General features: G+C 43.1%; 95 protein-coding genes and 1 riboswitch. Of the genes, 33 read left to right on the forward strand and 62 right to left on the reverse strand.

Going from position 1 to position 101,251, the window contains the following annotated elements; all coding sequences use genetic code 11:
• The first annotated feature begins 365 nt into the window (after nucleotides 1-365).
• The 6 genes from MWG72_RS08515 to MWG72_RS08540 all read left to right on the forward strand — a co-directional run bounded on the left by MWG72_RS08515 (nucleotide 366) and on the right by MWG72_RS08540 (nucleotide 4,920).
• On the forward strand, nucleotides 366-1,265 hold the full coding sequence (locus MWG72_RS08515; RefSeq protein WP_247143768.1) for an MlaA family lipoprotein: 900 nt from the start codon (nucleotides 366-368) through the stop codon (nucleotides 1,263-1,265).
• 103 nt (nucleotides 1,266-1,368) lie between these two features.
• The gene (gigA, locus tag MWG72_RS08520; protein WP_005107789.1) at nucleotides 1,369-2,337 is read left to right on the forward strand and encodes an RsbU family protein phosphatase GigA; all 969 of its coding nucleotides are present in this window, start codon (nucleotides 1,369-1,371) and stop codon (nucleotides 2,335-2,337) included.
• Nucleotides 2,338-2,449: 112 nt separating this feature from the next.
• Complete coding sequence (gene gigB / locus MWG72_RS08525; RefSeq protein ID WP_247143769.1) at nucleotides 2,450-2,968, forward strand: STAS domain-containing protein; 519 nt, start codon at nucleotides 2,450-2,452, stop codon at nucleotides 2,966-2,968.
• A 20-nt stretch (nucleotides 2,969-2,988) separates the two neighbouring features.
• Nucleotides 2,989-3,816 carry a carbon-nitrogen hydrolase family protein gene (locus MWG72_RS08530; RefSeq protein WP_005107790.1) on the forward strand — a complete coding sequence of 276 codons (828 nt, stop codon included), beginning with the start codon at nucleotides 2,989-2,991 and terminating at the stop codon, nucleotides 3,814-3,816.
• A gap of 102 nt (nucleotides 3,817-3,918) precedes the next feature.
• On the forward strand, nucleotides 3,919-4,344 hold the full coding sequence (locus MWG72_RS08535; RefSeq protein ID WP_004732917.1) for an organic hydroperoxide resistance protein: 426 nt from the start codon (nucleotides 3,919-3,921) through the stop codon (nucleotides 4,342-4,344).
• Nucleotides 4,345-4,527: 183 nt separating this feature from the next.
• Nucleotides 4,528-4,920, forward strand: coding sequence for a DUF4951 domain-containing protein (locus tag MWG72_RS08540; RefSeq protein ID WP_247143771.1), 393 nt, complete (start codon nucleotides 4,528-4,530; stop codon nucleotides 4,918-4,920).
• Between the two features lie 50 nt (nucleotides 4,921-4,970).
• On the opposite strand, the gene gspE is transcribed toward MWG72_RS08540, so the two are convergent.
• Nucleotides 4,971-6,458 carry a type II secretion system ATPase GspE gene (gene gspE, locus MWG72_RS08545; protein ID WP_180039067.1) on the reverse strand — a complete coding sequence of 496 codons (1,488 nt, stop codon included), beginning with the start codon at nucleotides 6,456-6,458 and terminating at the stop codon, nucleotides 4,971-4,973.
• Nucleotides 6,459-6,602: 144 nt separating this feature from the next.
• Between gspE and MWG72_RS08550 the strand changes: the two genes are divergently transcribed.
• Together MWG72_RS08550 and MWG72_RS08555 are read left to right on the forward strand one after the other, a co-directional pair.
• Nucleotides 6,603-7,382, forward strand: a complete 780-nt coding sequence (locus tag MWG72_RS08550; RefSeq protein ID WP_086044916.1) for a hypothetical protein — start codon at nucleotides 6,603-6,605, stop codon at nucleotides 7,380-7,382.
• A 9-nt stretch (nucleotides 7,383-7,391) separates the two neighbouring features.
• On the forward strand, nucleotides 7,392-8,315 hold the full coding sequence (locus tag MWG72_RS08555; RefSeq protein WP_005261908.1) for a mechanosensitive ion channel family protein: 924 nt from the start codon (nucleotides 7,392-7,394) through the stop codon (nucleotides 8,313-8,315).
• Between the two features lie 47 nt (nucleotides 8,316-8,362).
• On the opposite strand, the gene MWG72_RS08560 is transcribed toward MWG72_RS08555, so the two are convergent.
• On the reverse strand, nucleotides 8,363-11,065 hold the full coding sequence (locus MWG72_RS08560) for a DUF2339 domain-containing protein (protein ID WP_247143773.1): 2,703 nt from the start codon (nucleotides 11,063-11,065) through the stop codon (nucleotides 8,363-8,365).
• 161 nt (nucleotides 11,066-11,226) lie between these two features.
• Here MWG72_RS08560 and polA point away from each other — a divergent pair, with 161 nt between their 5' ends.
• Entirely contained in the window at nucleotides 11,227-13,989 is a 2,763-nt protein-coding gene (gene polA, locus MWG72_RS08565) for a DNA polymerase I (protein WP_247143775.1), read from the forward strand.
• A 246-nt stretch (nucleotides 13,990-14,235) separates the two neighbouring features.
• On the opposite strand, the gene MWG72_RS08570 is transcribed toward polA, so the two are convergent.
• The 5 genes from MWG72_RS08570 to ppx are packed head-to-tail and all read right to left on the reverse strand — an operon-like array spanning nucleotide 14,236 to nucleotide 19,355.
• Nucleotides 14,236-14,805: a YggT family protein gene (locus MWG72_RS08570; RefSeq protein ID WP_004278259.1), complete on the reverse strand. Its 570-nt coding sequence runs from the start codon at nucleotides 14,803-14,805 to the stop codon at nucleotides 14,236-14,238.
• A gap of 19 nt (nucleotides 14,806-14,824) precedes the next feature.
• Nucleotides 14,825-15,664, reverse strand: a complete 840-nt coding sequence (gene proC / locus MWG72_RS08575; protein ID WP_420908505.1) for a pyrroline-5-carboxylate reductase — start codon at nucleotides 15,662-15,664, stop codon at nucleotides 14,825-14,827.
• 2 nt (nucleotides 15,665-15,666) lie between these two features.
• Nucleotides 15,667-17,043 (reverse strand): tRNA lysidine(34) synthetase TilS, encoded by a 1,377-nt coding sequence (gene tilS, locus MWG72_RS08580; protein WP_247143777.1) that lies wholly within the window; start codon nucleotides 17,041-17,043, stop codon nucleotides 15,667-15,669.
• Nucleotides 16,980-17,804 carry an acetyl-CoA carboxylase carboxyltransferase subunit alpha gene (locus tag MWG72_RS08585; protein ID WP_219308510.1) on the reverse strand — a complete coding sequence of 275 codons (825 nt, stop codon included), beginning with the start codon at nucleotides 17,802-17,804 and terminating at the stop codon, nucleotides 16,980-16,982. The genes tilS and MWG72_RS08585 overlap by 64 nt, the downstream gene beginning before the upstream one ends.
• Nucleotides 17,805-17,834: 30 nt before the next feature.
• Nucleotides 17,835-19,355 carry an exopolyphosphatase gene (gene ppx, locus MWG72_RS08590; protein ID WP_004278264.1) on the reverse strand — a complete coding sequence of 507 codons (1,521 nt, stop codon included), beginning with the start codon at nucleotides 19,353-19,355 and terminating at the stop codon, nucleotides 17,835-17,837.
• Nucleotides 19,356-19,614: 259 nt separating this feature from the next.
• Between ppx and trxA the strand changes: the two genes are divergently transcribed.
• The 3 genes from trxA to MWG72_RS08605 all read left to right on the forward strand — a co-directional run bounded on the left by trxA (nucleotide 19,615) and on the right by MWG72_RS08605 (nucleotide 22,221).
• Entirely contained in the window at nucleotides 19,615-19,941 is a 327-nt protein-coding gene (gene trxA, locus MWG72_RS08595; RefSeq protein WP_004278266.1) for a thioredoxin, read from the forward strand.
• Nucleotides 19,942-20,263: 322 nt separating this feature from the next.
• Nucleotides 20,264-21,532, forward strand: coding sequence for a transcription termination factor Rho (gene rho, locus MWG72_RS08600; protein WP_004278267.1), 1,269 nt, complete (start codon nucleotides 20,264-20,266; stop codon nucleotides 21,530-21,532).
• 401 nt (nucleotides 21,533-21,933) lie between these two features.
• Entirely contained in the window at nucleotides 21,934-22,221 is a 288-nt protein-coding gene (locus MWG72_RS08605; protein WP_004647530.1) for a hypothetical protein, read from the forward strand.
• A 103-nt stretch (nucleotides 22,222-22,324) separates the two neighbouring features.
• Here the strand turns inward: MWG72_RS08605 and MWG72_RS08610 are convergent, their stop codons facing one another.
• From MWG72_RS08610 to pheS, 3 genes are all read right to left on the reverse strand, one after another.
• Nucleotides 22,325-22,621 carry an integration host factor subunit alpha gene (locus tag MWG72_RS08610; RefSeq protein ID WP_004278269.1) on the reverse strand — a complete coding sequence of 99 codons (297 nt, stop codon included), beginning with the start codon at nucleotides 22,619-22,621 and terminating at the stop codon, nucleotides 22,325-22,327.
• On the reverse strand, nucleotides 22,618-24,999 hold the full coding sequence (gene pheT, locus MWG72_RS08615; RefSeq protein ID WP_247143778.1) for a phenylalanine--tRNA ligase subunit beta: 2,382 nt from the start codon (nucleotides 24,997-24,999) through the stop codon (nucleotides 22,618-22,620). The genes MWG72_RS08610 and pheT overlap by 4 nt, the downstream gene beginning before the upstream one ends.
• Before the next feature lie 176 nt (nucleotides 25,000-25,175).
• Nucleotides 25,176-26,156 carry a phenylalanine--tRNA ligase subunit alpha gene (pheS, locus tag MWG72_RS08620; RefSeq protein ID WP_247143779.1) on the reverse strand — a complete coding sequence of 327 codons (981 nt, stop codon included), beginning with the start codon at nucleotides 26,154-26,156 and terminating at the stop codon, nucleotides 25,176-25,178.
• A gap of 159 nt (nucleotides 26,157-26,315) precedes the next feature.
• On the opposite strand from pheS, the gene MWG72_RS08625 reads away from it, so the two are divergent.
• Entirely contained in the window at nucleotides 26,316-27,341 is a 1,026-nt protein-coding gene (locus MWG72_RS08625) for a hypothetical protein (protein ID WP_247143780.1), read from the forward strand.
• A gap of 350 nt (nucleotides 27,342-27,691) precedes the next feature.
• Here the strand turns inward: MWG72_RS08625 and MWG72_RS08630 are convergent, their stop codons facing one another.
• The 7 genes from MWG72_RS08630 to MWG72_RS08660 form a co-directional block, all read right to left on the reverse strand.
• Entirely contained in the window at nucleotides 27,692-28,030 is a 339-nt protein-coding gene (locus MWG72_RS08630) for a GNAT family N-acetyltransferase (protein ID WP_005250784.1), read from the reverse strand.
• 6 nt (nucleotides 28,031-28,036) lie between these two features.
• Nucleotides 28,037-28,174, reverse strand: a complete 138-nt coding sequence (locus MWG72_RS08635; RefSeq protein ID WP_005250783.1) for a hypothetical protein — start codon at nucleotides 28,172-28,174, stop codon at nucleotides 28,037-28,039.
• A 151-nt stretch (nucleotides 28,175-28,325) separates the two neighbouring features.
• Nucleotides 28,326-28,685, reverse strand: coding sequence for a 50S ribosomal protein L20 (rplT, locus tag MWG72_RS08640; RefSeq protein WP_004647525.1), 360 nt, complete (start codon nucleotides 28,683-28,685; stop codon nucleotides 28,326-28,328).
• Nucleotides 28,686-28,696: 11 nt separating this feature from the next.
• The gene (rpmI, locus tag MWG72_RS08645) at nucleotides 28,697-28,891 is read right to left on the reverse strand and encodes a 50S ribosomal protein L35 (protein WP_004278281.1); all 195 of its coding nucleotides are present in this window, start codon (nucleotides 28,889-28,891) and stop codon (nucleotides 28,697-28,699) included.
• Nucleotides 28,892-29,076: 185 nt separating this feature from the next.
• Nucleotides 29,077-29,499 carry a YqaA family protein gene (locus MWG72_RS08650; protein WP_247143781.1) on the reverse strand — a complete coding sequence of 141 codons (423 nt, stop codon included), beginning with the start codon at nucleotides 29,497-29,499 and terminating at the stop codon, nucleotides 29,077-29,079.
• Nucleotides 29,500-29,506: 7 nt separating this feature from the next.
• Nucleotides 29,507-29,797, reverse strand: a complete 291-nt coding sequence (locus MWG72_RS08655; protein WP_004732951.1) for a hypothetical protein — start codon at nucleotides 29,795-29,797, stop codon at nucleotides 29,507-29,509.
• Nucleotides 29,798-29,871: 74 nt separating this feature from the next.
• On the reverse strand, nucleotides 29,872-30,492 hold the full coding sequence (locus MWG72_RS08660) for a glutathione S-transferase family protein (RefSeq protein WP_247143783.1): 621 nt from the start codon (nucleotides 30,490-30,492) through the stop codon (nucleotides 29,872-29,874).
• 283 nt (nucleotides 30,493-30,775) lie between these two features.
• Here MWG72_RS08660 and MWG72_RS08665 point away from each other — a divergent pair, with 283 nt between their 5' ends.
• Both MWG72_RS08665 and MWG72_RS08670 read left to right on the forward strand, forming a co-directional pair.
• Nucleotides 30,776-31,231 carry an Hsp20 family protein gene (locus MWG72_RS08665; RefSeq protein WP_004278288.1) on the forward strand — a complete coding sequence of 152 codons (456 nt, stop codon included), beginning with the start codon at nucleotides 30,776-30,778 and terminating at the stop codon, nucleotides 31,229-31,231.
• Between the two features lie 104 nt (nucleotides 31,232-31,335).
• The gene (locus MWG72_RS08670) at nucleotides 31,336-31,887 is read left to right on the forward strand and encodes a hypothetical protein (RefSeq protein ID WP_247143784.1); all 552 of its coding nucleotides are present in this window, start codon (nucleotides 31,336-31,338) and stop codon (nucleotides 31,885-31,887) included.
• A gap of 43 nt (nucleotides 31,888-31,930) precedes the next feature.
• Here MWG72_RS08670 and infC read toward each other — a convergent pair whose 3' ends face one another.
• From infC to MWG72_RS08690, 4 genes are all read right to left on the reverse strand, one after another.
• On the reverse strand, nucleotides 31,931-32,482 hold the full coding sequence (gene infC / locus MWG72_RS08675) for a translation initiation factor IF-3 (protein ID WP_071850398.1): 552 nt from the start codon (nucleotides 32,480-32,482) through the stop codon (nucleotides 31,931-31,933).
• A 5-nt stretch (nucleotides 32,483-32,487) separates the two neighbouring features.
• Nucleotides 32,488-34,410, reverse strand: a complete 1,923-nt coding sequence (thrS, locus tag MWG72_RS08680; protein WP_044112835.1) for a threonine--tRNA ligase — start codon at nucleotides 34,408-34,410, stop codon at nucleotides 32,488-32,490.
• A gap of 224 nt (nucleotides 34,411-34,634) precedes the next feature.
• Nucleotides 34,635-35,804 carry an alanine racemase gene (locus MWG72_RS08685; protein ID WP_247143785.1) on the reverse strand — a complete coding sequence of 390 codons (1,170 nt, stop codon included), beginning with the start codon at nucleotides 35,802-35,804 and terminating at the stop codon, nucleotides 34,635-34,637.
• Between the two features lie 10 nt (nucleotides 35,805-35,814).
• Entirely contained in the window at nucleotides 35,815-37,101 is a 1,287-nt protein-coding gene (locus MWG72_RS08690; RefSeq protein ID WP_247143787.1) for a D-arabinono-1,4-lactone oxidase, read from the reverse strand.
• Nucleotides 37,102-37,334: 233 nt separating this feature from the next.
• On the opposite strand from MWG72_RS08690, the gene MWG72_RS08695 reads away from it, so the two are divergent.
• A complete protein-coding gene (locus tag MWG72_RS08695) occupies nucleotides 37,335-38,975 on the forward strand; it encodes an acyl-CoA synthetase (protein WP_004732963.1) in 1,641 nt (546 codons plus the stop codon).
• Between the two features lie 125 nt (nucleotides 38,976-39,100).
• On the opposite strand, the gene trpB is transcribed toward MWG72_RS08695, so the two are convergent.
• On the reverse strand, nucleotides 39,101-40,345 hold the full coding sequence (trpB, locus tag MWG72_RS08700; protein WP_004732965.1) for a tryptophan synthase subunit beta: 1,245 nt from the start codon (nucleotides 40,343-40,345) through the stop codon (nucleotides 39,101-39,103).
• A complete protein-coding gene (locus MWG72_RS08705) occupies nucleotides 40,326-40,970 on the reverse strand; it encodes a phosphoribosylanthranilate isomerase (protein ID WP_247143788.1) in 645 nt (214 codons plus the stop codon). Before MWG72_RS08705 ends, trpB begins: the two co-directional genes overlap by 20 nt.
• Nucleotides 40,971-41,114: 144 nt before the next feature.
• Nucleotides 41,115-41,325, forward strand: a riboswitch (cobalamin riboswitch).
• A 38-nt stretch (nucleotides 41,326-41,363) separates the two neighbouring features.
• Here MWG72_RS08705 and MWG72_RS08710 point away from each other — a divergent pair.
• The 6 genes from MWG72_RS08710 to MWG72_RS08735 all read left to right on the forward strand — a co-directional run bounded on the left by MWG72_RS08710 (nucleotide 41,364) and on the right by MWG72_RS08735 (nucleotide 48,587).
• Nucleotides 41,364-43,187, forward strand: a complete 1,824-nt coding sequence (locus tag MWG72_RS08710) for a TonB-dependent receptor plug domain-containing protein (protein WP_247143790.1) — start codon at nucleotides 41,364-41,366, stop codon at nucleotides 43,185-43,187.
• 102 nt (nucleotides 43,188-43,289) lie between these two features.
• Nucleotides 43,290-43,874, forward strand: a complete 585-nt coding sequence (locus MWG72_RS08715; protein WP_005107832.1) for a cob(I)yrinic acid a,c-diamide adenosyltransferase — start codon at nucleotides 43,290-43,292, stop codon at nucleotides 43,872-43,874.
• A gap of 142 nt (nucleotides 43,875-44,016) precedes the next feature.
• Nucleotides 44,017-44,730, forward strand: coding sequence for a glycerophosphodiester phosphodiesterase (locus MWG72_RS08720; RefSeq protein ID WP_247143792.1), 714 nt, complete (start codon nucleotides 44,017-44,019; stop codon nucleotides 44,728-44,730).
• A gap of 455 nt (nucleotides 44,731-45,185) precedes the next feature.
• Nucleotides 45,186-46,352, forward strand: a complete 1,167-nt coding sequence (locus MWG72_RS08725) for an acyl-CoA desaturase (protein WP_004732973.1) — start codon at nucleotides 45,186-45,188, stop codon at nucleotides 46,350-46,352.
• 132 nt (nucleotides 46,353-46,484) lie between these two features.
• Nucleotides 46,485-47,930 (forward strand): protein adenylyltransferase SelO, encoded by a 1,446-nt coding sequence (locus MWG72_RS08730; RefSeq protein WP_004732975.1) that lies wholly within the window; start codon nucleotides 46,485-46,487, stop codon nucleotides 47,928-47,930.
• An 18-nt stretch (nucleotides 47,931-47,948) separates the two neighbouring features.
• Nucleotides 47,949-48,587 carry a hypothetical protein gene (locus tag MWG72_RS08735; RefSeq protein ID WP_247143793.1) on the forward strand — a complete coding sequence of 213 codons (639 nt, stop codon included), beginning with the start codon at nucleotides 47,949-47,951 and terminating at the stop codon, nucleotides 48,585-48,587.
• Nucleotides 48,588-48,631: 44 nt separating this feature from the next.
• On the opposite strand, the gene MWG72_RS08740 is transcribed toward MWG72_RS08735, so the two are convergent.
• Nucleotides 48,632-49,318, reverse strand: coding sequence for a response regulator (locus MWG72_RS08740; RefSeq protein ID WP_004278304.1), 687 nt, complete (start codon nucleotides 49,316-49,318; stop codon nucleotides 48,632-48,634).
• Nucleotides 49,319-49,331: 13 nt separating this feature from the next.
• A complete protein-coding gene (baeS, locus tag MWG72_RS08745; protein WP_247143794.1) occupies nucleotides 49,332-50,984 on the reverse strand; it encodes a sensor histidine kinase efflux regulator BaeS in 1,653 nt (550 codons plus the stop codon).
• 135 nt (nucleotides 50,985-51,119) lie between these two features.
• On the opposite strand from baeS, the gene MWG72_RS08750 reads away from it, so the two are divergent.
• The 3 genes from MWG72_RS08750 (at nucleotide 51,120) to MWG72_RS08760 (ending at nucleotide 55,767) form a co-directional block, all read left to right on the forward strand.
• Nucleotides 51,120-51,713 carry a hypothetical protein gene (locus MWG72_RS08750; protein WP_138743080.1) on the forward strand — a complete coding sequence of 198 codons (594 nt, stop codon included), beginning with the start codon at nucleotides 51,120-51,122 and terminating at the stop codon, nucleotides 51,711-51,713.
• A gap of 301 nt (nucleotides 51,714-52,014) precedes the next feature.
• The gene (locus tag MWG72_RS08755; protein WP_004278309.1) at nucleotides 52,015-53,817 is read left to right on the forward strand and encodes an acyl-CoA dehydrogenase C-terminal domain-containing protein; all 1,803 of its coding nucleotides are present in this window, start codon (nucleotides 52,015-52,017) and stop codon (nucleotides 53,815-53,817) included.
• Nucleotides 53,818-53,985: 168 nt separating this feature from the next.
• A complete protein-coding gene (locus MWG72_RS08760) occupies nucleotides 53,986-55,767 on the forward strand; it encodes an acyl-CoA dehydrogenase C-terminal domain-containing protein (protein WP_247143795.1) in 1,782 nt (593 codons plus the stop codon).
• A 60-nt stretch (nucleotides 55,768-55,827) separates the two neighbouring features.
• On the opposite strand, the gene MWG72_RS08765 is transcribed toward MWG72_RS08760, so the two are convergent.
• Nucleotides 55,828-56,034: a hypothetical protein gene (locus MWG72_RS08765; RefSeq protein WP_005261855.1), complete on the reverse strand. Its 207-nt coding sequence runs from the start codon at nucleotides 56,032-56,034 to the stop codon at nucleotides 55,828-55,830.
• Nucleotides 56,035-56,208: 174 nt separating this feature from the next.
• Between MWG72_RS08765 and MWG72_RS08770 the strand changes: the two genes are divergently transcribed.
• Nucleotides 56,209-56,706, forward strand: a complete 498-nt coding sequence (locus MWG72_RS08770; RefSeq protein ID WP_004647497.1) for a phosphate-starvation-inducible protein PsiE — start codon at nucleotides 56,209-56,211, stop codon at nucleotides 56,704-56,706.
• A 200-nt stretch (nucleotides 56,707-56,906) separates the two neighbouring features.
• Here the strand turns inward: MWG72_RS08770 and MWG72_RS08775 are convergent, their stop codons facing one another.
• Nucleotides 56,907-57,359: an RcnB family protein gene (locus MWG72_RS08775; protein ID WP_180038787.1), complete on the reverse strand. Its 453-nt coding sequence runs from the start codon at nucleotides 57,357-57,359 to the stop codon at nucleotides 56,907-56,909.
• Between the two features lie 180 nt (nucleotides 57,360-57,539).
• Between MWG72_RS08775 and MWG72_RS08780 the strand changes: the two genes are divergently transcribed.
• On the forward strand, nucleotides 57,540-57,998 hold the full coding sequence (locus tag MWG72_RS08780; protein WP_004647495.1) for a hypothetical protein: 459 nt from the start codon (nucleotides 57,540-57,542) through the stop codon (nucleotides 57,996-57,998).
• Nucleotides 57,999-58,082: 84 nt separating this feature from the next.
• Here MWG72_RS08780 and MWG72_RS08785 read toward each other — a convergent pair whose 3' ends face one another.
• Nucleotides 58,083-59,546 (reverse strand): phospholipase D-like domain-containing protein, encoded by a 1,464-nt coding sequence (locus tag MWG72_RS08785; RefSeq protein WP_247143797.1) that lies wholly within the window; start codon nucleotides 59,544-59,546, stop codon nucleotides 58,083-58,085.
• Nucleotides 59,547-59,652: 106 nt separating this feature from the next.
• Complete coding sequence (gene znuD / locus MWG72_RS08790; protein WP_247143798.1) at nucleotides 59,653-61,737, reverse strand: zinc piracy TonB-dependent receptor ZnuD; 2,085 nt, start codon at nucleotides 61,735-61,737, stop codon at nucleotides 59,653-59,655.
• Between the two features lie 140 nt (nucleotides 61,738-61,877).
• Between znuD and MWG72_RS08795 the strand changes: the two genes are divergently transcribed.
• The 5 genes from MWG72_RS08795 to MWG72_RS08815 all read left to right on the forward strand — a co-directional run bounded on the left by MWG72_RS08795 (nucleotide 61,878) and on the right by MWG72_RS08815 (nucleotide 66,957).
• Complete coding sequence (locus tag MWG72_RS08795; protein WP_247143799.1) at nucleotides 61,878-62,642, forward strand: DUF4184 family protein; 765 nt, start codon at nucleotides 61,878-61,880, stop codon at nucleotides 62,640-62,642.
• Nucleotides 62,643-62,804: 162 nt separating this feature from the next.
• Nucleotides 62,805-64,589: an aspartate--tRNA ligase gene (aspS, locus tag MWG72_RS08800; RefSeq protein WP_005107847.1), complete on the forward strand. Its 1,785-nt coding sequence runs from the start codon at nucleotides 62,805-62,807 to the stop codon at nucleotides 64,587-64,589.
• A gap of 116 nt (nucleotides 64,590-64,705) precedes the next feature.
• Entirely contained in the window at nucleotides 64,706-64,927 is a 222-nt protein-coding gene (locus tag MWG72_RS08805; RefSeq protein WP_004278319.1) for a hypothetical protein, read from the forward strand.
• Nucleotides 64,928-64,945: 18 nt separating this feature from the next.
• Nucleotides 64,946-65,812 carry a lysophospholipid acyltransferase family protein gene (locus MWG72_RS08810; RefSeq protein ID WP_247143800.1) on the forward strand — a complete coding sequence of 289 codons (867 nt, stop codon included), beginning with the start codon at nucleotides 64,946-64,948 and terminating at the stop codon, nucleotides 65,810-65,812.
• Nucleotides 65,813-65,856: 44 nt separating this feature from the next.
• Entirely contained in the window at nucleotides 65,857-66,957 is a 1,101-nt protein-coding gene (locus MWG72_RS08815) for a glycosyltransferase (protein ID WP_247143802.1), read from the forward strand.
• Here the strand turns inward: MWG72_RS08815 and MWG72_RS08820 are convergent.
• From MWG72_RS08820 to mazG, 16 genes are all read right to left on the reverse strand, one after another.
• Nucleotides 66,946-67,998, reverse strand: coding sequence for a glycosyltransferase (locus tag MWG72_RS08820; protein ID WP_247143803.1), 1,053 nt, complete (start codon nucleotides 67,996-67,998; stop codon nucleotides 66,946-66,948). The two genes, MWG72_RS08815 and MWG72_RS08820, sit on opposite strands and share 12 nt — an antisense overlap.
• Before the next feature lie 6 nt (nucleotides 67,999-68,004).
• Complete coding sequence (locus MWG72_RS08825; protein WP_247143804.1) at nucleotides 68,005-68,817, reverse strand: glycosyltransferase family 25 protein; 813 nt, start codon at nucleotides 68,815-68,817, stop codon at nucleotides 68,005-68,007.
• A gap of 2 nt (nucleotides 68,818-68,819) precedes the next feature.
• Nucleotides 68,820-69,563: a hypothetical protein gene (locus MWG72_RS08830; RefSeq protein WP_247143805.1), complete on the reverse strand. Its 744-nt coding sequence runs from the start codon at nucleotides 69,561-69,563 to the stop codon at nucleotides 68,820-68,822.
• Nucleotides 69,564-69,601: 38 nt separating this feature from the next.
• The gene (locus MWG72_RS08835; protein ID WP_004647484.1) at nucleotides 69,602-70,324 is read right to left on the reverse strand and encodes a hypothetical protein; all 723 of its coding nucleotides are present in this window, start codon (nucleotides 70,322-70,324) and stop codon (nucleotides 69,602-69,604) included.
• Nucleotides 70,325-70,452: 128 nt separating this feature from the next.
• The gene (locus MWG72_RS08840) at nucleotides 70,453-71,379 is read right to left on the reverse strand and encodes a branched-chain amino acid transaminase (RefSeq protein ID WP_004278329.1); all 927 of its coding nucleotides are present in this window, start codon (nucleotides 71,377-71,379) and stop codon (nucleotides 70,453-70,455) included.
• Nucleotides 71,380-71,403: 24 nt separating this feature from the next.
• Nucleotides 71,404-74,154 (reverse strand): bifunctional [glutamate--ammonia ligase]-adenylyl-L-tyrosine phosphorylase/[glutamate--ammonia-ligase] adenylyltransferase, encoded by a 2,751-nt coding sequence (gene glnE / locus MWG72_RS08845; RefSeq protein ID WP_247143806.1) that lies wholly within the window; start codon nucleotides 74,152-74,154, stop codon nucleotides 71,404-71,406.
• Between the two features lie 86 nt (nucleotides 74,155-74,240).
• A complete protein-coding gene (locus tag MWG72_RS08850; RefSeq protein WP_247143807.1) occupies nucleotides 74,241-75,509 on the reverse strand; it encodes a sensor histidine kinase in 1,269 nt (422 codons plus the stop codon).
• A 714-nt stretch (nucleotides 75,510-76,223) separates the two neighbouring features.
• The gene (gene yjgA / locus MWG72_RS08855) at nucleotides 76,224-76,757 is read right to left on the reverse strand and encodes a ribosome biogenesis factor YjgA (protein WP_004278333.1); all 534 of its coding nucleotides are present in this window, start codon (nucleotides 76,755-76,757) and stop codon (nucleotides 76,224-76,226) included.
• Nucleotides 76,758-76,759: 2 nt separating this feature from the next.
• A complete protein-coding gene (locus MWG72_RS08860) occupies nucleotides 76,760-77,029 on the reverse strand; it encodes an HPr family phosphocarrier protein (protein ID WP_034438008.1) in 270 nt (89 codons plus the stop codon).
• Complete coding sequence (rapZ, locus tag MWG72_RS08865) at nucleotides 77,026-77,877, reverse strand: RNase adapter RapZ (protein WP_004278335.1); 852 nt, start codon at nucleotides 77,875-77,877, stop codon at nucleotides 77,026-77,028. The genes MWG72_RS08860 and rapZ overlap by 4 nt, the downstream gene beginning before the upstream one ends.
• Before the next feature lie 18 nt (nucleotides 77,878-77,895).
• Complete coding sequence (panC, locus tag MWG72_RS08870; RefSeq protein ID WP_005107864.1) at nucleotides 77,896-78,744, reverse strand: pantoate--beta-alanine ligase; 849 nt, start codon at nucleotides 78,742-78,744, stop codon at nucleotides 77,896-77,898.
• A gap of 1 nt (nucleotide 78,745) precedes the next feature.
• Nucleotides 78,746-79,555: a 3-methyl-2-oxobutanoate hydroxymethyltransferase gene (gene panB / locus MWG72_RS08875; RefSeq protein WP_247143808.1), complete on the reverse strand. Its 810-nt coding sequence runs from the start codon at nucleotides 79,553-79,555 to the stop codon at nucleotides 78,746-78,748.
• A 53-nt stretch (nucleotides 79,556-79,608) separates the two neighbouring features.
• A complete protein-coding gene (gene folK / locus MWG72_RS08880) occupies nucleotides 79,609-80,094 on the reverse strand; it encodes a 2-amino-4-hydroxy-6-hydroxymethyldihydropteridine diphosphokinase (protein WP_005245998.1) in 486 nt (161 codons plus the stop codon).
• On the reverse strand, nucleotides 80,091-81,563 hold the full coding sequence (gene pcnB / locus MWG72_RS08885; RefSeq protein WP_005245997.1) for a polynucleotide adenylyltransferase PcnB: 1,473 nt from the start codon (nucleotides 81,561-81,563) through the stop codon (nucleotides 80,091-80,093). Before pcnB ends, folK begins: the two co-directional genes overlap by 4 nt.
• Nucleotides 81,564-81,699: 136 nt before the next feature.
• Nucleotides 81,700-82,122 (reverse strand): ComEA family DNA-binding protein, encoded by a 423-nt coding sequence (locus MWG72_RS08890; protein ID WP_148334714.1) that lies wholly within the window; start codon nucleotides 82,120-82,122, stop codon nucleotides 81,700-81,702.
• Nucleotides 82,082-82,894, reverse strand: a complete 813-nt coding sequence (gene mazG / locus MWG72_RS08895; protein ID WP_247143810.1) for a nucleoside triphosphate pyrophosphohydrolase — start codon at nucleotides 82,892-82,894, stop codon at nucleotides 82,082-82,084. Before mazG ends, MWG72_RS08890 begins: the two co-directional genes overlap by 41 nt.
• A 90-nt stretch (nucleotides 82,895-82,984) precedes the next feature.
• Here mazG and MWG72_RS08900 point away from each other — a divergent pair, with 90 nt between their 5' ends.
• Nucleotides 82,985-83,755, forward strand: a complete 771-nt coding sequence (locus tag MWG72_RS08900) for an SDR family oxidoreductase (protein WP_247143813.1) — start codon at nucleotides 82,985-82,987, stop codon at nucleotides 83,753-83,755.
• A gap of 22 nt (nucleotides 83,756-83,777) precedes the next feature.
• Here MWG72_RS08900 and MWG72_RS08905 read toward each other — a convergent pair whose 3' ends face one another.
• The 17 genes from MWG72_RS08905 to MWG72_RS08985 form a co-directional block, all read right to left on the reverse strand.
• A complete protein-coding gene (locus MWG72_RS08905) occupies nucleotides 83,778-84,422 on the reverse strand; it encodes a 4'-phosphopantetheinyl transferase family protein (RefSeq protein ID WP_085064515.1) in 645 nt (214 codons plus the stop codon).
• A gap of 139 nt (nucleotides 84,423-84,561) precedes the next feature.
• The gene (gene der, locus MWG72_RS08910) at nucleotides 84,562-85,971 is read right to left on the reverse strand and encodes a ribosome biogenesis GTPase Der (protein WP_004278348.1); all 1,410 of its coding nucleotides are present in this window, start codon (nucleotides 85,969-85,971) and stop codon (nucleotides 84,562-84,564) included.
• Nucleotides 85,972-86,138: 167 nt separating this feature from the next.
• A complete protein-coding gene (bamB, locus tag MWG72_RS08915; protein ID WP_247143814.1) occupies nucleotides 86,139-87,287 on the reverse strand; it encodes an outer membrane protein assembly factor BamB in 1,149 nt (382 codons plus the stop codon).
• Nucleotides 87,284-87,982, reverse strand: coding sequence for a YfgM family protein (locus MWG72_RS08920; RefSeq protein WP_247143816.1), 699 nt, complete (start codon nucleotides 87,980-87,982; stop codon nucleotides 87,284-87,286). Before MWG72_RS08920 ends, bamB begins: the two co-directional genes overlap by 4 nt.
• A 30-nt stretch (nucleotides 87,983-88,012) precedes the next feature.
• Entirely contained in the window at nucleotides 88,013-89,308 is a 1,296-nt protein-coding gene (gene hisS, locus MWG72_RS08925; RefSeq protein WP_247143818.1) for a histidine--tRNA ligase, read from the reverse strand.
• 3 nt (nucleotides 89,309-89,311) lie between these two features.
• Nucleotides 89,312-90,433, reverse strand: a complete 1,122-nt coding sequence (gene ispG, locus MWG72_RS08930; RefSeq protein WP_004278355.1) for a flavodoxin-dependent (E)-4-hydroxy-3-methylbut-2-enyl-diphosphate synthase — start codon at nucleotides 90,431-90,433, stop codon at nucleotides 89,312-89,314.
• A 23-nt stretch (nucleotides 90,434-90,456) separates the two neighbouring features.
• Nucleotides 90,457-91,248, reverse strand: a complete 792-nt coding sequence (locus MWG72_RS08935) for a helix-turn-helix domain-containing protein (protein WP_004278356.1) — start codon at nucleotides 91,246-91,248, stop codon at nucleotides 90,457-90,459.
• Nucleotides 91,239-92,039, reverse strand: coding sequence for a type IV pilus biogenesis/stability protein PilW (gene pilW / locus MWG72_RS08940; RefSeq protein ID WP_224216973.1), 801 nt, complete (start codon nucleotides 92,037-92,039; stop codon nucleotides 91,239-91,241). Before pilW ends, MWG72_RS08935 begins: the two co-directional genes overlap by 10 nt.
• Nucleotides 92,040-92,053: 14 nt before the next feature.
• Entirely contained in the window at nucleotides 92,054-93,289 is a 1,236-nt protein-coding gene (gene rlmN / locus MWG72_RS08945; protein WP_247143819.1) for a dual-specificity RNA methyltransferase RlmN, read from the reverse strand.
• 122 nt (nucleotides 93,290-93,411) lie between these two features.
• Nucleotides 93,412-93,843 carry a nucleoside-diphosphate kinase gene (gene ndk, locus MWG72_RS08950; protein WP_247143822.1) on the reverse strand — a complete coding sequence of 144 codons (432 nt, stop codon included), beginning with the start codon at nucleotides 93,841-93,843 and terminating at the stop codon, nucleotides 93,412-93,414.
• Between the two features lie 110 nt (nucleotides 93,844-93,953).
• Nucleotides 93,954-94,154: a Fe-S cluster assembly protein IscX gene (iscX, locus tag MWG72_RS08955; RefSeq protein WP_004278360.1), complete on the reverse strand. Its 201-nt coding sequence runs from the start codon at nucleotides 94,152-94,154 to the stop codon at nucleotides 93,954-93,956.
• 87 nt (nucleotides 94,155-94,241) lie between these two features.
• Nucleotides 94,242-94,793: a phosphatase PAP2 family protein gene (locus MWG72_RS08960; RefSeq protein ID WP_168730661.1), complete on the reverse strand. Its 552-nt coding sequence runs from the start codon at nucleotides 94,791-94,793 to the stop codon at nucleotides 94,242-94,244.
• A gap of 20 nt (nucleotides 94,794-94,813) precedes the next feature.
• Nucleotides 94,814-96,094: a glycosyltransferase family 4 protein gene (locus tag MWG72_RS08965; protein ID WP_247143824.1), complete on the reverse strand. Its 1,281-nt coding sequence runs from the start codon at nucleotides 96,092-96,094 to the stop codon at nucleotides 94,814-94,816.
• Between the two features lie 272 nt (nucleotides 96,095-96,366).
• Entirely contained in the window at nucleotides 96,367-96,777 is a 411-nt protein-coding gene (locus MWG72_RS08970) for a hypothetical protein (RefSeq protein ID WP_247143825.1), read from the reverse strand.
• 10 nt (nucleotides 96,778-96,787) lie between these two features.
• Nucleotides 96,788-99,118 carry a fimbria/pilus outer membrane usher protein gene (locus MWG72_RS08975; RefSeq protein WP_247143827.1) on the reverse strand — a complete coding sequence of 777 codons (2,331 nt, stop codon included), beginning with the start codon at nucleotides 99,116-99,118 and terminating at the stop codon, nucleotides 96,788-96,790.
• Between the two features lie 41 nt (nucleotides 99,119-99,159).
• Nucleotides 99,160-99,861, reverse strand: a complete 702-nt coding sequence (locus MWG72_RS08980; RefSeq protein WP_247143829.1) for a fimbrial biogenesis chaperone — start codon at nucleotides 99,859-99,861, stop codon at nucleotides 99,160-99,162.
• 110 nt (nucleotides 99,862-99,971) lie between these two features.
• On the reverse strand, nucleotides 99,972-100,493 hold the full coding sequence (locus tag MWG72_RS08985; protein ID WP_247143830.1) for a hypothetical protein: 522 nt from the start codon (nucleotides 100,491-100,493) through the stop codon (nucleotides 99,972-99,974).
• Between the last annotated feature and the right edge of the window lie 758 nt (nucleotides 100,494-101,251).

The raw sequence follows: 101,251 nt of genomic DNA on the forward strand, positions 1-101,251 counted from the left end.
ATTCGTCACCAGCAAGCTAGGTCGGCTATATTACTCTCTATCTCTAGAAAGTCAACCAGTAATTTAGATTATTTCTAAACTTTCTTTCTAAAACCCAACTCAATCAAATTCAACTAAGTTACTGTTTTATCAGAAGTTTTAATCTTCATCACCGCCGATGGATGTGCATTCTACAGCATTTCAGAGCCCGTGCAACACCTTTTTCAAGAAAATCATTTTGTATGTATATTTTTTAAGCTTTTCGTGTGTTTTCATTCATTTTTTATACAAATTTGCTTAAATGATGTCTATTCGTGAATATAACGTTTATTATTTTTATACTAATAAGTAGTGCTACTTACACAGAAAAGGCCTCAGGTTACCTTATGCATCGTTCTATTTACTTATCTATATGCTTATTTTCTTTAGCTTCAAGCGCACATGTTTTCGCCGAGGCGGCCATCAGTGTGGAAAATCTGGAAAAAGAGCCTGCAAAAACGCCGCTTAGAACAAAAATCTCGACCAAAGCACAACAATTACAAACGCAACTGAAAGTTGATGCCAGTGCAGCACAGGCTGAAGAAGTTAAAGATCCTTTTCAACCGTTAAATAGAAAGATCTATCAGTTTAATGATGCGATTGACCGCACCGTGGTACGTCCCATAGCCGTACAATATGTGGAAAAAGTTCCTCAAGATGTTCGTGGCAGCTATACCCAGTTCCGCAGTAACCTAGGTGAACCTTGGAATGTGGTGAATCAGCTGATTCAAGGTCGTCCTGCCCGCGCTGCTAAATCCCTAGGTCGTTTTACCATTAACACCTTAACAACTTTAGGACTGGCTGATCCAGCGCGTCGCCTGGGCTTGAGTCATGAAGAGGAAAAATTTGGAATTACCTTAGGTTATTATGGCGTGCCTTCTGGCCCTTATATCATGTTGCCATTTTTAGGTCCAAGTTCTGTCCGTGGCGTAATCGGTACTGCTGTAGATAGTCAAGCTCGTCCACAAAAATACATTCTCGAAGATGAAGATGGACTTTACTGGACTGATCAGTTTTGGCGTGCCATCGATACCCGTTCAGAAATACTGGACGTTGAAGGAGTGCTGACTGGCGATCGCTATGCGCAGATTCGCGATATTTATTTACAACGTACCAATTATGCAATTGCAGAAAAGAAAGGTACAGAACAAGATACGCTTTTCCTAGAAGATGATTTTGAAGATGACAATTCTGATGATGCACCTTCTAGTGATAGCAACATTGAATCTTCAAACGAAGATCTTTAAGTTTAAGCTTCATGTATGATTGCTAGTGAAAATCTGTTCGCTAGCAATACTTTGCTTGTTATAGTACATCTTATAGCCAATCCTGGGATTGAATCACTTTTTTATGTATTTCATTCAACCGACTCGTGATATTCCTTACTTAGATCAAGTACTTGATACGCTTCCTCATGTTCAGATGATCTATCTGGATGATCATGAACTGTATGACTCTACGATTATTGCGATTGCAGATGTACATGATTATCTGAAATATAAGTGGAATCTGCCTACGATTGTACTGGCCTTAGAAAATGAAGGTACTGCTTTGGCTCAGGCCTGGGAACAAGGGGCTTTAGCCGGCTGGATCTGGAACAAGCTTCCCGAGAATCCAGATCTGGCATTACAAAAAATTGATGCACAATATAAGCGTAACCAGGATAGCCGTGACCTGCCTTCTGCTGCAGAACTACAAAAAAAATTGTTACCGAATCCGATTGAACTGACCAATTACGAGGTCGAAACCTATTTTCAGCCTTCAGCCTATCTTTCAGGGGATTGGTATGATTATTGGAAAATCAGCGACAAAGAAGTGATTTTCTATTTGGCCGATGTATCCGGACATGGCGTCACCAGTAGTTTGCTCACGTCCTGGATGGCAGCTTTCCATGGTCGCTCCAAGACGCCGCGCGAGCTGATCAAGAAGCTGAACGGTATGCTGATGCAGGAAAATATTGAAAAGCACATCACCATGATTGCCGGGATTCTTAATCTGGAAACCCATGTATTAAAATGGTCCAGCGCTGGACATTATCCTCCACCGATTATATTTGAACCCAATCAAGAACCTAAAATCCTCTCTTCCAGCAGTTTCCCTTTGGGCTTAACCGAAGATCTTGAAGTTGAGGAAAATGAATGGATATTAAGTCGCAATGCGCGCTTTATTATCTGTTCGGATGGCGCACTGGAACCTTTTGATGGTGGTTTAAATGAACAATTCTCGCAATTATTACACCATTTGCAGAATCAATCTTTTCAGGCTCCGGAACATGTGGCTGACGATATCGCCTTTTTAAGCTTTATCCGCGTAAATTAGCAGTATATTTACAGGCTTTATAAGCACTTAATTTGATTACTACTTTCAGCCACTTGAGTATCAATACACCCTATGGGATAATTTAATATCCTTCTCTGCAAATGGCATTTATATGTCAACAGGTCATGTTGAATATGCAAGTCTGAACGGAACGCATATTTTTAAGCTTATCGGCGAAGTGCGTGCCCAATCTTGTATTAGTCTAGACAAATTACTGAACAAAATTGAACAGCAAGACAACGTAGTTGGCGCTATCGTTGATCTCACCGAAACCAGTTTCATTGACAGTACCGTACTGGGTGTTTTAGCGAAACTAGGACTCAAACTCAAGCAAGTACACAATATTCAGGCTGTCATGCTTTCTACCAATTCTGACATTACCACTTTGGCCAACAGTATGGGATTGAGCCAGGTGTTTGTGATTCTGAATTATTGTGGTGATCCAAATATCTGCACACGTGCGCTGATGGAAGAACATGTCACGCATCAAAATATGCTGAATACGGTTCTGGATGCGCATAAAACCTTGATGAAACTGAATCAAAGCAATCAGAACATGTTTGAACCTTTAGTCAAACAGCTACAGAAAGAGCAAGACAATTTAGATAAAATTTCCGAGCAAAAGGTATAACCATCTTATAAGAGGACCCTATGACTTTACTTTCTGTTGTACAAATGAATTCTCAAAATGAAATTGATGTCAATTTCGTGGAGATTGAATCTTTAATTCAACAAAGTAAGGCCAATGGTGCTGAACTGATTGTTTTCCCGGAAAACTTTGTCTGTTTTGCAGCAGGTAAACAGCGTGAAACTGCTGCACAATTTGAAGTGATTCAGCAGCGTCTGGAACAACTTGCCCATGAATATGACACCTGGATCGTTGCCGGTACATTACCCTGCCCTTATCGTCCAGATGGTTCAATCATTGAGGATGGCCGGGTGCGTACCGTTAGCCTGTGTATCAGTCCGGAACGGACCGAAGCACGTTATGACAAAATTCACCTGTTTGATGTGCAAGTCGGCGATGCTGTCGGTGGTTATCAGGAATCCAAGTTCTTTGAACCCGGCACAGATGTTGTCGTAGCCAAAACACCTTTTGGCAATATTGGGTTAATGGTCTGTTATGACCTGCGCTTTCCGGAACTGGCGTTAAATTTACGAGCCAAAGGTGCAAACCTCTTGACCGCTCCTTCTGCCTTTACCTATACCACAGGTGAAATGCACTGGCAGCTTCTTCTGCAAACACGTGCTCTAGATAGCCAATGCTCGGTGCTTGGTGCAGCTCAACAAGGCTGGCATGGAGAAAAACGCCAGACTTGGGGACATGCAGCCGCCACCAATAGTCGTGGACAACTTCTTAATATGATCCATGCAGAAGGTGCTCAACTCATCACCGTCGACTTTGATTTAAATGAACAGCAAAAAGTGCGTGAATCCATGCCTTTAATGCAACACCGTAGACTTCTTCAACTTTCCTGAATCGTTTCATTTGCTTGCATAAAATAACAAAATCCCTGCTTATTCTTCAGGTGAAATCACCGAGCATAGAAGCTCTACGAAAAATAAACAGGGATTTAACTCATGTCATTAGAAAAAGCCGTCTATACCGCACATGCCAAAGCCACAGGGGGCCGTGATGGCCGCGCCATTTCTGACGATCAGATTCTGGACGTCCAATTGGCCGTACCTAAAGAAATGGGGGGACCAGGCGGTGGAACCAATCCTGAACAGCTCTTTGCCGCAGGTTATTCCGCCTGTTTCTTGGGTGCAATGAAATTTGTTGCCAATCGTGACAAGCTCAATATCAGTAAAGATGCCTATATTGAAGGTGATGTTGGGATTGGTCCGATTCCTACCGGGTTCGGGATCGAAGTGACATTAAACATCCATCTTGAAGGCATGGATCAGGAAGAAGCAAAAAAACTGGTGGATGCTGCGCATATTGTCTGTCCATACTCAAATGCGACCCGTAATAATATTGATGTGAACTTAAACGTAATTACTTAATTTTTTTATTTAACAGCTATCCTGAAAAAAGTTTCAGGATAGCTAGACTTCAATTATAAATTTCAAAATTTACCCGCTTCATCTTTTGTCAAAAGCTACTTCTCTTCCCCACTTGAAAACTGCAGCAAAAACCTAATAACCTATATATAATGATTCTTATTTACATTTATTCGATTTATATTGATGTTAAAACTAGTTCTTCTGAATTCTCTCCTGTTCCTCACTGCTACAACCTCTTTTGCAGATCTTTATCTCTCAGAAAAAATCCGTCCGAAAATAAAATCTCTGCTCAATACTGAAATTGAACGCCTACCCATTCCTGCAACACCCAACAATATGATTCTGCCTGAATTTGGTAAAGGGATTATTGGCTGGGGCGCTGGCCCCAAAGATGCTGAAGCCCGTTTTCTCAATATTACTCAGGCAGATGTTGAAACAATGAAACAGGAAGGACTGAGTTTAGCAATGGCACAAGCCTGGCAGAACTTTTATGAAAATGAAACTCTGCGTAATCCGGGAAATCCGACTGCACCTTTTCGTGCACAACTCATGAAAAAAATCGTCAGTCTCTGGTAAATATCCAAAAGTCCTGACGACCATTATGATAAAGCGAGCAGATTAAAAAATTATTCTACTGCTTCGTTGGTTACTCGCAATACTTCTTCAATCGTGGTTTTTCCGGCCAGTACTTTACGCAGACCATCATCGCGAATAGAACCTGACTGCTGACGTGCATAACTTTCGATTTCATATTCAGCCGCATTACCATGAATCAAACGGCGCATATGATCATCGACTGGCACAATTTCATAAATCGCGGTACGACCACTAAAGCCAGTATTGCCACAACGTTCACAGCCTTGAGGTTGCGGTAATCTTAAATCTTGGGGATGCTCAATATTACCAAATAGATTCTTTTCGAAAGCATCTGCTTCATGCCAGGTCGCGCAATGTGGACACAAGGTACGCACCAGACGTTGGGCTATTACCCCGATTAAAGAACTGGAAAGCAAAAATGGCTCAATCCCCATATCTTTCAGGCGCGTAACCGCACCAATGGCAGTATTGGTATGCAAGGTGGATAACACCAGATGTCCTGTCAGGGATGCCTGTACTGCAATTTCTGCGGTTTCCAGATCACGAATCTCACCAACCATGACCACATCCGGGTCCTGACGCAACATGGCTTTTAACGCACGGGCAAAAGTCATATCGACTTTGGTATTGACCTGCGTTTGTCCAATGCCTTCCAGTTGATATTCAATCGGATCTTCAGCCGTGAGGATGTTTTTAGAACCGTCATTCAGGTCAGAAAGTGCCGCATATAAGGTGGTGGTTTTACCCGAACCGGTCGGGCCGGTTACCAAAATAATTCCATGTGGGCGATGCACTAGAGTCTTGAGTCGATCATAGTCATTATTCATCAGGCCCAAATGGGTCATGTTCAAACGGCCTGCCTGCTTGTCCAGAAGACGCATCACCACACGTTCACCATAAGAAGATGGCAAGGTTGATACACGCACATCGACTTCACGCCCTGCCAGACGCAAGGAAATACGGCCATCTTGCGGAATACGTTTTTCGGCAATATCCAGTTTGGCCATGACTTTAATCCGTGAAACCAGAAGCGGGGCCAGTTCACGGCGTGGCTGGACAATTTCGCGTAACTGGCCATCGACCCGTAAACGCACCGACAGTTTTTTCTCAAAAGATTCAATATGAATATCGGAAGCCCCAACACGAATTGCTTCGGATAATAGCGCATTGATCAGACGTACAATTGGCGCATCATCTTCCTGATCCATCAGGTCTTCAGCTTCCGGTACCGAATCAGCCAGACTGAGTAAATCCGGATGATCTTCCAGACCGGCAGCCACCTGCTGTGATTCGCCGCTATCTCCGGCAAAACTGGAACTGAGTAACTGGTTAAATTCCTGTTCGCTACAGAGTTGAAAATGAGCCGGATAACCGAGCAGACGGCGGGCTTCCTGCAATGCAAGCATCGAGGTATTGTCACGGCGCAGAATAAAGGCCTGATCTCCCTCATAACGCAACAGCACACCATGGCGCTTGGCGAAGCTATATGGGATTTGTAATTGTTTAAGTACTTGCATCGCGGATTATAATAATGATGAAAAAATTTAAATTGAGTGTACTCTAAGCATATGACAGCGTGAAGTATGTTTTCAAAGATTTAGCAAGAAAGGATGCCAAGATTGCCGCGAGATAAAGATGAATTAATCCCGAATACAGCGAAAATGCGCTGGTGGGGAGAACAGAATTTTGAAATAAATCAGTCTAAAGCCTGGCAGTTTGGCTCCTTGCTGTTTCGGCTGACCCGAGGGATTCAGGAATGGCGACTGGAATATTTCCGCCCTTCTGTGCAATACGATTATGAACAGCAATGGCATCAGATTGATGATCCGAATTTTGCCTTTCCCCCACCTGTGAAAATTGAACGCTATATGTTCAAATCCACGCAAAACAAATTGCAACTGATGCCACGCCTTGCAGACCGTTCTGTGGTGATTAAACCAGTCGATCCGATTTATATTCCTGCCGGACAGCGCGGTACGCTTTATATCAGCACGCCCTTATGGATTGCCGGTTTTGTCGAGGGGCAGCGCGAACCGATTTTCGATTTGCCGGTAATCTTGCCAAAAGACACCTGGTTTGGACCCAATCACCGTTCGGGGGAAATCTGTTATGCCACCGCAGTCGATGGCAGAACCGAACTGAAACAGTTACATCCGCGAGCCTTTCGTGCAGTCACGCCGATTGAGTTTCACAATACCAGTAACCAGCAATTGCGCTTTGACCGAATGAATGTGCCAGTGCCTGCCCTGCCGCTTTTTTACAGTGAAAGTACCGGCCGCTTATGGACCTCACAAATCCGCGTTTTGCATGAAAGTTCGGATCGTCCACCACGGATTCGGGTCGAAAACCGCACACCACCAAATGCTGGTGAAGTGGCCTATCTGCATCCACCGCGCGATCCGGCAGGTGCGTTATTTAATATGTTTGATTCATTTTTCTAAGGGCGTCTGATGCCAAGTTCAAATATTCCGACCGAAGTCACCAACAGCCTGAAGGGAGTATTTACCAATATCAATACCGACCGTTTGACCGAAGTTCTGGTGGCGGTGGTGTTGTGCTTTATTGGTTTCCTGATCGCACGCTTTATTTCCAATACCTTTATTCGCACCATTGGTGTCCGTTTTAATGCCCATCAGAAACTGGTCTGGCGCCGCGGAATTTTCTATTTTATCTTCCTGCTGTTTGTGATGGCTAGTCTGAAAGAAGCCGGTTTTAAACTCAGTGTCTTCCTTGGCGCTGCAGGGATTTTAACGGTCGCACTGGGTTTTGCTTCGCAAACCTCAGCATCCAACCTGATCAGTGGTCTGTTCCTGATTGGTGAAGGTTCTTTTGAAGTCGGTGATACCATCCAGATTACCTTGATTCGTGGGCATACCATTGAAGGCGAAGTGATTTCGATTGATCTGCTCTCGGTTAAACTTTTGACCCAAGATAATATCTATGTGCGTTTACCGAATGAACAGCTAATTCGGGCACCGGTGCAAAACCTGTCAAAATTTCCGATACGGCGGATTCCGATTACCTTGGCAATCAATTTCCATGAAGATATTATCAAGGTGCGCGAAGTTCTGCTGGATGTTGCCAACAAGTATCCACTGGTTCTGGCCGACCCGAAACCTGCAGTCACCGTTACCGCTTTCCGTGAATCTTCGATTGAACTGCTGTTTGCAGTGTGGTGCCAACAGGAAAACTACCTGAAAGTTCGTGATGAAATGCAGGAACGGATTCGCAACGGCTTTGTCGATAACCAGATTGAAATTCCGGTGCCGAAAATGGGCTTTGTCGATCACCCACTTTCCCGCCCTTTGGAAAATGAAGAAATCGATCAATATGCCAATGAAAAGACCCTCAAAAGAGAGCCTGATCTGAAATAACCCTTAGATTCCCTCTCCTTTTTAAAGGAGAGGGTTAGCGAGAGGATTCAAAGCTCCTTCTCCGGCATCGGCGCAATATAAGCAATCAGCAGCATCACCCCACCCGCCAGCAGGAATGAAATCACCCGGGTCAGGGTGCCAATATGTGACAGGTCAAATAGTACGAGCTTCAAGGTCACAATCACCAGAATACTGCCGCCTAAAATCCACATCGGTTTCAGTTTTTTGAGTGTTGCTGTCCACATGGTAATCCAGGCCAGCAATACCCAGAGTATGGTCAGACTAAGCTGAACCGTCGCATTGCTCCATAATGCCAGCTCATTAAACGGTGTCTGGAGGTACACATGTAAAGCTCTTAAAACAATATAACTGGAAAGCCATAACAGGCTTAGTACCATTAAAACCGCAATCATGCCTTTATCACGTCCCACCTTGATTTGCTGTAACAGCATCCAGATAAAACTGGCAAACATAGCAATACTGATCAGGTCAAAAGGATTCAGGATCGGCAGCCAGTAATATTGAAAGGCTTGCTGGCTAAACAGCTGTGAACATACCAGCCAGCTTCCCATCAGCAATAAACAGCTCTTGGTTTGCCAAAGCTGCTGCCAGCCTGACTGCGCATCCTGCCGATAGCACCACAGGCAGAAGAATAAAGGTAAAATCACCATGCTCAGATAAGGCATGTTCGGGATCAGGCATACACTTGCCAGAGCCAGACTACTAAAAACACCAAAGCTCATCCACTCCTTGGAGAGCTGCAAGCCAGCCAACGGTCTAAGCCACAGAATGGCCAACAATATCGCTGAAAGGGCAAAAACTCCCCTTTCCAGAGCACTATTCCAGACAATCACCGCATTTTGACTGCGATCCAGAGTCAGAATCACCGCAATGACCAGCAAGGGCGAGATGCCACTCCACTTCGGCAGTAACCAGGACCATTCCTGGGTTTTGCGCAGGATCATTTCATTGAACAGTACATAACCCAGTGTGATGATAAATAAACTCAGCACATAGGCATGCTGACTCGGAAATTCATCTTCTAGCAAGGCAAATAACATCAGACTGGCCGCGACACTCACGCTGCTTAAAAAGCTGACACTCAGACTATCCATCTGCTGCTGGTACTGTTTTTTAAGCTGACTGATGACCACGACTGCCACATAGCACAGACTCAAAATCCAGAAAATGATTCGCGGTGTTGGATTAATCTCGACCAGATAATACAGGCTGCTGAATCCGGCCATCAGCAATAAGCCCATGCTCAGATAGTGTGCTACCCGGATATTTTTTTCCAAGGCCCATAAATAAATCAGCACACCTTCAACTGCCCAGCCAATCACACTCCATTGTTCTGTCAATAAGATCGGTGGCACTAAAGCGAGAAAAATCAGCATCAGGCTCAGATAGCTCTGCGAAATGAGCTGGATAGTTTGTTTACGGCGCAACAGTGTCCAGCAAGCGGCAAAGACCAGTGCAAAGAACAGGCTTAATCCAGCTTGCCAGAGTTTTTGATTAGGCTGATTAAAATGAATCAGATACAAAAAAATATAAGCGGTAATAGGAGCAGCAAAAATCAGCGCTAAGTCCAATACCGGTTTTAACTGAAAACGTGAGAGATCCTGTCGTGCCAGCAACTGGCTAAAGCGGAAACCTAGCCAGATAAACAGCGCACTATGTGCCAGAATCAACGCAGTCATGGCATAACGCTCATATGTATAACCATGAATCAGGCTATATATCCCGCCAACGACCGCAGTCACTAAAAAGGCAATTTGATTGAGAATCTTCCATGGCCGGAAACTGCTCAGCACTGCCACCCCGATATTGATCAGCAAATAATAACTAATCAGCTCAACGGCAGAAGCATCGCGGGTCGGTAAGGTAAACGGTGCCAGATAAGCAATCAGCAAAGCCATCAAAGCCAGTTCGATGCTTTCCTGTTTCAGGCTTAAATATAGAGTGATGGCCAGAATAATGAGAAATAGCAATGTTGCCAACGGTAACGTGGGAATCACCAGATTGTAATAGGCAAAAAATAAGGTCAGGAACAGACTCCCTAAACCCAGTCCTTCCAGTGCCAGAGCAAAACTCCGATTTTTCTGCACCAGGCGATAACCCAGACCTGCTATACACCCACTTGCCAGTGCAACCAGGCTCAATTTTGCAGCCAGACTGAGTTGCCAGTGCTCAGTGGCAAAACGCAGCAGTAAAATAATCCCAATCACCAAAATACTAATCGCGACTTTTAAGACTGGATTCCCCTGGAAAAGCCAGCGCTGCAGTTGATCTACCAGATGAGGAGAGTCGTTTACCTCTTGGGCAGATTCAGTTTTCACGAATGGAACAGAATCGGATCGATCCGGTGATCGCTGTAAGGGATTGGCAGAATGGGATTGCAGCTGTATCAAGCGCCCTTCCAGACGTTGCAGCCACCTGAGCAAAAAGAATACCCATGCCGTAATCCCGATGCCCATCAGCCAATCCAGTTCAGCCAGTCCACCAACAATGGCAGTAATTGAAGAAATATATAAAGGAACTTTAGAATTGCGTTCTAGGGACATTTGCTGCTGTGCGGCCAGTTGTTGTAGCGGTGTTTCTACCGCAGTGACATATTGCATCACGCTAAAGATAAAACCTAAACCACACAGATAAGTTACAATCTGATAACCCAGATACCAGGCGCTGATCCCGGCTATCAGCAGGGTAATCAGCCAGATCATGCGCAACTCATTCCGTCCTACAGCCATTCTTATATTTCTCTTTCCTGAATCCTTCCATCATACAACAGCTTGTGCTGCTTATTTCATCTTCAGCCGATATTCGCTAAGCTGTAAACTCAGACTCGCCTCAGCGAGCGCGGTAAAAATCACGTACAATAGCGCTGTATTTTGAATAAGGAATTGATTACATGCCACCATTTGTCTTGGTCGATGGCTCTTACTTTTTATTTCGTGCCTTTCACGCACTGCCACCATTAACCACGTCAACCGGTTTACATACCAATGCAATTCGTGGTGCGATTTCTGCTATTCAAAAACTGATGCGCCGGACCCAACCGACCCATATGGCGGTAATTTTTGATACCCCAGAACCGACCTTCCGGCATGAGCTGTCACCGATTTATAAAGGTGATCGTCCCAGCATGCCAACGGAATTATCCGAACAGATTCCTTATCTGCATGCCTTGATCCGCGCTTTGGGCATTCCCCTACATACCTTACCGGGTGCCGAAGCCGATGACATTATCGGAACACTGGCCAAACGTGCCGAGGCGATGGGACATCAGGTACTGATCTCTACGGGCGATAAAGATATGGCACAACTGGTGACCGAAAAAGTTACCCTGGAAGACAGCTTTAAAGAAAAACCGCTGGATGTCGACGGCGTGTTTGAAAAGTTTGGCGTCTGGCCGAATCAGATTATTGACTATCTGACCCTGATGGGCGATGCATCAGATGGCATCATGGGCGTGCCAGGTGTAGGTGCCAAAACTGCAGCAAAACTGCTCACTGAATATGGCTCGATTGGCGGCATTTTAGAAAATGTCGACAAGATCAAAGGCAAAGTCGGTCAAAATATTAAAGAACATGTCGATGGCATTGCACTGGACCATCAACTGGCCAGTATTGTCATCGATCTGGATCTTAACTTTGGTTATGACGATTTAAAACTGCGTGAGCCGAATGTCGAGACCTTGCGTCATTTGTACACCGAGCTGGAATTCCGTAACCAGCTGCAGTCCTTAGATCACCCGAACAACCCGAATAATTCAAACTACCAGCAGGCGGCAAAATCTATTAACGCCAAAGCGGTTACAGCACCAGAACCTCTGGAAGACCATGCGTCTGTGACCAGCAGTGATGACCAGTTAGGACAAGCCACCTATCACACGGTATTAAGCCAACAAGATTGGGACACACTGTTTGAGCGCTTAAGTACCGAAAAACGATTTGCCTTTGATACCGAAACCACCAGTCTGGATTATCGTATTGCACAGATTGTCGGTTTCTCGGTCGCCTTCGATGCGCAGAATGCTTATTATGTTCCCTTGGCACATGATTATGAAGGCGCACCGGAGCAGCTGAATCGTGAAGTAATTCTGGCGCAGATCAAACCAATTCTGGAAGATGAGTCTGTAAAGAAAATTGGGCATCATCTGAAATATGATGCACATGTCCTGGAAAATCATGGCATTCATCTGGCAGGCTGGTATTTCGACACCATGCTGGCTTCCTATGTCCTGAATTCTGTCGCAACCCGTCATGGCATGGATGATGTGGCTCGTCTGTATTTGAGTCATCTGACCACGACTTATGAACAGGTGGCCGGTAAAGGTGCTAAACAGAAGACCTTCAACCAGATTCAACTTGAAACTGCAGCGCATTATGCCGCAGAAGATGCTCATGTCACTTATCGTCTGTATGAAGTGCTGCATGAAAAACTCAAAGTCCATCCAGAACTGCTCAACATCCTGCTGAATATTGAAATGCCAGTCGCACGCATACTGACACAAATGGAAGAAAACGGCATCGAACTGGATCTGGCTTTTCTGGATCAGCTTGGGGGCGAATTTTCCAATACCATGCAAAATCTGGAAAACCAGATTATGGAAATCGCCGGTGAAAGCTTTAATGTCAGCTCACCTAAACAGGTCGGTGAAGTTCTGTTTGAAAAGCTGGGGCTAAAAGGCGGTAAAAAAACCACCACCGGACAATACAGTACCAGTGAAAGTGTACTGGAAAAAATTGAACATCCGATTGCCCAGCTGATTCTGGAATATCGTGGTTTGTCCAAGCTGAAAAGTACCTATACTGATGGCTTATGCAAACAGGCCAATCCTGATACCCACCGTGTGCATACCAGTTACCATCAGGCACTGACTGCAACTGGCCGTTTATCATCGACTGATCCAAACCTGCAGAACATTCCGATTCGTGCCGAAATTGGCCGTCAAATCCGCAAGGCATTTGTAGCACCGAAAGGTCGTGTCTTGCTGGCAGCCGATTACTCACAGATTGAACTGCGTCTCATGGCTCATCTATCTCAGGATGAAGCTCTGCTGGATGCATTTATTCATGGTCAGGATGTACACCGCCGTACTGCAGCGGAGGTTCTAGGCATTGCCTTGGAAGATGTCACCAATGACCAGCGCCGTCAGGCCAAGGCTGTTAACTTCGGCCTACTTTACGGCATGTCCGAGTTCGGTCTGATCCGTCAATTGGGCTTTACTCGTCAGGAATCACAGGATTATATCAAACAATATTTCCATCGTTATCCGGGCATTTATGACTATATGCAACGTACCCGTCAAGTGGCATTAGAGCAAGGTTTTGTTGAGACCTTACTCGGTCGTCGTTTATATACCCCAGATATTGATGCCCGTAATATGATGGTGCGTAAAGCGGCAGAACGTGCTGCGATTAATGCCCCGCTACAAGGTTCGGCTGCGGATATCATTAAAATGGCGATGATTGAAGTCGACAAGATGTTGCCAAAAGATCAGGCCAAAATGCTGCTACAAGTTCACGATGAACTGGTATTTGAAGTCGATGAAGATATTGCAGACGAACTGGCACCTAAACTGGCTGAAGTGATGCAATCGGTATTGCAGATTTCTGTACCATTGGTGGTAGAAGTGGGTAAAGGTAAAAACTGGGATGAGGCGCATTAAAGGACTTCTTCACCAGAGCCCTTCTCTCTCTGAGAGAGAGTGAAAACCAATCTTATTTTAAAGGTATTCCCTCTCCTCCTAAGAGAGGGCTAGGGAGAGGTTAAAATCCCCTCTTCTTCTTACACTTCGATTAAAACTTGTTCATAGTTTGGGAAGTTTAACAAATCCCTCCCCACCTCCCTTTTCTAAAGGGAGGAGCAAATAAAAAAAGGACGCCTCAGCGTCCTTTTCTTTTAGTAGATCCGATTAAAGACCGGTAAGCAATACAATCGCCACTTGGTTCATAATCATTTCGATAATAATCAAAGTCAAAATAGCGAAGATTGGAGAAAGGTCAATCATCCCCATATTTGGCATAATCCGGCGGAATGGTGCCAGTAAAGGCTCAGCCAGTTCCTGTACCACCTCAATATAAGGTGAACGAGACTGAGTAAACATCACCACCCAACTTAAGATAATCGTAGCGAAAATCAAATAACGACAGAAACGGATCAGATCCTGCATCATGGTAACAAAAGTCAGAATAATCAGATGGACAGGCCCATTCGGCATCCCACCTGATAGATACATCATGCCAAAAATTTTAAGCAGATAGAGCACGACCAATAATGCCAAAGCAGCAGTACTGACTCGGCCTTTGGCCAAGGTTGGGAAAATTCGACCAAATACATCTACAATTTTAGTGGCTTTCACGGTAGACAGAACGACGGGATTGTAAGGACTTACCGCAGCCAATTGCATTAAAAAGCGGAAGAATACGAGCAAAATCGCGACGTTAATGATAATGCCAAAAATTAGCGCAGAATTTGCACCCATACTTGAACTTTCCTAAAAATTAAACTGAAGATTTGCTGCTTTCACTGAGCTCTTGAGCTAGTTCCTGACTGCGTTTTTGCGCAGCAGCAAGTGCTGCCTGAATATTCTGAGAAATTTGCGCGCGGTCGAACACCTCTAGTGCTGCCTGAGTCGTTCCATTTGGAGAGGTAACGTTTTTACGTAGCTCAGCCGGTGTATTTGAACTGGTGATGGCCATTTGTGCCGCCCCCAAAGCCGTTTGCAAAGTGAGTGCTGTCGCTACTTTTTCATCCAGACCTAAATTTTTACCCGCACGAATCATACTTTCCATCATATAGAAAAAGTAAGCTGGACCCGAACCCGAGACGGCAGTGACTGCATCAATTTGTGCTTCTGAGTCGACCCAAATGGTCAGTCCGGTCGATGCCAGAACCTGACTGGATAGTTCACGATCACTCGTTTCCACAGATACATTGGCATATAAACCATGTGCCCCAGTCTGTACCAGTGCTGGCGTGTTCGGCATGACCCGTACAATACGCTCAGTCCCTAATAATGCTGACAATGTGGCAATTTCTGCACCAGCAACAATGGAAATAATCAGCTTATTATTAACCAGACCTTTTAAGGGTTGCAGCACTTGAGCCAAAACCTGAGGTTTTACCGCCAATACGACGATATCTGCATCCTGAATTGCAGCACTATTCTCCCCGGTCACATTAATTTCTTTTTCCGCCAATAAAGCACGGACTTTTTCGATCGGATCAGAAACTGTAATACGTGTTGCTGGCAAACCACGTGAAATCAGACCGCCAATTAAGGCTTGGGCCATATTACCGCCACCAATAAAACAGATATTACAATTTAAAGCTGCACTCATGTTCAATGCTCATCGTTGAGTTCTAAAGTTGAAAAAACCGAAATCGGCAGCCATCCGCCTGCTTCACAATATGCAGATTGGGCCAACCAAAATCCTTTAGGGGTAAACACGCCTAGCATAACATTATCTGTGCTTAATATTTGAATAGTATGCCGAGCCCAGGGAAATATTTGCGCTTCCTGAATGGCTTTTTTCAGCGGCCAGGTACCGACACGGCCATATAAATGAATTTTTTCGCCACCCTGCCGCTGCTGCAAATGCAAAGTTTGCTGCAACAATGCAGGAGATAAACCGAGCTGTGCAGGCGCGATGATAAATTTCCCTGACAAAACCTGTACGCTGTCTTTTAAAGCAAATTTTATAGTTTTCGGGCTAGTTTGAACTTGTTGCTGATCAGCTAAATAAGTCTCTGCGGTCAGACGATATAATTGCTGCTGATAGCGTACATAGTAAAAGCCTTGCCAATGCAATGCCGCCTGAGCATCTTGTTTGGCATAAATCACTTCGCGTTGCAAACGCTCCACCATATCTAAGGATGGACGATACTGTTCTTTACCTTTCATCCAGGCAGAGAGTAATTGACGTTGTCGTGATTTTGAAAGCTGTAGAAATTTACCAAGGTCGAGCTGCGTTTCAGTTCCACAAGATGCTAAATCCTGTTGCAGCACTTCTTGTAAAATGTCTTGAGCATCCTGCATTAACTCACTGGTTCGCACCAAGGCAGCTTGCATTTTAGGATAACGTTGGCTTAATAGCGGCCACAGGGTCTGGCGTGCCCAGGCCCGGTCATAATGGGTATCAGCATTGGTCGGATCTTCAATATTCTGAACATTCAGGTCTGATGCCCATTGGCAAATCTGCTCACGGGAAATATCCAGCAACGGCCGCCAAATCGTGAAATTTTCACGTATATCCAGCTGTTTCATTGCAGCCAAACCATCCACGCCTGTGCCAGACAATAAACGCAACATCAGGGTTTCCGCCTGATCCTGCTGATGATGCGCTAACACCAAAATTTCATCCGCTTGCAAATGTTGCAGATAGGCCTGATAACGTGAATTGCGCGCTTGCTGTTCCAGATTGCCACTGGCGACATTGACTGGCTGAATGATGCAGGGAATATTCAATTGCTGACATTGATGTGCAACGAACTTACCCCAATCTGCGCTGAGTGCTTGTAACTGATGATCGACATAAATCGCCCGAACTTTTTCCGGGCATAAAAAAAACATCAGATGCAGCAACAGCATAGAATCTACGCCGCCACTGCATCCGATGAGAAATTTTGTCTCTGCAGGAAAATCCTGCAGCTGTTTTAAGAAACCAGACCTAAATTGTCGCTGCCAAACTTCATCAAACGTTGGTAACGTGCTTCGCATCGTGCTTGCGCTTCCATTGGTTGCAGTTCATTCAAAGCTTCTTTCAGCACTGCTTTCAAGCTGTTCATGACCTGATCCGAGTTTAAATGAGCACCCTCACCTTCATCCACCACATATTCTACAATACCCATTTTCTGCAATTTTTCTGCAGTCAGAGCCAAGGCTTCACTGGCCTGTTCAGCTTTTTCAGCAGTTTTCCAAAGAATTGAGGCACAGCCTTCCGGTGAAATCACCGAATAAATACTGTGAGAGAGCATCACCACACGATCTGCTACCCCAATACCCAGCGCACCACCTGAACCGCCTTCACCCAGTACAGTTGCAATCACAGGTACTTTCAAATTAGAAAGCTGAGCCAGACTGGTGGCAATCGCTTCAGCCTGACCACGTTCTTCTGCACCGACACCCGGATAAGCGCCCATAGTGTCAATAAAAGTAAAGACTGGCAGGTTAAAACGCTCTGCCATGTCTAGCAGACGCTGTGCCTTACGATAACCTTCCGGGTTACTCATGCCAAAATTATGCTGTAATTTTTCACGGGTGCTACGACCACGATGCTGACCAACGATCATCACCGGTTGACCATCGAAACGAGCCAGACCACCGATCATCGCGCCATCATCACCATATAGGCGGTCACCATGTAAAGCATCAAATTCAGTGAATATTTCACCCACATAGTCCAGGAATTGTGGACGTTCTGGATGACGTGCAATCTGCACTGTCGCCCATGCTTTTGATGGAGTTGCTTTATTTTTCATAGGTTAACCGTTTTCATCCCTATAAAGGTATTAATTAACAAACTGTTCGGATTGAATCGAGAGTTCAATCTCCCAATTTTTAAATTGCTGCTGTTCATCGTGCAGTTCAGCGACCAGCAATGGCCATTGCTTGGCATCACCAGACACGCTAAGTTGCCATTGTTGCGCATTTTCAACCTTGAGTTCAATGGCAGGAAGCATCTCATCGCTACGACTGTGATTGACCAAAACCGACAGACGAAGCAGCAAACATAACCATAAAAGTTTAGATCCACCGACTTTCATCACATCAATCTTGGCATCAGCGCGCAATTTACGCCGATGGTGCGCGACCAAATGTGACAAATGATTTTGATCAACTTGCGAGAAACCGGCAATATCCGAATGTTGTAATAAATACGCGCCATGACGATGATAGCCACTGTGACTGATGGCCAAACCAATCTCATGCAGATAGGCGGCACGACGTAACAGGTCACTATCTTCAACACTCAACCCGAGTTCACTGGCCACGTCATTAAACAGTTTCTGTGCGGTCTGAACCACACGTTCAGCCTGCTTGGCATCGGCATTATATCGACCGATCAAGGCATGCACGGAACGATCACGGATATCTTCATGCTTGAAACGGCCAAGCAAGTCATACATCACGCCTTCACGTAGTGCACCATCGGAATAGACCAAATGATCAATTCCCAATACATCAAAGACAGCATAGAGAATAGCAATACCAGCAGGCAAGACGGCACGACGGTCATCTTTCAGACCTTCGAATTCCATGTCCGAGACATATTTATATTTAAGTAGTTTGTCTTTAAGCTTTTCCAAGCCTTCACGCGTCAACTGTTCGCGATCATTGCTCCAGCCCATATTGACGCAAATCTGGCGGCAGGCTTTAATGGTACCACTCGAGCCAACGACAGCATCCCAACCGGCTTCTTTATAAGTATTGGCAATTCCGGAAATTTCTTTACGCGCCGCAGTGACTGCTTTATCAAAAGCTTTGGCGCTGATTTCCCCATCCTGAAAATAGGCCTTGGTAAAGGCTACACAGCCCATTTGTACCGATTCGGTATGAATCGGCTCGAATTCTTCACCGATAATCAGCTCAGTTGAACCGCCACCGATGTCAACCACCAAACGACGACCGCTGTTGGCCATGGTATGCGATACACCCAGATAAATCAGACGGGCTTCTTCACGGCCGGCAATAATTTCGATCGGTTTCGGTAAAATTTCTGCGGCTTTCTGGATAAATTCATGGCCGTTTTTGGCTTGACGTAAGGCATTCGTCGCTACGATCCGCAAGCGGTTCGGCTGAACGGCACCTAAACGCCCTACAAAACGGGCCAGACAGGCCAAACCACGTTGCTGTGCAGCTTCAGTTAAATTTTTATTTTCGTCTAGTCCTGCGGCAAGCTGAACTTTTTCTGACATTGATGCCACTTTCTTCACTTCACCATGATCTACACGGGCGATGGCCAAATGAAAGCTGTTTGATCCCATATCGATGGCGGCAAGTAATTCTTCATCAATCAAAAAGTCAGACATTCCAGAAATAAACCTTTAACGAATTGTGCTTAGAGTAATTCACATGCATGCAATTTAAAAGCCATTTGTAGCGACAATTTAATGCCTTATTCTTTTTTTATCGGGAATAATAGTGAGACACGATCATCACTATCGTGATCATCCATTAGACAAAATAACATTAAGCATTGAAAATTTACAGATTCCCCTACATTGTTAAAGATGGCTATGTAATACTAATAATTAGTTATCTTTAAAATATTAATCTGGAGCACATTCCATGTCTGGCAACATCGTAAACACTACTGACGCAAACTTCGAAGCAGACGTTCTTCAATCAGACGTTCCTGTACTGGTGGACTTTTGGGCAGGCTGGTGTGCACCATGTAAAGCAATCGCACCTGTACTTGAAGTGCTTGCTGATGAATACCAAGGCAAAGTTAAAATCGTGAAAGTTGACGTAACTTCTTGCGAACAAACTGCTGTGAATTTCAACATCCGTAACATCCCGGCTTTGTTGATGTTCAAAAATGGTGAAGTTGTTGCGACTCAAGTCGGTGCTGCACCAAAATCTAAACTGACTGCATTTATTGATGACAATATCTAAGCACAGCATTTTTAGTAAAAAATACGCGACTCATGCTCGCGTATTTTTTTCGGCTATAAATTGACAAACCTGGCATTTTCTCTTATATTCGCTACTCAAGAGATAAAGGATCCTAAATCCTGTCAATTTCTTACAAGACACATTACATAAGATGCCGCTCGGCAATAGAAATTGTTTTCCACATTTTTCTTTGAAACACTCAAACAGATCTCTGAATTGTTCTTTTGCAAATTCAATTGCTTTCGTTTGAATGCTGGTATGCGGCCGAATGTTACTCCCTTTCTAACCTGTACCTCAGAACTTTGATTCTATCTGACCACCTATGAATTTAACCGAACTCAAGAAAAAACCGATTGGCGAACTCATCAAGATTGCCGAGTTTATGGGCCTCGAAGGTATGGCTCGTAACCGTAAGCAAGACATTATTTTTGCCATCTTAAAACGTCATGCAATGAATGGCGAAGAGATTTTTGGTGATGGCGTTCTAGAAATTTTGTCAGATGGTTTTGGCTTTTTACGCTCAGCCGCAGGTTCTTATTTAGCAGGTCCTGACGATATTTATGTCAGCCCTTCTCAAATTCGTCGTTTTAACCTCCGTACTGGCGACACCATTACTGGCACCATTCGCCCGCCGAAAGAAGGCGAACGTTATTTTGCTTTACTTAAAGTCAATCAAATTAACTACGACACACCTGAAAATTCACGTAACAAGATTCTGTTTGAAAACTTGACGCCATTATTCCCGACTGAACAGTTGGTGATGGAGTTGGGCAATGGCACCACTGAAGATTTAACCACCCGTGTGATCGACTTAGTTGCACCGATTGGTAAAGGCCAGCGTTCAATTATTGTGGCTCCGCCGAAAGCGGGTAAAACCATGCTGCTGCAAAGCATTGCACAGTCCATCGTTCGCAATAATCCTGAAGTTATTCTGATCGTTCTCCTAATTGATGAGCGTCCAGAAGAAGTGACTGAGATGGAGCGTACGGTTCGTGGTGAAGTCGTGGCTTCTACCTTTGATGAATCTCCTGCACGTCACGTTCAAGTCGCTGAAATGGTGATTGAAAAAGCAAAACGTCTGGTTGAACATAAGAAAGATGTGGTGATTTTGCTTGACTCGATTACCCGTCTGGCACGTGCTTATAACACTGTGATTCCTTCATCAGGCAAAGTACTGACTGGTGGTGTGGATGCACATGCCTTAGAACGCCCTAAACGTTTCTTCGGTGCTGCACGTAATATCGAAGAAGGCGGTTCACTGACCATCATTTCTACTGCCCTGATTGAAACCGGTAGTAAAATGGATGAAGTGATTTACGAAGAATTCAAAGGTACAGGTAACCAGGAAATTACCCTTGATCGTCGTATTGCTGAAAAACGCGTGTTCCCTGCAATGAACATCAAGAAATCTGGTACTCGTCGTGAAGAACGCCTGATGTCAGAAGACAATCTGCGTAAAGTCTGGATTCTGCGTAAGCTGCTGCATACTCAAGACGAATTGGCGGCAATGGAATTCTTACTGGATCGTATGAAAGAAACCAAGACCAATGATGATTTCTTTGATCAGATGAAACGCAAAGCTTCAAATTAAAATTTTAAATGAAAGGTCATCTAAACGGTGGCCTTTTTTAGGTTGACATAAATTACAGAATGAAACAATGAAGCCTGATTTATGTAAACTTATTTTTAAGTTTTTGATTAATAAAATATTCAGATTAAAAATTGTATAACTTTTAAGTATTTAATAAGCCTTTCTCCAATCTAAATCTTTCATTCCATTGTTATTTTCTGTTAAAAACTTCTTATTTTTTATCGTTTTTCCGTACTTTTTTGATCATTGCCAGTAGCAATTAAAAATGCGCAGTGATAGCATATTTGCAGACCAGTTAGACTGCTCCTGCGTTGTTAGTCCCTAACACAATTAGGAACAATAAAAGCACTTAACAGACTAACTTTGGTTTTTTTTAATCTCAATTTTTAGAGAGTGATGCCATGTTATTCAAAAAAATCGCTATTGCTGCTGCAGTTGCTACTACTCTAGCTTTCGTTGGTTGTGCTAAAAAAGCTGACGACGCTGCTGCTGACGCTAACCAAGCTGCATCTGAAGCTGTAGAAGCTGCATCTGAAGCTGAAGCTGCTGCTGATGCTGCTGCTGTAGAAGCTACTTCTGAAGTTGCTGCTTCTGAAACTGCTGCTGTTGCTGAAGCTGACGCTGCTGCTGCTGTTGCTGTTGACGCTGCTGCTGACGCTACTGCTGCTTCTGAAGCTGCTGCTCAATAATCTTTTAGATTATTCAGTACAAAAAAAGAGAGCCTTTGGCTCTCTTTTTTTATTTTAAAAACTGGAACTTAACAATATTGATCCCAGTTTTTAAAAAAGCAGATCAGTTGACCTGCTCATTTCCCACACGTTGACGGAACTTCTGTCCGGCACGGAAGGTGACCACACGGCGTGCAGAAATCGGAATCTCTTCACCCGTTTTCGGGTTACGGCCCGGACGTTGACGCTTATCACGCAACTCGAAATTACCAAAACCCGAAAGTTTTACTTGCTCGCCTGAGATGAGCGCCTGGCTAATCTCATCGAAGAACAACTCAACCATTTGTTTTGCTTCACGACGGTTTAAACTCGTGAGCTCACTTAAATGATCAGCCATTTCTGCTTTAGTTAGTGCTGTCATGAAGCCCTCAATGTCGCTTGGTAAGTGTTTTCTAACACTTGAAGGATATTATCCATACCTGATTTAATTTCAGCATCTTCCAGTGTACGGCTTGGATGCTGCCAGAGAAGTGCAAATGCCAGTGAGCGTTTCCCTTCTTCTACTCCTTGTCCAGTGTACACATCGAACAACCAAGTTGAGTCTAAAAGCTCTCCGCCTGTTTTTTCGATAAGTCCCTGAATTTCGCTAACATTAATCTTATCATTAATTAAAAGCGCAATATCACGTCGAATCGATGGAAAACGTGATAATTCTGTAAAATTAGATACATAAGTTTGCAAAACAGCCGCTTGATCCAATTCTGCTACCCATGTGGTTGCCAGATCAAGTTCGTCTTCAAGTGAGGGATGTAAACGCCCCAAGTAACCAATTGATTGACCATTCACGAGAATTTCTGCGGATTGCCCTGGGTGCAACCAGCTACGCTCTGAACGCACATATTCTACTTTGACACGACCAGCAGCCAGAATTTCTTCTACATCACCCTTAAAGTCAAAGAAGTCCATTGGCTGTGCCTTACCATGCCAAGACTCAGCATGACGTGAACCAGTCGCAATCAATGCAAAAGTTGGAATCTGTTTTAAATCATGGATGCTGCTGGCTTCTTGATAGTCGAAACGCAGACCGAGCTCAAAGAAACGTACACGGCTTTGCTGGCGGTTGACATTGTACTGAACACAAGGAATCAGGCTAGACAGCAAGGTTGAACGCATCACAGCCAAATCACTTGAAATTGGATTAGCTAATGCTAATGGATTCACACTGGAATTAAGTTGCTTTTCAAGTTTTAGGTCTGAGAAGCTAAAGCTGATCGCTTCTTGGTAACCTAAAGTTACGGCAGTTTGACGGAGTTGGCCCAACTCAAATTGATCTTGGTATTTCGCCAATTTCACATCAATCACAGGCAGACTGATTTGAATATTGTCATAACCGTGAATACGTGCCACTTCTTCAATCAAATCTTGATAGATCACCATGTCATAACGATGTGATGGCGGCACTACAGACCACTCACCTTCTGCTTTTACTGTAACTTCACAACCTAAACGGGTTAAAGCATCAGTAATGAACGCTGAGTCAACACTATAACCTAGCAGTTGATCGACTTGGGCTTGATTCAATTCAATTGCGTCACGTGTTGGCAATAGAGCCGCATTTTCGGCAACTGTAATTGGTCCGAACTCACCGCCCGCAAGTTCAGCAATCAATTGTGATGCGCGGTGCATAGCGATCAATGGCAATTCAAAATCGACACCACGTTCATAACGCTGAGAAGCATCGGTATGCAAGCCAAAGCTACGTGCACGACCCGCAATATGCAGTGGCGCGAAGAATGCAGATTCCAGGAAAATTTCAGTGGTTGCATCGCTAACTGCTGAAGACAAGCCGCCCATAATACCGGCAATGGCTAATGCTTTTTCATCATCTGCAATCACCATCACTTTTTCGTTGAGTTCAACTTCTTGTTCATTGAGCAAAACTAACTTTTCAGCTTCCGTCGCTTGACGTACATGTACCGCACCTTGAACTTTACCACCATCAAATGCGTGTAGCGGTTGACCCAGCTCCATCAGCACATAGTTGGTAATATCGACCAGAATGCTGTGCTGACGAATACCTGAACGTGCCAATGCACGCTCCATCCATACAGGCGTTGGTGCTTTAATGTTAACATTTTTGATCACACGACCTAAGTAACGTGGACAACCTTCAGTTGTCACCACAACTTGTTTTTCATCAGCAATCGTTGCAGTTACTTCTTTAATTTCAGGCGCAGTCACTGGCAATTGGTTAATCACACCAATCTCACGTGCGATCCCGCGAATACTGAAGCAGTCCCCACGGTTCGGTGTAATGCTGATGTCGATCACATTGTCATCTAGGTCTAGATATTCACGGATATTTACACCTACAGGTGCATCCGCAGGAAGCTCTAGCAAACCGTCAATCTTGTCTTCAAGATCAATTTCTGAAGCGCCGCACAGCATGCCTTGTGACTCGATACCACGTAGCTTGCCTTTTTTGATTTCGAAATCACCTGGCAGTACTGCACCAATGATCGCAACTGGCGCTTTCATGCCGGCACGTACGTTTGGCGCACCACATACAATTTGTAGAGGCTCACCAGAACCGATATTGACAGTGGTCACACGTAAACGGTCAGCATCCGGATGCTGTTCTACTGTCAGGACTTCCCCCACCACTACACCAGTAAAGGGTTTAGCTGCAGGAGATAAGTCATCGACTTCCAGACCCAACATGGTCAATTGATCAGAAAGTTTTTCGCTATCGATGGCTGGGTTGACCCATGTGCGTAGCCAATTTTCGCTAATTTTCATACATTCAATTCCTGAATCTCCCCTAACCCCTCTTTAATAAAGAGGGGAATACCCACACTTTTATTGGTTTCGTGTAAGTCCCCCTTTCTCAAAGGGGGATTTAGGGGGATTATTTAAAATCTAAAAACTAATCTATTTCCCAAACCCTAATTCATAGAGGGAGAGGATTAAAAATTTTAAGCAAACTGGCGTAAGAAACGCATATCGTTTTGGAAGAACATACGTAAGTCATTCACGCCATAACGCAGCATTGCAAAACGTTCAACACCCAGACCAAAAGCAAAGCCTTTGTATTTTTCAGGATCAATGCCTGCAGCTTGCAGCACATTCGGATGCACCATACCGCAGCCCAATACTTCTAACCAGCGACCGCGTTCATCCATAATATCCACTTCCGCACTCGGCTCTGTGAACGGGAAATAAGATGGACGGAAACGTACTTTCAAATCTTTTTCGAAGAATTCGTTCAGCAGGTTAATCAGCAAACCTTTCAGTTCCGCGAAGCTGGTATTTTCAGCCACGTATAAACCTTCGATCTGATGGAACATCGGTGAGTGGGTTTGATCCGAATCACAACGGTAAACACGGCCCGGACACACGATCTGGATTGGTGGTTGCTGGGTTTCCATGGTACGAATCTGTACACCAGACGTATGCGTACGCAGCAAATGGTTCACATCAAAATAGAAAGTATCGTGCATGGCACGCGCCGGGTGATGACCTGGAATGTTCAGTGCTTCAAAGTTGTGATAGTCATCTTCAACTTCAGGACCTGTTGCAATCGTAAAACCTGCCTTGGTAAAGAACTGGCAAATACGCTCTTGCACCTGGGTCACTGGATGGATACTGCCCACCTGCTGGCCACGACCTGGTAAAGTAATATCAATGGTTTCGCTTGCCAGTTTTTGTTCTAAGGCAGCTTTATGCAGTTCTGCCTGACGTGATGTCAATGCAGCGGTAATGGTTTCACGTACAGCATGGATTTGTGCGCCGAAGACTTTACGTTCTTCGGGATCCATTTTACCAAGCGACTTAGATTGTTCCGCGAGCTGGCTTTTTTTCCCCGTAAATTGCACTCGTACTTGATCAAGTGCAGCAAGGTCTTGAGCTGCTGCAATCGCAGCGAGCGCTTCAGTGGTCAGGGCTTCCAGTGACATAGTAACTCTCAAAGCAACAGGTTAAAAAATATTTTAAAAACCCCATATTCTAACAGTTTTTAGACACTTTGATGAAGATGCGTTTTAAGGAAAATTAGATTGGCATGATTAAATATAAAAAGTATAAGATAAACACAATATCAATCAGATCAAATCACTATGGCACTCGATCAAATTTGGAAACAGCAACTGACCCTCGTCACTTACGGCAATGAGTATTTGACTCAGGACCTGAGTTTCAATCGTTGGATTCAACATTCCATTTTTAATCAGCATCAGTTTGCCTTTCGGGATCTGATGTCACAACATCTGCTGGCCCAGCATTTCCAGATCTGGCTGGAAGTCCTGAAAAAACAAGGTGTGCGTCGCCTTAGCTTGCATCGCTCTGATTTACTGGTTGATGAAAAAAATCCGAATGCCAATGTTGAGCTATTACCACTGGCACATTTTATTGTCAGTCATGGTGCCAAAACCAAAACTGCCTGGATTATCGGCAAAGAACTACCTGAATGGTACAGCGCAGACAATGATTACGAAGCACCTAAATCACAGCAATCCCCTTTACGCCATGAAACTTTCTGGTGTTATGAGCTAAATCCTAAACTGGCCAAGCGCATTGATGTGGATCTGGAAGCGCCAAACTGGGATGATATTCAGGCCTATACCGATCATGAACTGTTTGAAAGTAGCCTTGCCCAAGATTTTACCGAACCTGCATATACCAATTTGCCTTATTACGGCACCATGCCTGCCATTCAAGCCGATAGCGAAAGTCATTTGGCCTTAATTCCCACTGACTATTCAGCGGATTATGCTCACCAGACTTTGTACCGCCTAGATGCATTGAATGACTTTATTCAAACGAAAATCCAGCATCCTTATCGTGCAGATGGCGAAGTACTCAGCCCGGAGCAGCAACTTAACCTGCGACATTTTTCGCAAAAAATTGATGATTTAAGTGCTAAATTCATCAGCAAAGTCGCCAATCACTATAAAACTGCACAGCTAACACCAAAAGTTGCACCTGACCCATTTGTCGGTATGAGTACCGAAGACCGCTCACCAAAAATTTCTAAAGCAGAAAAACCTCAGGACCCAGGCAAATCCAGTTCATCTGCAAATGTGCTGACCTTAATTGTGATCACTGTGATTATCTGTCTGATTGGCTACTATTTCGGCCTTTAACATTTTGCCAGAAAAGCTTGAACATCACGGGCAGAATTCAATGGATATTTTGATATTCATGAGCAGGCATCAACTTGAAATAATGCTGACGATTTTGTGATAGGTTTTCATCATCCATCAGATGATGGAATCACGACTGAGTATCTGTCTTAAAATTTCAGCATTATTTGAATGAGCCGAAGCTGTCATTTGCTGATCGCCCGGAAATGCTCTCTTAATTGACCGGTGGAGATATTGAGATAAAAAGATAAATCAGCCATACACTTCTAAGGGCTGATTTATTTTCTATCGTCTTTTCCCAGGTTTTAGATTTTTCTACGTTGAGCCAGCTGGGCCAGAGTATTCAAAAATTAAATGTCCCACTGATAACATAAGTCTTTAAGATTCTCGCCCAGATCGCTGGCATCTCCTTCACTGACAAAATAGGCGCCGGTCTTTTCATAAAAATAACGACTGGAATTCAGGTTCAATACGCTGCACTGCATATACTGGTAGGATTTTTCTCGACTTAAACCCAGACCCAATTGAACCAAATCACGTCCAATGCCGCGACCTTGAATATTTTGAAGCAAATAAAGTGCTCTCAATTCACTAATTGGTGCATCCACTGGAAAATTAAAGGCAGCAAATCCGAGCACCTGAGCATTTTCTTCATAGACAAATACCTGTCGATTTTCCTGTTCAAGCACAGAACGCTACAAGGCGGCTCTTTGTTCTACACACAATGCATCTAAAATTTCTTGTTTGATGATGTTTTTATAGCTTTCACGCCAGCTTTGTACGTGCACTTGGGCAATCGGCAGGACATCCTGTTGAGTGGCAAGTCGAATCATTATTTTTAAGCCTTATTTTTGATTATGCAGTTTAACAATGACTAAAAAATATAGGATTTACAATATTGATTTTTAAATAATATTTAAAATGACTACTTTTATTTAAGCATAAAAAAGACCGCTAAAAGCGGTCTTTTCAAGTCATAAAGACTTATGCAGCCAATGCATCTTTAGCTTTAGAAGCTAAAGCAGCAAACGCAACTGCGTCATGCATAGCGATGTCAGCAAGTACGCGACGGTCGATAATCACTTGAGCTTTTTTCAAGCCAGCGATCATACGGCTGTACGACAAACCATTTTGACGAGCACCAGCGTTGATACGTGCAATCCACAAAGCGCGGAATTGACGTTTCTTCTGACGACGGTCACGGTAAGCATATTGACCAGCTTTGATTACCGCCTGGAACGCTACGCGGTAAACGCGTGAACGAGCACCATAGTAACCTTTAGCGCGAGCAAGAATTTTTTTGTGACGGCGATGAGCCTGTACACCACGTTTTACACGAGCCATTTATAATCTCCTTAGATGTACGGGCACATACGACGAACTGAAGCAACGTCACTTACGTGAACCATTACACAGCCGCGCAATTGACGAATACGCTTAGCAGATTTTTTGGTCAAAATGTGGCGTTTGAACGCTTGTTTACGCTTAAAACCGTTAGCAGTCGCTTTAAAGCGTTTAGCTGCACCACGGCGAGTTTTCATCTTAGGCATAACAACCTCTTTTGAACACCTGTTCGGCTCGTTTGCACCATTACAAAACGACCTGCAGGTAAGGGAGCGAGTATTCTAAAGCATCTTTGTTTAAAACAAAAGCATCTTCAGCCAATAAGCGAATTTAAAGAATGATTTCGCTCTGAAATAATATCCAAGACTGGATCAAGAAAATAGCTTCAGACTTAGAACATGGCAAAGGCCGCATAGACAAACAGATAACGTCCAATTTTAGCGATGCTGACCATGAGCAGAAAACGGGCGAAGTTTTCTTTTAATAGTCCCGCAATTAAAGTGAATGGATCACCAATAATAGGCACCCAGCTCAGCAGTAAAGACCAGTAACCATATTTCTGATAGGTCTTTTGCGCCTTGAGCATCTTATCTGCTGAAACCGGGAACCACTTTTTATTTTTATAATGTTCAATCTTGAGACCCAGATACCAGTTCACACAAGACCCCAGAATATTGCCCAGACTGGCCACGGCAATTAACAGCACTGCATGCTGCTTGTTCTGCACTAAAAGCCCCAGCAAAACCGCTTCAGACTGTAAAGGTAGTAAGGTCGCTGCACCAAAGGCCGACAGAAACAGTAAAAATAGGCTCATTACAGCATTAATGGCTCAAGCCCATTTTTTTCTTGGCTTTACTGTATTCCCAACTGGACCAAACGACTGCCGTCACCATCGCCATGATCCGCGCCCACTTATACTGCTCATTGAGCGGTGCAATTGCAGCACGGAGAATCTGCTGATCTTTGGTATTTAGGGCAGCAATCACCTGATCGATATGCACAATTTCAGCAACATACAGCACTAAACATGCAGCAATGCCGAAAAGAATGCTCCAGTAAATTCGGGTATTACTTTCAACAATCTTGGTAAAGTTCAGAAGAAAATCGTTCATATATCCATCCAATAAAAAACCACCGTAAGGGTGGCTTTATTTGCTTAAGGCTATTTTAACATAAAGGCAGACGCTTAACTGACCTGTATTGCCAACGCTTTCTGAACCGCAGGACGAGCATTCAAACGATCGATATATTTGGAAACTTCAGGATAGTCTTCCAGAGTGATCTGCTGCCAGTCATGCCGTAATAACCAAGGGAAAATGGCCATATCTGCAATCGAGTATTCGCCAGCCACATACTCCTGCCCGACCAGCTGTTTATTCAACACCCCATATAAACGCTTGCTTTCATTGACATAGCGCTCTGTGGCATAAGCAATCCGCTCAGGTGCAAAACGGCTAAAGTGATGATTTTGCCCGAGCATCGGCCCCAAACCGCCCATTTGCCACATCAGCCACTGTTCAACCTGAATACGCTTCACTTCATCAGTTGGATAAAACAGACCTGTTTTGCGACCTAGATATTGCAAAATCGCACCTGACTCAAAAATTGAAATGGCGCGGCCATGTGGCCCATCCTGATCAACAATTGCCGGGATTTTATTATTGGGAGAAATAGCCAGAAAATCGGACTGGAACTGGTCATTTTCCAGAATATTGATGGGAATAATTTGATATTCCAGCCCCATTTCTTCTAGAGCAATACTAATTTTATGGCCGTTGGGGGTGCTCCAATAATATAAATCGATCATTTTCTTTTAATACTCCCTGCACTTTTGCTGTGCGATGATGTACTCAACATAGAGGATTTAGAAAGAAACAACAAGTCTGCATTTAAAAATTATTTTTCAATAAATATCAAAATGTTATTAAAAAATTATATAATTTTTTATTTTTAATCTTGAAAATTTCAACCCCAAACACATATTTATTTCTGCATAAGGATTGCGTCAATCTTATGCCCTGTCGATGTCTGACATGACAGATCTTATTTTCTTGTTTTTATAACTTTGCTTAAGTGAGAAGGTTCTAATCATGAGTAACTTAAATCTTCATCCATTATTTCGTCGTAGTATTGGTTTTGATCGCTTGAATGACTTTATTGATTACGCCATGCAAAGCGATGCGCCAAATTATCCACCGTATAATATCGAAAAGCATGGTGAGAATAATTACCGTATCGTGGTGGCAACTGCGGGTTTTCGTCAGGAAGAACTCGACATTCGTCTGGAAAATAAGTTGCTGACCATCTTGGGTAAGCCTGAAAACCAGAGCAATGACAGTATTGAATTCCTGCACAAAGGCATTGCGCGACGTGCATTTAAATTATCTTTACGTCTGGATGAATATATTGAAGTACAACAGGCAGACTATGAAAATGGTTTATTGATCATCGACTTGCAGCGCATTATTCCAGAAGAAAAATTGCCGCGTCAAATCCCGATTGGCAATAAACTGCTTATTGCAAATGATGAAAAATCAGTGGAATAAGCTCGATTAAGTACGCAAAGGAAGGTCCGCAAGGACCTTTCTTTTTGGCTACAGATTCCTTAAGCTCATTGAGGCAATACGCTTTCTGATCATAAAAATAAACCATGAATGTGCCAGAAAACGTCCTGTTTCATCAAGCTAGCCCGATCATGCGCGCTATGGGATATTTACTGTTTTGTTATCCGGTCGGAATATTCAGCATTTTTTATTTCAGCAGTGTGCGTAGCAATTCCAGTTTTTTCCAAGGACTATTATTTTTATGGCAGGAGTCTCCTGACTTTTATATTTATATTGGCGGCTTTCTTGGTCTTTCGCTGCTTATGCTGGGAACTAAACTGAAAATCACCTCACAAGCTATTTATTATACTTTGGCCGGTTTCCGCATCAGCCTGTGCTTAAAACGACATTCGGTACAGTATAGCTTTCTGAATCCACGCTATGCTTCTCTCAAAGCACATCTCAAAAGCTGGCTCTATAACATGCCAGCGCATGTGATTAGTCAACGTGATGGCACTTTGGATTTTAAATTGCATCAATCCGGTCTAATAAATCAAATTTGTCTTGGATTTTTCCGGATTCAGCTGTCGATGTTTTCCCGCCCGCAAGCTCAACAGATTATGCAGGCCATACAAAGTGCCTGGAACTTTAGAGCATAAAAAAAGCCCTGCATATGCAGGGCTTTTTTCGCTTAATGAGTGCTTACTTTTTCTTTTTAGGACCAAGTAGCATACCCATTTGACGGCCTTCCATTTTCGGCATCTGCTCAACAGTACCGAATTCAGCCACGTCAGCTTCAATTTTTTGCAATTGAGCTAGACCCAACTGTTGGTGCGCCATTTCACGACCACGGAAACGAAGCGTGATTTTCACCTTGTTACCTTCTTCAAGGAACTTGATGATTGCACGTAGTTTTACGTTGTAATCACCAACATCAGTACCCGGGCGTAGCTTGATTTCTTTCACCTGGACTTGATGTTGTTTTTTCTTCGCTTCTTTCTGCTTTTGCTTAAGATCAAACAAATGCTTGTTGAAGTCCATGATCTTACATACTGGTGGCTCAGCGTTTGCTACGATCTCAACAAGATCCAGTTCAACACTTTCTGCTGCGCGTAGGGCGTCAGCTAAGCTTACAATCCCTTTCTGCTCACCATTTTCGTCTACAAGACGGACTTCTTTCGCACGAATTTCATCATTCAAGGCAGGACGGTTTGATTTGTTACCGCCCTGTTGATTACGGTCAGGCTGTTTAATCGCTGTTACTCCACAATGTACCGGCCGCGTTCGGCTACGGCTGCTTTTACTAGGTCAACGAAAGCATCGATTGACATAGTACCCAAATTTGTTCCTGAGCGGGTACGCACGTTTACGGTACCTTCCTCTACTTCACGGTCCCCAAGTACCAGTAAGTAAGGAATACGCTCTAATGTACGTTCACGAATCTTAAAGCCGATTTTCTCATTTCTCAAGTCAGAAATTGCACGGATACCGTTTTCTTTAAGTTTTGCGACGACTGACTCACATGCCTCAGCTTGAGAATCGGTAATGTTCATTACACATGCTTGCATTGGTGCCAACCAAGGTGGCATGAAGCCTGCGTAGTGTTCGATCAGTATACCAATAAAACGCTCGAAACTGCCAAGAATTGCACGATGTAACATTACTGGCTGATCGCGGTCATTATCTTCAGTGACATAAGACGCATCTAAACGTTCTGGCAAGTTAAAGTCACACTGAATGGTACCACACTGCCAGACACGACCTAAGCAGTCTTTCAGAGAGAATTCAATCTTCGGACCGTAGAATGCGCCCTCACCTGGTTGAAGCTCCCACTCAAGACCCGCAGCATCTAAAGCATCTGCCAAAGATTTTTCTGCCATATCCCAAAGCTTGTCATCACCCACACGTTTTTCAGGACGCGTCGACAACTTCATTTGTACTTCTTCAAAGCCAAAATCTTTGTATACATCCAGTGTCAATTTGATAAAGTCTGCAACTTCAGGACCAATCTGCTCTTTGGTACAGAAAATATGCGCGTCATCTTGGGTAAAGCCACGTACACGCATAATGCCGTGTAAAGAACCTGATGGTTCGTTACGGTGACATGAACCGAATTCTGCTAAACGTACAGGAAGATCACGGTATGACTTCAAGCCTTGATTGAACACTTGTACGTGACAAGGACAGTTCATTGGCTTCACCGCATAGTTACGGTTTTCAGAATGCGTGGTGAACATATTGTCTGCATAGTTAGCAGCATGTCCTGATTTTTCCCACAGCGTGAAATCAACCACTTGCGGTGTACGGATTTCTTCGTAGCCATTGTCTTGCTGAACTTTACGCATGTATTGTTCAAGCACTTGATAAATGGTCCAGCCATTTGGATGCCAGAACACCATACCCGGTGCTTCTTCTTGCATATGGAACAAATCAAGTGCTTTACCGATTTTACGGTGATCTCGTTTTTCTGCTTCTTCAATCCGTTTTACATAAGCCGCAAGCTGCTTCTTGTCTGCCCACGCTGTACCGTAAATACGTTGTAGCTGTTCGTTTTTCGCATCACCGCGCCAGTAAGCACCTGAAATTTTAGTCAGCTTGAACGATTTTAAGAATTTGGTGTTTGGAACGTGCGGACCACGGCACATATCCAAGTAATCCTGATGGTAGTACAAGCCCATTTGCGTTTCTTCAGGCATGTCTGCAATCAAGCGCAATTTGTATTCTTCGCCACGCGCAGTGAATTCTGCAATGACTTCATCACGCGGTGTCATTTTTTTGATGACATCGTAGTCTTGATCGATGAGCTTTTTCATACGCTCTTCGATGGCTGCCATGTCGTCTAAGGTAAACGGACGTGGCATCCAGATGTCATAGTAGAAACCTTCTTCAATGACCGGACCAATGACCATCTTTGCTTCTGGGAACAGTTGCTTAACTGCATGACCGACCAAATGCGCGCAAGAGTGACGAATGATCTCGACACCGGCTTCGTCTTTAGGCGTGATAATTTGTAGTGTTGCATCTTCAGTGATGAGATCAGACGCATCAACCAGACGATCGTTGACACGGCCAGCAACTGTATTTTTTGCAAGACCAGGACCAATGCTAAGTGCAACGTCCATCACAGATACGGCGTGATCAAACTGTTTTTGATCGCCATTTGGCAAAGTGATAATTGGCATAAGAAATCCTTAAGGAGTGATGCCCCGTACCATGGAGCATATCACCGCGAGATTATGATCGAGGCACAGCCTCAAAAGATAAAAACGGTGGATAAATAAAATCGATTCGAATTTTACACGGCTTGGCCGCATGATTAAACCTTTTCCCAATAAAAATAAGATTTACCGTCAAATCTGTGCCTGATCGTTAAAGGCTTAGGCTCATTTTTCATTTCAGAATATGGTTATTCCCGGAACGTCTGCCACTGGAGAAACTTCCCTTCTGCATAGACATACAGCTGTGCGAATTGCGGGATGATAGCTTCACTTTGTGTCGGTCTTAAAAACACATAATCATCGACATGAATATCGCACTGCATGGGCATCTGAAGTATTTCCTGATTGCTGCTGCGGCCATACAATACATGCGGCCGGCTTTTTTCAGGGTAGATATAATCCGCTCGCCAATAGCCTCCGTAAATAAATACGGCTTTATATTGATGAGGAAGATAATTCAGCAGCTCCAGACCGGGAATCTGACTACAAGGCAACACTTTTAAAATGGGTGCGGCAATCCATAAAGCACAGCTTAAAGCGGACAAATTTTCCAGATCAAAATCACTCGGCTTAAGCAGCATCGAGCCAAAGGCCAGATCATTACAGACACTTTGCTGGCAATGCTGCATAAAGGTTGGACTTCCCCCACCGTTAAAACACAAACCTTCATGCCATAAATCCGGGAATTTTCGCTGAAGAATACTTTTGTATTGTTGATACATCTGCTGCGATTGCTGATAACTTTTGTCGGGACTTTTCAAAATTTTTGGCAGTTTGGCGACATGTGCATCATAGCCCATTAGACCCGAAAGTTTGAGATAAGCCGCGTTGTGCTGAATCAGCTTCATTAAGGCTATAAATTGCTGCTGCGTTTGTACGCCGCCACGATGCAGGCCCACATCAATTTCAATGTTTACATGCAAACGAATATTGAGTCGTTGTGCGAGCTGAAGATATTGTTGCAGATGTTCTACATCATCAATCAGCCATTGAATACTTCCTTGATCATTGATTTTATTTTGATCAGATAAAGTTTGATAAAAAGATTTTAGCGCCTGAATTGGCATCGGTTTTCCCAACAGAATATCCGCTTGTGAAAATGCCTCCATAATTTCCGCAAGATGCGGCAGATGAAAAACCATAAAGCGCTGGGTATTCAGCTTTTCACTGGCCAGTTTGAGTAGCGGAATACTCGCCAAGGATTTCACCACTAGGCGTGGTTTTAACTTCGCAGGCAATTTTGACTGTACATAGTCCAAATTACCTTGATAGGTTTTTAAATCTAAAATCAGTTGCGGTGTGCCAGTGCCCTGCCGTTTTAATTCCTGCGTCAGTTGCTGAAAATAATTTGATTGCATCGCCCTCTCCTCATTTCCCAGATAAAAACAATTCTTTTAAATATGGATTCAGCCATTTTTGCTGTGGATCCAATTGCTGACGTAGCACCATGAAATTATCCCATTTCGGGTAGAGTTCGCGCAGTGATGCTGCGCTCATACTATGTAACTTGCCCCAATGCGGTCGTCCCTGATATTTCTGTAAAATCGGCTCGACCAGATCAAAAATCGCATGATAATCCTGTTTATAGAACTGATGAATGGAAATGGAAACTGAATCGCGCTGATAAAAAGGACTCAGCCAGATTTCATCGCCTTTGACATAACGGAACTCGATCGGGAAAAACATCGGCACCTTATGCTTCCTTAAAGTCGCTAAAACCTCTTGCAGACATTGCAAACCTTGCTCAACCGGAATCTGATATTCCATTTCATTAAATCTGGTATTGCGCGGGGTCGGAAAAATCCGGGATGACCAATCTACATAGCAAGTCGATTTAACAAACACACTCAGCAGTTTTTGCAGATAGGGATTTGTCTTTGGGAAAAGTCGCGTCAATTCCGAACATACGGTTAATAAAGTATCTTCCGAAGGCCAGCTTTCCTGTCTCGGCTGAATGTCATCCTCCGTGTCATCCAGGGTTTTCAGTATCACCTGATCGGCATGCAGAAAAGCCCAAAACTCAATATGTCGGTGCTGATGTTTCCATTGACCAATATGGGTAAATATGTCTTTTAATGAACAGAGCTGGATCTGTTCTTTTAGTTTATATCGTGGTCGATTTTGCAGGGTTATTTGGGTCAATATGCCTAAGCTGCCCAATGCCACCCGTCCAGCCTGAAATATCTCAGCATTCTGCCCACGATGACATTGCAACAGCTCTCCATCCGCGGTCAGTAATTCAAAGCCTTCCACGAAAGCAGAGATGCAAGGTAAATCGATGCCCGTGCCATGCGTTCCGGTAGAAATCGCTCCGGCCAGACTTTGCTGGTCTATATCGCCCTGATTGATTAAGGCCTGATTGATCGGTACCAGATCTTTCCCCAAATCATATAAACGCGTCCCGGCCCGCACGGTGCATTGGGTTTTCTCTTGATCAAAGGCAACGATACCTTTTAACAAATCGAGATTAAGCAACACCTCATCTGTTTTGGCCAATGGGCTAAATGAATGTCCTGCACCCACTGCACGAATGTGTGCATGGGTCTTCACTAAACTTTGTAATTCACTGATCTGGCTGGGCTGAACAATCCGAGCGGCACTGAACTGGCTCCCCGACCAGTTTCGCCAGACGTCATTCGCCTGTTGTATTTTCATTATTCTTCCTGGGCTCATATTATTTTAATGGCTGAACTAGAGTAAAATACCTAAAAAATCAAACTTGGGAACCCATGCGTTCAAAACATTTAAGTAGGGTTAAATATTTTTATTAATATTCAAATACTTAAAATTTGTAAAATCGTACTCGACTAAAGCATAAATGCAAGATTTCTGAGAAATACATATCTTTTCAACAGGATATGAAAATAAATATAGAATGGAGTTTTACAATGGTTAGCGCATATGATGAATTACCGCGTACCCCCGCGAATTTTGTAGCCTTATCACCTTTACGCTATCTTGATCGTGCAGCTTATATCTATCCAAACCAGAACGCGATTATTCACGGTAAGCGTCGTATTACCTGGCGTGAGAAATACAACCGTTGTCGTCAGTTTGCCAACCAACTCCAAAAATTAGGCATCGGTAAAAATGATACCGTGTCTGTCTTACTGCCTAACGTCCCTGCCATGATCGAAGCGCATTTTGCTGTGCCGATGGCAGGCGCAGTTCTGAATACCTTAAATACCCGTCTGGATGCCAAGACCCTTGCTTTCATGCTAGAACATGCTGAAAGTAAAGTGTTATTGGTCGATCCTGAATTTACCGCACTTGCGACTGAAGCACTTGCTCTAGTTTCACAAGACATTTATGTCATTGATGTGGCCGATGTAGAGTTTGAAGGTGAAGATCAACGTATTGGTCAAATTGAATATGAAGAATGGATTGCGCAAGGCGATGCAAACTTTGAATGGCATCTACCACAAGATGAATGGGATGCCATCAGCTTAAGCTATACCTCTGGAACCACAGGCAACCCGAAAGGCGTGGTCTATCATCATCGCGGTGCCTACATTAACGCAGCCAGTAATATTATTGCCTGTGGCATGACACCACGTGCCACCTATTTATGGACACTGCCGCTATTCCACTGTAATGGTTGGTGCTTTGCCTGGACCATGGCAGCCAACGGCGGAACCAACGTTTGCTTGCGTAAAGTCGATGCTGAACTGATCTTTAAACTGATTGCCGAACATAAAGTCGATTACTTCTGTGGGGCACCGATTGTCCTGTCGATGCTGATTAACACACCTGAAGAGAAAAAGACCAAAATTGATCACCGTGTCGAAGTGATGGTGGCGGGTGCCGCACCTCCAGCAGCAATCATTGAAGGCATGCGCAATATTGGCATTAACGTAACCCATGTCTACGGCCTGACAGAAACCTACGGTCCTTCTGCACTGTGCGCATCCCAAGCCGGCTGGAGTGATTTATCTATTCAGGAACAAGCACAGTTGCACTCCCGCCAAGGCGTACCTTATCCATTGCAAGATGGCATGAAAGTGCTTGATCCGGATACCATGCAGGAAGTGCCACATGATGGTCAGACTATGGGTGAAATCATGTTCCGTGGCAATATCGTGATGAAAGGTTATCTGAAAAATCCTGAGGCGACCGCTGAAGCCTTTGCCGGTGGCTGGTTCCATACAGGAGATCTGGCAGTTTGCCAACCGGATGGCTATGCCAAAATTACCGACCGCTCTAAAGACGTGATTATTTCCGGCGGAGAAAATATTTCTTCACTTGAAGTGGAGGAAGTGCTGTATCAGCATCCGGCGGTGCTGACTGCGGCGGTAGTCGCCAAGCCTGATCCACGCTGGCAGGAAGTTCCTTGTGCCTTTATCGAACTCAAAGAAGGAAAAAAAGCCACAGAAGAAGAAATTATGGAATTCTGCCGTGAGCATCTGGCCCGTTTTAAAGTGCCTAAGGATGTGGTGATTACCGAAATTCCAAAAACTTCGACCGGAAAATTGCAGAAATTTGTTTTACGTGAATGGGCCAAAGAGCGCGCGCAAGGTGAATTCTCTTAATTCCATACAAACGTGTTCTTTCAAAATCTACTCAATAAAAAATCGTGCTAAGAAAACTTAGCACGATTTTTTATTGAAATAACCTCTCCCAAACCCTCTCCTGCAAGGAGAGGACTTTAAGGAACTTACATCTCAACCATTTCTACCCCATCAATGCGTGCCACAGTCATCAAGTCTTTATCACCACGACCTGAAACCGTCGCAATAATAATCTGATCCTTGTCCATGGTCGGTGCAAGTTTAGTGACATAAGCCATAGCATGTGCGCTTTCTAACGCCGGAATAATGCCTTCAATCTTGGTCAAGTCGCGGAAACCCTGTAAAGCTTCCTGGTCATTGATTGGTACGTATTTCACGCGATCCATATCTTTCAGGAAACTATGTTCCGGACCCACACCCGGATAATCCAGACCTGCAGAAATTGAATGTGTTTCGATGATCTGGCCTTGCGCATCCGACATCAGATAAGTACGGTTACCATGCAGAACACCGACATGACCGGCATTCAATGGCGCAGAATGTTTACCTGATTCAATCCCATGACCTGCTGCTTCAACGCCGTACATTTTCACATCTTGGTCATTCAGGAATGGATAGAACAAGCCCATTGCATTAGATCCACCACCGACACATGCTACCAGGGCATCTGGTAAACGGCCAGCCTGTTCCAGAATCTGACGGCGTGCTTCACGACCAATGATCGACTGGAAATCACGAACCAGTTGCGGATATGGGTGTGGACCTGCCACAGTACCAATCACGTAATAAGTTGAATCAACATTGGTCACCCAGTCACGCATGGCTTCATTCATGGCATCTTTTAAGGTTTTAGAGCCACTTTCTACCGGCACAACCGTCGCGCCTAATAAACGCATACGGTAGACGTTCATCGCCTGACGTTTTACATCGTCTGCGCCCATGAATACTACACATTCAAGACCTAAACGTGCTGCAATTGTTGCCGTTGCTACACCATGCTGGCCTGCACCTGTTTCGGCAATAATACGTTTCTTGCCGGAAAGCTTCGCCAGTAAGGCCTGACCGATTGTGTTATTTACTTTGTGCGAACCGGTATGGTTCAGGTCTTCACGTTTCAGGTAAATCTGTGCGCCACCCAACTCTTTCGACCATCGTTCAGCATGATATAAAGGACTCGGACGACCGACGTAAAACGCCATGTCACGGTCAAATTCTGCCAAAAACTGCGCATCATCTTTCATACGGAAATAGAGCTTTTCCAAGTCTTCTAAAGCCGCCATGAGTGTTTCTGACACAAAACGTCCGCCATGAATACCGAAATGCCCGCGTTCATCCGGGAATTGGGTATAGTCAACTGCCTGACTGTTCTGGCTAGTACTTTGCTGATCCACGATGGACTCCTTGCATAAAGCGTTCTATGAGTTGTTGGTCTTTAATACCTTTTGCGGACTCGACACCGCCACTCACATCCACGGCATAAGCCTGTGTGGTGAGAATTGCCTGTTCGATATTGTCAGGATTTAAACCGCCTGCCAAGATCAAGGGAATATTGAGTTTGGGAAATGTGTCCCAATCGAAGCTGTGCCCTGTGCCACCTTTCAGATCAGGATGCCATGCATCTAATAGCACTGCGCTTGCGCCTGCATCTTGATAACCTTGAATTTCTGCGACTGCATCCAGATCAGGTTTTACCTGAATGGCTTTATACCAGCGGCGTCCGACCTGCTGGGCGATGGCCTGACATTGTTCAGGTGTTTCATCGCCATGAAATTGCAAAATATCGAGCGGAACGGTTTTAAGAATATGCTGAATTTCATCTGCGCGACTATTTACAAATAAACCTACGGCCTGCACATAAGCCGGAACCGCCCGGATCAGGATTTCAGCCTGCTCTAAAGTAACATGTCGTGGACTCGGTGGATAAAACACAAACCCTATCGCATCACAGCCAGCATTGACTACGGCATGTACATCTTCAACTCGGGTGATTCCACAAATTTTGGCACGGGTTCGCATATTATGTTGGCTCTAGATCTACCAATGTATTGAACAATCTATAAGATTGGGGCAAATCATTGTAATGCAAATTATCCGACTTGCGTGAAGTTCATCCGGATTATTCTCGATGCAGATTGTTTATAAGGCATACAAACTTTATACTGCGCTCACCTTGCAGCAAGTCCAAGCCTTCAGGCTTTAGGGAAGCTGGTGTAAATCCAGCACTGCCCCCGCAACGGTAAAAAATGAAACGTCTATCAATTTAAACTCTTCGGTTTACACCACTGCATCTTGATGTGGGAAGGTGGATATACAGCAAAGTCGCTGCTTTGCACATTTAAGTCCGGAAACCTGCTTGTTGTGTTCTATAACTCAATCATTCACGGGGAAGTGAATGTAGGGAGCTTTAACATGTCACTTCATTGTCAACCTACTGCCTTGGTAGGTGCGATCGCACTTGCGTTGGGTACCACTTCATCTGTTTTTGCTAACGAGCAAGAAGTTGCGAAAGCATCTTTAGATACCATTGTGGTCACGGCATCACGCAGCGAACAAAATATTGAAAATGTGCCGATGCGTCTAAATGTGCTTGATGAAAAAACGATTCAACAATCCCCTATTGCTGACTTACCTTCTTTATTAACGAAAGAAGCAGCGCTATCAGTCAAACAAGTGGGTGGCTATGGTCAACCAGCTTCAATTTTCTTACGTGGCAGCAATGCCGCACATACCTTAATTTTACAAGATGGTATGCGCTCCAATACCGCAACTGTTGCAGGTACAAATTTACATTTAATTGATACGACAGACATTAAGCAAATTGAAATTCTAAAAGGCCCTGCATCGGTACAATACGGTACTGATGCAATTGGAGGTGTAATTCAACTCATTTCCAAAACACCGACAGAAAATAGTGCGTTTACAACGGTCGAAGTCGGTGAAAAAAATACCTACAAATCACTTGTCGGTATTGATGCTGCTGAAAATGGCTATTACGCCCAAATTCGTGGGCAACGCCTAGAAACAGATGGTGACCAAATTATTAGCAATCAATCTAAAAAAGCAGGTTTCGATCAAAAAGGCTATTCAGCGAAATTAGGCGTTGATCAAGACAACTTTGGATTGTCAGCGGAATTTAAAGAAAATGAAGGTCACGGCGACTACTTCTCTTATGGTGCACCAGAAGCTTATGATTTCACCAATCGCCTTTATAATATTAAAGGTTATTTTAAGCTTAATCCAAATTTAGTGTGGGAAACTCGCCTATCACAATTTGAAGATGAATACGTAATTGTACAAAGCGCTTATCCATCGACTGTAATCACTGAACAACAAGAAATAGATTCCAATATTCAATGGCAAATCAACGCCGAGCATAAACTTCTTGCGGGTGTACATTACAATAAGACAGAAGCTGAAAGTTTAAACACCTTTAAAGATGAAAATGATAGCACTGGCTATTATTTACAGCACCAATATCAAAATGATGTCATCAGCACCCAAGCGGGTATTCGAGTTGAAGACAATCAGCAATTTGGTACACATAGTGTAGGACAACTCGCTGTTCGACATACCCTAAGCCATACATCAAGTATTTATGCCAATGTCGGAACAGCATTTCGTGCCCCAGTTGTCGGGCAAATTATTAGTGAACCCGCTTGGTGGGGCGGTAATCCTGACCTACAACCAGAAGAAAGTGTATCTTATGAAATTGGTTTTGATCATCTAATCACCCCATCAATGACATTATACGGTTCTGCTTTTCAAACCCAAGTCGACAATATTATGGTCTCTAACGGAGATACCAACTGGGTATTTGAAAATATGGACAGCGCCACCTTTAATGGTGCTGAATTGGGTTTAAAATTGACACAAGATGACTTCTATGCCAATGCTGAATATGCGTATATTCAAGCTAAGAACGATGATAAAGATAAAGATTTGCCAAATCGCCCACGCCAAAACTTCAACCTAACCTTGGGTTGGGATAATGGTCAGTATGGTGCGTCCACGTCTTTAGTAGCTAAAGGTAAATCTAAGGAGGATAAAGGCCTTATTCCAGGCTATGCAGTCATTGATATGAATGCCTATTGGCAAGTGAATCCTCACTTAAAAACCTTTGTGAATATTCGTAACCTAGGTGATACCAATTACAAAACAGCATTTAATGATGCCACATCTTATTACATTGCCAGTGACCGCCTCGCTTCTATTGGAATCACTTTTAAATACTAAGCTCTAAACAGCAAAAAACTTTAAAACAGCGCAGTTTATGGATAATGTTATGACCGACATTATCCTTTTTTATTATCTTCATTAAAAATTCAAGGAACACATATGGGCCACCGTTTAAGTAAAATCTACACGCGCACAGGCGATTCGGGTACTACAGGGCTTGGTGATGGCTCACGCGTTGCCAAAGATGACTTGCGTATTACCGCGCTGGGTGATGTCGATGAACTGAATGCCGTGATTGGCGTATTACGTGCACAAATTTCAGCAAGTAACATTGAAGATCAAGCCGCTTGGGATAAATCTTTAAGCCTGATCCAACACTGGTTATTCGATCTTGGTGGTGAAGTCTGTATTCCAGGTTTTAATCTGGTGCAACCGGTATCAATTGAGTTTTTAGAAAATGATATCGACCGCATGAATGAAGCGTTGCCGATGTTAAAAGACTTTATTCTGCCTGCCGGAACGCTGGTGTGCAGCTTTGCCCATCAGGCGCGTGCAGTCTGCCGTCGTGCAGAACGCAGCGTAATGTCGGTACATCACCGTGACCAAAATATTCAGGCAGCGTCACTGCAACTACTTAACCGTTTATCGGACTGGTTATTTGTAGCATCACGCACCCTGCAACGCGCTGAAAGCGGTTCCGAAGTGCTGTGGCAAAAAAATATCAATGACAGCATCGAAAAGTAAAATTATGTTTCAAGTTAGCATCTAAAAATACACGTCAGATGTCTCTTGATTTTACAGAGCATCTGACGAAAATAGAAAGTGTCATCCTTCTGTCACGTAGCCCTCGCAAAATGAACTTAACTTTCCCACTCATGAGCATCTTATGCGCATAATTGGTCATCGTGGTGCACGTGGTGAAGCCCCTGAAAATACCTTGGGCGGTTTTCAATATATTCAGGAGATCGGCATTCGCGCCGTTGAGTTTGATGTTCGTCAGCTCAAAGACAATGCCTTAATCATCATGCATGATGATGACTTTGTGCGTACCACCGGTTTGCAGAAGCATCTATACGAGTGTAACCGTCAAGATCTTACCCAATATAATCACGCAGTGGCCTGGTCAGAATGGAATAAAATCGAAGCGACCCCACTGCTCGATCAAACCTTAAATGTCATTCGAAATTTCGAGCATATTGAAGTCGAAATTAAAAGCGTAACATCTGAAGCAGCAGCTGAGAAAATCGCGTTTGAAGTCGAACAGCAATTACAAGGCTATGAGCAGGCAGCCATTATTACCAGCTTTGATGCCAAAATTCTGGATGCATTTAAACAGCAAAACTCACGTTTAAAACGTGGTTTATTGATTGAGACCGATGTCAAACATCAAGCTATTGATCAGGCGCTGGAACTGGGATGCTGTCATATTGGCTGGATGGATGAACTGGCCAGTAAAGACCTGATTCAAGCCACGCAGGCTGCCGAGTTGAATATCAGTGTCTGGACAGTGAATGATGTGACCCGAGCTAAACAGCTGCGAGACTGGGGCATTCAGGGGCTGATTACCGATTATCCAAAATTGATGCTGCAACAACTCTGAACAATTTCTCTTAAAATAATCTCTCTTAGCCTTAATTGATCTAGGTATTTCTTGATCCAGTTCATTTCGACAATACAATAATGAAAGTGTGAATGTTCCTTAATCAGATTTTATTTGAAAGTGAGCTTAAGTTGCCCAACACGTATATTCTGCAAATTCTCTAATAATATTGTAGAAATTATGAACAATGATTTTCCTCCGATTCATTCGGTTTCAATTTTCTGAAAGAGTGATAATCCTCAGTCACTTAGTCGGAAATCAGAGCCTGTCTACGCTCGCAAAATGGTCACTTCTGCCCTACTTATTCTGTTACCGACAAGTACAATACAACCGTACAATAATGCTAGTGATGCCTGAGGGCACATGCTAATATGGACAAGATAGGCTGCTGTTAAAACCAACAGTAGTTTCTGCTTTTTGTTATACCTTCCGAGGTTCTAGGAGTGCTGTTGGAGATGAATGCTCCCTTACCCAAAGCCCCCATCAACTGGATTGCTGTGTTTGCATTGGTATTTTTACCGATTGTAGCCCTGATCGCGATTCCGTTGTATGCGTATCACCATGATTTTAGCGCTGCCGCTTGGATCAGTATGTTTGTTTTACTGGGCGTAAGCAGCCTCGGCATTACAGCAGGATACCATCGCCTGTGGGCACATCGTGCTTATGAAGCCACTTTACCATTAAAAATCATCTTGATGATTATGGGTACATTTGCTGTACAGAACAGTATTTTATTCTGGGCATCTGGTCACCGTACTCATCATCGTCATGTCGATGATGTTGATCAAGACCCGTACTCGATCAATAAAGGCTTCTGGTATGCACATATTGGTTGGATGTTACGTGATTATCCATCAGGTGCAGCCAATTATAAAAATGCGCCAGACCTGTTAAAAGACAAAGTGGTGATGTTCCAGGACAAATACTACGTTCCTTTAGTGATTGCTGTTCATGCTGCGATTTTACTTCCGATTGGCTGGGCAGTCGGCGATGTCTGGGGCGTGTTGCTGTTGGGTGGATTAATGCGTTTAATCCTGAGCCATCATGTGACTTTCTTCATCAATTCACTGTGCCACATGTGGGGAAATCGTCCTTATACCGACGAAAATACTGCACGTGACAACTTCGTACTCGCGATTGCAACTTGGGGTGAGGGTTATCATAACTATCACCACATTTTCCAGTACGATTATCGTAATGGGGTGAAATGGTGGCAGTACGATCCAACTAAATGGTTAATCTGGACTTGTTCTAAACTTGGTTTAGCTAAAGACTTGCGCCGTATTCCTAGCTTTAATATCAAAAAAGCGGAATTGGCAATGAAGTTTAAATATGCTGAACAGGATCTTGCGGTATATGGCCATGATGTTTCTGAAGATATCTCGGCGGTAAAAACCAAGATCGCACAGGAATATGATGCATTTACCCAAACTTTAAATGACTGGGCGAAGCTGAAAGAACAGGAAATTCAGGTCAAGAAAGCATCGATGGCTGAAAAAATCCATCAGATGGATGACAAGCTGAAAGTTGAATTCCAGCTGGTTGAACAGCGTCTTTCTCATCATCGTCAAACCTTGAATCTACTGGTTCGTAATTTGAAAAAATCTGCAGTTTCTCAATAAAAGCTGTTGAACACTAAAGCCCCGATTGGGGCTTTTTTTATGTCCGAAAGATAACGTGAACTCTCGCTTATACAACAGTTTTATACAGCTATCTTTGTTATAGTAAATTTATTCCAATCCTGTACTGATGCCATGTATTTTAACTCTCGCTATCAAACACTGCCCGCCCGCCTCTATCACCATCAAGTTCCGCTGCCGTTAAAAGGTGCGAAAGCCGGACATTTTAATGCAGCTTTAGCAGAGCAATTGCAATGGTCGGATGAAGACAAGGCGCAATGGGTCGAGATTTGTAGTGGTCAGAAAGTTTTTACTGAATTTGAACCCTTGGCTATGGTCTATGCAGGTCATCAGTTTGGACAATGGGCAGGACAGTTGGGAGATGGTCGCGGGTTGTTGATTGCGCAAATTCTGGATAAAAATAATCAGACCATTGACCTGCATTTAAAAGGTGCTGGTGCAACCCCTTATTCACGCATGGGCGATGGTCGTGCAGTACTGCGTTCAGTCATTCGTGAGTATCTGGCAGGTCATGCCTTAAATGCTTTAGGTGTAGCATCCAGTAATGCAGTTGGTTTTACTTCATCAATCCAAGGTATTCAGCGTGAGAAGCTAGAGCCGGGCGCGATGATGTTGCGTACTTCAGACTGTCATATCCGTTTCGGCCATTTTGAATGGATCAATCAGTATCAGCCAGATCTACTAGCTGAATTTACCCAGAAATGTATCGAATGGCATTATCCAGAATGCCTGCAAGCCGAACAGCCGATTCTGAGCTTTGCCACAAAAGTTATTCAGCGCACTGCGGTGATGATTGCCAAATGGCAACTGGTTGGTTTTGCACATGGCGTGATGAATACTGACAACCTGAATATTACCGGTTCAACTTTGGACTTTGGTCCTTATGGCTTTATGGAGCGCTTCCGTCCGAACTGGATCAATAACCACTCGGATTATCAAGGGCGTTATACCTATCAGCAGCAGCCAAGTATCGGACATTGGAATTTGTGGCAATGGTTAAACAATCTGGTCCCGCTCTGCCCTACAGATTATGACAAAGAACAATGGAAACAGGATTTAGCTGCATGTCTGGAGCATTATGAACCAACATTCTTGGAACATTATAAACATGGTTTAAACCAGAAAATGGGCTTGCCAAGTTTCCATAAAGACAGTTTTGACTGCGCTATGGCCTTTCTGCGAATTTTGCAAAGTGAGCAACTAGACTATACCCAGAGTTTTATCGGGTTGCAAAATAAAGACTATGAAGCCCTTAAAGATGATTGTCTGGACCGACGCCAGTTTGAAGCATTCCTGGCGCAATATGGATCTATCCGTGAACACCAGGATATAGAAGAATTGGATGCCGCCATGCAACTGGCCAATCCGCATTATATTCTGCGGAATCATATGGCACAGAAAGCCATTGAACTGGCAGAGCGGGATGATTTTTCTGAAGTAGACCGTCTGTTTAAATTACTCAGTCAGCCTTACCTGAAACAGCCCGATTTGGAACAGCCTGAAGATTTAGCGCCATTGCCAAGTGATGTGCCTGAAGTGATGGTGAGTTGTTCGTCTTAATAAATAGACTCAAAAAACATGCAAAAAATTGATCAAACTAAATTGACACATGAAATTATTGAAACAGCATATAAGCTGCTTACTCACAAACTCGCATTTGGAGGATTAATTACACATAACGAAAGTGCTTTCCAATTAGAATTAGGACATATTTTAAAAACACTTGGGCAGTTGTATGAGTTTAGGTTAAGCGACAAATTCCATTTAGAGTTTGAAAAATTTTTACCTTTAAAAACAACGAGTATTAAGAGTCAATCTGAGCGAGCAAGAATTGATATTTTAATTCGTTATCAAGATGGTGATCATCAAACTTGTGCTGCTATAGAACTAAAATTCTTTAAGAAAAGTAACCATCGGGAACCTAACAACCGTTACGATGTCTTTAAAGATCTTTCAAATTTAGAACTTTACAAGAGAAATGGAATCGACATTTGTTATTTCATTCTCGCAACTGATCATGCCCACTATTGCAACCAAATAAAATATTCGGATGATACCCGTGATTTTGATTTCAGGCATAAAAGTACGTACAAAGAAGGAACGATATTAAGTTATAGAACTCCTAAGCCTTACGGAAACGATATTACACTCATGCAAGACTATGAGTTTTTATGGGACCAGATTAACGATTTATATTTTCTGAAAGTACAAGTTTAAATAAATGTGGATGGTTAATAATAACATCCACATTTATTTTTTAATCAATCTTCAGGATATTCAAAACGGTAGCCCACACCATACACCGCCTGAATCCACTCATGACGGTTACCGGTTTCAGCCGCATCTGAAATCTTACGGCGCAAGTTCTTGATATGACTGTCAATCACACGGTCTGCCACATCAAAACTGTCTGGATTAATATGATCCAGCAATTGTGCACGTGAATAGACCTGCCCAACATGTTCCAGGAATAACTCCAGTAAACGGAATTCGGTCGGCGTTAAATTCAAGGCTTTTTGCTGATACCAGATGCGCTGTTGTGATTTGTCCATACGGAATAAATCATTGCTTTCCGGTTCTGATTTACGATCCAGACGACGTAACACAGCCTGTACGCGTGCAACCAGTTCTTTCGGACTAAATGGTTTACAGAGATAATCATCTGCACCCATATTCAGACCCAACACACGGTCAATTTCTTCAGTACGCGCGGTTACCATAATAATCGGCAAGTCTGACTGTTCACGTACCTTACGGCAAATGGTCAGACCATCCATACGCGGCACCATCAAGTCCAGAATCATCAGACTCGGTTTACGCTGGGTAAAACTGTTATATGCTTCCTGCCCATCATGAAACATACTGACCTCAAAACCAGCAGCTTCCAGATAGTCTCGCACCAACTGTGCAAGTTCGATTTCATCTTCAACCAGCATGACATGTTTCATCAATATATTTCCTTTATGGTTTCATTTGTTTAGGAAAGCTTAGCTTGCATCGTAAACCACCCAACGGTGAATGTGCAAAGCTTAAGCTGCCGCCCAGCGCCTGCGTAATTTTACATGATAATGCCAAACCCAGTCCGGTTCCGCCAGTCGCCCGGGTACGCGAATCATCGACACGGTAGAAACGCTCACCAATACGCGCCAGTTGTTCATCAGTCAGACCAAACGGACTATCATCGACATATAAGGTCCATTCTTTATCATCTTGCGTGGTGTGAATATGCACTTGCCCGCCTGCTTCAGTATAGCGAATACTGTTACTCAGCAAGTTCGCCACAATCTGTTTAAAACGATCCAGATCCAGATTTAAATCAGTCCCTTCGCCATCTGCAGTAACCACTAATTCAGCCTGTTCAAAGTTCGGCTGGAAGTTAATGAGTTCCTGCTGCACAACCTCCCACGGATTCACCGTCGAGAAATAGAATTGCAATTGCTGGGCATCGACCTGTGCCAATGCGGCCAGATCTTGGGTCAGTTTTTTCAGACTGTTCACCTGAGCCAGCATGGAAGCAAAATGTTCAGGCGTTGGTTTACGGATTCCGTCCTGCATCGCTTCAATCTGTGCCTGTAAGACTGCTAGTGGCGTTTTTAACTCATGTGAGGTATCTGCCACCCACTGACGGCGTGAGGTTTCATGCTGATCCAGAATCACCGCCAATGCATTTAATTCATTGGATAAATCACCTAATTCATCATTCCGGTTCACTTTAACCTGATATTGATAATTTCCCTGAGTCAAGGCACGCGTACCATTGAGCAAACGTTGAATCGGTTTTTTGAAATAAGTCGCCAATAACAGGGAAGCTATCAGACTCGCCAAAATACTGAGTGCATAAACCAGAAATAAATAACGCTTTTGGTTACTGAAGAAATTAATACTGAGCGCATCATCCTGATCCAGAACCGGTTTTAAGCCCAAATAGCCGACAATCTGATTATTCACCATAATCGGACGATAAGAAATCTGCTCATCCGAAGCTTCACCGACTACAAAACGACGTTTTGCATCATACAGGGATAGACGTGAACTGAGGCCGAGACGGTCCGGCATCTGGATAAACTGTTTTTTGCCAGTCGGTTGCTGTGCTGGCTGCTCACCATTTTTGCGATCAGTTCTAAACAGATTTTGATTGGAACTGAGCGGGAATTTCAGGCCTTCAAAAGGCTGAAACTGGGAGGGCAAATTAGATGCTAATAAACGTAATTCTTCTTCATTGACCTGACGTTGGGGCAGCTCTGGATCCACCATACTCGGTGCCACTTGAGCCAGGGTCTGTTCCTGAAAATAACGCTGCTGTAAGGCAATATCATACTGTCGGCGTAACCACCAGCGTGATAATCGGTCATAATCATCTGGTGCGGCTTCACCTTCCATCTGGAGAATCTGTGCCTGAATCGCGTTGCCCCAGTCCTGATAGACCGCATAGACATCTGCCAGATTTTCAATCACATAATCCAGCTTCTGCATTTCGACATCGGCGACATAACGGGCGAAATTACGCTGCATATTCAGATGCAATACACCCAGGCTCACTGTGGTAATGACCAACGTGGTCAACAGCACGGTCAAAAATAGACGTAATGCAATGGGAATACGGCGAATGTTCAAAACTAAAATCTCAATTTTTCTTCTATATTCATTATTGTAGCGAACACCGCAGCAAAAAACTCTTCATTGTTTCTTCATCTTTATTGTTTAATCTTTATCTGACATAGAATCAGCTTCTTGACGGGAATAAATACAATGCAAACCATGACAAAAATAGCTTTAATCAGTGCAAGTGTTTTATCAATGGGTGCGTTGACTGCCTGTCAATCCACCAGCAATGTGCCAAGCAATGATCATCCCCACATGATGAAACATCATGAAGGCAAAAAACAGCATCTAACTCCCGAACAGCGTGAGCAGTTTAAGGCAAAGCGTGCAGAACGCATGCAGTTTGCCAAACAGCTTCAACAGGCCTGCGACAATAAAGCTGTGGGCTCGGCCGTTCAAATCAAGACTGGCGATAAAACCATAGACGGCACCTGCAAGATGGTCTTTAAAGCAGATCGTAAAGAGATGAAAAGCCATCGCGACATGAAAGCTGAGCATCGTCCAATGCGTGCTGATATGCGTAGAGGCATGATGCACGGTGAAGTCTTGACGGATGCCAAACGTGCAGAATTGACTAAACAGTTTGATCAGCGCCTCGCTCAACATCAGGCACATCAACGAGCCATGCTGCAAGCCTGTCAAGGCAAAAAAGACGGGACTGCTGCACAGATCAAGATGAGCGAACAAACTATCAATGGCAAATGTCATGTCCGTTTCCAGCCCACAGCCTCTACCTATTAATACATAGGAATCAAGGCTTCACGACTAGCACCTTCGGGTGCTTTTTTATTGCGTGCTCTTTCATGCATACAGTTGACTATTCGTTTCCTGCAGAATATGGCTAAAGTCTTTATACTCAAGACCTTTAATGCGTCATGCAGATTAATCTTTGACTTTACAGTCACCAAGAAAACACCCCGAAAAGCTTGTACCGCAGGGGAAGTTGTTGCACGATTAGATCATTCCAAACCGTGTCAGTGAAGACAGGTTTTAGTTCATCTAAGATTATAACGCTGGTTCAACCAGTATTGAGGAAACCGATATGCCACAATACAAAGCGCCTTTACGTGATATGCAATTTGTGTTGCATGAATTATTAAATGCTGAACAACACTATGCAAATCTCCCTGCATTCCAAGAAAACGTAAGCCGTGAGCTGGTAGATCAGTACTTAGAAGCTGCGGCCGACTTCTGTGAAAACGAATTGTCTCCGATCAACCAGACCGGTGACCGTGAAGGCTGTACCTGGAATGACGGCGTTGTTACGACTCCGACTGGCTTTAAAGAAGCGTACCAAAAATACATCGAGCTTGGCTTCCCTTCTCTTTCTGCTGAAGAACAATACGGCGGTCAAGGCTTACCGAACTCTTTAGGTATCGCGATTTCTGAAATGGTGGGTACTGCGAACTGGGCATGGGGCATGTACCCTGGCCTGTCTCACGGTGCGGTTCGTACTTTAGAACATCATGGTTCAGCTGAACAAAAAGACGCTTACCTGCCTAAACTGGTTTCAGGTGAATGGACGGGTACCATGTGCTTAACTGAATCTCATGCGGGTTCTGACTTGGGTATTATCCGTACTAAAGCTGAACCACAAGCGGACGGTAGCTACGCAATCTCTGGCGAGAAGATCTTTATCTCTGCTGGTGAACACGACATGGCAGAGAACATTATCCATATCGTACTTGCTCGTCTGCCAGGTGCACCGAAAGGTACCAAAGGTATCTCATTATTCATCGTGCCAAAATTCAACCTGAATGCTGACGGTTCTATTGGCGAGCGTAACGGCGTACGTTGTGGTTCGATCGAACACAAGATGGGTATCCATGGTAACGCGACTTGTGTCATCAACTTTGACAATGCTAAAGGCTTCCTGATTGGACCTGAAAACCGCGGCTTGAACTGCATGTTCACGTTCATGAACACAGCACGTATCGGTACAGCAGTTCAAGGTCTTGCAGCATCTGAAGGTTCATTCCAAGGCGCGCTTGCATACGCAAAAGATCGTCTGGCAATGCGCTCTCTTTCTGGTCCTAAAGCACCTGAAAAAGAAGCAGATCCAATCATTGTGCATCCTGCGGTACGTAACATGCTTTTAACTCAAAAAGCATATGCAGAAGGTGGTCGTGCACTGGTTTACCTGTTAGCACAATATGCTGACGTGGTTGAACATGCTGCAGAAGAAGCAGACCGTAAATTTGCAGACAACATCCTGTCATTGCTAACACCAATCGCAAAAGCATTCCTGACTGAAACCGGTTCTGAAGCTGCGAAACACGGTGTACAGGTATTTGGTGGTCACGGCTTTATTTCTGAGCACGGTATGGAGCAGATCGTACGTGATACACGTATCGCCTGCTTGTACGAAGGTACCACTGAAATTCAGGCACTAGACTTGTTAGGCCGTAAAGTATTGGGTACGCAAGGTGCAATGTTGAAAGACTTCACCAAGATCATCCATAAATTTGCTGAAGCGCACAAAGACAATGCTGCAATGAAAGAATTCGTTGAACCATTGGCTGCCTTGAACAAAGAATGGGGCGATCTGACCATGCAGATTGGTATGCGCGCGATGCAAAACCCTGAAGAAGTGGGTGCGGCTGCAGTCGATTACCTCTACTTCTCTGGTTATGTCACTCTAGCTTACCTATGGGCACGTATGGCATTGGTTGCTCAGGAGCAACTGGCTGCGGGCACCACTGAGGTTGATTTCTACAATGCCAAAGTGACGACAGCACGCTTCTACTTCAAGAAAATCCTGCCACGCGTTCGTTCACACGTTGAAGTGATTGCGACAGGTGTAGAGCCATTGATGAACCTGGATGCGGAACACTTTGCATTCTAAGTTAGTCTCAGACTAGCTACATTTCAGAAAAAGGACGGTCAATCAACAGGCAGTCCTTTTTCTTTATAAAGAGTTACAGAATTAACCTTTAGTCGTCTAACATTCAGATTTTGAGTGTTTTAGACTGATTAAAACTCATTTAATCAAACAATAAACAGGTGACACACCATGCCAATTTATAACGCGCCACTTGCCGATATGAAATTCATCCTGAACGATGTCTTCAATGCAGAACAATTCTGGCAGGCCAATGAAAATCTAGCGCATCTGGATGCTGCGACAGCAGAAGCGATTCTTGAAGAAATGGCAAAATTTTCTCAAAACGTCATACTTCCTCTGAACCGTACCGGCGATGAAGAAGGCGCAAAAATTGAAAATGGTAATGTGACCACACCTGCTGGCTTTAAAGAAGCGTTCAAACAATATGCAGAAGGTGGCTGGATTGGTCTGGGCGCAGATATGGAATGGGGCGGCCAGGAAATGCCGAAAATGCTGACAGTACTTTCTGATGAAATGCTGTTTGCCACCAACCCGTCTTTCATGCTGTATCCATTGCTTTCTGTTGGTGCGGGCATGGCGCTGAACAGCTATGCTTCACAAGCACAAAAAGAAACCTATTTACCTAAAATTTATTCGGGTGAGTGGTCAGGCACCATGTGCTTAACCGAACCACATGCCGGTACTGATCTGGGTATTATCAAAACCAAAGCTGAACGTAACGAAGACGGCACTTATAGCATCAGCGGCACCAAGATTTTCATCACGGGTGGTGATCATGACCTGGCGGAAAATATTATTCACCTCGTTCTAGCGAAAACCCCAGATGCCCCTGCTGGCTCTCGTGGTATTTCCCTGTTCATCGTACCGAAATTCTTGGTCAATGAAGATGGTTCTATCGGCGAGCGTAATCCGGTCGGCCCAGGTTCAATCGAACACAAGATGGGGATCAAGGCATCTGCGACTTGTGTCATGAACTTTGACGGTGCCAAAGGTTACCTCGTTGGTAAAGAAAACGAAGGTCTCGCTGCGATGTTCGTGATGATGAACTACGAACGTCTGTCGATGGGTATTCAAGGCCTAGGTGCTTCTGAATTCGCTTATCAAAACGCTGCGCAATATGCCACAGACCGTTTACAGGGTCGTAGTGCGGCTGGCGTTCAGTCACCAAGCAAACCTGCGGATAGCATTCTGGTGCATGGTGATGTACGCCGTATGCTGCTGAATGTACGTGCCAATAACGAAGCTTCGCGTGCCTTTGCAGTTTATGTAGGTCAGCAACTGGATATCACCAAATTCTCTACTGATCCTGAAGCGGTGAAAAAAGCCAATGACCGCGTTGCGCTATTAACACCAATCGCGAAAGCGTATTTAACGGATACCGCATTCCAGGCGACCCTAGATGCACAAATGGTCTTCGGTGGTCATGGCTATATCCGTGAATGGGGCTTGGAGCAATGTATCCGTGACCTACGTATTTCCCAGATCTATGAAGGCACCAACGGTGTACAGTCACAAGACTTGATCGGCCGCAAAACCATTAAATGTGGCGGCGAATATATCTCTGAATATATCTCTGAAATCCGTGACTTTGCCAATAGTCTGGATGCGGATCTAAACTTTATTAAAGATGCCACACTGGATGCAGCAACTGAAGTTGAATCGGTGACTCAGTACATTCTGGAAGCAGCACGAGAAAGCCATGACTTCCCGAATGCAACCGCAGTTGACTATCTGCACGCTGTAGGTCTGTTGAGCTTCTCTTATATGTTCGCGCGCATTACCAATGCAGCGAAAAATAAAGACGGTGAGTTCTATCAAAATAAAATCGCTCTGGCACGTTACTTTGTACAACGCATTCTGCCTGAACTGGCATTACGCATTACTAAAGTGAAATCAGGTTCTGACGTCATCATGAACTTCTCTGAAGATTATTTCACGACTCAAGCTTAAGCTAAAAATCTGCAATAAAAACGCCTGCATCAGCAGGCGTTTTTTATGAAAATGCAACAATTAAACTTTTTGAATTAGCAAGGTATCCGTCTGATTATTGCTTTTCGGATTCGAATGTTTATTCACAATTTTGATATTCCCCTCTGACTCTAAAGACTCGCAGAGCTCCACCACCTTTTGCATATCTTCAGCCTTAATGCCTACGCCGAGGATTAATTTTTTTCCGGCTTCTAATTGGCTAATTTTTGTTTGAATTTTATCTAACACTTTTTTCTCCTATTTATTCAATGTTACCACCCATACAATATAGCAATTTAGTCTAAAAAAAGCGCAAAAGTTCAAATAATTTAATCTTTATTTTTCATTCAATCATTCTGTGCATGATCTTTGCACGTTATTCTGCAACTATCTTTATTTCACATGAAAAATCAGGAGGATAATATGTCTAAATCACGTCCGAAAATTGAAAAATTTGAAGCTCTCCTCGACCGTCTTGGCAATCTTGCTGTAGAAAGCTTTCATTATATTGCGCTGTTTATTATTGGCTGTATGGTGATCTGGTCCGCTGGCCATACCGTCATTGACATTCTGACCGTGAAACAGTTCGCCACCATTGACGACATTCTTCTGTTGTTTATTTATCTGGAACTTGGTGCCATGGTCGGCATCTATTTCAAAACCAACCATATGCCAGTACGTTTCCTGATTTATATTGCCATTACTGCACTGACCCGTTTGCTGATTGCAGATATTCAACACACGCATAAAGCCAGCATGGATCTGGTGATTATTACCGGTTCGATTCTGATTCTGGCCTTTGCGATATTAGTGGTGCGCTATGCCTCATGGACTTATCCATCCGTGATTCGTGACAAACATAGTGAAAAGCCATTACCCCTTGGCAAAACACCGCGTCCAGAAGATGATGAATTGGCATAGTCTTTTAAGCCCTCTTTTTTTGCACTTCAGCTTAAAATAATACTTAAGCCTCGTTTAGGGTTTTGGGAGATTTATCTCAAGCAATCTCTCCCTTGCGTAGCAGTGCTGCTACTCATCTCCTCACAGGAGAGGGAACTATTTTGGTCTTTTTGAGTTATTGACGTTTATAACTGAATTATCCGTTCAGAGTTTAGAGCAGTTTAACGATTCGGCACCAGCACATAGCGTCCGTTTTCATAAATCCAGTAGCTGCCACGCGGTGGTGCTGGTAACCCTAAACGCTGCCAATCGGTAATTACCGTATATCTCGAACTTTCAATCCGGGCAACATTCGGATCACCATTGACCCAGCTATAACTATTCGAATTTTGATAAATAGTGGTCGGTGCCTGATACTGAATGTTTAATCCACTTTGACTCTGTGCAGGTGGATAGCCCCAATATGGTGGTCGTTGCGGGTAATGTGGTCTTGGTGGCAGCGGACGTTGCGGATAATACTGCCGTGGTGGATCATAAGATCGTGGAGCGCTGCGATAATTCGGTGTGGATCGATCTACACCACCATAACCCACCCAAGCATTGCCAGCCATACTTTGTGCAGAAGCTCCTAATAGCAATGCAGCCAATATTGCACTCGATAGTACGATTCTCATTTGAGCTTCCTCCGAATAATCTGCTTATATTTTAAACAAAATAGATGCAGAAAATATGGATAAGCTCGCTGGAGCTGCAATTTTTTGTAATGCGCTCGCCTATTTTCAATCTGACAGGCACGTCGGCAAGCTACTGCTTTATGCTAAAATTACTTTTTTTAATGTTTCGAGTTGAATACTGTGTCTGATTTAAATTTCGATCGTTTACATGAATATTTTTCTAAAGTGCCGAGTGTTCAGAAAGAACGGATTGATAGCTATGGTTCAGATGGCAAACAGGCATGGTGGTTTAAGTTTCAGATCAATGTCGATCATCCGCTGGCTTGGCAAACTGTGCAAGAGCTGGGACATGTCCTGAATTATATTTCTAAAAATGAACGTCTTCCGACGCAGTTCCTGCCAGTATCTCCACCACCGTATATGAATGGTGTAGCCAAAGATTTCCTGTCTTGGGTGATCCAGTGTAATCACGCAGATTTCCCACCCGATGTAGTTTGTGACTGGTTAGAAGCGCGTTTACCAAATCCGGTTGATGATGAAGCGCAATGGAAAATTAAAACCGATATTTCTGAGCTGGATGAATTAACGGATAAAGAGCTGGATCAGCTGGTTCCGCCGAATCCAGAATCAAAAAGCTGATAATAAAAAATCTCCCTAACTCCCTCTTTTTCAAAGAGGGACTTTCCTCCCTTTTTAAAAAGGGAGGTCAGGAGGGATTTAAAATTAAAACGTCGACCAGCCGCTCCATTCCATAAAACGATACAGCCAATATTTAAAGAACGAGTTTTCTGCATATTGAGTGTAATCTACGCTCATCGAACGGCCATTTAGATTTGACCATGCACCCTCAAAATATTGCTGGGCATCCCGGAAGACTTCGGCCTGAGGCTGACCCACCACGCGCATATTAGTTTCCAGATTATAGTTTTTCAAATTGCGTACCGTAAAATTGGCCGAACCTAAAATCATTTCAGCTTGCTGAGCATTGCGCTTCATTAGGATCTTGCTATGACATTGCTCACCCTGAGTATGACACCAACGTACATTTATACCCGCTTCGTGCAATTCTGAAGCCACCTGCCGATTTGGAATTCCATTCTTTTCACGGCCAAAGGCATCTTTATTTGGGTCGAGTAAAATCCGGACTTTGACACCACGTTCATGGGCCGCTATCAGACTTTTGATAATTTTTCGCTCAGACAGATAAAACATTGCCAGATCAATCTGTTCACTGGCTTTCGCGGTCTGAATCAGATTCAGAATCGCATCATAAATGGCTTTTTCAGTCAGCACCTGAGCTTGTGGCTGGCTACTGTCTGCCTGAAAATCCCCAGCGACAATGGCTGGCATATTCGCTTGTGACATCATGCCCACAGACAGTTCTGTTTTCAAAATATCCACAGCTGTGCTCCCCCAGACCAATAAACCAATATTGGAATGCCGCGAACTGCCATCATGTGGATTCATGGATGTGACCAGTGCTTTCCAGCCTTGATCGGTATCCACCACCATGGTTTTACGATGATTGGCTTTAAAATTAAATAAATCAAAATAACTGCGCAGGGTAATTTTTTCTGTTCCAAACGGGTTTGGTAACCAGCCTGTTTCCGGATTATTGCCAATGCCCTGGCAACAAATATACCAGAAGCCGGACCAGCTTGGATTGGAAGCCCGCAATGGCGTCAGATTGGTTTCAATCACATCAATACCGTGCTGACGCAACTCCCGATACTGCTCGGATCTAATCCCGCCATAAACTGAATTGATCGGATCGGTAATAAACTTGATTTCCACCTCAGGCTGCAGCAGGCGCTTATTGATTAAAGCATCACTCAGCTGTTGACTCAGTGCCTGATGCTGCTGCGTAGATGCACCGGTTTGCTGATTAAATAAAAACATGTCCAGCACAATCAGCGATTTGGCCTCTTCAATCATTTTCAGCATTTCATTAAAAATGCGATGATCTAAATGCTGTTTTCCTTCGGCATCCAGATAAGTCTGATCGGCCAGAAACTTGACTTCGGCATGACGCAGTTTGCCCGTGTAATTCAGACCTTCCGGCAAAGGCTTATACGTGTGGTAGATTGCCGAAGCCAGATAACCTACGGCCAGCACACTAATGATCAAAGTCGCATAACGGCGATTCGACCAGTTCAATTTATTGTGAATTCGTTGAAAGATACGCATAAGAAAAAACCTAACCCAATATACTCAGGCTAGGTTTTATCTTATGATTTTTCAAGTAGATTTCGGTGAGATCTAGATGATTTGGTCGATTATTTCAGTAGACCTGTTAGAAATCATACTGCACGCCAACAGTAAAGTTGCGACCCACCTGCGGAATATTAGACAGGAAGGAAGTATGTGAATATACCTGATCATCAAGCAGGTTATTGGCCTTGAAATAAACCCGATAAGCATTGTTATCTGCAAGGCTATTGGCATAGCTTAAGCCAACATTCACCATATTGTAGCCCTGGGTTTCATCTTCATAGCTGGCGATCTTGTCCTGATTAAAGACATGATAATATTCAGCCAGACCTGACCAACCATCGGCAAAGTCTGCTTCAACTTTTGTTCCTAAACGACCTGCAGGTACACGTGGTGCATTCTCAGCTTCAATCTTGCCACGCACATAGTCCCCAAAGACGCTGAGCTTATACATATCATTGATCTGATAACCGGCTTGTGCTTCTGTACCATAGAATCTGGCTTTGTCTTGGGTATAGTCGACCAAGCGGAAGTCACCTTCACTATCTGTAGTTGAACCATAAATATAGTTATCAAACCAGTTGTGATAGACATGCACGTGATAATCGAGTTTATCGCCTTCATAATGCAGACCTAATTCAAGATTATTTGATTTCTCGACATCCAGATCTTCATTCCCTCGCTCATAAGTATTAGTTGCGAAGTGAATCCCGTCTGCATAGAGTTCCTGAGCAAGTGGCAAACGTTGTTGATGTGAACCCACTACAGAAAGCTTATAGTTTGGTGCAAATTCCCAATTGGCAGCCGCGGATGCAGATACACCTGTATCGGAATAATCTTTTTTACGCCGAGAGTCGACATCCACTTTTTGATGCTCAACGCGTGCGCCCAACTCAACATGCACGTCGCCAAGTTGCTTATGCTCTAACCCAAATAAACTGTATTTTTCAGTTTTGGTATCAGGCATCACGACAGCCTCATGGAAATGATCATCATGTGGCTCCAATTGACCTGAAAGATCAATCTTTTGTTGGCTATATTGAGTACCAATTACCCCTTCCCAGCCTGCAACTGGCACATGCACCAACTCTAAACGTGCATCATAACCCTTGCTTTTAAAGTTACTGATGACTGCATTTTCTTCCAGTTCATCATGTTCATAATCGGTAAAGCTGGCATGCGCACGTAACTTTTCAAAACCGGCAAAAGGCTGTTCAAGTTCGGTACGGACATCATAACGCTCAGACTTTAAATCTACCCAAGGACCCGCGGTTTCTTCATGATCGTGCTCATCTTCACCCGGTTTTGGACAGTGAAAATGATCGCCATGAATTTCACAGCCATGATATTCATGACTATGACCTGGCAAACCATACTGATCCTGACGGTTACTATAAGACAAACCAACAAAACCACGATCATGAATCCATGATCCGCCAATATTGACCGTTTGCCCTTCAGCAAAAGTATTGCCCACACGACGTTCTTTTTCTAATTCGTCATCATGCTCATGAAAATAATCAGGTGCAATATAATCATTGGCGTTACGCTTTGAGCCTTCTACACGCAAAGCAAAGTTTTCACCAATACCCGCTGTTACACCAGCACTTGCCAGTTTTTCATCACTGCCGCTGTTATAACGCAGGCCGACTGTACCTTCCAAACCATCTTCAGGCATTTGAGTTGGGATTTTTTGATCAGTGACATTCACCAACCCACCAACTGTACCGGCACCATAAAGCAAGGTCGATGGACCGCGAATCACTTCGACCTGTTTCGCCAGAATCGGATCAACGGTGACAGCATGGTCAGGAGACAAAGTGGATACATCCGCTGTTTCAGACGCATGCTGCAACACTTTCACACGTGGACCATCTTGACCCCGAATCACCGGACGGCTTGAGCCTGAACCATATTGATTAGAATAAACACCAAGCTCATCTGCCAAGGCATCACCAATGGTGGTGGCACGTTCAGATAGCGCTTTCTGATCCACGACCTGATCTGCAACCGCGAAATCCGCCGCAGTCTGCACCAATGGATGAGCTTGCACCTGAATCGTGTCCATGGTCTGAACCGGGATAGAAGATGAGGATTGCTCTGCAAATACTGTAGGCGCAACTACAGCAAAAATTGACAATGTTATTAGATTCTTAGGGAAGGACATGACCGAAGCTCAAATTCAGTAATCTGGATTAATGTTATAATATAACATTTCATTATTTTTGCAATCCTTTACGATACTCAGTGTTATATTTTATTAGAATGTCCTTTGAATATTTTTGATTACATTAAAACATTATCTTTATGCCCTTTACCTTGTCGCATGCTGTGCTTGCTCCACCTATTTCATATTTGACTGGGAATAGACTTCCTGTTGCTGCGCTGGCGATTGGCTGTATGGTGCCCGATTTATATCGTCTCTTTACTTCGAGTAATTCAAATATCACGCATTTATGGTCTTCGCTGATACATCCTGACCTGTGGATCGGACTTATTTTCTGCATGATCTGGTATGGTCTATATCGCCCAGCTATTTACCGTTTCATCGGTATTCAGCATGATTTAAAGATTCACAATATCCTTTCAGCACTAAAATTCATCCTGGTGATGTGTCTGGCAGTCATCATTGGTACAGCCACCCATTTAATCTGGGATGGACTAACGCATGTCGACTTTCGAACTTTTGCCTTTCATAACGTCTTAGCCCAACATTTTCAGTTGCTTGGACAAAGTTATCCGCTGCACCGAATTTTACAGATTGGCACCTCAGTGATTGTCTTGCCTCTTATCCTGTGGATGAGCCTGCATTACTATAAAACTCATCAGCAATATCTTGCAGTCAGTGTGAAAATCAAATCCTTTGCCTGGGGCTTATTGCTCTTTTCTATATTTACCGGCCTATTTTCTGTCTGGGATTATGCGCGCTATATTTCTACGGAAGTCTGGCAATCAGACCTCTATTATTTTACTGGTCGCTCGATCAATGAATTTAGCCAAGGCTTTCTGATCACCTTCAGCCTAGGCTGTTTACTGTTTTTATTTTTAGACAGAGAGCGCAGGATGGGTTAAACAAAGCACTGGCTTTGCCCCTATTCACTTTAAAATGATATTGTTTTTGACCCAAGTTCTTGTGACAACATGCCCAAAGAGGCATAATCCTACCTTTACTCAAAGCGGTACGCTGTTTACGTATTCGCTGACCTTAACCCATATAGTTGGATTTCTAACGCTATGATGCGAACTCATTACTGCGGTTCTTTAACCGAAGCTCAAATTGACCAAACCGTAACATTATGCGGTTGGGTACACCGTCGCCGTGACCACGGTGGTGTAATCTTCCTTGACATGCGTGACCGTGATGGTCTTGTTCAAGTGGTTATTGACCCAGATACTCCTGAAGCATTCGCAACTGCTGATAAAGTACGTTCAGAATTTGTATTAAAAATTACAGGCCGTGTGCGTCGCCGTTATGAGGGCACAGAAAATGCCAATATGGTGAGCGGTCAAATCGAAGTTTTGGGTAAAGAAATTGAAGTTCTTGCTCAGTCTGAAACTCCGCCATTCCCTTTGAATGACGAAAACACCAATATTTCTGAAGAAATTCGTTTGAAATACCGTTTCCTGGATATCCGTCGTCCAGAAATGCTAGACCGTTTACGTTTCCGTTCTAAATTAACCAACTTGATTCGTAACTACTTCGAAGACAATGGTTTCCTAGACGTTGAAACTCCGATCTTAACTCGTGCAACTCCTGAAGGCGCACGTGACTATCTAGTTCCAAGCCGTGTATCTAATGGTAGCTTCTATGCACTGCCACAATCTCCACAGCTATTCAAACAGTTGTTGATGGTGGGCGGTATTGATCGTTACTACCAAATCGCTAAATGTTTCCGTGATGAAGACTTACGTGCGGATCGTCAGCCTGAATTCACCCAAATCGACGTTGAAACATCGTTCATGAGTGACGATGACATCATGGATTTAATGGAAACTTTAACTGTGAAGATGTTCAAAGAACTTCTAAACGTAGAGTTTGATAAATTCCCACGCATGACCTATAACGATGCAATGCGTGACTATGCATCTGACAAACCAGATATGCGTATTCCGTTGAAACTGGTTGACGTTGCAGACTTGATGCAAGACGTTGAGTTCAAAGTATTCGCAGGTCCTGCAAAAGATCCTAAAGGCCGTATCGTTGCGCTTCGCGTACCGGGTGCTGGTTCACTTCCACGTAGCGCGATTGATGAATATACGAAGTTTGTAGGCATCTACGGTGCACGCGGTTTGGCTTACATCAAAGTCAACGAACTTGAAAAAGGTATCGAAGGTCTTCAATCTCCAATCGTGAAATTCATCGAGCCAATCGTGCTTGATCTATTGAAACGTGTTGGCGCTGAAAATGGCGACATCGTATTCTTCGGTGCAGACAAAGCGAAAGTTGTAAACGATGCCATGGGCGCGCTTCGTGTAAAGATCGGTCATGACATGAAACTTGCAACTTGCGAGTGGGCGCCACTTTGGGTGGTTGATTTCCCAATGTTCGAAGAAACTGATGATGGTAAATGGACATCTGTGCATCACCCATTCACGCTTCCAAAATCTAGCGTAGAAGAAGTGAAGAACAACCCAGGCGCTGCGCTTTCTGTGGCTTACGATATGGTATTGAACGGTACTGAAATCGGTGGTGGTTCACTGCGTATCCATAACCTTGAAATGCAAAAAGCGATCTTTGAAGCGCTTGGCATTGGTGAAGAAGAAGCAGAAGAGAAATTCAGCTTCTTGTTAAATGCATTACGTTACGGTGCTCCTCCGCATGGTGGTTTGGCATTTGGTCTTGACCGTCTTGTGATGCTCATGACTGGCGGTTCTTCAATTCGTGACGTGATCGCGTTCCCGAAAACCAAGACTGCTGAATGTCCATTGACTCAAGCGCCAGCACCAGTTGAATCAAACCAACTGCGTGACCTTGGTATTCGCTTACGTGAAAAACCAAAAGCTGAATCTCAAGAATAATTTCTTGACGTTTTAAGTGAAAAAGCCCTGCCTCGTGCAGGGCTTTTTTTGTAAGATTGAGTCGTATCTGGAACAGTGGCATAATAGCCACAGTTTTTAATCTAAGGTAATTAGCAATGGCTATGCGTCCTGCAGTTCGTAATCGCAGCATTATGCTTATTGTATTTTCAGTGGTTCAATGGCTGTTCATGCGCTATATCCTTGCCAACAACCTGTTCAACCTCGATACCAATGACCGTATTGTGTATTTCTGCCTGAGCAGTATTTTAGGTGCCCTGCTGATTTTTGTAGGTTTGATTTATATGGTGCTGAAAGGCAATCCGGACAAAGACCTATAATCTGACCATCTGGACACCATGTACACCCTACTCAAAAATTTCTCCAAGCTTCCACTAAGATTCATTCAAAATCTTGCGCAACTGACTGGATCTCTTTTGTATTTCAGCCATTCTTCTGCACGCCGAGTGACTGAGATTAATCTGGCCTCTGCTTATCCTGAACTTTCTGAATCTGAACGGGCTGATTTGACCAAACGCAGCCTGAAAAGTCAGTGCATGACGTATGCGGAATCAGTCAAAATTTGGGGTTCATCTTCTAAATATGCGCTGTCTTTAATTCGAGACGTGCATGGTGTAGATCTATTTATCCAAGCTTTGCAAAATCCGCATGGTTGTTTGGCCGTGGTGCCACATTTTGGTACGTGGGAGCTGTTGAATGTCTGGGTGAATCAACATACTTCTCCTGTGATTATGTACAAGCCCAGCAAGAATCAGGATGTTGACCGCTTTATGCTTGAAGCTCGGCAACGCCTGAATGCCACACTGGTCCCTACAGATGATTCTGGTGTACGTGCTTTGTTTAAGCATTTAAAACAGGGTGGCTTTTCTGCAATTTTACCGGATCATGTACCTAAAGAAAGTGGTGGTATCTACTCACTTTTCTACAATCAGAATGCGCTATCTTCTACCTTACTTTCCAAACTGGCAGCCAAAACACAATGTTCTGTGGTTGGACTCAGTTGCCTAAGACGCAACGATTTGTCAGGTTATGATATTGTTGTGACCCAACTTTCTGACGATATTTCGTCGAAAGACCTACAGTGTTCTGTGGATACCTTAAATAAAGAAATGGAGCGCATGATTAATGTCGCTCCAGAGCAGTATTTGTGGGGATATAAACGGTTTAGGAAGTTGGAAAATGACAAAAGTTTATATTACTCATAGTAAAAATTAGCTACTTAAATTAAAACTTAAAAATTAGGTTTAAAATGAAAGATCAGAAAAAAATTCTTTTTATTATTGATCATCTTAAAGGTGGTGGTGCAGAAATTATGACTCTTAATCTTGCAAAAAAACTGCAAGAGAGAGGCTATGAAATAAACATCATAACCTTAATTGATATAAATAATTATAAAGAAAAGACTAAGAGTTTCAATATTCAATCTATTGATTTTCCTATTAAATTTGTTGGTGGGAAGTTATTAATAGACAAAAAATTAGAATCTAGTAAGAAAGAACAACTCCAGTCTCTTATTGATGAAATAAAACCTGAAGCTGTTATATTAACTATTTGGTATGCATATTTAAGCATATCATTTATTAATCATCCAAATATATGGATATGGTCACAAGCAGATATTCTTCCTGAATTTAATAAAACTTCAAATCCGATTAAAATATTAAGAAATATATATAAGAAGAGAAAATTTATTAATAAATTTAAGGAAGTGTTTTCAAACAAAAATTTTATCGTACTTAATAAAGATTTAAAATTGAAATATTCTCAAATTTTAGAGAATTCTAATATAAATGTTATTTATAATGGATTAAATTTAAAAGATACAATACAATCTGAAAAGAAAGAAAAAGTATGGGATATTTGCTATGTTGGTCGTTTATCACCTTCCAAACAAATTGAACATGCTTTATTTGCTCTAAAAAATTCTCATATTATTAAAAATATGATTATTATTGGTGATGGAGCAAGAAAAGACAAACTTTTAAAATTAGTCAATCAACTAAATATTAGCGATCGTGTTCATTTTACTGGCTGGGTGGATGAACCTATCGAATATATTAAAAAAAGTAAAATATTAGTTCTCCCTTCTCAGACAGAAGGCTTCGGTCTTGTTATTGGAGAAGCTCTATTAAATGGCACTCATGTCGTTGCATATAATTGCAGCGAAGGAGTATCACATCAATTTTTTACCCCTGATATGCAACGCGGTCTAGTACAACCAAATAATCGTGCAGAATTAAAAAATTCTATCGAAGATATATTAGAAAATCCATATCAAATTCCCCCAAACTTATCAAAACGTTACGATATTAAAGAGATGGCTGATAAATTTATTAAGTTAATCGATTAACCGTATATATTCCGCAACAGCATAAGTTTGGGTAAAAGATGGATTCAAATTTGTTGAATAATTATCTACCTCTTTTAATGCTTGATTGATTTTAAGCGAAAGTTCAAAAATATTGCCTACAGCAACGAGATTATTAGCTTGTAAAATTTCATTGGGACCCGAAGGGCAATCAGTACTTATAACGGGAATACCCAAAGCTAAAGCTTCTAAAATTACTAAACCCAACCCTTCAAAATCAGACGACAAAACCATAAATTTTGCATGCTTAATATATGGGTAGGGATTTTTTTTGAAGCCTGTAAAAATAACCTTGCCTTCTATCCCTAAATCTTTAACCAATTTTTTAGAAGTTTCTAATAGTTCACCAGTCCCGACCAAAACCAGCTTTTCTTGAACATTGGCTTTTGCATAAGCTTTAATTAAAATATCATGTCGTTTCTGTTGCTTAAACTTCCCAACATTTACAATATATGGTTTTTCAATATCAGGAATATATTCATTTGCTGTTGAAACCACTTGTTCCACATCAATCGGATTATAAATTGTAGTAATCCGACTTTTTGAGCCAAATACTTTAATAAAGTCTTTTTCGACACCCTTACTTACTGCTACACAAGGCTTGGCTAAATAAACTTTATCCAACTGTTTTTTCATTCCCTCTAATCTTTCACCATATTCCAAACTCGTCGTGTTATGAATGACTAAATGAACATTCGGTAACTGACTTTTTGATAATATAAAATCAACAGGAAATAAGTTTGATAGGACAAGATCAGGGATCCCAATATTTTTAATAACAAACCGATCAAATGCTTTTGCTGCAAAACTGGCACGCATAAATTTAGGAATTGCACGATACTTTTGATAATCAAAAAAGTGAAGTTTTACGCCCTCAGGAATCGGTAAATCAATAATATTTTTAAAATAAACAATATGTGCTTCATGACCTGCATCAATTAGGCCCTTTGCCAAGGTTAAAGCAAAACGTTCAGCGCCATTTCCCTGTAAAGTAAAAATGGCTAATACGATTGTTTTTTTCATGAAGCACTAATCCTGAATAAATTTTTCTTGATCTAGATTGATCAATCTTTTTTCTGCCTTTCCCATGACCTGCAAATATCGTATCGCCATTGCAATTTGTCCTACTAAACGTCTTTTTTTAAACTTATATTTTTCTTTGATAGAGCTGAATTCAGGTTTAAAGTGTTCAGAGCGCCCAATGGTCGAATCAAAACGCCCTTGTTGTAAGAGACCATAAGCACCAAGCTGATCTTCTTGAATAATCACTGCCGGTTCAGCTTGCAAACAATGTAATTCATAAGCAGAGAATATAAATCCATCTGCAATTGCCGGTGTGGTTTTTGCCAAACGTTTTAATAATTTTTGCGCGCCACTCGGGTAGAGGATATAACCTGCTGCTCCAGTACGATCTTGATATAATTCATATAATTCGACCTGAGTAGAACCTAAGATACACACGGGTGTTCGACTAATAATTTTTTTACGACTTCTTACTTCTAGATTAATTAAGTCCACATCTGAAAATTGATGCTGTTCAATTTCATTTAAAATTTCTTTTGTATTGGAAGCCAATACGGCATCATCTTCAAGAATTAAACAGGGCTGATTCCTTTTTATTACTTCTTCCCAGGCTTTTTGGTGACTGAGAAAGCACGCTACCTCAACTTTACGCAAAGGCCTTTGCCAGCCAAAACCGAATTTTTGGTATTGTTCTTCACTCAGATCAGCAACTGAAAATGCTTCTAATATTTCAAAATCCAGTCCTAATTTCCCAAATTGTCTTTTTTGAAAATCACGACGATCCTGTGAACTTTTTAAATTGATAATTAAAGTATTCACAATTACCACCATCTCGTCTTTTCACGAGTATGACGCTGTTTAAAACGTGAATAAACATTCTCATTCTGCTCAAGTTGAAGACGGTCAAAAATTTCTATCACGATTTGACCAAGCTCATGAGCTTTACACACTTGTTCTAGTCGCCAGCGCATATTACGTAAAGTATCATCTGTTCCAACTGCAAATGCAGAAGTACCATCAAATAAGGCATAGCGCTGTTGTTGTAATAACTGCTGATGCTCCTGATTTACAGTTAAAGACTGATCACACAAAAAACGTTCTGTTTCCTGTAACTTAAGCGTATTAATCAATACCACTGCATTCATCAGAATGGCTTTTAGAGTTACGTCTTCATCAAAATCAATAAAAGTATCACAGGCTGAAATCAGCCAGCGTATATTCAATGACTGTACAAGAAAATTTCGTTCAGCCATCCATAATGCTTTAAATTTCGCATAATTATTCTGGACATCAACTTCGCGACGAATCAGAACAATTAAACTGGCATGATAGTGATTCAGTGCAGACTGACCGACAAACTCCTGTTCAAGCTGCTCAATATGTTCATTTAAATCTTTAGCTGAACCATGGGTATAGCAAGCTTCTTTACCATCAATAATCTGATTTTTAAGTGCATCTAGATCTACATCATTAAACTGAGCATAGACCTTATCTGCCCCAAATCGACGTTGATGGCGACTAAATGAAAACCATTGTTCGAACTTACTTTTCTTTCTTACCGGCATTTGAAATTAAATCTCTTTCAATTTCTCATTGATTCAGCTTACTGCCAAGCATCCTTGATCCACTGCGATGGCAACACATAACGGTACCATTTCCCACCACCACCATTGACTGCATCAGGTGGATTAATCTCCCCATGAAACACAATAATTTTAGCGCCTTCAGGTTTCACAGGGGGCTTAAAGTAAGCCATCGGGATTTTTTGCAGGCAATGATACTTATAGCTCTTGCACCAACTTTCTGGCCAATAGGTCTGTTTACCTTCACGGTCTACATACCAAGACAAATAGGCTTGCTCATTACGGAATTTTTTACGGATTTCATCAAAGTTTTCACGGAAATAAGGTAACAGACCTGGGAAAGCACCCAGTTTAAACCGGTAAACCGAACTGTTACCGGTAATACGCCACGGCCGTTTCCAGTCATGGATAATCAGAAAGTCGCCCGGATAGGTAAAGAACTCATCGATATTATCGACAATCACTACATCAAGATCGAGAAATAATGCATTGCCTTCCAAACCATACAGATCAGGCTCAAAAGTAGATAGCTTGTTCCAGCCACGCTCAGGCGCACCTTCAGGCAATGCCAAAGGTGGAATAGGGAAACATTGTACTGCAGGATCAATGCCTTCAGTACGATCCGTCAGACAGACCATTTTAAAGTCGACTGTCGTATGTCGTTTAACCATATTGTATAAACGATTGACGTATTCCGAACCGTATTTGGTTCCCCATTTCATACAAATAACGATGTTACTCATTGCGTATGCCTAAGCTCATCTTAAAATCTTCTTGATGGTGAATATGATGACATAAGTTCAGCAGAATAAGTACATCCGTTAAAAAAAACCTCTCAAATGAGAGGTTTTTTCAATCAGTAAACTCTTAATTACTTCACATACGTTAACCAGTGTGCATATTTCGGGTCTTTGCCCTGAACTGCATCAAAATATGCTTTCTGGATTTGTGTGGTGATTGGACCACGCACACCTTCACCAATTTGACGATCATCGTATTCACGGATTGGTGTTACTTCTGCAGCAGTACCGGTAAAGAATGCTTCATCTGCGATGTAGAACTCATCACGGGTAATACGGCGTTCAATTACGTCATAACCCAGGTCTTTAGCAATGGTAATAATGGTTTGGCGAGTGATACCATCCAGCGCACCACCTGCGATGTCAGGCGTATGAATCACGCCATCACGCACCAAAAATACGTTTTCGCCTGAACCTTGGCATACATAGCCTTGTGGATCAAGCAGCATCGCTTCGTCATAACCTGAATGCGCTACTTCCTGATGCGCAAGAATCGACAAAGTGTAGTTACCTGAGGCTTTGGCCTTACACATAGTCACGTTCGGATGATGGTGAGTAAATGAAGAAGTTTTTACGCGAATACCCTTCGCCATTGCTTCTTCACCGAGATAAGCACCCCAGCTCCATGCCGCAACTACGGCATGAATGGTATTGTCAGTTGCAGCGATACCGAGTTTTTCAGAACCAATAAAAATAATTGGACGTAAATAGCAAGACGCTAATTTGTTTTCACGAACAACATCAATTTGAGCCTGTTCTAATGCCGCTTGATCAAATGGAACTTTCATTTGATAAATTTTTGCAGAATTCAACAAACGCTTCGTATGTTCTTTTAGACGGAAAATAGCCGTTCCATTCGGGGTTTCATAAGCACGGACGCCTTCAAATACACCCATGCTGTAATGCAAAGTATGTGTTAATACGTGAGTTTTTGCCTCACGCCAGTCAACTAGTTGTCCATCTTGCCAAATGAAACCATCACGATCAGCCAAATTCATGCCACAAACTCCAATTTCTCACAATTATTCACTATCCAGTGCAAAGTCTGCACTTGGATCAATCAGTCTTTGCCATAACTTGCAAACGGTCATTCGGGTATCGTGCCAGTCGCTTGCAGACACTTGCATGGATTGATTTGCAAGGGCTAAGCGATGGCTCTCGGCGCGTTCACGGAGATAAGCTTGAATCAGAGCAGTCGCATCGTTGCTGGATAAGCAACCTGATTTTGCGGCATCCTCAAGAATTCGTACATTGTCGGAGAAATGGGCGAGATCTTTATTCGTCCCACTCCAAGCCAACACCGCATACTGTGCCATAAATTCGATGTCTACGATACCACCTGCATCTTGTTTTAAATGAAAAATACCATCTTTTTTTTGATCGGCGGAAGAACCCAGATGCTCCTTCATTTTCTGACGCATTTTCAGTACTTCTGCCCGCACATAATTTTCATCACGGGGTTGAATCAAAATATCCCGGCGCAAGACTTCAAACTTTTTCCGCAAGCTCATTTCACCCGCAATTGGACGGGCTCGCACCAAGGCCTGATGCTCCCATAACCAGGCGCTCTTGAACTGATATTGTTCAAAGGCTTTTAAACTGGTCACTAAAAGCCCAGCTTCGCCCGATGGACGCAAGCGGGTATCGACCTCATATACACGTCCATCCAGAGTTTGCGTGGTCATCAGTGACATGAATTTTTGTGCCACGCGCATGGCAAACTCAAAGCCACTGATCGGCTTGAGTCCATCTGTATCGGCCTGTTCACCCATGTAGTGAATAAACACCAGATCCAGATCCGAACCATAACCCAGTTCAATTCCACCGACTTTACCATAACCAATGACTGCAAAAGCCGTATGCTCAACTGAACAGCGCTGCCCTTCAGCATCCAGTGGAAAACCATGCTTTTTCGCAACAATCTGATAAGCCAGATGCAGCGCTGCATTCACCGATACTTCAGCAATATCGGTCAAAGCATCGGAAACTTTCATCAGCGGGCTTTCTGCCAGCACATCACTGGCGGCAACAGCCAGGACATTGGACTTTTTAAACAGGCGCAAGACCCGCATCTGGTCTTCGACCTGATCAATTTCAATCCGTAAAAGTTGCTGGCGCAAGGAATCTTCCAGATCCTGACGTTTTGGCAATTCAAAATCCATCGACAGGAATTCATCCAGTAGCACCGGATAATGGGTCAGTTCTTCACAAATCCAGGGGCTGACCGTGGCCATCTTCACCAGTCGCTGCAACGCCCCTTTACTCTCGATTAACATCACCAGATATACCGTACGGCGCATCACTGATTCGACTAAGGGCATTAAGCGCACCAACGCCACCTGAGGATCATCTGACTGTAAAACTGCTTCGATTAAATGCGGCCAGAAGGTTTTTAAACGCTGCACTGCTTTGGCTGGTAATTTTTTTAAGGCATGCCCATTCCAGAACTCATAAACGAGATTTTTCGCATTCTCATCCAACACTTCTTTGAGTTTTTTTTCCAGCTGTGAAAAACTTTCAACCAGGGTATCTGGACCATTTTCCTTGATTAAATGGTCAAACTGATACATCACTTTGTCACGCTTTTCATTGAGATATGCCATAAAGCTTTCCCAATCAGCAAAACCAAGTGTGTCCGTCATCCGTGCCCTTAACTCTGGCTCTGTCGGTAGTAATTGCGTTTGCTGATCATTCAGTGCCTGAATCGCGTGTTCGACCCGGCGCAGGAACAGATAGGCATCTTCCAGATCCTGCACCGCCTGTTCATCCAGTAACTCGGTATCATCCAGATGATTCAGATTTACCAGACACTGCCGATCCTGCAATTCAAGCTTGGCTCCACCATAAATCAGCTGAAACACCTGCACGATAAATTCGACTTCGCGAATGCCACCGGCTCCGAGCTTGATATCATCTTCTATATTCCGGCGTTGTACTTCACGCTCGATCATGGCTTTCATTTCGCGCATGGCTTCAAAAGCGCTGTAATCGACGTACTTGCGGAATACAAATGGACGAGTCATCTCCAGCAGCTCATCGCCTTCCAGGCTTGGATTGACAATCCGTGCTTTAATCCAGGCATAACGCTCCCATTCACGCCCATGCTGGCTCAGATATTTTTCCAAGGCCGCGTGGCTAATGGCCAGCGCTGAACCATCGCCCCAGGGACGCAGGCGCATATCCACCCGGAATACAAAACCATCCGCCGTGATCTGATCCAGCAAATGAATCAATTTTTGTCCCCAAAGGATGCAAAACTGCTGCACATCAATACATTTGCGTCCATCGGTTTCACCCTGCTCATCGAAGGCAAAAATCAGGTCGATATCACTAGAAAGATTGAGTTCTTGGGCGCCGAGTTTCCCCATGGCAATGACAATCAGATCCTGGACTTTTCCGTTATAGCCAATTGGCTGGCCATACTTGGCAGCCACTGGAATACGGGCAAAATCTTTCGCCGCACAGATGCAGGCATCGGCAAAATCGGAGAGCTCTTGGGTGAGAGTAATGACATCGGTGAGTTGATTGGCATCCTGCCAGATCCAGCGAAACATCAAACGAGCCCGCAGAATACGCATTGCGCGCATCCACGTTGCTTCATCGCTTATATTCAGGATGCAATGCTGCACCAGCTGATCAATATATTCCCGACTGAGTGAGCCTTGAAACTGGTCAATTGCATAATCCTGTTCCAGTAAACTCTGGTGATTGGCCAATACCTGTTCGGCATATTGGCTGGCTCTTAAGGTTTTCTGCAATTGTGCCGCATTCATCACTCAACTCTTCCCCTGAAACATTCTGCTTAGTTATAGCAGGAGTTTTGTCTCAGTGGGAATGTTTTAGTTTGAAATTTACTTCTTTAAGATTGCTCGATATGTACATCTTCAAGCACCAGTGCCTGATGATCATTGGTGACCATCGGTAAATGTACCGTAAAGGTCGTACCTCGACCCTCTTTGGAATCCACAGCAATTTGACCATGGTTCAGGTCAATAAAGCGCTTGCAGAGTACCAGCCCCAAACCTGCCCCTTTCTCTTCAGCTGTGCCTCTGACACTCACACCCAAAGTCGGTTTAAACAGATTCTGCATCTGCTCTTCAGTCATGCCCAAGCCAGTATCCTGAATCGTAATCTTGACCTGCTCGCCTTCCATTTCTGCAGCTAAAATCACTTTACCGCCTTGATTCACCGGGGTGAATTTAAGCGCATTCGACACCAGGTTCTGCAAGACAGAGGTAATCATGTTGATATCCGCATGTACCTTGATGTCTTCAGGAATATTATCAACCAGTTCAATTTTTTTATTTAAGGCCAGACTTTTCAGCACACTGCACACAATATTACTGGATTGTTTCAATTCATAATTGATCGGATGATAAACAAAGCGTCCACCCTCTGCCATCGCCCAAGTCAACAGGCTTTCCAGCAGGTTATAGGTCGATTGTGCATTATCATATAAATAATCCGCAATACTCTGAATACTAGATTCATCCAGTGTGTCACGTTCCTGCGCTAGCACTTCGGAAAAGCCGAGCAAGCCGTGAAACGGTGCACGCAGATCATGCGCAATAATCTGGAAAAATTTGGTTTTACTGAAATTTTGTGCGCATTGCTGCTCGTATAATTCTTTCAGTTCAGTATGTTCTTGATTGAGCTGAATTCGAATCACTAAACTTTCAGCAAATTGTTTAATAGTGGCAATATCGTCCTGATCAAACAGTTCGGTCTGATCATCAAAGAAAACGGTCTGTCCAAAAGACACACCGCTACTTGATTTTAAATTAAAGGCGACTAATCTCTGATGCGCTACACCGAGATCTTTCACATAATTTGACAGTTCTGTATAAGCAGGATGCGTCTGATCTATGACCTCTGCCTGTTGCAGATATGTAGGCAGATTCACGTTCTGCGGGGCGTGCAAGGCCCGGAAACCGCGCGGACAGCTGTACCAGATATACGGTTCCGTGTGGAAGCCGATAATGCTGGTTTTAACGTTTAAAACTTTACGGGCGATCTTACAAAAGGTGTCTAATAGGTTATTGGAGGTATAGACACCTAAAATGAGAGATATACGGCACGAGCTTAATAGCTCCGTATTCTGACCGACCTCTAGCAGTTTTAGTTCCATGTCTGCCTCTCTGAATGTTTATGGAATAAAGAAAACACAGCCGACCAAATTCATACAATCAATAACAAAGATTCTATATTTACTCAACGATGAAAACCCACCTCTAGGTTAAAGGATTTGTTAACCTGTTTCTATCCAGATACATTCTTAACTGCAAGGTACTGATATTTAATTGATTAAGAATAACTTGAAAATTTACTATTCTAAAAAAACCTACATAAGTATTTGAAATTAATATATCTCACCTAAAATAAGTATCTTTATTTGTATTTACTGTAACACAGTACTGAATAAAAAATACCCACCATCGCTTTTTACACTATTTAAAGTAAAAGCTAATGATTTTTCAACTATATAGTTTGACCTTATGATTAAAAACAGATTTTATATCAGGCTTCATCTACCTAATAATGCTCAGAATTAATTTTTAATTTTTTAAAATATCTTAACAATTCTAATGTAAGAAATATTTTAAATATCAGCATTTCAACTAAAAACAGACCCAAAAAACCACTGAGGATTGTAAAGAACTTACATTCATTAACAAATTAATTATGAAAATTTTGTGTTTTTTATCCTCAGTGCAGTTTTAGAAGCTGGAATAGAAATATTAAAATAGATCACTTATAGGCTATGCATGTCTACGTCAAACCAATCGGCTCAGAATAGCTATAAAAAAAGCGGCCTAAAAAGACCGCCTTTTTATATGGCTGCTTAATTGTCAGAAATCAATGCCACTTGCTGTACATAGTTAAACAGCTTTAATTTAGAAGCATTCACTTCTTCTTCAGGTGCTTGATTCTTTAAATCACGGTGTACCCGAAGATAATGTTGACGTAAGGTATGACGCTCTGTCGCATTATAGGTTTTGGTAAATTCATTGATGGCTGGATCACCATCTTTAACAATTCGATCCACCCAACGCTGTAATTGAGCTGTCTTTTTAAGACCTTGTTTGGGTGTTAAATAAGACAAAATCACCGTTTCATTTTCATTACGTAATAATTTACCAATCCGTGAAAATTGACGACGACGTGCTTCATGTGAACTAATTGCCTGCACATCAAGCAAGGCGTCAATCAAACGCTCATCTACGGGTAGGTTTTTAATTTGTTTAGCGCTCAGCTCTGCAAGCTGCGCACCCAAAGCAGCCATACGCTGGACTGCTTTTTTCTGTTCGGTCTTACTTGCGCGTCCCTCTAAAGAATCAAAATCTTCTTCAGTTAAACTGTTCGGTCGACGTGCCACGATTAATCTGCCTCATAAAATTTTGCTGCAAATAGTGCCTGAATTTCAGATAAGGCTTTGTCCTCGTCTGCTCCTTCAATCACCAAGCGTAAAGTTGTTCCTTTGCCCGCACCGAGCATCAGCAAGGACATGATATTTTTTGCATCTACCAGTTTATCCGCTTTGCCAATCTGGATACTGGAACGAAATTTGGTGGTAACTTCTATCAGTTTACCAGATGCGCGTGCATGTAAACCCAGTTTATTAATTACGTCAACTGTCGTATCAATCATGACCAGTGCTTCATTTCTCGATGGAGGACTTGAATAGACCATTTTGCCTCAAGGGCTTTTTTTAGTCTATCCACAATATAAACAGAACGATGTTGACCACCGGTACAGCCAATCGACACGGTCATATAATGACGATGCCCTTCGGCAAAGGTCGGCAACCACTTGTCCAGAAAATGATACAGATCATTGAACATATCCTCGACCTGATCGCTCTTTTGTAAAAACGCCTGCACCGGCTGATCTAGCCCTGAAAATTTGCGCAGTTCCAGTTCCCAATGCGGATTCGGCAAATGCCGGACATCAAAGACATAATCGGCATCCAGTGGAATGCCATGCTTATAACCAAAGGATTGCAGAATCAGGATCAGGTTATCGGCCTGTCCAAGCTTGGACAACAAGGTATGTTTCAGATCATGCACACTTTTATCGGTGGTATCGATATGTACCGTAGAACGCAACTGAATCGGCATCAACAGGATTTTTTCTTCCTGTATACACTGATTCAGACTTTTAAAGCGTGACGCCAGAGGATGCGGCCGACGCGAAGCACTAAAGCGGGCAATCAGCTCCTGATCCTGCGTGGTCAGATAGATAATATCGACCGAACCATGCTGTTGCAGTTGCTCAAATACATGATCAAATTCTTGTAAATCTGCCCGGGTACTGCGCACATCGACGCCCAGTGCCAACTGTTCCAGATTGTTTTCGCTGTCCAGTTTTGCCACAATTTCGGGAAGCAATGCCAAAGGCAAATTATCAATACAGTAATAACCCAGATCTTCAAGCACCTGTAATGCAGATGATTTACCCGAACCAGATTGTCCTGTGACAATTAAAATGCGCTTCATGCATGCTACCCTTTCATCTTAGCCGGCAGTGTATTTAACCTGCAGGTTATCGATCAGACGTGTATTCCCCAGCTTTGCAGCTATAAATAACACAAGATCTTGATTAAACGTATGAATTTTTTGTAATTCTGGCGTGCGGGCTTCAACATAATCAACAACGAAACCGGCATCGGTTAGGCTCTGACGAATTTCGGCCAATACCGTATCCAGTTCCACGCCTGCATGTAATTGCTGTTCAGCCCGTTGCAAGCTTTGATAAATGACCGGTGCGATTGCACGATGCTCTTCGCTTAAATAACCATTGCGCGAACTTAAAGCCAGGCCATCTTCTGCACGGGCAATCGGTACACCAATCACTTCCAGTGGAATATTCAGGTCTTGTACAAACTGACGAATCACCGCCAATTGCTGATAATCTTTCTGGCCAAAGAAGGCGTAATTCGGCTGTACGATATTAAACAATTTAGTGACCACCACCGCCACACCATCAAAATGGCCGGGACGCTGCAAACCGCATAAATCATTGGTAATGTCAGAGACACTGATATTGGTCAGACGCGGTTTTTTGCCATACATTTGCTCAACCGTCGGCGCAAACACGATGTCACAACCAACTTCAGCCAATAGTTGTTGATCCTGTTCAAGCGTGCGCGGATAGCTGTCAAAATCTTCATTGGGCCCAAACTGAATCGGATTGACAAAGATACTGACCACCACCACATCACACAACTTACGTGCTTCACGCACCAGATTTAAATGTCCCTGATGCAGATTGCCCATGGTCGGTACAAAACCGATAATCTTGCGACTGGTACGCGCCGGATTTAATGATGCCGCTAAGCCCTGAATGGTGGTTTCTGTTTTCATCTTACAATTCAACCTGAAAAGTTTGTTCTGGTGCCGGGAAAGATCCATCTAAAACTGCAGCATGGTAGGCTTTAAAAGCATCCAGAATGGCTGTCGCACCCGATTGTTCTTGCATAAAATTACGTACAAATTTTGCGGTATGTCCAAAAGTCAAACCGAGCATGTCCTGAACCACCAATACCTGACCATCTGTAGCTGCACCTGCACCAATGCCAATGACCGGAATCTGCGGAAACAGTTCGGTGATTTCCTGGCCAAGCTGTGCTGGTACGCATTCAAGTAGCAATAGTGCAGCACCCGCCTCGACCACTGCCTTACAGTCCGCAATGAGCTGATCGGCCGCTTCACGGGTACGGGCTTGCAGTTTATAACCGCCAAAGACATGTACCGACTGCGGCGTCAAACCCAAATGCACACACACCGGAATACCGTTACGGGTCAGCACTTGCACGGTTTCTGCCAACCATGCACCGCCTTCCATCTTGACCATTTGCGCGCCAGCCTGCATCACGATTTTCGAACTTTGCAAGGCATCATTCAAGGTAGCATAGCTCATAAATGGCAAGTCAGTCATGATAAAGGCATGCTGGTTACCACGGCGTACCGCAGCCGTATGATAGGCCATATCTGCAACCGTGACCGGCAAAGTCGAATCACGCCCCTGAATTGACATTCCCAGAGAATCGCCAATTAAAATGCTGTCCACTTCGGCAATTTCCATGGCTTTGGCCATACTGGCATCATAGCAAGTCAGACATGAAAATTTGCGTCCATCTGCTTTAAAGCGTCTTAAATCACTCAGACTGACCATGAAAATGTTCCTCTATGCTTGAAAATTCTGACGAAGCTACCATCACTTAAAAATTAAATATTTGCCCAGTTGCTGTCGTCGAGTACCGTGAGGGTCGACTGTTTGACGATGTCCAGGTCTTTTAATCTGTGTCCATGAACCTGTATTTCAGGATCAATATCCAGAAGTGGAATCAGGACAAAATCACGCTCTAATACCCCGACATGCGGCACAGTTAAGCGTTCATTGTGAATCTGTTCATTGCCGTAGATCAGCAAGTCCAGATCCAGTGTACGTTCGCCCCAATGACGTAAACGTACCCGACCTGCGTCCTGCTCAAAGGCTTGCAAACGATCCAGCAGGCTTAAAGCGGCCAGATCGGTATTTAACTGCACCACTGCATTCAGATAGTTCGGCTGATCCTGTGGTCCCATCGGTGGACTTTGATACAGATGCGAAGTTTTCACCTGCCCCAAGGTCGCCAGTTTCTGTACAGCTTCTGCCAGAATCTGGCGTGAATCGCCTAGGTTACTGCCTAGGCCAATATACGTCACGATCATTGTGTTGGTCCAAACACCACCTGGCTCAGATCACGTTTTACCCGCTTACGTTTCATAATCGGATGATCTGCGCCAATTTCACCGCTGGCACTGGCTGCCACATGCGACAGAGGTTTCGCCTTGTCTTCAAACTTGGCTTTACGCACACGACGATTGCGTGGTTCAGGTTCATTCACTAACGGCTCAATCTCAGCGAGATCTTGCTGTTGGGTCAGTTTCTGTTCCAGATGTTCTTCTTGACTCGCCTTGCGGCGGCTCTTGGCACGCTGACGGTTATACTGGCTAATGGCCCTTTCTTTCTCGTCACCGCTCATTTGCTGGTAAGCATCCCACCAGCTGCCCATGCCTTGGGCAGTCGCATCACCTGATTTTTCACGCAGCAGCAAAAAGTCAAAGCCGGCACGGAAACGCGCGTGGCTGGACAAAGCCTCGATTTGCTGTGGTTTTGGATTCAACAAACGGGTTTGCATTTCCCAGACTTCACGAATAAAGGTTTCCGCAAAGCGTGGAATAATAGTGCGAGTCGCCTGACGTTTTAACACATCCAGACCGGCTTGGGCACGGACTTCGGCCGCTACCACGCCTTTATTCAAATAAAATTCACAACGCTCGAGGAATGGCTGCCATAACAATACCGCATAGAAAAATGCCGGGTTGATGGTCTTGCCAATCGAAATACGCTGATCGGTATTTTTCGCAGCACGTTCCATAAACGGCGTAATTTCAGGCTTGATATCTGCAAATAACTGCTGCCAGATCCCGAAATCGATCAGCATGGGCAAGACACGATTCAGGTGTCCCATAGTGAACAGCTTCTGTGATTCATCATAAAGTCGATGTGGAGAAACATCACGCAGCAACTGGGTCATTTCCGGCGTAAAGACATCCAGAATCGCTTCATCAATATTAAAGTTCAGCTTGGCGGCAAAACGTAAGGTTCGCAGCATCCGCACCGGATCTTCTTCAAATCTTAAAGCCGGATCACCAAGTAAGCGTAAGGTTTTGCTGTGGATATCATCCACTGCATTACAGAAATCCAGCACAATACCTTTACGCGGCTGGTAGTACATTGCATTGATGGAGAAATCACGACGGGCAAAATCCTGCTCGATGCTGCCCCAGTTATTATCACGCAGAATCATCCCCGCGGCCGAGGTCACTGCTTTTTTTGGTGGGGCACGGAAGGTTGCCACTTCAACCAGTTCCCGCCCTGAATAGACATGCGCCAGTTCGAAACGTCGTCCGATAATCCGACAACGTCGTCCGAAAACTTCCTTGACCTGAGCCGGGGTGGCATTGGTGACTGCATCGAAATCTTTAGGATTCAAACCTAACATCAGATCTCGAACACCACCACCCACGATATAAGCTTCATAGCCTGCCTTGTTTAAGGCATCAATCACATCGAGAATATAAGAAGGTAATTGAGCGGTTGATAAACCACATTTTGACGCGCGCAAAGTTTGCAAAAGACGCTGTCTCCTACGTCTGAACGTAAAATTCTAAGATGACGCTAATCATATCGCTTACACGCCTAAAGGGCAATTTGATTATGTCAATCCTGCGAGTCAAATCAATCAGCTAGTCATGATCCATGCTGTCGCCTTACAAGGCCAGTTTGGCCTTGTTTTTGGCAAATAATGCCGGCCCAATGCCTTTGACCAGCTGGATCTCTTCAATGCTTTTGAATTTTCCGTTTTTTTGCCGATGTTCAATAATCGCTTCAGCCTTTTTTTGACCAATACCATTTAGCTGCTGTAATTGCTCCACAGTTGCATTATTCAAACTGATTTTATCAGCAGCAGAAGATGCCGATAATGCAGGCTTCGCCAGATAGTGATTGCTTTCTGATGAAGCCGTGGAGGCAGCTTTTTTCTTCAGGCGAGCGTCATGTTGCTGTTGCTGGGTCTTCCATTCCATATAATCGGTCGCAGTTGCATGCGCAGTCCCGATAGAAATAAAGCCCAGCCAGCAGCTCAGAAGGAGATTAATCCACGTCGGATCGATTCGATAAGGTATTTTTTTCATGTGCTGCTCTTTGTTTTAATTCTAATTTAGCCTGTTCCCAGAGCTGATCAAGTTCAGTTAGTGACAGCTTTTCCAGGTCTAATTGTTGTCGTTCTGCCTGATCTTCCATTAAGGCAAAGCGGGTCCGGAATTTATGGATCGTCCCCAATAATGCCATCTCGCTGGAGATGCCAAGTTTACGACCAACATTCACCAGAGAAAATAAGCAGTCGCCAAATTCTTCCTGTATTTCATCGGAATTTTGTCTGGCTACCGCTTCTTTTAATTCAGCCAGTTCTTCTTCCAGCTTGACATAAGCACCCGCCATGTCCGGAAAATCAAAACCAATTTTGGCGACATTTTTTTGAATTTCATCGGCCTGTACCAAAGCCGGTGCATGTTTAATCTGATCCAGGCGTGAACGCGGCTTACCCTGCTTTTCTTGCTGTTTGATTTCTTTCCATAACTCAGACACATCTTCTGGGCTGAGCTGCGCAAACTGTTCCGCCTGAAATACATGCGGATGACGGCGAACCAGTTTATCGGTAATGGCCTGCACCACATCCTGAAAATCGAAAGCCCCCTGCTCGCTGTACATTTGCGACTGGAACACCACCTGTAGCAGCAAATCACCTAGCTCATCGCGGACATCGTCGACTTTTCCAGAGCGGACTGCTGCTTCGACTTCATAAGCTTCCTCAATGGCATATTTGGTCAGAGATTCGGGGGTCTGCTGCTGATCCCATGGACATTTTTCACGTAATTCACGCATGACCTTGAGTAGTTGTTCCATATTCAAAAACCTCTTTTTTACCAAATAGTCGCGTCAATCTGCCAGTTTCTTGTTATGCTCAAAAAAAAAGACAATAAAGAGATCAGGCACATGCACAGTATATTGATTAGCGGTGCAGCACAAGGAATTGGTGCCGCGACGGCCACCCTATTTTACCAGCACGGCTACAAGGTGGGCATTTATGATGTTCAGGTGGAACAGGCAGAACAACTGGCCCAGCAACTGGGCGAACATGCCAAAGCCGGTTTTCTCGATGTAGCTGACTATGCTTCTTGGGAAACAGCTTTAGCCGAATTTTCAGCTTGGGCAGGTGAAATCAATATTCTGGTCAATAATGCCGGGATCCTATATTCAGGGCCTTTTGAAGATACTACCATTGCGGCACATCATCGGACTCTGGATATTAATGTCAAAGGGGTCATGAACGGCTGTCATGCCGCTTTCCCTTATTTAAAAGAATCTTCATTTGCCCGCATCATTAATCTATCTTCCGCTTCGGCGATTTATGGCCAGGCCGATTTAAGCAGTTATTCCACCAGCAAGTTTGCAGTGCGTGGCCTGACTGAAAGTCTGGATATTGAGTGGCAACCCTATGGGATTCGAGTCTTGGATGTCATGCCGCTTTTCGTCAGTACGGCCATGGTCAAAGATATGCAGGCAGAAAGCATCAAAAAGATGGGCGTGCATTTAAAAGCAGAAGATGTTGCACAAGATATTCTGAAACTGGCAGAACTCAAAGATTCCATCTGGCAAGCAACGCATCATCCGGTCGGATTCAAAAGCCAGTTTTTATTTCATTTGTCGCGGATGAGTCCACAATTTGTGAATCGGCTGAGTAATCTGCTCATTTCCAGAAAATAAAAAATATTGGAATTCATTCTATTTAGACAGTTTGATGAAGCTGAATCACGGGAAATCTCAACCCTTTGCAGGAATGCTCACTTTGCCAGGCCACGGTGAGCATGCAGCCAGCAAGCGTATAATTTTGATAGGCATAGACGCCAATCTCTGGATGTTCGCAGCGCCCGCCATTTTGCTCAGGATGGATATTGGTATTGAGTTCATTGAGGTTGATCCGGATTCCCAAGCCTGATGCCTTTAACACGGCCTCTTTGGTGGTCCAGACTTTAAACCAATATTCAGGGTCATAAGCCAGTGTTTGCCAAGTTTTGAGTTCTTCGGGATGAAAGGCATGTTGTGCCAAGGCTTCAAAACGGACTTTACGACTCAGTTCTTCAATATCAATTCCTAAGTTCTGAACTTGCTTGCTCGTTGCCAGAGCGTAGAAATTTTGACTATGACTATGATTAAAACTGAAATCCGGATAGTCATTTAAATAAGGCTTGCCAAAATTCGTCCGTACCACCTGTTGATCGCTAACTGGCAATTCAAAAGATTGGGATAAAAGCTGATTGCGCAAAAACGCCACTTCGCGTTTCCGTTCGGCAACCTGGGTTTTGCGGTCTGACAATTGATCATAAGTCAGATTAGAGAGTTGATGCAGATGTATTTGAATCAGCCGGGCCACGTGAATCCATTCAAAAAGACATAAACTAATGGGAGTGTAAAAGAATTTACACTTTTATTGGGAGAGAAATTCATTATTTTATCAAAACAAAAAGCCTGCTTTACGCAGGCTTTTTATCCGAAAAATTTAAACTATAGAATTAACGTTTAAATTTCTTCTCGGCTTTCTTGAACTTCTGTACATAACGACGTTTACGCGCAGCTGCACGCTCATCCACTTGAGACTTACGGCCTTCAAACGGGTTTTCAGAAGTTTTAAACTCGATTTTAATCGGTGTACCTTCAAGCTTGTACACTTTACGGAACACGTTTTCCAGGTAACGACGATAATCCGCAGGAGTTTTATCCACCTTGTTTCCGTGAATAACGATCGTTGGCGGATTTTGTCCACCCATATGCGCATAACGCATTTTAATACGACGACCCTGAACCATCGGCGGTTGGTGGGCATCTGTCGCATCATTTAAAATCTGGGTGATTTTTGCTGGTGATACTTTCAAACGAGATGAATCATAAGCACGGTGAATCGATGGATAAAGATCACCCACGCCCGTTCCATGCAATGCAGAAATCAAATGCACTTTGGCCCATGGAATAAAATCGAAGCGACGCTCTACATCAAGCTTACATTGCTTACGATCATATTCAGTCATGTTATCCCATTTATTGACTGCAATAACCATGGCACGACCCGCTTCAAGTGCATAGCCAATCAAATGCAAATCCTGCTCAACAATACCATCACGCGCATCGACTACAACCACAATTACGTTGGCATCTTTCATTGCCTGTAAAGTTTTAACAATCGAGAATTTCTCAATCATTTCATCGACTTTACCTTTACGGCGCACCCCGGCAGTATCAATCAGGGTGTATTGACGGCCATCACGCTCGAATGGAATATAAATCGAGTCACGTGTTGTACCCGGCTGATCAAATGCCACCACACGCTCTTCACCGAGCAAGCGGTTCACCAGCGTTGATTTACCTACGTTTGGACGACCAATAATCGCTAAACGCAGACCCGTGTTTTTGTCATGCTCTTCTGGATTTTCATCTTCCGGCACATCAGCAAGTACGTCTTCCAGCATCTGCTGAACACCACGACCATGGCTGGCTGCCACTTGTAACGGCTCGCCCATACCCAGTTTGTAGAATTCAACCAGGGCAGCTTCAGCATGTACGCCATCAACCTTGTTGGCCACCAGAAAGACTTTTTTGCCTAAAGTACGTAATTCACGTGCAATCTGTTCATCGGAAGCCAGTAGTCCGGCACGCGCATCAACCACAAAAATAATAATGTCGGCTTCATGAATGGCAGTCTTGGATTGCTCTGCCATGTAGGAGTCAATCCCACCTTCATTTTCGCCAATACCGCCAGTATCGACCACAATGAAAGATTTATTTTGATAGGTAGCATCGCCATATTTACGGTCGCGTGTCAGACCTGCGAAGTCTGCCACCAATGCGTCACGGCTCTTGGTAATCTGGTTGAACAGCGTTGATTTTCCGACGTTCGGACGACCAATGAGCGCAATTACGGGTTTCATAGAGTAACCTTTATTCAATATCAGGCGTCAAAGTGGCCTGAACATCAGAAAGCATAGGAAGATATAAGGGGGAAATACCCTAAATAAAAACACGGGGCATTGATTTTTCAATCACCCCGCGTTCACAAAATACGGTTGTGGCTAGTTTAGCATAAGGCTCGTTAAAATTAACGGTTCTGCCAAATGCTTAATGCGCCCTTGCGTGTAGAAACATAAAGCTGGTTGTCGATGACGCGTAAGCTACGCACCTCCCCAGAGGTTTTCGAACGACCAGTAATCTGTCCAGTACGCGGATCAATCAGGTGCAAGACACCATCCAGATCGCCGACTACAAGATCAGTACCCAGCATCACCGGATTACTTAACTTGCGATTCAACAGCTGGTCATTTTCCCAAAGCAGTTGACCCGAGGTAATCTCAAAGGCTTTGATTTTGCCATCGGTTTGCGCCACAAATACGCCATTGCCCACGACTTCTGGACGCTGGATACTGCTGGCATCTTCACTCCAGACCACCTGTTGTGAAGCTAAATCTAGCACAGTCACCTGACCTTGATAACTGGTAGTCACCACAAACTGGCCTGCAACGACCGGCTCCCCGTCAATATCAACCAGACGCTGGATATCAGAACGCCCATCCGACACTGCGACACGACGCTGTAATTTTGGCACACCGCTTAAGGCATCCAGTGCATAGATATAAGCATTGGAAGATGCAATCAGTACATTACGAGCATCTAATGCAACCGGTGCAGCCATGCCACGCAGGCTGAATTGTACATTAGGTAAGTTATAAGTCCAAACTTGCGCACCCGTCGCAATTTCATGCGCATATACGGTGCCGTCATTGCTCACGCTAATGACACGACCAGCATGAATTAATGAAGGTGCCAGTAAAGCACCCGTCAATTGCGCAGTCCATTTTTGCTCGCCGGTTTGCTGATCCAGCGCAAACAGTTGGCCTTTCTGGTTGCCAACGACAACAAGACCTTCAGCAGCTTCAACACCAGAACTTAAATTGTCTTTGCTGACTTTTTTCTGCCACAGACGCTGTTTGCCTTTAAATGCAGACACTTCGCCTTTCGGATCAATTGCAAAGACCACACCATTATCTGCATCCAGACGTAAACGCAACGGATCAGCAGCATCTGTCGAAGCCACACTGGTGGAAAATACAGGGACCAGGGTTTTGGCTTGAGTCAGTTTTGGAAGTGGATTCGGTTTTACTTCTGGAACTTTACTGGTTTTACCCGCACAGCCAGCCAATGCAAGCGTTAAAACAGTCAAGGCACAGGTAATTTTGTATTTTCTATTCATTCAGCTTCTTCCGCTTGTGTTTCTATAATTGGGCGTTCGATTTCCGGATCATCGACCAATACGCCTACGCTTTCGAGCTTAATTTGTAAAATCTGACGTTCTTCTTTACGTTCAATCAAAGCATCCCATGCACTTTGATATACTTTTTTAGCATTTTCAATATCATTTTTGGCAACATAGATATCGCCACGTGCTTCATCGGCAGTTGCTTTAAATGCAGGTTCAGTCACTGCTTCTAAAGTTTTCAATGCAGCATCATATTTTTTCTGTGCCAGTTGTGCATAGGCCAGACGAAGTTTAACCACCTGAACCAGGCCTTTATCATCTACTTTCGAGTTTTCAACTTTCTGTAGTGCTTTCTCGGCCGCAGCATAATCTTCTTTGTCATAAGCCAGTTTCGCCATGACTAACTGGGTTTGAATCGCCTGAGCTGAGTCAGGCGCTTCCTTGACAATTTTGTCCGCAGTTTCAGACAGCTTGGCAAAACCATCACCTTTCGATGCCTGTGCATCATCCATCAACTGCTGAACCTTGGCAGTGTGCATTTGCGACTCTGCCAAGTTTTTCTTCTGCCAATATTCCCATCCAAAAAAGGCAATCAGCGCAATTAAAATCCCAGTAATCATCGAAGAACCATATTTCTTCGTAAAGGATTTTAAGCTTTCAAACTGTTCATCACCACTCATTGCGCTCATGAGATTACCCTTTTCCTAATGTTTTATCGATTATTTTGAAGAAATTTTAGTACTAAAAAATGCAACGAAGTCCGTAAATGGTACATTCGATTGCTCTGCGGTTGCCAGCTCTTTCACAGTAAACGCCTGAGCTTCCAGTTCACGCTCGCCCAAAATCGCCGCATACAAAGCACCGGCTTGATCGGCCTTTTTCATTTGCGATTTCATTGAACCTTGTGAGCCTACTTTCAGACGAACCTGACTGTCTGCTGCTTCAAGCTGATCACGAATCTGCTCCGCAATGACCAAAGCTTTACCTTGAGAAGCCGGTTCAACCACCAGGAATACTTCACAATCACGTGTCGGGGTATTGTCTTCAACCTGTTCCAGCAGAAGCAATAAACGCTCGATCCCCATAGCAAAACCAACTGCAGGAACAGACTGATCTGCCTTTCCTTTAAGTTGCCCCACTAGACCGTCATAACGGCCACCGGCACAAACTGTACCTTGTGAACCCAAATGGGTTGTGGTCCATTCAAAAACAGTTTTGTTGTAATAGTCCAGACCGCGTACCAGCTTTTGATTGATCACGAAGCTCACGCCTGCATCAGTCAAATACTGCTGTAACTGGGCAAAATGCGCCAGAGTTTCTTCACCCATAAAGTCATGCAGTTTCGGTGCATTTTCCAAGATGCTTTGTGTTTTGGCATCTTTAGAATCCAGAATACGCAATGGATTCGTGGTCAGACGGCGCTGAGAATCTTCATCCAGATCCGCTTTATGCGACTCCAGGAATTCAACCAGTGCCGCACGATATGCTGCACGCTCATCCGACTCACCGAGTGTATTTAACTCAAGCTGAACCTTGTCTGCTACACCCATACGTTTCCACAGACGCGCCGTCATCAAAATCAGTTCTGCGTCCATGTCCGGAGTCGCAACACCAAAAGTTTCCACACCAAACTGGTGGAACTGACGGTAGCGGCCTTTTTGCGGTTTTTCATAACGGAACATTGGGCCGATATACCAGACGCGAGGCGTCGCACCGCGCAGCAGGTTATGCTCCAGCATGGCACGTACACAGCCAGCCGTCCCTTCAGGACGTAACGTCAACGACTCAGGCGGATTACCCTTGTCGAGGAAGGTATACATTTCTTTTTCAACGATATCGGTTGCATCACCGATCGAACGTTTAAACAGGTTAGTCTGTTCTACGATAGGCAAACGAATTTGTTGATAGCCATAGGCATCCATCAAACCGGATAGATGCTGTTCAAGACGTCTCCAAGCTGGGGTTTGCGTTGGGAGAATGTCATTAAAACCTTTGATTGCGACGATTGAACTCATGATCTACTCAGGAAAACTTGTACGAATAATTTCTTTAGATTTAGCTTCTTCAAGCTCGGTAACACGTTGACGAACCATGGTTTCGATTTCATCAACCAATTGATTCGTGTCAATTAAATGGCTCTTTTCACCATTACGGTACACCAGTGAACGTGGTGCTGCACCTACGACACCAATATCCGCTTCTTTGGCTTCGCCCGGCCCATTCACTTTACAGCCAATGACCGAGACATCCATTGGGGTACGAATATCTTCTAAACGCTCTTCAAGTTGCTGCATCACGGAAATCACATTAAATTCCTGACGTGAACAGCTTGGGCAGGCAATGAAGTTAATCCCGTTGGAGCGCAGACCCAGCGATTTCAGAATATCAAAACCAATTTTAATTTCTTCTTCAGGCTCGGCAGCTAAGGAAATACGCATGGTATCCCCGATGCCTTCCATCAGCAGGCCACCCAAAGCGATGGCAGATTTAACCGAACCGGTGCGGTAAATACCCGCTTCTGTGACACCCAGATGGAGCGGATTATCAATTTGCTGTGACAGCAAACGATACGCATCCATGGTCAGGAACACATTCGATGCTTTGACTGAAATTTTGAATTCCTGGAAATCCAGACGGTCTAGAATATCGATATGGCGCATCGCAGATTCAAGCAAAGCCTGACCAGTCGGCTCGCCATATTTCTTTTGAATATCTTTTTCCAGTGAGCCGGCATTCACCCCGATCCGCATGGAAATATCGTTATGACGTGCTGCGGCCACCACTTCACGGATTTTCGCTTCCGAACCGATATTGCCCGGGTTAATCCGCAGACAATCTGCACCCAAATCAGCAACTGCTAAAGCAATTTTATAATCGAAGTGAATATCCGCCACCAAAGGTACATTGACCTGCTTGCGAATCTCACCGAATGCTGCTGCCGCTTCCATCGTTGGCACTGAAACCCGCATGATGTCCGCGCCCGCATCCACACAGCGCTGAATCTGTGCAACCGTAGCTGCCACATCACAGGTTTCAGTATTGGTCATGGACTGGATACTGATTGGTGCATCACCACCCACATAAACTGAACCCACACGAATTTTACGTGTTGGACGACGTTTAATTGGATTTACGATCATCGTTCTGCTCTACTCTTGATCTATTAAGGTGATAAACGGAATTCTGCTTTTCCGTTCACAGTGTAGGGTGACAATGAAATATTTTCATTATTTAAACTGAGTGATACAGCCGATGCATCATCCAGACGAATCTGGAATGGCGCTTCACCATTCAGCTGCAAGCTCGATGCCTGACGGCCAGTTGCCAGAACATTACCCGCCGAGTCGACAATATGCACCGAAGTCGGACGGTTAAAATCAAGTTTCAGCTGATCACCGGAAAGTGCGGCACCTGTATCCAGATTCAGAATCTCGACATTAGAAGCGCCTACTCCAGAGACTTCAGTGCTATTTTGTGAATTACTACTCGACCAGTTCTGAATCATGGCAAACAGTGCACCCAAAATCAGCAGCAATACCAGCGTAATAAAAATGCGCTTTAACCACTTACGATTGCGGTCACGTTTGGAACCTGGCAATTTCCCCATAATTTTGATAGGAGAATTATTCAGGGCATGATTCGGCAGCAGCCCGGTATCATTGGTATAAATTTCATCAAAACGTTGAATAATACTAGACGCATCTACACCCAGAAATTTGGCATAAGTCCGGTAATAACCTTTAATAAAGGTCGCTTCAGGCAAAGACTTGTATTCATCCTGCTCAAGAGCAGTCAGGGTTTTGACTGGGATGTTCAGCTCTTTCGCTACATCTTCCAGATTGCGTTGCTGATTGATACGAATCTGGCGCAAGTACTCGCCCGGACGTTGAATATTTCCTAACGCATTTGGAGCTACGCTCGAATGATTCGATGGTGAATTAGGATTTACTTCCATACGGCCTCAGTACTGTACTGTAATTGCAAATAACGTTGGTATTCCTGGCTTTCAGGAAAAAGTGCACGTAACTGGTTGACCAATACCTGCATCCCCAACTGATCACCCCCGGCACGCGCAGTGCGAATGCCAACCCAGAGCGCACGGGCACCCTGATTTTTCTGTCCCACACCACGCACAAACTGTTGATACATTTGTGTCGCCGCCGGGAACTGCTGGTTCAAATAAAATATTTCTGCTAACTCTAACATTGAAATATAAGAATCGCGATTGGCTTGCAGCGCCTGTTTGAATGATTTTTCAGCATTTGCTGTATCACCCAGTTTCAGGTAAATCCGCCCCATATTTTCCAGTGCGCGGAATCGCTGATCATAACCCAACGTGGCACCAGCAATTTGAAACTGCTCGATCGCATCATTATAGCGTTCAAGCTGATATAAATAAGTGCCGTAATTATTTCGCGCCTGCGCATTTTTCGGATCTGCCGAAATCGCACGCTTGAAATAATGATCTGCTTTTTCGAGATTAAGCTTACTGCCTTCCTGTTGCAGTAGCACGCCCATCATCATATTTGCTTGAGAATCACGCGGAGTAGTCTCAAGTGCCTGATCCAGCGCACGTTTGGCTGCATCCAAGTCACCTGTTCTCAGATATTCTACCGCCAATTGGGTACGGACTTTGGTGGCCTTTTCAGGGTCTTTCTGACCCAGATCTGGCGTCTGACACGCGACTAAAACCAAAGACACACATACTGTTGAAATCAAAGCAAACTTTGATGTTAGATTTCTCAACTGGCGACCTCTTATTATCCTTGTGAGCGCATGATCTCATTCGATTGCGCAATTTTCTTTTTCCACTGTTCCGCACGACGGGTACGGTCAGCGACTTGTCCGACTAACTGTCCACACGCGGCATCAATGTCATCACCGCGTGTCTGACGAATCGTACACACAAAACCGGCATCAGACAAAGTTTTTTGGAAAGAAATAATCCGGTTGCGGCTTGAGCGGCCATATGGCGCATGCGGGAACGGATTAAAAGGAATCAAATTAATCTTGCTTGGCAAATTCTTCAACAGCTTAATCATTTGCTGGGCATGTTCAGGATGGTCATTCACGCCATCTAACATCACATATTCAATGGTTACATGCTTACGTGAACTTTCGTTACCATCTTTGGCAATATAACGCTGACATGCTGCAATCAGCTGCTCAAGCGGATATTTTTTATTGATCGGCACCAGCTCATTACGCAGTTCATCATTTGGCGCATGCAATGAAATAGCCAGCGCCACGTCAATATCTTTGACCATCTGATCGATTTTCGGCACAACACCAGAAGTCGATAAAGTCACACGACGTTTTGACATGCCGTATGCAAAGTCATCTAGCATCACACGCATCGAGTTCAACACGGCATCGTAGTTGAGTAATGGCTCGCCCATGCCCATCATCACCACGTTCGTGACTGAACGTTCACGCTCAAGTACAGGCACATCTTCCATATAGGAATAGTTCGCCATCCAGAGCTGACCGATAATTTCGGCTTGAGTCAAATCACGCTGGAAACCCTGTTTACCGGTTGAGCAGAATGAACAGTCCAGTGCACAGCCCACTTGTGAAGAAATACACAAAGTGCGACGTAAACCACTGCGATGTTCAGCAGGAATCAATACGGTTTCAACAAGAGAACCTTCGCCATCGCCAACACGGAATACCCATTTACGGGTACCATCTTTAGAATAGTTTTTATGCACCACTTCAGGCGCTTTAATTTCACAAATCTTTTCCAGTTTTTCACGCAGTTTTCCTGAAATATTGGTCATTTCAGCAAAATCAGTCACGAAGAACTGGTGAATCCATTTCATCACCTGCCCGGCACGAAACTTCTTCTCACCCATGTCCTCAAAGAATTTTTCCATTTGCGGACGTGACATGCCAAGTAAATTCACTTTCTCGACAGTATTTGCCTGTGCTGGAGCGGATGGAGTGTGTTGCTGCGGCTCAGAAATTGCTGATACAGCGACTGCTTCAGTACTCATGTGTATTACCTAAACCATGTCTAAAGATGAAAGGAGAAGCTCAATATGTGAGCAAAGAATTATTCAGAGAATAAAAAAACCAGATAAGTATAATAACACTTATCTGGCTTGAATACTGCGAATTAACGAGTACGTGGAGCAATCTCAGTTTGAGCGAAGAAGTAGTTAACTTCACGATCAGCAGATACTACAGAGTCAGAACCGTGAGCAGCATTTTCGTCGATGCTTACAGCGAAATCTGCACGGATAGTACCAGGAGCAGCTTCTTTAGGATTAGTCGCGCCAAGGATGTCACGGTGAGCAAGAACAGCATTTTCGCCTTCAAGAACTGAAACAACCACTGGACCAGAAGTCATGAATGCAACTAGGTCAGCAAAGAAACCACGTTCTTTGTGCTCAGCATAGAAGCCTTCAGCTTCAGCTTGAGTCAAATGTTTCATTTTAGTTGCAACAATTTGAAGACCAGCTTTCTCGAAACGAGCAAAGATGTCGCCGATGTGGTTTTTAGCAACTGCGTCTGGTTTAACGATAGATAAAGTACGTTCGATAGCCATGATAGGCTCCTTAAGTCAATTGTTGACATGAAAATTTGGCGCATTATACCGAGATAATGCGCATTTTTCTGCTTTTCATCTGTAAAAAAATGCTTTTTTAAGATGAGGGCTTAGCGTGCCTCATCAATCCATGCCATTTGAATCGCTTCAAGCAGACCTTCAGTCGACTTGGTTGGATCATCTTCAAATTCAGGCAAAGCACATACCCAGGCATGTAAATCAGTAAAACGAATCCACTGCGGGTCCACATCTGGATGCGCTTCGTAGAGTTCAATCGCGATATCGAGAGTGTCAGTCCAACGTAAACCCATCTCTATTTCTCACCATAATTGCTTTGATGCTGTACTTTAACAAATCTGTGAAAATCTGCGAGCCTTTGCTCCGGCTTTCACTTATTTTTACAGCACAATATTCAGATAAGGCGCGGTCAGGACAATGGCAATTGCCATCATGCCACCCAGAATTGCACCAACTGCCACATCACTTGGATAATGCAATCCCAACACCATTCGGGACACTGCGACCAGAATCGTAAAAGGCAGCATCAGCATCAGTAATAAAGGTGCGACATAACCTAAAACGGTGGTTGCCATCACGGCATGCAAGGTATGCCCCGAGGGAAAACTGAAATGATCCAGTGGATGTTCACCTAGACGGATCACCTGATGCACCTGATAAGGACGTGGCCGTACGGTTTTGATTTTAAGCACCTTGTAAATCATAGTACCTATGGTACTTCCCAAAATCAGATAAACAATCTGCACGGTATAGATCAAGCCTTGCATGATCCAAACCAGTATCAGCATGAAATACCAAAATGCACCATTTCCTAAGCGGCTAATCATTTTAAAAAAAGTGGCAATACGGACTGAATGCGAAAAATGATTCAGATAAACACAGCCTTTCAAATCGATTTCTAAAAATTTAATCTTTACATTCTGGAGTTTCACACTGGTGCTCCTTTCTTGTTTTATATCCTGTATTCCTGATGCTGTACCAGTGAATACAGTGCTTGTTCAAATTGCCGGACCGGGTATTGCCAGCCTACCTTTTCGGCTTTTTTACGTGCTTGTGCGCCCATCTGCTGCAATCTTTGCAGATCAGGCAATCCGAGCATCTGCTGGATCAAACCCTGCTGATGTCCAAGTCTGCTCAACCATCCCGTTTCACCATGCTGCACATGCAAATTTGCACAAGCATAATCATAAGCAATCACTGGCAAGCCACTGGCCATCGCTTCCAATACCACATTTCCAAAGGTTTCAACCTGACTGGCAAAACAGAATACGTCTGCACTGGCATACGCCGTTGACAGTTTTTCTCCTGTCAAGCTACCAGCAAAAACAATGCTGCCATCCTGATTCAGTTGTTGCAGTCGAGTGCGATCCGGCCCATCTCCAACCACCACCAAACGTATATCTTGCTGACGAACTTGGCGCAGCACAAAATAGGTCTTGATCAGCACGTCAATTTCCTTTTCAGGAGAAAGCCGTCCGACATACAACATTACCCGGGTCTCGTTTGAAACACCCCAAGCATAGCGCAAATCTGGTGATCGCCACTTTGGTGAAAATGTATCTGGATCGACGCCCCTGCCCACAACTGCCAAGGGACAAGTTACACCAAACTGATTCAAGGCTTGAGCCGTACCTCGACTGGGGACACAGGTCAAATCAGTATTGTTATGAAACCACCTTAAATAGCCTTGAATCGGCTTAAGCAAAAAAGCCAAATCAAAAAACCGACTAAATTCTTGAAATGACGAATGGAAACCGCTAGAGACTGGAATTTTATGGAATTTTGCAAGCTGTTGAGCTACCAAACCTAAAGGGCCTTCGGTCACAATGTGAATAATATCGGGGGTAAAAGTTTCAACAGCTTGATGGATTTTTAGAAATTGCGGTCTACCAAACTGCAAATTACTATATTTAGGAATGCAGTGCGCTTTAACCAGACATTCACTATGCGGTTTAAAATCGTTACAGGCCTGTCGTTGTTCTGGACGTATTAATAAAATCTTATGTCCCTGTTTTTGTAATCCTTTACAAAGTTGCAATAAAGCGTGGGCAACACCATTGATTTCAGGAGGCCAAGTTTCGGTAACGATGGCAATTTTTAAACGGGACCGTGTCAGATCTTCTAGGACTATTTTGTCACGAATAGCCTGTTTACGTTGCTCTTTTAAATCAAACTGGATTTTGTGAATAACAGGTCTTTGCTCTAATAATTCTGAGATGGAAATTTGTTGCATCTCGCACCTATTCGCTTATATTTTTCACCTAGTATAGAAAGATCTCATGACTATTTGATGAATAAAAATAACTAAAAAAAGCCAAAAATAAATCTTCTAAATTATTATTTATATTATAAAAATAAGTGAATACTAATTATTCCTTAGACTAAAAAGATATTCACTTTATACAGATCTTCATTTAACTCCCTCAAAGTTTCTGCATATTTACTCTACTGCGCTGATCCCGGGTTGGTTTAAAGTCTTTCAGGTAATGTCCTCATCTCTATGATTTAAAAATTAATATCGACAGAAATCCGATCACGATAAGTTCCAGCTGGAACCCCATTAAAAGGATTCTCTTCGAGTTGAACTGAAACGACATATTTCTGTCTCTGTGAAGCTCCCTGATTCACTCTGACTCCCCATAACCCACTATTTGCACCACTCAAATTTAATTTGGTACGCAACTTATTAGGACCGTTAGACACATAACTTATCCCGTTAGAACTCACCAGGTTCTGACTATTAAATAAAATTGAATAGCCAGTATCACATGAAATATTAAATGAAGTGGCAGCCTGACTACGCTGATAGCTGGCTAGACGTAATTCTGGAGTGGTAAAACCATCAATCGAGCAATATTGGGCTATAGCTATTTCACTCATACTGAGTGCGGTAATAAATAAAAAGAGCTTTTTCATTTTTCTACTCCTACTTACATATAGTTTCCAGAATTTGCTTGTCTGAATTATGGAATTGGTTTTCATTCAGAATGAATTGAGCCTGGCACTGCTGTCCTCTATTAGTCTTCACTTTGAGGTTGTAAGTACCTGCTTTAAATAGATATAGATAAACAATACCCTGACTATCAACAAAAGAAGGTTCTGTACTGAGACCATCCACAAGAACCTCAGAGCCTATGACTAAATTATTTTGTTGCGCATCTTTAATTCTTAGCGCAATACGTTTGGTTTTATAGATAGGAAAATCCAGCTTATATCCACGTTGATCCAGACCAATCATTTTTTTAGAAGAGTGTTCAAAAGTTTCTTCCATCGCTAACTGGTTATGGTCAAAAGAAATATCATAATGAATATAAGGAATAATGTTATGTATAAACATATAGCCTTGATTATTGGTACTTCCAGATAGACTCGCTGAGCGATAGATATCAAGATTTGGATGTTGATCCACTTCAACCAGAACAAAAGCATTATCAGCATATTTGGTGAATGCTATTTTACCACCCAGCCAGACTAAGGCACCCTCAAACATAGCCTGTGAATTACGACGATTCTCATATTCATCATGAGAAAGTTGTAAATTACCTACACTGGTCTTCCATAAACCATAAGCATTGTAATTCACTTCTTCTTCAGTGCGATTAACCCCCAAAACATAATCAAAACCATTCTGAGTCATCGTTCTGTGACTAAAACTTAAACTCGTTTCATTATCTTCAGTATCGTGATTTAAATAAATTTGACCCTTTTCTTCCCAATCATAAGATAAAGCGATATTAAAACCATGATCCCCATCATTCCCAAAATCTTTATAAAAGCCAAAATTTGTATATAATTTTTTTGTTAAGCTTTTTGAAGCTCGAATATCAAAAATTTTCTGAGTATCATTACTAAAACCATTTTGATCATAATAAGATTGATAAATATAACTAAGATTTAATCCATCAATGAATCCCAAATTGGAAAAATTAAAATATAGAATATTTGAGGCTTCAATATTAGAGTCATATATATCACCACTTAAATATTGATATTCCTGAGTAAAATATCGACTATTTATACCAAAGGACCAGTTTCTAAAATCCCGACTCAGGCCTATCGAAGCCGCATATCCTTGTTCATCATCCGCTTCTGTCTGGCTAACTGAAAATGCACTATCCATAAGCAAATATTTACTTATTCCTTGGGTCCATAAAAAATCAAAATTGCTGACTTCTTTACTATATAAAAAATCTCCTCCCAAAGTCGTTGAAGACGTTATACCCCGCCGGTAAAACAATTTTGTAAAAAACTCCCGATAATCATCACCGACATAATCATAGTTATATCTTAATTTACCCAATGAAATATTATATTCATTCAATTTTGGTTTTAATAATCGACTATTAATATAAACAGGAAAACTCTGAACGCTCCTATTTCCTAAAATATCTTCTACAACAATTTGTGCATCACCCGCCTGATTTAGCATTGCTCCAGCAGGAAGATTATAATTACCAGGGGTCACAGAATCCCGATATAAACGCACCCCATTAATATATAGATCAATTGTTGAGGGTACGCTTGCACTTCCATTTAAAGTAGGCGCATTCCAGTAAACAAAGTCTGGACGATTGGTATAGTTGGTACCAAAGCTTAGCCCCCCAAACCGAAAAGAATTATTTAAGCTGCTATAAGGACTTGTCGTATCTCCCAAGGTAAGTCTTGAAAAGATTTTTGGAAATTCAACATCGAGCGTCGTATTGACACGTAAAAATCCTTCTTCAATATCTTCAGGTTCATTACGATATAAAAAAGCATTTTTTAATAACCAATAATCTTTAAATATCCCAATTTCTGAAAATGTATTAAATTCTTGTTCTTCATCATCTTTATTATAAAATAAGCTATAATTAACAAACCCTCCAAAATTCGCTTTCTCGGGATTTTCTACCTCTAATTCATAATGAGTATCTTCAAAATAATTGACTGGAAAATTAATTTTAATGGCTTGTAAACTATAGTCATCTTCAACTGTTACACCTGGTTGATTCAATAAACAGAATTCTTTCTTGACCAAGTGACGGGGGATCCTTTCAATGTGAATTCCGATTCTGGATAAAGCCTCACACTCAATATATCTCTGCCCTCCATCAGAAAAATGAATTGCTTCAGTTTTATAATCTAAGCCATTTACCCATATATTTACGATGAACATTTCTAAATTGTCTTTCTGCACCGTCTGTTGAACATTTTCAGCATTTATATTTGTTAGCCCCATCCCACACGCGATCATTAGAAGAATTTTAGTGACCTTCATAGCATCATCCTTTTACTATTTATTCTTTTTGTAAGCATCTTCTAGGCTTTTACAGGAAATTCCAAATATCCCTCATGGTCTTCCACTTTTATCTTTAATTTCAAATCTCCATTTTCTTTTAATTCTCCAAGTTCAAATTTAATTTTATTTCCACTCAAAATATATTGAACAAAATCTTTTTTCATGAGTTGATTATTTTTACTATCCAATACTATAACTTCAGTAATTTTTGCATGAGATTTAGATAAATTATTTACATTTAAATAAGCCAGTTCATTAATTTTTTGCAGATCTATATTTAATTTTGGTGTAACCTGTTTTCCAGCAAAAAAAGGCAGTGAGAAATTAAATAAAAAATTAATCGAAGAATTATCATCAACTGGTGTTACTTCTTTAAAAATGATCCTCCATGATTGCTGTTGCTCTAAATTTAATAGGGGTTGGCTAAACCCGATACGGACAACTTGTTTACTTTCAGGTTTTAGCTCAAATGTTTTTGGATTAAACAATAAAGTATTATCCTCCAATAAAATATCTTCACCTTTTTCATTTTGCTGCCATTTAAATGCACTAATTTCATATATTTTTGAAGTACTTAATCCTGTACTTTCAATATTAACAGTTGTACTTTTCTGTCTTTTAAAATCTTGAATATAGAGTTGGATAGGACTGAATTTTATTCCCGCTGATAAAGAAAAACTAAACAAAAACAATATAGAAAATCCTATAATTTTTTTAATCATATTTCACTCCCAAACCTAAATATAATTATTATTAATCATAAAAATATTAAAATAGGAGATGTAGTACATCTCCTACTTATTCAAAATGTTATATAAAAAATTTCTTATAATTAGAATCGAACTTCTACGTTATATACACCACGATAAGTACCGGCATCAGCTGCTTCAACCGCACTACCAGCTACTGTAGCTGCTACATCCCAACGATGAGCTTGCCCTTTGGTACTTGACTGAGTGCCATAATAAGCTTTTCCACCACGTGTAGTAGTCACAACTACAGGTACAGAGTTCTCACCATTGCGCAAAGTATTTAGTGGATTAATATTTAATCGATAAGGGGCATTTGTGCTGACATTAAAGAAGCCCGCATCGCTCCAATTACCTCCCGTGGTTTGTGCAAGTGTTAATCGAGGCGTCTCAACATCTAAATCACAATGTCTTGGAACTTCTAAAACAATATCAATTTTTCCGTCACATTTGTCTCCACATCCATGTTTGCCTGGTTTATGAGGTTTATTTGGACCCTCTTGTGGAGGGCCGCCTCGGTTTGTTTCTGCTGCGTAGAGAGCTGTTGAACTAAAACCAAAACTCAGTACGAGTGCTGCCAATGTGGCTTGAGTCATTTTTTTCATGTTTTTCTCCATTTCTTTTTTTAAAAGAATATATTTTTCTTTTATTTTTAACGCTTATATCCCAACTCTTAGAATTCAGAGCTATTTTTCTAAGCGCAGACTCATATTAGTGCGATTATTTTCATTAGCGTACAAAGCTTTAATATTCACAATATAGTCGCCTATATTTTTATAAAATCATCCATCTATATATTTATTTGTTTTATAAGCACTTAGACTTATATATAAATTATTACAAATACAATCCTTTTAAAATTATAAGCATTCCATACTTTCACCACACTTCATTTAATAGATAAAAATACCCACAAGACATTGATATAATTATTTTTTCAAACTACTCAATTTAAATTGGAAATAAATCTTACAAATTCTTACAATTTCCAGATACTACCCTTTAAAAAAATTATTTTTTTTATTTTTTATTGTTATTTTTACAGCATCATAAAAGTTTAATATTTTTCATCTAGACAAATAATTACAATCAAACAACACAAAGCATATATTAAACCTAGAGTATAAAAATGTGACAAAGTAAATAATTAATTTTATAATATTATTAAGTTTTAATTACTATTAATTTAATTAGTCAATAATTTTTATATTTAAAAATTTAATTTCAGAATTAACATTCTAATAAATATTTTTTTGATTGACCTCAAGACAAAAACTAGAAAAGAATCTTTACTTTTAAAAATATACAAGAATAAGTTTAGTGGTGTTTATTTCAATATTTTTTTGTAGAGGTCGTATAATTA

Origin of the sequence: Acinetobacter lwoffii, from assembly GCF_022967985.1 — a bacterium.
GTDB lineage: Bacteria > Pseudomonadota > Gammaproteobacteria > Pseudomonadales > Moraxellaceae > Acinetobacter.

Coding starts and splice junctions, on each gene's coding strand:
- MWG72_RS08515 (WP_247143768.1), top strand. CDS start 366: ATGCATCGTTCTATTTACTTATCTATATGCTTATTTTCTTTAGCTTCA.
- gigA (WP_005107789.1), top strand. CDS start 1,369: ATGTATTTCATTCAACCGACTCGTGATATTCCTTACTTAGATCAAGTA.
- gigB (WP_247143769.1), top strand. CDS start 2,450: ATGTCAACAGGTCATGTTGAATATGCAAGTCTGAACGGAACGCATATT.
- MWG72_RS08530 (WP_005107790.1), top strand. CDS start 2,989: ATGACTTTACTTTCTGTTGTACAAATGAATTCTCAAAATGAAATTGAT.
- MWG72_RS08535 (WP_004732917.1), top strand. CDS start 3,919: ATGTCATTAGAAAAAGCCGTCTATACCGCACATGCCAAAGCCACAGGG.
- MWG72_RS08540 (WP_247143771.1), top strand. CDS start 4,528: ATGTTAAAACTAGTTCTTCTGAATTCTCTCCTGTTCCTCACTGCTACA.
- gspE (WP_180039067.1), bottom strand. CDS start 6,458: ATGCAAGTACTTAAACAATTACAAATCCCATATAGCTTCGCCAAGCGC.
- MWG72_RS08550 (WP_086044916.1), top strand. CDS start 6,603: ATGCGCTGGTGGGGAGAACAGAATTTTGAAATAAATCAGTCTAAAGCC.
- MWG72_RS08555 (WP_005261908.1), top strand. CDS start 7,392: ATGCCAAGTTCAAATATTCCGACCGAAGTCACCAACAGCCTGAAGGGA.
- MWG72_RS08560 (WP_247143773.1), bottom strand. CDS start 11,065: ATGGCTGTAGGACGGAATGAGTTGCGCATGATCTGGCTGATTACCCTG.
- polA (WP_247143775.1), top strand. CDS start 11,227: ATGCCACCATTTGTCTTGGTCGATGGCTCTTACTTTTTATTTCGTGCC.
- MWG72_RS08570 (WP_004278259.1), bottom strand. CDS start 14,805: ATGGGTGCAAATTCTGCGCTAATTTTTGGCATTATCATTAACGTCGCG.
- proC (WP_420908505.1), bottom strand. CDS start 15,664: ATGAGTGCAGCTTTAAATTGTAATATCTGTTTTATTGGTGGCGGTAAT.
- tilS (WP_247143777.1), bottom strand. CDS start 17,043: ATGCGAAGCACGTTACCAACGTTTGATGAAGTTTGGCAGCGACAATTT.
- MWG72_RS08585 (WP_219308510.1), bottom strand. CDS start 17,804: ATGAAAAATAAAGCAACTCCATCAAAAGCATGGGCGACAGTGCAGATT.
- ppx (WP_004278264.1), bottom strand. CDS start 19,355: ATGTCTGACTTTTTGATTGATGAAGAATTACTTGCCGCCATCGATATG.
- trxA (WP_004278266.1), top strand. CDS start 19,615: ATGTCTGGCAACATCGTAAACACTACTGACGCAAACTTCGAAGCAGAC.
- rho (WP_004278267.1), top strand. CDS start 20,264: ATGAATTTAACCGAACTCAAGAAAAAACCGATTGGCGAACTCATCAAG.
- MWG72_RS08605 (WP_004647530.1), top strand. CDS start 21,934: ATGTTATTCAAAAAAATCGCTATTGCTGCTGCAGTTGCTACTACTCTA.
- MWG72_RS08610 (WP_004278269.1), bottom strand. CDS start 22,621: ATGACAGCACTAACTAAAGCAGAAATGGCTGATCATTTAAGTGAGCTC.
- pheT (WP_247143778.1), bottom strand. CDS start 24,999: ATGAAAATTAGCGAAAATTGGCTACGCACATGGGTCAACCCAGCCATC.
- pheS (WP_247143779.1), bottom strand. CDS start 26,156: ATGTCACTGGAAGCCCTGACCACTGAAGCGCTCGCTGCGATTGCAGCA.
- MWG72_RS08625 (WP_247143780.1), top strand. CDS start 26,316: ATGGCACTCGATCAAATTTGGAAACAGCAACTGACCCTCGTCACTTAC.
- MWG72_RS08635 (WP_005250783.1), bottom strand. CDS start 28,174: ATGATTCGACTTGCCACTCAACAGGATGTCCTGCCGATTGCCCAAGTG.
- rplT (WP_004647525.1), bottom strand. CDS start 28,685: ATGGCTCGTGTAAAACGTGGTGTACAGGCTCATCGCCGTCACAAAAAA.
- rpmI (WP_004278281.1), bottom strand. CDS start 28,891: ATGCCTAAGATGAAAACTCGCCGTGGTGCAGCTAAACGCTTTAAAGCG.
- MWG72_RS08650 (WP_247143781.1), bottom strand. CDS start 29,499: ATGAGCCTATTTTTACTGTTTCTGTCGGCCTTTGGTGCAGCGACCTTA.
- MWG72_RS08655 (WP_004732951.1), bottom strand. CDS start 29,797: ATGAACGATTTTCTTCTGAACTTTACCAAGATTGTTGAAAGTAATACC.
- MWG72_RS08660 (WP_247143783.1), bottom strand. CDS start 30,492: ATGATCGATTTATATTATTGGAGCACCCCCAACGGCCATAAAATTAGT.
- MWG72_RS08665 (WP_004278288.1), top strand. CDS start 30,776: ATGAGTAACTTAAATCTTCATCCATTATTTCGTCGTAGTATTGGTTTT.
- MWG72_RS08670 (WP_247143784.1), top strand. CDS start 31,336: ATGAATGTGCCAGAAAACGTCCTGTTTCATCAAGCTAGCCCGATCATG.
- thrS (WP_044112835.1), bottom strand. CDS start 34,410: ATGCCAATTATCACTTTGCCAAATGGCGATCAAAAACAGTTTGATCAC.
- MWG72_RS08685 (WP_247143785.1), bottom strand. CDS start 35,804: ATGCAATCAAATTATTTTCAGCAACTGACGCAGGAATTAAAACGGCAG.
- MWG72_RS08690 (WP_247143787.1), bottom strand. CDS start 37,101: ATGAAAATACAACAGGCGAATGACGTCTGGCGAAACTGGTCGGGGAGC.
- MWG72_RS08695 (WP_004732963.1), top strand. CDS start 37,335: ATGGTTAGCGCATATGATGAATTACCGCGTACCCCCGCGAATTTTGTA.
- MWG72_RS08705 (WP_247143788.1), bottom strand. CDS start 40,970: ATGCGAACCCGTGCCAAAATTTGTGGAATCACCCGAGTTGAAGATGTA.
- MWG72_RS08710 (WP_247143790.1), top strand. CDS start 41,364: ATGTCACTTCATTGTCAACCTACTGCCTTGGTAGGTGCGATCGCACTT.
- MWG72_RS08715 (WP_005107832.1), top strand. CDS start 43,290: ATGGGCCACCGTTTAAGTAAAATCTACACGCGCACAGGCGATTCGGGT.
- MWG72_RS08720 (WP_247143792.1), top strand. CDS start 44,017: ATGCGCATAATTGGTCATCGTGGTGCACGTGGTGAAGCCCCTGAAAAT.
- MWG72_RS08725 (WP_004732973.1), top strand. CDS start 45,186: ATGAATGCTCCCTTACCCAAAGCCCCCATCAACTGGATTGCTGTGTTT.
- MWG72_RS08730 (WP_004732975.1), top strand. CDS start 46,485: ATGTATTTTAACTCTCGCTATCAAACACTGCCCGCCCGCCTCTATCAC.
- MWG72_RS08735 (WP_247143793.1), top strand. CDS start 47,949: ATGCAAAAAATTGATCAAACTAAATTGACACATGAAATTATTGAAACA.
- MWG72_RS08740 (WP_004278304.1), bottom strand. CDS start 49,318: ATGAAACATGTCATGCTGGTTGAAGATGAAATCGAACTTGCACAGTTG.
- MWG72_RS08750 (WP_138743080.1), top strand. CDS start 51,120: ATGCAAACCATGACAAAAATAGCTTTAATCAGTGCAAGTGTTTTATCA.
- MWG72_RS08755 (WP_004278309.1), top strand. CDS start 52,015: ATGCCACAATACAAAGCGCCTTTACGTGATATGCAATTTGTGTTGCAT.
- MWG72_RS08760 (WP_247143795.1), top strand. CDS start 53,986: ATGCCAATTTATAACGCGCCACTTGCCGATATGAAATTCATCCTGAAC.
- MWG72_RS08770 (WP_004647497.1), top strand. CDS start 56,209: ATGTCTAAATCACGTCCGAAAATTGAAAAATTTGAAGCTCTCCTCGAC.
- MWG72_RS08775 (WP_180038787.1), bottom strand. CDS start 57,359: ATGAGAATCGTACTATCGAGTGCAATATTGGCTGCATTGCTATTAGGA.
- MWG72_RS08785 (WP_247143797.1), bottom strand. CDS start 59,546: ATGCGTATCTTTCAACGAATTCACAATAAATTGAACTGGTCGAATCGC.
- znuD (WP_247143798.1), bottom strand. CDS start 61,737: ATGTCCTTCCCTAAGAATCTAATAACATTGTCAATTTTTGCTGTAGTT.
- MWG72_RS08795 (WP_247143799.1), top strand. CDS start 61,878: ATGCCCTTTACCTTGTCGCATGCTGTGCTTGCTCCACCTATTTCATAT.
- aspS (WP_005107847.1), top strand. CDS start 62,805: ATGATGCGAACTCATTACTGCGGTTCTTTAACCGAAGCTCAAATTGAC.
- MWG72_RS08805 (WP_004278319.1), top strand. CDS start 64,706: ATGGCTATGCGTCCTGCAGTTCGTAATCGCAGCATTATGCTTATTGTA.
- MWG72_RS08810 (WP_247143800.1), top strand. CDS start 64,946: ATGTACACCCTACTCAAAAATTTCTCCAAGCTTCCACTAAGATTCATT.
- MWG72_RS08815 (WP_247143802.1), top strand. CDS start 65,857: ATGAAAGATCAGAAAAAAATTCTTTTTATTATTGATCATCTTAAAGGT.
- MWG72_RS08820 (WP_247143803.1), bottom strand. CDS start 67,998: ATGAAAAAAACAATCGTATTAGCCATTTTTACTTTACAGGGAAATGGC.
- MWG72_RS08830 (WP_247143805.1), bottom strand. CDS start 69,563: ATGCCGGTAAGAAAGAAAAGTAAGTTCGAACAATGGTTTTCATTTAGT.
- MWG72_RS08835 (WP_004647484.1), bottom strand. CDS start 70,324: ATGAGTAACATCGTTATTTGTATGAAATGGGGAACCAAATACGGTTCG.
- MWG72_RS08840 (WP_004278329.1), bottom strand. CDS start 71,379: ATGAATTTGGCTGATCGTGATGGTTTCATTTGGCAAGATGGACAACTA.
- glnE (WP_247143806.1), bottom strand. CDS start 74,154: ATGAATGCGGCACAATTGCAGAAAACCTTAAGAGCCAGCCAATATGCC.
- MWG72_RS08850 (WP_247143807.1), bottom strand. CDS start 75,509: ATGGAACTAAAACTGCTAGAGGTCGGTCAGAATACGGAGCTATTAAGC.
- MWG72_RS08860 (WP_034438008.1), bottom strand. CDS start 77,029: ATGATTGATACGACAGTTGACGTAATTAATAAACTGGGTTTACATGCA.
- rapZ (WP_004278335.1), bottom strand. CDS start 77,877: ATGAAGCGCATTTTAATTGTCACAGGACAATCTGGTTCGGGTAAATCA.
- panC (WP_005107864.1), bottom strand. CDS start 78,744: ATGAAAACAGAAACCACCATTCAGGGCTTAGCGGCATCATTAAATCCG.
- panB (WP_247143808.1), bottom strand. CDS start 79,555: ATGGTCAGTCTGAGTGATTTAAGACGCTTTAAAGCAGATGGACGCAAA.
- folK (WP_005245998.1), bottom strand. CDS start 80,094: ATGATCGTGACGTATATTGGCCTAGGCAGTAACCTAGGCGATTCACGC.
- MWG72_RS08890 (WP_148334714.1), bottom strand. CDS start 82,122: ATGAAAAAAATACCTTATCGAATCGATCCGACGTGGATTAATCTCCTT.
- mazG (WP_247143810.1), bottom strand. CDS start 82,894: ATGGAACAACTACTCAAGGTCATGCGTGAATTACGTGAAAAATGTCCA.
- MWG72_RS08900 (WP_247143813.1), top strand. CDS start 82,985: ATGCACAGTATATTGATTAGCGGTGCAGCACAAGGAATTGGTGCCGCG.
- der (WP_004278348.1), bottom strand. CDS start 85,971: ATGAAACCCGTAATTGCGCTCATTGGTCGTCCGAACGTCGGAAAATCA.
- bamB (WP_247143814.1), bottom strand. CDS start 87,287: ATGAATAGAAAATACAAAATTACCTGTGCCTTGACTGTTTTAACGCTT.
- MWG72_RS08920 (WP_247143816.1), bottom strand. CDS start 87,982: ATGAGCGCAATGAGTGGTGATGAACAGTTTGAAAGCTTAAAATCCTTT.
- hisS (WP_247143818.1), bottom strand. CDS start 89,308: ATGAGTTCAATCGTCGCAATCAAAGGTTTTAATGACATTCTCCCAACG.
- ispG (WP_004278355.1), bottom strand. CDS start 90,433: ATGATCGTAAATCCAATTAAACGTCGTCCAACACGTAAAATTCGTGTG.
- MWG72_RS08935 (WP_004278356.1), bottom strand. CDS start 91,248: ATGGAAGTAAATCCTAATTCACCATCGAATCATTCGAGCGTAGCTCCA.
- rlmN (WP_247143819.1), bottom strand. CDS start 93,289: ATGAGTACTGAAGCAGTCGCTGTATCAGCAATTTCTGAGCCGCAGCAA.
- ndk (WP_247143822.1), bottom strand. CDS start 93,843: ATGGCTATCGAACGTACTTTATCTATCGTTAAACCAGACGCAGTTGCT.
- iscX (WP_004278360.1), bottom strand. CDS start 94,154: ATGGGTTTACGTTGGACTGACACTCTCGATATCGCGATTGAACTCTAC.
- MWG72_RS08965 (WP_247143824.1), bottom strand. CDS start 96,094: ATGCAACAAATTTCCATCTCAGAATTATTAGAGCAAAGACCTGTTATT.
- MWG72_RS08970 (WP_247143825.1), bottom strand. CDS start 96,777: ATGAAAAAGCTCTTTTTATTTATTACCGCACTCAGTATGAGTGAAATA.
- MWG72_RS08975 (WP_247143827.1), bottom strand. CDS start 99,118: ATGAAGGTCACTAAAATTCTTCTAATGATCGCGTGTGGGATGGGGCTA.
- MWG72_RS08980 (WP_247143829.1), bottom strand. CDS start 99,861: ATGATTAAAAAAATTATAGGATTTTCTATATTGTTTTTGTTTAGTTTT.
- MWG72_RS08985 (WP_247143830.1), bottom strand. CDS start 100,493: ATGAAAAAAATGACTCAAGCCACATTGGCAGCACTCGTACTGAGTTTT.